Source organism: Winogradskyella damuponensis (assembly GCF_039538385.1).
Taxonomy (GTDB): Bacteria; Bacteroidota; Bacteroidia; order Flavobacteriales; family Flavobacteriaceae; genus Winogradskyella; species Winogradskyella damuponensis.
In genome coordinates this window covers 173,015-288,357 of record NZ_BAABCB010000015.1, presented here as the reverse complement: position 1 = coordinate 288,357, position 115,343 = coordinate 173,015, and the positions used below count along the sequence as shown (strand labels likewise).

Genomic DNA, 115,343 nt, shown 5'->3' with positions numbered 1-115,343 from the left:
ATTTTGGAGTCCAGAAAACGTTGCTAAAACACAAAACTATGGTGCAGAAGCAAGCTTAGATGTTTCTAAAAAAATTAAGGAACATCATCTATCACTACAATTCAATTATGCGTATAACATTTCAGAAGATTTAGAAAGCAACAAACAATTAATTTATGTGCCTTACCATAAAGCCAATATAAACTTAGCTTATGCCTACAAACGGATGTCATTATTTCTTCAGCACTTATACACCGGAGAAGTATATACAACTCCAGAAAACTTATCTGGCAGATTTTACAGTGTAGAAGCCTATCAACTAACCAATTTTGGATTGAATTATCAACTCCTTAAAACAAATTCACAACAAATAGATATAAGCTTAAAAGTGAACAATCTATTTAATACCGTATACGAGAACGTGGCATTTAGACCCATGCCAGATCGTAATTTTAATTTTCAAATTCAATATAAATTTTAAAACAAGTACAATGAAAAAAATCATTTTATCAATTTTTGCAATGTCATTATTTATCGTTTCATGTTCTAGCGACGATGATGCAACATCTTCTGAACCTTTGGGTGCTTATGAAAATGGAATTATAGTTAGTGGCGAAGGCGGACCGTCTTCTATTTCTTTTATTTCTGAAGATTTAATGACATCAGAAAACCAAATTTATTTTAATGTTAATAATGAAGCAACAGGTGTGTATTTACAATCTTTAGGCTTTAATGATGACAAGGCTTATATTGTAGTAGATGCTGGTACAATTACTGTAGTTAACCGTTATACTTTTGAAAAATTAGCGACGATTTCTACAGGATTAACAACACCAAGATATATTGCTTTTGCAAATGGTAAAGGCTATGTATCTAATTGGGGAGATCCTGTTGATGAAACTGATGATTTTGTAGCTGTGATAGACTTAACTTCTAATGAGATAATCAGCACTATAGCTGTTGGTAATGGTCCAGAGCAAATTTTAGCTGTAGACGATTCGGTATATGTGTCTCATAAAGGAGCTTATGGTACAAATAATATTGTTTCAGTGATAAATACATCTTCAGATGCTCTAACAACTACAATTACGGTACATGATAACCCAGATGAAATGATTGTGAATGACAATGGCGATTTAGTAGTTTTAAGTAGTGGAAAGCCAGCTTGGACAGGAGACGAAACTAAGGCTGCAATTACTAAAATAGATATGACAACAAATACGGTATCTACAGCATTAGAGTTTTCAGATGGACAACACCCTGAATTGATGATGTATTTAAATGGAAATCTTTATTACAACCTTGGAAATTCAGTTTTAAGTATAACAGATGATGCTACTGCTGTAACAACAACACCTCTTTTTTCAACAGGAGCTATTACGTTGTATGGAATGGCTGCAAAAGATGACCGTTTGTATTTTGCAGATGCAGTAGACTACAGCAGTGCAGGTCAGTTATTTATTTTTGACGAAGCGAGCCATACGTTAATAAATAGTTTTAACGCACCTGTGGTTGCTTCAAAAATATATTTTAATTAATTATAGTTTCTAATAAGCAAAAAAAAAAGCCGCTTTTACATTTTGTAGAAGCGGCTTTTTCATTTTATGGCTGTAAAAAATTTTTGTTTAGAGGACGATCATCTACCATATCATAGAGAAAGGGATTTTCAATATTTTTTTGGTCTAAATGTTTTAATGGTCGTTGCGCAGAAATTGCTGAACGACCAAAACCTGTAATATCTGCAATAGCCTCTGCTAATAAGCGTTCATTAACATCACCAAGTTGTCCAAGGTCTTCATAGAGTTCTGTGATACCAAAGCCTTCTGTTGGATCAATACCATTGTAATAACTTGAAAATCCAGCTGAATTTTCTGCTTCATAAATTAAAGGTTGCATGGCATACGTATGGTTTGGATTAGCATTTTCTCTACCTAAATTTTCAGAATCATATATAGTCACTGATGCTTGAGGTTTACCTCTTGTGGTTGAACCAATTTGAACCACTTCGATATGAGAAGACAATCCGTTAATAACCAATTCACTTGCAGACGCACTACTTCCTGTGGTAATAATATAAACCTTATTAAGATTTAAACTATTAATAGGTTGCTGATAGGTTATTTCATTATTTGTGTTTCGTTTAACCATTTCATCTACAAATCGGTTGATAAGAGATTCTGGATCATCTTGTTCTCTAGCCGCTTGAATTTCACTATTCCATTTTTCTTTAAAAAAGATGTCTCCCGTATTTTGACCAGTAATCATTGATGACAACCAAATAGCGGTACTCACACTTCCTCCACCATTATAACGTAAGTCTAAAACTAAATCAGAAACACCTGATGATTGAAATTCGGCAAAAACAGCATTAAGCTCATTAAGATTGGCATCTCCTATTCTAAAGCCGTTATACATTAAATAACCTATAGAATTCCCATCAATATTAAATACATTGTGAGTTAAAATAGGGTTTTCAGTATACTCTGTTTTTGTAATTGACACAGACTCACCATTACTTGTAATAATATCATCTGTTCGTGTTTCGGGTGTTCCATTATTATCATAGTTAGCCCAACCTACAGTATAAGATGTAGAACTCAACAAATTCCCATAGTTACTTGAGGTTAAAGTGGTTCCATCAATTGTATTAAAAATCATCCCTCTTGTAATTCCTTTTGAAGCAGCATCAGAATTAGGTAAAACATAACGTACATAGCCTATGATATCATTAGCTGCATTTGGCAATTGTACTAAACCATATTTCATCCCATTACTAAGACTTGTGCCTTGTAGTAATTGCTCTAAATCGTAATAATTAGGATAAATTCTACTAAACTCATCAACATCGTCTGGCAAATAAAGTAAGTCTTCAAATAAATCTTCAGGTGAAGAAAAATTGTTTAGATACTCTGTATAAGTTTCACTTGAGTCAAAACGATCATTTGCTAAATCAGGAATATTATCTTTATACACATAAACGGCATTCATGCCTTTCCATACAAAGTCATTAATATCTAATGTAGAAGCTCTAATGATATTATCATCAGCATCTTCAAAACAACTGGTTACTGAAACTAACACCAAACATGCCAGTAGTAAAACTTTCATTTTTTTTCTCACGACACAGGCATGTATGATGTGTTCGCAACAACTTTTTAAATTTTTCATATTTAATTTTTTCTTTTAATAGCAGTAGTTTACATATAAATGTAAAACTCTAAATTTACTGACATTATTATAAATAAAAAAACTTTGTAACAAAATCTAAAGTGTATCGTCGTAACAGTAGAAGGCAATTAATAATTGTTTTCGCCAATCAATCAAACTAATAATGAAACAAACTGATTTTGTAGAAATCGTGTTGCCATTTAAAGATAAAGTCTTTCGTTTAGCGAAACGATTACTAGTATCTCGTGAAGAAGCAGAAGATGCTACACAAGAAATATTGTTGAAATTATGGAAGAATAAAACAAAGATTGGTGACTATAAAAATGTAGAAGCGTTTTCAATGACCATGACCAAGAATTTTTGCTTAGATCGTTTAAAATCAAAACAAGCACAGAATTTAAAAATTGTTCATAGTAATTACACGGATAATAATACGTCTTTACAAAAACAAGTTGAAGCTAAAGACAGTGTGGATTGGGTTTCTAAAATAATGGAAGACCTTCCAGAACAACAAAAAATAATAGTGCAGTTAAGAGATATTGAAGAATACGATTTTGCTGAAATAGCAAAAATGCTAGACATGAATGAGACCGCAATACGCGTTAATTTATCAAGAGCACGAAAAACAATAAGAGAAAAATTAACTAATACACATCAACATGGTATTAAATAATATAGAAACATTACTAGAAAAGTATAACAATGCAGAAACAACGCTAAAGGAAGAAGCAGAATTAAAAGCGTATTTCTTAAGCGACAATGTGGCACCACATTTAGAGCATTACAAGCCTATGTTTCAATACTTTTCTGAATCAAAAAAAGAACAGTACACCAAAGACGTTCCATTAAACACTAAGAAAACAAAATTGTATCAATGGATTTCTGTCGCAGCTGTGGCTATTCTAATGCTTGGTTTCTTTATTCCAAATTGGAATAGCGGGCCAAAAACTCTAGCAGATTATTCGCCAGAGGAACAACAAATGTATTTGGAAGCAAAAGAAGCTTTAGCAATGCTTTCAAATAATTTTAACGACGGAGCCTCTAGCTTAAAAACCTTAAGCTTAGCTTCAGAAAATTTTAATGTTGGTCTTGAAAAAGCCAATCACATCACAGAATTTAGTGAAACAACAAACAAATTATTAAAGAATTAGAAATCAAAATTTAAAAACAAGAACAATGAAAAATTTAAAGAATTTTCACGAATACCTAAAAAATAAAACAGCCGTGAGTAAAAAAATAGTAGTCATCGTAGCAGCAATGCTTATATCAGTAACTGGATTTAGTCAAAGTGTATTTGATAAATATGAAGACCAAAAAGGAGTAGCTTCTGTTATTCTTAATGGGAAAATGTTTAAAATGTTAGCTACAATGGGTATAGATATAGATGACCCAGAAATGAAAGAATATGCTGAAATGGCAAACAATATTACAGGTTTTAAAGTATTCACTACCGGAGATACAAAAATAGCGGCAGACATGAATGCAACGGTTGCAAAATATTTAAAATCATCTGCATTAGAAGAACTTATGCGTATTAAAGATGGTGACCAAACCGTAAAATTTTACGTAAAAGAAGGAAAAGACGATAACCATGTAAAGGAATTATTAATGTTTATTACAGGTTTAAAAGAATTGACTAAAGACCAAAATATCGAAATTAATGGTAAAAAACGTGAGTTTGAAACTGTAGTAATGACCTTAACTGGCGATATAGACTTAAGACAAGTATCAAAAATCACTAACCAAATGGATATTCCAGGTGGAGAGCAACTAAAGAAAGCAGGCGAAAAGAAAAACTAAAATTATGAGATAAGCATGCTAAAAGCTTTAATCATTTAATCAAATGACACATCGCAAACCGCATGAGTCCATAATAAAAACAAAAATATAAACTCATGAAACAATCAATCAAAAAATCAATAGTAATGTTGCTTTTGGTTACAGCTTTTACCAGCTGTAATCAAGAGGCTTCATTACAAACCTATTACGTAGATAACGAGTTAAAGCCTGGCTTTGCTTCATTTGATGTCCCAACAAGTTTAGTTAATGTTGAAGACGTAGACATGACTGAAGAACAGAAAGAAGCATACGATTCTGTAGATAAATTAAATGTGCTTACCTATATGAAAGAAGACACAGATGCTTCAGAATATAAGCTAGAATTAGAAAAGGTAAACACCATTTTAAAAAATCCTAAATACGAAGAATTAATACGTGGAGGCAATACAACTGACGGAAAATTTGTAGTAAAATTTCTAGGTGAAATAGATCAAATAGATGAACTCATCATATTTGGAAACATTGAAGATAAAGGCTTTATGATTGCAAGAATTCTAGGCGATAATATGAATGCTGGTAAACTTATGACTTTAAGTTCTGTTTTAGAGCACGCAAATTTTGAAGACACAAACCTAAAAGGTTTAACTGACTTTTTTAAATAAAGAAATTTGAATACACTGACACAAACCAAATAGAATTTTATTTGGTATGTATTTAAATGTTAATAAGAATCATCCTGAGGCTTGTCTTCTGGATGATTTTTTTTGGTTTCATTTTTTAAAGCATAACCAAGAGCAAAAATAAAAAGTAATACAAAACCTATAAGCAATACCGTTTTAACAATAAGATAGTCTAACACATTTAATAAACCTGAAACAAACAAGCTTAAGGTTAAAATGGTTACAGCTGTTAAAGCAATACTATCTTTAGTTGTTGGTATAAATTTCACAGGTCTAAAACAATTAGATTCCAGTATAATTACTTGGTGTTATAGCTTTTAATTCAGATTTAATAGCTTCAGAAACCTCTAAGGTATCAATAAAATTTGAAATAGACGTTTGGGTAATCGCTTCATTAGTTCTTGTTAACCCTTTTAAAGCTTCATAAGGATTAGGATAACTTTCACGTCTTAAAATGGTCTGAATCGCTTCTGCAACCACAGCCCAATTATTTTCTAAATCTTGAGCAAATTTAGACTCATTCAACAATAATTTATTTAAGCCTTTAACTGTAGATTTAAATGCTATAAGTGTATGTCCAAAAGGCACACCAACATTTCTTAAAACCGTACTATCCGTTAAATCACGTTGCAATCTAGAAATTGGTAATTTTGCAGATAGGTGTTCAAAAATAGCATTTGCAATACCTAAATTACCTTCACTATTTTCAAAATCTATTGGATTTACTTTATGTGGCATTGCTGAACTTCCAACTTCACCAGCTTTAATTTTTTGTTTAAAATAATCCATCGATACATACGTCCAAATGTCCCTATCTAAATCGATAATAATGGTATTTATACGTTTTAAACCATCAAACAATGCTGCTGCATGATCGTAATGCTCTATTTGTGTGGTTGGAAATGAATGCTGTAAACCTAATTTTTCTTGTACAAATTTAGTTCCAAAGGCTTTCCAATCAATATTAGGGTAAGCTACTTTATGAGCGTTAAAATTACCTGTTGCTCCACCAAATTTAGCAGCACTAGGCACGTCGTTTAATAAGTTAAACTGCTCTTTTAATCTTACTGCAAAAACTTCTATCTCTTTACCTAAACGTGTAGGCGAAGCTGGCTGGCCATGTGTTCTAGCTAACATTGGTATATCTGCCCAATCTTTTGCCAAGTCTTCTATCTTTTGTAATAATGAACGGTATTCAGGTACGTATACATCATTCATAGCATCCTTTATACTTAAAGGAATTGCTGTATTATTAATATCTTGAGACGTTAATCCAAAATGAATAAACTCTTTATATGCCGATAAACCTAATGCTTCAAATTTTTCCTTAATAAAATACTCAACAGCTTTTACGTCGTGATTAGTTACTTTTTCAATGTCCTTAATTGCAGAAGCATCAACAGCTGTAAAATTCTTATAAATAGCTCTCAAATCTTCAAAAACAGAGTTTGAAACCGATTCTAATTGTGGCAATGGTAATTCACAAAGCGCAATAAAATATTCGATTTCTACCAAAACACGATATTTTATTAGTGCTTCTTCTGAAAAATAATCTTTTAATTTTTCTACTTTAGATCGGTATCTACCATCAATTGGTGAAATTGCATTAAGAGGTGAAAGTGCCATTTATGTTGATTTTTTTGAAGCATCAAATATAAGAAAGTTAGTTAAGAGTTAGCCGTTCTGACTTAAGAGTTTTTAAAGTTTCTAGAAGCATTACCTTCTTTAGTTTTTAGCACTTAACTTTCTAAAATTCAACCTCTAAAACCAGGTGCTTTATAGAATAATTCAATCTTAGCTCATGTTTTATAAGTTTAACGTCAAAACTTAGAGAAAGAATTTATGCTTTTGAGCTTCCAACTAAATCCTTCATTCTTCAAGCTAAAAATGTATCTTTGATAAATTTCAATTTTAAACATGAACGATACCATTATTCTTATTATTACCATTTTCATTTCCGCTGGAATTGGAGCTTTTATAGGCCTTAAATTTTCGCAATTAAAAAGTAAAAGTGACAAAAGTACTTTAGAAGAACGCAATACTAATCTTCAGCAGCAATTCAATGAATTTAAAACCTATTCTGAAGCCGAAAACCAAAAACAAGACCAATACTTTACACAGCAATTAACGGAATTAAAAGAAACCATTTCTAAAATTGAAAGTGAGCGTGAAGCCATTAGACGAGAAAAAGATTTTTTAAATACGGAACTTTCTAGACGTAATTCGGAATACGAAAATCTTGAAAAAGCAAACTTAAAACGCGACGAAGAATTAGCAAAACAACAAGAACAATTGCGAAAGGATTTTGAATTAATGGCTTCTAAAATCTTAGATGAAAAATCCGAAAAATTTACGCTTCAGAATAAAGAAAATATTAAGAATATTTTAAATCCGCTAGAGGAAAAAATCAAAACATTTGAAAAGAAAGTTGAAGATACTCAAAAAGAAAGCATCAGTATGCATTCGGCTTTAAAAGAGCAATTATTAGGCTTAAAAGACCTAAATCAACAAATGGCAAAAGAAGCGACTAACCTTACAAGAGCCTTAAAAGGCGATAGTAAAACGCAAGGAAATTGGGGCGAATTAGTGCTAGAACGTGTCTTAGAAAAATCGGGTTTAGAAAAAGACCGTGAGTATTTTGTACAACAAAATTTTCAGCGCGAAGATGGTTCTCGAGTAATGCCAGATGTAGTATTACATCTTCCTGATTCTAAAAAAATGATTATCGATTCTAAAGTGTCACTAACTGCTTACGAACAGTTTGTAAACGCCGAAGAAGACCAACGTCCTATCTTTTTAAAAGCGCATGTTAATTCTATAAAAAAGCACGTCGATCAGCTTTCTGCTAAAAATTATCAGGATTTATATGATATTGAATCTCCAGATTTTGTATTGATGTTTATTCCTATTGAACCTGCTTTTGCAGTCGCTATAAATGACGACAATTCATTATATAATAAAGCTTTTGAACAAAACATAGTCATTGTTACACCTTCTACACTTTTAGCGACGTTACGTACAATTGACACGATGTGGAATAACGAAAAACAACAACAAAATGCTTTAGAAATTGCCAAACAAGCCGGAGCACTCTATGATAAATTTGAAGGTTTAGTAACCGATTTAACGGGTGTTGGTAAAAAAATTGATGCTGCTAAAAGTGACTATTCTGCTGCTATGAATAAATTAGTAGATGGCAAAGGTAATCTTATTTCTCGTGTAGAAAAAATCAAAAAAATGGGTGCTAAAGCCAAGAAAGCGCTTCCTGAAAGTATTATTAAACGTGCTACAGAAGATGATTAATAATTTATTCCACTTAAAAAGCATAATTAAAAATATTCCATTTTAAAGGCATAAATTACATTATTCCGTTATAAAGGCATATATTTACAGTGTAAATGTAATTAATATGATTAGTATTATCACAGGAGATATTATAAAATCAAGACAAGCAAACAATGACGACTTGTGGCTTAATCCATTAAAATCTGCATTATCAAAAGTATCAGATAATGCGTCATTATATGCTATTTATAGAGGAGACAGCTTTCAATTAGAGCTACATACTATTGAAGATAGTTTTATAACTGCTGTATATATAAAAGCCTGTTTAAAATCTGTAAAAGGTTTAGATGTACGCATGTCAATTGGTATAGGCACAAAAAATTATCAAGGACATTCTGTAAGCGAATCTAATGGTGAAGCGTTTATATTTTCTGGAGAAACCTTTGAAACCCTTAAAAAGGAAAAACAAAATCTAAAACTAAAAACAAGCAATAACACCATAAATAAAGAAATTAACCTGTATTTTAGATTAGCATTAATAGCTATGGATAATTGGACAGTTAACTCTGCTGAAATTGTAAAACTAAGTTTAGAGCATCCTAATATGATTCAAGCCGAATTAGCTAAAATTATTGGTATTAGTCAAGATGCAGTAAGCAAGCGCCAAAAACGTGCCTATTTAGATGAAATTTTAAATTTAGACGCCGTATACAGACAAAAAATAGCACAACTATGATTGTATTACTCTTAAAACTTAGTCTTGCTCACCTTATTGGCGATTTCTTTTTGCAGCCCTTAAAATGGGTAAAAGACAAAGAAGAAAAAAAGCTAAAATCTATTTGGCTGTACGTTCATATAGCCATACATATTGCTTTAATGTTTCTTATGCTTTGGGATACATCATATACGCTACTAATTTTAAGTATTGGTGTTTCACATTTTATCATTGATGCTTTAAAACTCATTCTTCAAAAGAAAAAAACCAAACGGTTTTACTTTTTTACAGACCAGTTGTTACATTTTACTTCTATCGTAGGAATAGCGGCAGTATTTAGCGAAAATAATTTTGATTTTACATTTACAATAAGTAATCCATTAATTTTATTAATTTTTTGTTTGGCTTTTTTAACCCAACCCACGTCCATTATAATGAAAACCATATTTTCTAAATGGAATATTGCTAAACTTACCAAAAACAATGAGTCTTTAAAAGATGCTGGTCAATATATTGGTGTTTTAGAACGGCTTCTTGTTTTTATTTTTATTATTGTCGGGCAATGGGAGGCTGTAGGATTTTTAATTACTGCAAAATCCGTTTTTAGATTTGGTGACCTAACAGCATCTAAAGAACGAAAACTTACCGAATACATTTTAATAGGTACATTAATCAGTTTTGGCATTGCTATAATTACTAGTTTGCTATACTTAAATCTTATCAATTATGTTTAAAACTACGGAAGATTCTAGAATTCAGATTTCAGAATTAATGAAACCATCCTATGCTAATTTTGGAGGAAAAATTCACGGAGGTTATATCTTAAGTTTAATGGATAATGTTGCTTTTGCTTGCGCTTCAAAACATTCTCGTAGCTATTGCGTCACGGCCTCTGTTAATAAGGTTAACTTTTTAAACCCAATTGAAGTTGGCGAATTAGTAACCATGAAAGCTTCTGTTAACTATGTGGGCAAATCATCTATGGTTGTAGGTATAAGAGTAGAATCTGAAAATATTAGAACAGGCGAAAAGAAACACTGTAATTCTTCCTATTTTATTATGGTTGCTGTAGATGAAGATGGAAATACAGTTACAGTTCCAGGTTTAATTTTAACTAATAAATTAGCCGCCAAGCGTTTTATTAAATCTATAATTAGACGGGATAGTGATACCAAACGAAGTGCCGACTTAGAGAACCTTTATAAAAATGTAGACCAACACTTAGAACAATTAAAGGATTATCGTGTAAAACTTGATTTTTAATAAAAAAAGCTGCTTCCTTTTGATAGTTATCAAGATTGAAGCAGCTCTTTATTTGTTTTTTGTATTCCTTTATTGCTTGATAAAGCGTTTGGTTTGTGATTCTTTTTCGTTTGAAATTTTCACAAGATATACGCCAGTTTTCCAATTAGAAACATCTACTGAAGCTTCCAATTTAGTAATTGTACTTTTATGAATACGCTTACCTAAAACATCAAATACTTCGAGTGTCATATTTTCAGATGACGCAGGCAATTTAATATTTAACTTATTTTTTGAAGGATTCGGTGAAATTTTAAAACCTTCATCTTGATATAAAGCAATATTTTCACTTAAATCAGATATATAATTAGCGTTTTCTATAAACTTAACATCACTATTTACATTCCATGTCGCATTTGCAGACATAGTACTAAAAGTGAATACCGATATAAAAATGAGTAGTAATTTTTTCATATAATTTGGGCCTTATTATAGCTAAGTTAGTAATTATTAATGAATAACACTATACACTTCATCGAAAACTATGCCAATTACTTACTTAAATACATTTTTCTTCTTGCATATAAATCATAAAACTGATCGTCCTTTAAACTATCAATAAATAAGATACTTTCTCCCGTACTTTTCATTTCTGGTCCCAATTGTTTATTTACGTTTGGAAACTTATTAAATGAAAATACGGGTTGTTTTATAGCGTAACCTTCTAATTGTGGTTTAAAGTCAAAGTCTGTTACTTTTTTCTCACCTAACATTACTTTAGTAGCGTAGTTTACATAAGGTTCTTTGTAAGCTTTTGCAATAAAAGGCACTGTACGAGAAGCTCTTGGGTTAGCCTCAATGATATAAACAACATCATCTTTTATCGCAAATTGAATATTAATTAAACCAATAGTATCTAATGCTCTAGCAATAGTGTGTGTATGATCTATAATTTGTTGCATTACCAAATCACCTAAATTAAAAGCTGGTAATAAAGCATTACTATCACCTGAATGAATTCCACAAGGCTCAATATGCTCCATTATTCCAATGATATACACATTACCATCGGCATCACAAATAGCATCAGCTTCGGCTTCAATAGCGCCATCTAAATAATGATCTAATAACAATTTATTTCCTGGAATAGATTTTAATAAATCTATAACATGAGATTCTAATTCCTGCTTATTAATCACAATTTTCATCCCTTGTCCTCCTAATACATACGAAGGTCTAACCAATATTGGAAAGTCTAAAACATCTGCAATAGCTAAAGCTTCATCAGCAGATTCTGCAACATCAAATTCTGGATAAGGAATATTGTTCTCTTTTAATATGTTTGAAAAACTACCTCTATCTTCAGCTAAATCTAAAGATTGGTAACTAGTTCCCATAATTTTGATACCATAACGCTCTAATTTTTCAGCAAGTTTTAAAGCGGTTTGTCCACCTAATTGCACAATAACACCTTCTGGTTTCTCATGCTGAATGATATCATAGATATGCTCCCAGAAAACAGGCTCAAAATATAATTTATCTGCGATATCAAAATCGGTAGACACCGTTTCAGGATTACAGTTAATCATTATGGTTTCATAGCCACATTCAGCTGCTGCCAAAACACCATGCACACAGCAGTAATCAAACTCAATACCTTGCCCAATTCGGTTTGGCCCAGAACCTAAAACAATAATTTTCTTTTTATCAGAAACAATACTTTCGTTTTGTACATACACTTTTCCGTCTGCTGTTTCAACCTCACTTTCAAAAGTTGAATAATAATATGGTGTTTGTGCTTTAAATTCTGCCGCACAAGTATCTACCAATTTAAACACTCGGTTAATATTAAGTTCTTTTCGCTTATTATAAACCTGACTTTCTAAACAACGCAACATATGTGCTATTTGTCTATCACCATAGCCTTTCTGTTTCGCTTCTAGTAATAATTCGCGTTCAATAGTTTCTATTTTGAATTGAGAAATTTCTCTTTCAAGTTGAAATAATTCTTCATACTGCTTTAAAAACCACATATCAATTTTTGTGATTTCATGAATACGGCTTAACGGAATTCCCATAGCAACAGCATCATAAATCACAAATACGCGATCCCAACTTGCATGCGTTAATTTTTCAATAATAGTATCGTAATCTTTATATCCCTTTCCGTCTGCTCCTAAACCATTTCTTTTAATCTCAAGTGATTGTGTTGCTTTATGCAATGCTTCTTGAAATGATCGGCCAATAGACATCACCTCACCAACGGCTTTCATCTGTAAACCTAAAGTACGATCTGAACCTTCAAATTTATCAAAATTCCAACGTGGAATCTTAACGACTACGTAATCTAAGGTAGGCTCAAATAAGGCTGATGTAGATTTTGTAATCTGATTATCTAATTCATCTAAATTATAACCTATAGCTAATTTTGCTGCAATTTTAGCAATAGGATACCCTGTTGCTTTACTTGCTAATGCAGAAGAACGCGATACTCTCGGATTAATTTCAATAGCGATGATTTCCTCTTCATCATCAGGACTTACAGCAAACTGCACATTACAACCACCTGCAAAATCACCTATACTACGCATCATGTGAATAGCCATGTCTCGCATTTTCTGAAACGTTTTATCAGATAAGGTCATTGCTGGGGCAAGAGTAATAGAATCTCCTGTATGAATTCCCATTGGATCCATATTTTCAATTGTACAGATAATAACAACATTGTCGTTTTTATCACGTAATAATTCTAATTCGTATTCTTTCCAGCCAATAAGAGCTTTATCAATCATAACTTCATGAATTGGCGAAACCTCCAAACCACGTGTTAACATCTGGTCAAAATCTTCTTCTTTATAAACAAAAGAAGCTCCTTCTCCTCCTAAAGTATAAGATGCTCTAATAACAAGCGGAAAACCAAACTCTTGTGCAATCTCTTTTCCTTTAAGATAAGAGGTTGCAGTTGCTTGAGGTGCCATACCAACACCTATTTTTAACATTAACTCTCTAAACTGCTCTCTGTCTTCAGTGATATTAATGGCATCAATATCTACACCTATAATATCTACTCCAAAATCTTCCCAAATGCCTTTTTCATCGGCTTCAATACACAAGTTTAAAGCTGTTTGTCCTCCCATAGTTGGCAAAACAGCATCAATTTGAGGATGTTCTTTTAATATTTTTACTAAAGATTTTGTTGTTAATGGCAACAAATAAACATGATCTGCCATAGTAGGATCTGTCATTATTGTTGCAGGGTTAGAATTGATTAAAATCGTTTCAATTCCATCCTCTCGTAATGAGCGTAGTGCTTGAGAACCTGAGTAATCAAATTCGCAGGCTTGACCAATTACAATAGGACCTGAGCCGATTAGTAATACTGATTTTATGTTGTTGTTTTTAGGCATGAGACTTTATATTTGATGATCTAGTATATTTTTTTTGCAGTGCAAAAGTAGTTAAGAAATGGATACAAAAAAAGGCGTTACACCTAAGTAACGCCTCTAATATATTAACAATTGTTAATCATTATTTTTTATGTCTTGATTCAGTTGAAACAGACAATTTCTTTCTTCCTTTAGCTCTTCTACGTGCTAAAACTTTTCTTCCGTTAACAGAAGCCATTCTTTCTCTGAAACCGTGTTTGTTTCTTCTCTTTCTTTTTGACGGTTGAAACGTTCTTTTTGGCATGTCTTATATTTTTAAAAACTAATATTCCTTTTATATGATCTAAGTTGAGAGCTATCTCAAAACTGCGTGCAAATATACAACAAGTTTTTACTTTAGCAAATAGCAAAAGATTTTTTTTGAATAGATTTTAAACTCTTTGTTTTTATTACCTTTGCGCTCTGCAAAAACACACATAAATATGTTTAATAAAAATATAAAATTAGTCATTTTCGCATTAATAATAGGTTATGCGATATATCAATTCACTGAAGGTTACATTGGAAATGGTATAATGTACATATTACTTTCTACCATATTCATTTTTCTTTACTTTAAAAATGAAATGATTTTACTCGCTTTTTTAAAATTAAGAAAGCAAGATTTTGCGGGAGCAAAGAAATGGTTAGACAAAATTAAAAATCCTGAAGGTGCTTTAGTAAAGAAACAACAAGGCTATTTAAATTACCTCAATGGTATTATGGTTTCTCAAACCAATATGAATGAAGCCGAAGCTTATTTTAAGAAAGCGATTAGTTTAGGTTTATCTATGGATCATGATTTGGCTATGGCAAAATTAAATCTAGCTGGTATTGCTTTTTCTAAACGAAGAAAACCTGAAGCACAAAAATTATTAGCTGAAGCTGAAAAGCTAGATAAAAGAGATATGCTTGCTGAACAAATAAAAATGATGAAGCAGCAAATGAAAAAAGCGGTTATACCTAAACAACAATACGGCCAACCGACTTCAGCTAGACAGAATCGTAGAAGTAGACGTTAATTTTACAGTAAAGGCGCCATAAGTCGTGCCAAAGCTTCAATAAGCTTTGTGCGCTTAGATCGTTTTTGCCATGCTTCTAATTCTAACTTTTCACAGTCTTTTAAATCCTCATTAAACAGGTCTGTTAATTGATGGCTAAACTCCTTATTATAAATTAAGGCATTAACTTCAAAGTTAATATTAAAGCTTCTATAGTCCATATTAGTGGTACCAACAGTACTAAATACACCATCTACAACCATGGTTTTAGCATGAACAAAGCCTTTAGTGTATTGGTACACCTCCACTCCGGCTTCTAGCAGTAATTCTAAATAAGAGTTAGTAGCATATTCTGCTATCCATGAATCGGACCTTTTAGGTATAATAAGCTTTACTTTAATATTGCTTCTTGCAGTAACTTGTAGTGCTGTAATAATCTCACTGTTAGGAATAAAATAAGGAGTGGTTATATATACATGATCCTCGGCATTCGTAATAGCAACAAAAATCGCTTCCATTATATTAGACCAATCCGTATCTGGTCCGCTAGCGGCAATTTGAAGCGGTATATTTTCTTTACAATTATGATCTGGAAAATAGCTTTTAGAAATTTCTAATTTGTCATCACCAACAAAATCCCAAGTTGTAAAAAATAAGATTTGGAGTGGTTTTACAGCTTCACCTGTTATACGTACATGTGTATCTCTCCAATACCTATTATTATGGGCATTAACATAGTTATCTGAAATATTTATACCACCTACATACCCTATTTTCCCATCTATAATAGCAATTTTTCTATGGTCGCGATAATTCATTTGACCAGTAAATCTTGAAAATAAGACAGGCATAAATGCATACATTTCAATGCCGTTATCTTTCAGTTTACGTTTCATTTTAGAAGTTATAGAACTTCCTACATCATCTATTACGATTCTAATTTCTAGGCCTTCATTTGCTTTTTTACATAATAAATTGAGAATTTCTGTACCTATCTTATCATCTTTAATTATAAAATATTCAAGATGAATATGGTGTTTAGCCTCTTTTATATCTTTGATAAGTATTTTAAACTTCTCGTCACCATTTTTAATAAGCCTAACATCATTATTAATTGTAAGCTTAGATTTTTCACTATTGTAGAGTAATGGAATTAGTTTAGATTTTTCTTCAAGCAATTCATCTACTTCATTAATAGCTTTAGTGTCAAGCTGCAATTGGCCCTGAATCTTTTTTACAATAGATTGATTTAAAACATGCTTTCTACTAAATATTTTAGTCTTTCTATATTCTTGTCCAAAAAAATAATAAACAATTAAACCCAAAAATGGCACAGCCAACAAACCTATTATATAGCTAAGGGCTTTAGTTGGGTTCAATTTTTTAAGTAAAATTGTTACAACAGCAGATAATGCAAGCGTATAATTGAGTGCAATTAAGATTTGCCAGATATGATTTCTAACAAATTCCAAGAATTAAGGTTGAGTATTAGTATTGTAATACCCTTTTTCAGGAATATCTATTTGATATGATTTTCTTGATTTATTATTTAAATGCGGCTCTCTTAACCAAGGATTATGAAGTTTTAAAATCTTATAGTTAATTCCAAATTTCTTTGCGAATTGCGCAAAATCGGTCACTGCAGTATCGACTTCGACCTTATAAGTTGGGACATGCTTATACAAATGACTCTTATTAAAATTGAAGCCATATTTCTCAGGATTAGAAAGAATTTCTTTAAGAGCTACAATTCTAAATACGTAACGACCGGTTTCTTCTCCTAGTAACAAATCGTAATACCCATCAACATCTTGTTCTTTTAAACGTCTTGACACACCATAATTACCAGCATTATAAGCAGCGGCAGCTTTTGTCCATGAACCTAAGCTCTCTTTTGCTTTCTTTAAGTAATTACATGCGACTTCTGTTGCTTTTTCTAAATTATAACGCTCATCAACATTTGTATTTACTTCTAAACCATTTTCTTTTCCTGTAGCTTTCATAATTTGCCAAACACCACTAGCACCTGCTGGTGATTTTGCTGTTTGTACCAACCCACTTTCTATAACTGCTAAATATTTAAAATCATCTGGCACACCATTTTTCTTCAAAATTGGTTCTATAATAGGAAAATACTTTTGTGCACGTTTAAACATTAGCAAACCATTAGATTGCCAATAGGTATTGACTAATAGCTCTCTATCCATACGCTCATAGATATCGGGATCTTCAACAGGAACTGGTTCACCAGCAAAATTTAAATTTTCTGGCATTTCTAATGCGTACACATTATAACTATTTACAATTGGATCTTCCTTACCTAATAAATAATCTGAAGGTGCTTTTTTATCTGGTGCCTTTTGCATGGCAAAAATAAATAAGCCTGATATACAAACAACTCCGATTAGTGCTAAACTATTTTTTATGATTTTCATAAGTTTTAATTTATTTTAAACGCTTCATGTTATTCACTACCAATATGTGCTAAATGACAAGGCTATAAACATGCGCATTGTATAATTTTTCTTTTTTATAAATGTAATCAATCTAAGAACAAGATTCAAATTCAACCTTCAATAAGTTTTGGTAAATTTTCGTTAAACCATTTGTACTTATTAATGATCATAATATGTGTTCCGCCCTTAATTACGATACAATTTCCAACGCAAGAGTGCGGAAAAACAGCATCATTGTCTCCATGAATATATATCGCATCTGGATGAGCTTCCTCTTGACTCCAACAAACCATTTGTTTAATAGCCCAATCTAAATAGGTTTTATCATTTACAGATAAATATTTTTTATACAAATCCACACGTTTTTTTATGGTCTCTCCAAATGCATATTTGGCTAATAAATCAATATTACTCATCAATTGTGTAGGTAAAAATTTATAAGCCTTAGTAACTTTAAGTAATTTAAGCCGTTTTGGCAACTCGTGATGCGACTTTACACTAGAGACTACTATTAACTTTTTTAAGTTTAAATACTTACTCATTTCTTGTACTAAAACACCTCCAAAAGACACGCCTAACAAAACAACATTATCGTGTTTAATAAATGTACACATGCGCAAAGCATAATCTTTGAGTGTCTCATTTTTATTGGGAATCTGCCACTCTAGCCAATGGATTTCATAATTGTTTTTTGGAAGATCTATATGCTCAAATATAGATGGATTTGCAGCCATACCAGGCATTAAATAAATCTGTGTTAATTGGGGATTCATGGGGTGTGTTTGAGACGTCCTAATTAATTACAATTTAAGGTTTTAACAACAATAACCTAATACTTTAGTTGATTTTTTGTACCTTTGCACAGCAAAACTATATAAAATATAGTATCTACGCTACCAACCGCTGAATTTAATACAATAAAATTATGACAGAAACTGCTGAATTGATTGACAATGATTTTCTACGTCAATTTGAATTAAAGGTTGAAAACGAAATGGCTATTATTGAATATTCTTTACAAGAACGAAAGATATTCTTAACCAAAATGATTATTCCTGACACGATTAGAACAGATGAGTTTGAACTGGACTTTATTGATATGGTATTCTCTAATATTAAGGAACGTAACATTAGTGTAGTACCTACAAGTCCTGAAATCGCAAAATTTGTAAGGCGAAACAGGAAATATAAACGCATGCTACCAGTTGGAATTCGAATATAATTCTAGAAAAAACATTAAAAAAATCCGAAACTTTAAAAGTTTCGGATTTTTTTTTATCAGTGTATTACGTTTTTATTTTTCGAGAAATTTAAAACGCACCAAACCGTCTTCATCAATTTTAGTAAGTTCTACTTTATGCAATGTATTTACTAATTCTGGATTCCATGGTGTTTTAACCTTTACATAGTTTTCTGTAAAACCATGAATGTAACCTTCTTTATTTTCACTTTCAAATAAAACAGTTCGTTCTGTATTTATTTGTTTTTCGTAAAACGCGCGACGTTTTTTGGCAGATAAGCCTCGTAACATTTTACTGCGTTTAACTCTTTTAGCTTTAGATACCACATTTGGCATTTTAGCAGCTTCTGTATTATCACGTTCAGAATATTGAAATACGTGTAAATACGATATATCTAATGCGTTTAAAAAATTATAAGTCTCTAGAAACAGTTCATCTGTTTCACCAGGAAAACCAACAATCACATCCACACCAATACAAGCATGTGGCATAACTTCATTTATTTTTGAAACTCTGTCTACATATAATTCTTTCATGTAGCGACGTTTCATCTTTTTTAAGATGTCATTACTTCCACTTTGCAATGGAATATGAAAATGTGGTACAAATGCTCTAGATTTAGAAACTAAATCTATGGATTCGTTTTTTAATAAATTAGGTTCAATAGATGAGATTCTCAATCGCTCAATACCTTCAACTTTATCAAGTTCTGTAACCAAATCTAAAAAAGTGTGTTCGTGTTTTTTATTCCCAAACTCTCCTTTTCCGTAGTCTCCAATATTTACACCTGTTAATACAATCTCCTTAATGCCTTGTTCTGAAATTTCTTTGGCATTCTTCAAAACATTTGCCATTGTATCACTTCTTGAAATCCCTCTCGCTAGAGGAATTGTACAATAAGTACATTTATAATCACAACCGTCTTGTACTTTTAAAAAAGCTCTAGTTCTGTCACCTATAGAATAACTGCCAACATAGAAATCAGCATCTTCAATTTCACAAGAATGCACTTCGCCTAAGTCATTTTTTGTAAGATCATTTAAGTAATCTGTAATTTTGAATTTCTCTGTCGCTCCCAATACCAAGTCTACACCATTAACGTCTGCTAATTCTTCAGGTTTTAATTGTGCATAGCAACCTATCGCCGCTACAAATGCTTCAGGATTATTCTTTTGAGCTTGTTTTACAATAGACTTAAAACGTTTATCTGCATTTTCAGTTACAGAACAGGTATTAATTACATAAATATCAGCCGATTCCTTAAAATCTACTCGATCAAATCCTTCGTCTGTAAAACCTCTAGCTATGGTAGACGTTTCAGAAAAATTCAGTTTACAACCTAGTGTATAAAATGCGACTTTTTTTGTTGGATTCATTCTTGTACTTTTACCAAGTTGGCAAATTTACAACATATAAGTTATATGCTAAAACTCAGACTATCCTTATTCAATAGATTACGTTATGGATCATTGTTTTTCATAATTTTATCGTGCAGCTCTAAAGAAAGCTCTCAATTAGACCATTTGGTATTTAGATACAACGAACACAAAAATATTGGCTCTTTAGACCCTGCTTTTTCTAAAGATTTAGCAGACATTTGGGCAACACATCAATTGTTTAATGGTTTAGTACAAATGGATGACCAGCTTAACGTTAAACCTTCCATTGCTAAAAATTGGACCATTACAGATAGTGCCAAAACCTACACTTTTACACTTAGAAACGATATAAAGTTTCATAAACATGAATTATTTGCGACTTCTTCAAACAGTCAGGATTCTACTAGAATTGTAAATGCTTCTGACTTTGAATATAGTTTCAATAGATTAAAAGATAAAACCATTGCTTCTCCAGGTAGTTGGGTTTTAAATAAAGTAGAAGACTTTTCTGCTATTAACGATTCAACATTTCAAATTAAATTAAAACAACCTTTTCCTGCATTTTTAGGTTTGTTAACCATGAAATACTATTCTGTTGTTCCTAAAGAGATCGTAGAACATTATGGTAATGATTTTAGAGCACATCCCATAGGAACTGGTCCTTTTAAATTTAAACGCTGGGAAGAAAACTTAAAGTTAGTATTTAGACGAAATGAGCATTATTTTGAAACCGATGCTCATGAGCAACAGCTGCCGTATCTTGAAGCTATTGCTATTACTTTTTTGCCAGATAAGCAAAGTGAGTTTCTACAGTTTGCACAAGGTAATATTGACTTTGTTTCTGGTTTAGATGGTTCTTATAAAGATGAAATTTTAACCGCAGAAGGAAAATTAAGAGCAACCTATGCTGATGATGTAAAAATGATAAGAGGACCATATCTTAACACCGAATATTTAGCCTTTTTTATGGCATCTGAAGTCAATGAAATTCAGGCATTAAAACTGAGAAAAGCAATTAATGTAGGTTTTGACAGAAACAAAATGATGACGTATTTAAGAAATGGCATTGGAATTCCTGCAAATGGCGGTTTTATACCAAAAGGTTTACCTGGTTTTGATGCTTCTATTGGTTTTAAATATCAACCTGAATTAGCCAAACAACTCGTTTCAGAATTCAAGACTGAAACTGGAATTAAAAACCCAGAAATCACCCTCACCACCACAAGCAATTATTTAAGTTTTTGTGAATTTATTCAACGCGAATTACAGAAAACGGGCTTAATAGTTAATGTGGATGTTATCCCACCTTCTAGCTTAAAAGATGCTAAAGCTAATGGGCAAGTCGATTTTTTTAGAGCGAGTTGGATAGCCGATTATCCTGATGCTGAAAATTATTTATCGTTATATTACAGTAAGAATTTTGCACCAAACGGCCCCAATTATACTCATTTTAAAAATTCAAAATTCGACCAAATGTATGAAGCTGCTTATTTAGAAACTAATCCTGATTTACGAGCAAAACTTTATACTAAAATGGATTCGCTTATTATGAACTCTGCTCCTATTGTACCACTCTTTTATGACGAAGTAGTTAGGTTTACAAGACAAAACGTAAATGGTTTAGGAATTAATGCTACAAATTTATTGGAATTAAAATCGGTAAGAAAAACTAAAATCCAGTAAAATAATAAAGGTCATCACCACCTTCACCTCTAGAGCGTCTAGATGATATAAATCCTGAGGTTAAATCATCATTTAAGAAAAATGAAAAATCATCACCACGACTATTAATAGGTTCATCTAAAGATACCGGTTCTTTAATGATGTTAGTAGCATTTAAATCGTATTCATAAATATCTATACCACCTTTTCCTCCACGTCTATCCGAAGAGAAGTACAACTTATTATCTGCACTAACAAAAGGAAAGGTCTCAGTACGTGGCGAATTAATATGTTCTCCTAATTTTGTCACTTCGCCATAAGTTTTATGATCAGAAACGGAAACTTTGTATAAATCTGATTTGCCTTTTGTCCCTTTAATATCTGCAATAAAATATAATGTAGCCCCATCTGGACTTAAAGCAGGATGCGCAAAATTATAATCTGGATCACAAAATGGTAAGGTGGTTATGTTTGTCCAACCTTTGCCTTCCACATACTCTGCTCTTTGTATTAAAAGGTTAAACGTATTCATATCCTTTAACTTATTTTCTCCTTTTTCGGTGTGATTTGCTGTATAATACATATACTTACCATCTTTAGAATAAGTTGAAACAGACATATTAGACATACCTACATCCTTCTTCTTTACAAGCTTAGCATCCTTTATCTCTCCGTCTTCTCGCAATGGAGCCTCATAAATGGCATATAAATTTTGCGCATATTTATCTAATATTGCTCTACCACTTCTAGTCACTAAATTAGAACTAAAAAACACTTTATCTTTTACAACTCTTGCTGCAAAATGATCGAGTTTGTTGTTTATTTTTAGTCTTTTGACTTCGACCTCTTGAGAAAATCCAAGGCTTAAAATAAATAAAAAAAGTAGGGTAAATTGGGGTTTTAGTATCATGCTATTCTCTTCTATATTGTTTTGTTTCTTCAAAAATATGCTCTAAAATCGCTTTATCTTGGTCCGTAAACTCTTCTTTTCGTCTTGCCATAACTACTTCTGCAACTTCAAATGCTTTATTAGTTTTATAGGTTACAAAGCCTTTACTTCCGCCCCAAGAAAAGCTTGGCACAAAATTTCTAGGAAATCCACTTCCAAAGATATTAGCACTTACACCAACAACTGTACCAGTATTAAACATGGTGTTAATACCACATTTACTGTGATCTCCCATCATTAATCCGCAGAATTGCAATCCTGTTTTAGCAAAACCTTCGGTTTGGTAATCCCAAAGCCTTACTTCTGCATAGTTATTTTTTAAGTTACTGTTATTGGTATCTGCACCAAGGTTACACCATTCTCCTAATACTGAATTACCTAAAAAGCCATCGTGCCCTTTATTAGAAAAACCAAAAATAACAGAATTACTAACCTCTCCACCTACTTTGCTATGTGGCCCAATAGTGGTTGGTCCATAAATTTTACTAGCCATTTTTAATGTCGCATTATTACAAAGTGCCAAAGGCCCTCTAACAATAGAACCCTCCATAATTTCGGCATTTCTACCAATGTAAATTGGACCAGAACTGGCATTTAAAGTTGCAAAATTTAAAGTTGCTCCTTTTTCAATAAAAATATTTTCAGGATTTATGGTATTGATTGTCGCAGGAATTGGTTCTGATTGTCGGTCCTTTGTTATTAAGTTAAAATCCTCAACTAAGGCTTCACCATTCTTAGAAAAAATATCCCAAGTATGCTCAATTTTCAGAATATCACCTTCAAATTCTATCGCTTCAAAATTTGAAAAATCATTCACTTCCTCTCCTTCTTTAGCAAAAAAGGCAATGACATCTTCTGCTTTAAATAAAGCCTGATTATGATTTAAGTTTTTTACAACTTCAACCACTTCCATATTAGGTAAAAAAGACGCATTAATCATAATGTTGTCTTCCATTTCTACCATTGGAAACTTATCTGCCAAATAGTCTTCAGTTACAGTAGTGGTAGTATATTCTAAATACGACTCCCATTTTTGACGAATCGTTAAAATACCGACTCTAATATCTGCAACAGGTCTTGTAAATGTAAATGGCAACAAGTTGTTGCGGTATGGGCCATCAAAAAGTATATAGTTCATTCTGAGTTTAAAATTTAAAGTTTTTAGCTTCAACTAAAAACCTCGATTAACCCTTCAAAAATAACTTAATTGTATAAAACAAAAAAGCCTTTCTGTTAAAGAAGGGCTTTTTAAAAATATCTAATAGCTTGAGTTTATTTTTTAAACTTAGCGTATTTGTTTTTGAATTTATCAATACGACCAGCTGTATCTACTAATTTAGATTTACCGGTATAGTATGGATGAGATGTTCTAGAAATCTCCAACTTAACTAATGGATATTCAACACCGTCAACTTCAATAGTTTCACTTGTATCTGCTGTAGATTTAGTTAAAAATACATCTTCGTTAGACATATCTTTAAACGCTACTACTCTATAATTTTCTGGATGTATTCCTGCTTTCATCACTAAATGCTTTAAATGTATTCGATTTTTCGAGGTGCAAATTTAAGTATTTTTTATAAATGTACAATCTTTTTAGTACTTTTTATTTCACAAATTTATGTAACATTTCCGTAACTTTGAGTACTAACTAGATAATTAACTAAAAAATCAACTAAAAATGGAAAAATCTTTAAAATCTTCAGCAACGTCATACGGGCTTTATTTAGCTTTAGTTCTATCCTCACTAACTATAATAGGATACGCTGTATATCTAGACTTATTTACCCAATGGTGGTTTGGAATTGGCCAAATGTTACTTGTTATTATTTTTGGTATTGTATCCTCTGTTAAAGCGAGAACACTTTCTGGAGGATTTATAAGTTTTAAAGAAGCTTTTACTGCCTTTTTTATAACTATTGCAATTGGTATAGTTATACCTGCTCTTATTGGTTTAGTTATCTTTAATTTTATTGATCCTGATGCCGCTACCTTATTACAAGACAAAATCGTAGAATCTCAATTATCTATGATGCAAAATTTTGGTGCACCTCAAGAAGCTATTGACGAAGCAATTAAACAAATGGAAGCACAAGGAAGCTTTTTCTCTATAAGCAATTCGTTAAAATCTATAGCATACCAACTTGTTGGCTTTAGTATTATAGGTTTAATTGTAGCTGCTGTAGTTAAAAAAAATGATCCTAATGCAGCTTAAAAATTTTCTCTATTTTTGAAGTCTAGAAATTAGACAACATCAATATGAATATATCAGTAGTTATACCACTACTTAACGAAGAAGAATCTTTAAAAGAATTACACGATTGGATAGTATCAGTGATGCTATCCAATCAGTTTTCTTATGAAATTCTATTTATAGACGATGGCAGTACTGATAGGTCTTGGCATATTATTTCAGAACTTGCAGAAATAAATCCTAGCGTTAAAGGGATAAGGTTTCTAAAAAACTTTGGAAAGTCTCAAGCTTTACATGCTGGTTTTGCAAAAGCTGAAGGAGATGTTGTTATTACGATGGATGCGGATTTGCAAGACAATCCAGAAGAAATCCCTGAACTTTACAAAATGATTACAGAAGACCATTTTGATTTGGTCTCTGGCTGGAAAAAGAAACGATACGATTCTTACTTATCTAAAAACTTACCCTCAAAACTTTTTAATTGGGCAGCGAGACGAACATCTGGTGTGATCTTAAATGATTTTAATTGCGGTTTAAAGGCTTATTCAAATCAAGTTGTTAAGCACATTGATGTTTATGGCGAAATGCACCGCTACATACCTGTTTTAGCCAAAAATGCTGGTTTTACTGCGATAGGAGAAAAAGTAGTACAGCACCAAGCCCGTAAATATGGGCATACAAAATTTGGGATGAATCGTTTTATCAATGGTTTCCTTGATTTAATAACCATTTGGTTTATCTCTAGATTTGGAAAACGACCAATGCACCTCTTTGGAGCATTAGGAGTCATAATGTCTATTATTGGTTTTGGCTTTTCTCTTTATTTGGGATTAGACAAACTATTCTTTAATCCTACAGGTAGATTAATTACAGACAGGCCCCAATTTTATATTGCTTTATCTACCATGTTAATTGGAGTACAATTCTTCATTGCTGGCTTTTTAGGCGAACTTACTTTACGATCTAACCGCCAACAGCAACGTTATTTTATTAAAGAAAATTTGAATCTATCCTAGCGATTAGAATTTATAGTCTTGTAAGTCCATTTCAAATTACGAATTGTTTATTTTTGTTATTGAATCCATTTTACTTATTTATAAATGATACATATTAAGCCAGAAATTTTAGAACGTGTAAACAGTTGGTTAACTCCAGCTTTTGATGAAGAATCGCAAAAACAAATCAAACACATGATTGCTTCTAACCCAAAAGATTTAGAAGAGAGTTTTTATAAAGATTTAGAATTTGGAACTGGTGGTATGCGAGGTATTATGGGACTTGGCACCAACAGAATAAACAAATATACTTTAGGAAAAAATACACAAGGGCTAAGTAATTACTTAAAACAGTCCTTTCCTAATGAAGAACTAAGAGTCGCTATTGCTTACGATTGTAGACATAATAGCAACACTTTTGGCAAGTTGGTCGCAGATGTCTTTTCTGCAAATGGAATTAAAGTCTTTTTATTTGAAGACTTAAGACCAACACCAGAGTTATCATTCGCCTTAAAGCATTTAAACTGTCATTGTGGAATTGTATTAACAGCATCACACAATCCACCAGAATATAATGGTTACAAAGTGTATTGGCAAGATGGAGGTCAATTAGTGCCACCTCAAGATGCTGCAGTAATTAAAGAAATAAACCGATTAGATTATTCTGAAATTAAGTTTGAATCCAACTCTGAATTAATTCAATTTATAGGAAAAGACATTGATAACGTTTTTTTTGATGCCTCAGTGAGTAATGGTAGTTTTAATACACCTTCTGAAGCTAAAGAAGATTTAAATATTGTATTTACATCTTTACACGGAACGTCTATCACAGCAATACCTGAGACGCTCAAACGTGCTGGATATACTAATGTAAACATTGTTGAAGAACAACGTATACCAAATGGAGATTTCCCTACAGTTGTTTCTCCTAACCCTGAAGAACCAGAAGCCTTAAAAATGGCTATGGAATTAGCTAAAAAAGTAGATGGAGATATCGTTATTGGTACAGATCCGGATTGTGACCGTTTAGGTGTTGTCGTTAGAAACTTAGAAAATGAATTGGTGATTCTTAATGGAAACCAAACGATGGTTTTAATGACTAATTTTCTATTAAAACAATGGAAAAAAGAAGGAAAAATTAATGGAAATCAATTTATTGCCTCTACAATTGTATCTACACCTATGATGTCTGTTTTAGCAAATGCATATAATGTAGAATGTAAAATTGGACTTACAGGCTTTAAATGGATTGCTAAAATGATTAAAGATTTTCCTGAACTCGATTTTATTGGAGGTGGAGAAGAAAGTTTTGGGTTTATGGTTGGCGATTTCGTTAGAGATAAAGATGCTGTAACCTCTACTCTTTTGGCTTGCGAAATAGCTGCACAAGCTAAAGCCAATGGAAAAACAATGTATCAAGAATTAATTGATTTATATAAAGAACACGGTTTCTTTAAAGAACGGTTAGTTGCCTTAACTAAAAAAGGTATTGAAGGCGCACAAGAAATTAAACAAATGATGATTGATGCTAGAGAAAATCCTTTAAAAGAAATCAATGGAGAAAAAGTGGTCTTAATTGAAGACTATCAATTATCCATTTCTAAAAACCTTCAAACACAAGAAGAAACGACTATAGACATTCCAAAATCTAATGTTTTAATTTACTATACCGAAAATGGTAGTAAAATAGCACTAAGACCAAGTGGAACAGAACCAAAAATAAAATTCTATATCAGCGTAAATGCCGATCTTGACAATACGGCAGACTTTGCTTCAACGGAGCGGTTATTGGAAGATAGAATTGATGCTATCCTCAAGGATATGAATTTGTAATTAATGGACTATATAAAAAAATTATCACGGTTTATAATTCCGTATAAAAAATTTGGTTACCTCAACATTTTCTTCAATGTGCTCTATGCGCTTTTTAGCACATTAGCCATGGTGGCTTTAATGCCAATGATTAATGTTTTATTTGGTGAAACCGAAAGGTTAAACGTAAAGCCTGTCTATAATGGCATTAGAGAGATTAAACCTTATGCCGAAGATTATTTAAATTATTTTGTAACTACAACTAACGATAGTGAAGGTCCGCAACGCACCTTACTGTATATGATTATGCTAATCATTAGTTTGTTTTTACTTAAAAATATTTTTAATTATCTCGCTTTATTTTTTATTACTTTTCTTAGAAATGGAGTTTTAAAAGACTTGAGAGATTCCATTTACAATAAAGTACTAACCTTACCTATTTCTTATTATTCTGAAAAGAAAAAAGGAGATATTATAGCCCGAATTTCTGGTGATGTTAATGAAGTAAAAAATTCACTACTTGCCGTATTAGAACTTATAGTAAAAGAACCTCTTACCATTGTTTTTGCAATTGTGACCATGTTTACAATTTCAGTAAAACTAACCATTTTTGTATTTATTTTTATTCCCATAGCTGGATTAATTATTTCAAGAATAGGAAAAAGTTTGAAGAAAAAGTCTAGTCGCGTACAAACCGAACAAGGCGTATTTCTATCAACCTTAGAAGAAACCTTAAGTGGTCTAAAAGTGATAAAAGGCTTTAACTCAGAAGCACACTTTAATAAAAAATTTCAGGACTCTACAACTCGTTTTTATAATTTTTCAAACAAATTACTGAATCGTCAAAATTTAGCATCGCCTGCAAGTGAGTTTTTAGGTATTGCCACAATAGCTGCACTACTATGGTATGGTGGCAGCATGGTATTAATAGAGAATAGCCTTTCTGGTGGTGCCTTTATAACTTATATGGCCTTAGCATACCAAATTTTAACTCCTGCCAAAGCTATTAGTAAGGCCAGTTATAAAGTAAAAGCAGGTAATGCAGCTGCCGACCGTGTTTTAGAAATTATTGAAACGCCTTCTGTACTTGAAGATAAGCCCAATGCTAAAGTTAAAACCAATTTTAATTCAGCACTACATTTAAATAATATCTCTTTTAAATACGAAGACGATTTAGTCCTCAAAAACTTTACGCTACAAGTCCCTAAAGGAAAAAGCGTTGCCTTAGTTGGGCAATCTGGAAGCGGGAAAAGTACTATTGCCAATTTAGTGACACGCTTTTACGATGTAAATGAAGGCAGCATTCAAATAGACGATGACAATATAAAAGATATTACAAAACACTCGTTAAGAAATTTAATGGGATTAGTAACTCAAGATTCCATCTTATTTAATGACAGTATTAAAAACAATATTCTTTTAGGCAAAGAAAATGCTACAGATGAAGAAATAATAGACGCTTTAAAAATTGCTAATGCTTGGGAGTTTGTTAAAGACTTACCTAAAGGCATAGAAACTAATATTGGAGATTCAGGAAACAAATTGTCTGGTGGACAAAAACAACGTTTAAGTATTGCAAGAGCTGTACTAAAAAATCCACCAATTATGATTTTAGATGAAGCCACCTCAGCTTTAGATACAGAAAGCGAACGCTTAGTTCAAGATGCTTTAGAAAACATGATGAAAAACAGAACCTCTATTGTTATTGCACACCGCTTATCTACAATCCAAAATGCAGATCAAATTGTGGTAATGCAAAAAGGTGAGATCGCAGAACAAGGCACTCATGCAGAACTGATTGCTAAAAATGGTGTTTACAGAAAACTTGTTGATATGCAAAGCTTTGAGTAATACAAAACTTTCGTTTTAATACATAAAAAAGGATGCATAATTAAATGCATCCTTTTTCTTTTGTTACCAGATTTGGGGAACTGATAACGGTAAATAGGTTAAGCTAAGACAAACATATACTAAATAAATATACTACACAAGAAAAAAGTGTATTTTATCGTGTTTTTATGCTTTTTATCGAAAATATTAAACGTAACAAACTGATAATCAACAAAAGCAAACTCCTTAAATTTTCACTATTAATTTACAATTAAACTTTTAGTAATTTAACGCGTCTAATATTTAAAGTAAATCATTTGATTAACGAATTAGAATTCATAAAACGTTTACAAAACCCAGAGTCTAAAGAGGCTGCTTTTAGGGAGTTATTGCAGCTTTATAAAGAACGTTTATATTGGCATATTAGAAAAATTGTGATTAATCATAATGATGCTGATGATGCACTGCAGAATACTTTTATAAAAATCTATCGTAGTATTGATAAATTTAAGGGAGACAGCATGTTGTTTTCTTGGATGTACAGAATTGCAACTAATGAATCTATTACGCTCATTAATAAAAATGCTAAGCGACTACAGATTACAAACGAAGAGCATCAACAAAAGGCCATTAACAATTTGACAGCAGATGTTTATTTTGAAGGAGATGACATTCAACTAAAATTACAAAAAGCTATAGCTACGCTGCCTGAAAAGCAACAGTTGGTATTTAACATGAGGTATTTTGACGATTTAAAATATAAAGATATGGCTGAAATATTAGATACTAGTGAAGGAGCATTAAAAGCATCGTATCATATAGCAGCTAAAAAGATTGAAGCATTTTTAACTTCAGATTAAACCATTTTAGAAATTTGAAGTCTTAATAGATAGAATACAGAATATAACGTCAGTTTCAAGAAAACAGATACTGAAGTAAGTTCAGCAAACATGAAAGAAGAACGCATCCATAACATTAAAGATTCGGGATTTAAAACGCCAGATCACTATTTTGAATCTTTAGACAATCAAATTTTTGAACGTCTAAATGAAAAAGAAATAATTAGCGGTTCTAAAACTCCTGGCTTTACTGTTCCAAATGATTATTTTAATTCGGTTGAAACTAAAATTTTAGAAGAGCTTAAAACAACAACTAAAAAACCAGTAATTACATTAAAATCTAGAAATACATTTTATTACATTGCAGGTATTGCTGCTAGTTTTGTATTACTTTTTAGCTTAGTATTTAATAAGGATCGTATTTCTTTTGAAAACATAGACACTGCACTCATTGAAAATTATTTGTATTATGAAGAATATACCAATGATGATTTTGCCTCTTTGTTTAAAACTAGCGATATTTCAGAAACCGATTTTATAGATATAAACATTTCAGAAGAAACACTAAATCAATATTTCGAAAACATAGAACCAGAAGACCTAATTTTTGAATAAAAAAGTTTATGAAAACAATACACACAATCATTCTTACATTATTTGTTTCTGCCAGCTTATTTGCGCAAAAACTAGATAGAGAAAAAATTAAAGCCCTAAAAATTGCTCATATTACAGAGCAATTAGACTTAACTAAAACTGAGGCACAGAAATTTTGGCCAATATATAATGCTAATGAAGATGCAGAAGACAAACTTAGAGAGCAATCTATGGAAAGGCGAAAAGAAAAAAGGCTTGAAGACCTTTCTGAAACTGAAGCCAAATCCCTATTATTAGATATGGAAAAAATGGAAAAACAAAAGGTAGCCATACACTCTAAAATGTTAAATGAATTGCTAGAAATTCTTCCTGCTAAAAAAATAATAAAATTGTATCAGGCAGAGCGATCCTTTAAACATAAAATGTTTGAAGAATATAAAAAACGCCATAGCAATGAAAAAGGTAATCGCTAATAAAAAACACAAAAAGGAAACTTAAACAGTTTCCTTTTTTTTTATTCTCTAAAATTAAGTTTGCTTATTCTTCCCTTTCCTGCTGCATAAGCCACAGAATCATTTAAAAACCGAATGGTATAAAAGCCTTCATCACTTAAATGTGTCCAAGATTCTCCAGCATCATTACTATAATCAATACCTTTAAAACCAATAGCGACGAGTTCCTTTCCATCTGAGTTTGGAATGTATTGCACACAACTCCTATAACCAGGACCTCTTCCATTAGCCACAACTTGCCATGTTTTTCCTCCATCACTAGTTCTTATCTTATTGTTTAAAGTATCGTTTGGCTTGGTGTAATCTCCACCTATAGCGAATCCATTTTGTTCATCGTAAAAGTCTAAAGAATATATTCCTGTAGTTGCTGTACCTTGAATAATAGGAGTTTCAAATACCTCCCAAGTTCTCCCTTTGTTTGGTGAGTATAATATTCTGCTTGCTTTGCCACCTGTAGCAACCCAAGTGTGATCTCCTACAATAGAAATATTGGTATCACTTGCAGCAAAAGCTACTTCTCCTTCTTTAGTCTTCGGTAAATCCTCACAAGATAGCTTTGTCCATGTATTTCCGCCATCTCTTGTGATGATGATGCTCATACAATCGTCTGTTGGATCACCAATGGCAATACCTTCATCATCGTTCCAGAAGTCCATGGCATCGTAGAAGGCTTTTTCATCTTCTTCCTCATATATCAATTTAGGATTTTTCGCTTTTCTAGATAGTTTATACAATCGTCCAGGATTAGCTATCGAGACAGCAAAAAGGTTTCCATTCACTTCTTCAATTGCTCTAAAATGAAGTGGCTTTTCATTATAATTAAGTATATACTTAAAGTGATTTTTTCCGGTATTTACATTTAGCTCATTAAGGTTAATCTTAAACTCAGAACTTAATGCATGTTTTCCTAAATGATCGGAACTTCCATATAACAAGTATTCATTATTAAAATCAATAGCTCTAACACTTAATGTAGAATCTTCTACTATTGGTTCTAAAATGACCTTAGAAAAAACTTCCGGTCTTATATATTCATCTTTACAAGAATTACAAAAAACGAAGCAAAGTAATAGCAATATAAATCTCATATTCAATAATTTTCCCTAAAAATAGAAAAGCTCTACGATATAATCGTAAAGCCTTTCAACAAATCAATCTTAATCAATCAAATCAAGGTCTTTTTATTTTTCGTTTTTTAAGGTTTTTACATCTGTTATTAATTGTTGAACAGCTGTTTTATTTAAACCATTATAAATTCCACGTATGTGTTTATCTTTATCTATTAGCACAAAATTTTCAGTATGCAAAAAGTCATCCTCTGTTTTTTCTTCACCTAAATTTTCTTCAACAAAATAAGATTTACGACCTAAGTCATAAATAGTTTTCCGTTCGCCTGTAACTAAATGCCATTTGGCACTTACAACATCTTTAGCCTCTGCATAATCTTTTAAAACTTGGATAGAATCTGTTTCTGGTGTTACAGAATGCGACAATAGTAAAACCTCATCATCATTAATAAATTCGTCTTGTAAAACCGACATATTTGCTGTCATTTTTGGACAAATACCAGGACAAGTTGTAAAGAAAAAATCTGTGATATAAATTTTGTCTTCAAAAGTTTTCTCAGTGACTTTTTTCCCGTCTTGGTTTACTAAACTAAAGCTTGGTATTTTATGAAAGTTTTTTAATTCTTCATCTCCTTTATACAGCCAATGTGGTGTAAAACTGGCTTCACTATAATAAGGAAGTGTAGCGACTCTACTTGTTTTTACTTTAGTTTCCTCCTTACAACTCAGCAGTATACATACTAAAAATAAAATACTATATTTTTTCATCTTGAACAATTTCTTCTTCTAGTTGGAAACACAAATTGGCACGTTTTAATCCGAAAATGCGTCCATTTTTGGCCTCGTAATTATTATAGATTTTTCCGTTACGTCTCCATGCTTTTTGCATGCCTTCTTCCTTACCATTAACAATGGTCATTTGTTTAAACTTTTCACCCGTAACATACCACTGTTTTTGAATACCGTTTGCTACTCCATCTATATAATGTGACTCTGATCTAAGGTTACCATTAAACCACCATGATTTTGAGACACCATCTAACTTTCCGTTTACATAATAGGCTTCAAAACTCAATAAACCATCTTCAAACCATTTTTTATAAACTCCTTCTCTTATTCCGTTAGTGTAATTAATGATTTCAGCTTTATTACCATTAAGATAATTTACAACTGAAGTCCCTGTAAAAGGCTTGCCTTTATAATAAACAAGCCCAACATTTTGATTCAATATTAATTGCGACTTAGCAACACTTCGTTCCTTTATCTCATCAACTTGAGCCATAGCTAGTACTTCATTTTTATAGCCTTCATTTTGACAATTAAAAAAGAATATTAAACTGAAAATTATACAGCTTTTATTGAATATTACTTGGAGTTCCTTGATAGTCACCTGGGAATAAAATATAGTATTGGTTTAAGTATAATTCGTTTTGAATATGATAATGATACTCGGCAGTTGTTGTATGCTGTGTTGTGCTTGTATGTCCGCCTGAAGCATCTAAATCTGTAGGATATGTTCCTGTTGAGTTACATTTTCTTCCATATAAGAAAAACCCATCTGCTATAATTCCTATTAAATCATCATCGTTATTTGACCATGCTTTTGGTTCTAAATGATAATGGTAGCTTTGTGGCCCAGTGTGCGCTGCAGTATAATCTAAAGATCCTACGGCATTATCTAGAGGAATATTTGGTCCTTCTTCATCATTATAGATTACAGCTCCTGAAACTGAAATACCAATAGCGCCTAATCCTGTTGCAGTAGAGCTACTGGCCAAAGTAGGACTTGCTGAAACTGTTAATGTATACGCCCCGTTAAAATCATCAATATTTCCTGGTGCCATTTGATCATAAGAGGTTATTGTAGGCTCTACCCAAAGCGGATGATTAGAACTTGATACCGTAGTCATAGTATTACCTTCAGGACCTGTTATTGTTCTAGATGTTGTATTAGACCAATACGGAGAGGTATGATCTGGCAAGCCATTAGTTTGAATAACTACGTTATTTCCACTTAATGCTATTGTTGTATTATCTGTATTAAAATCGGCAAAGGCAGCATGAAGTTCTGTTACCTCTCCATCATCTCCACCATCGTCTGTTGATGTTGAACTATCATCTGAAGAACAAGCAATTGTAACAGCAAAAAGCATTAATATTAAGGCTAATAATTTGAATATATTTTTCATAATTTTAATTTTATTAGTGGTTTTGTATGATATTTTTTTAGGTCGTTTATTATTTAGATGTGCTTATCTAAAAAAACTTGCGCTTTGTTTTAAAAATTAATTCCTAACCGCTTAAGGACGTTGTCTTTTTTCTTGGTTTACATTTTTTAATTCTTCAAGAGAGATAAAACCATCGTTGTTAGTATCTACCGTAGAGAATTCATTAACTAATGGTCCTTTTATTTCGTTTTTAGATAGTTTTCCGTCTTTGTTACTATCCATCTCAGCTATAATAGCTTTTGCGCTTGGTCTTTGACCTTGGTTTCTACCATCTCTATTTGGTGGTCCTTGGCGTTCTGATTGAGAAACTTCTCCCATTAAACAACGACTTACATAAGGAAACTCATTAGTTACTAGATACATGTATTGTCCGTTTATAGTAATTCCGTTACACTCGTCCAAATCTCCAGAGCCTTCTACATATTCAAAATCTGAAGTAAAGGTACCGTCGTGATGACCTCCAACAGAAATATCCATAGATTGATGCGGATTTTCATACGTACATTCTTCTCCTTCTCTATTTCCATCAAGGGCTTTATAACTTGGTTTATATTTACCACTTTTAGAGTAATACATTGGAAAGCCATCGTGTGCAAATCCAATATGAACTAAATCTTCTCCTGTATCAAAATTTTGGATAACAGACGTTGGCGTGCCATGGTAATGGTAAGCTCCTGTTGGTTGTACATGTGCATGGTTAAAATCCAACCCTAAATCGATAACATCTTGAAGAGCTTCAACACGATAATTCTCACCTGTTTCACACTCTACAACTTCTGCTGTTCCTGGTTCAAACTTTACTCCATTTAATGCTACTCCTGGCTCTCTAACCCATTCTGCTTTTCCTGTATATTGTGGGGTTATAGGAAAGGTATAGGTTCTGTTTTGTGCAGAAATTGTATTAGGATTTCCTTTTGTTGGAAATGCTCCTGTTTTATGATTTGGTAATGCATTGGTTACCATAATACGTTGATTTGCTGTAAGTGTTACTTTTGTTTTGGTACCATAATTTTCGTCCTCTAAACTGTAAGCTCCAAAATAATAGTTAGCTACGCTTTCAGTTGCATGTGAGTGCTCACCTAAACCATCATGACTATGTTCACTAGTTCCTTTACAACTATTACAAATTAACAACACAGATAAAGCCATAATACCTATGCTTTTATTTAAATATTTCATTTTCTATGATTTAAATTTTATTTTTAGATGCGTTATTCTAATAAAACTTGTGCTAATCGGGTCTATTTTTGAAAAAAGCTCCGAAATTTCTCTCGAAGCCTTTAACCACTATCTACCAATCAAAATCAAAAATCTTAGGACTAACTCAAATTCTTGTTTCTATTTTTTAGCTTTACTTGTTTCTCTCTTTTCTTTTAGGCTTTGGTGCTTTTTTAAATTCTTCTTCTGTAATAAATCCATCTTCATCTGTATCTACTTTAGAAAAATTTTCTTTTAATGGGCCTTTTAATTCTTCTTTTGAAAGTTTACCATCTTCGTTTTTATCCATCTCTTTTAATAATTCACTAAATGTTGGTGGTGCTTTTCTTTCTTGCCTTCCTTGTGATTGTCCATAAGACATATTGGAAATAATCATAATTCCAAAGACCAGTACTGCTGTTTTAAATGTGTTGCTTTTCATTTTTTTAAATTTTAAGTTATATAAGTTTAGATGTGCTTATCCTTTTTAACTTGTGTGCATTCTTGTTAAAAAAAACACAAAACTTATAACCGTCATTATTAAAGCATAAACTCATCTATTAATTGTAAGCTTTATTAAAGACAAAAGCTCAAGACCATTATATTTCTTGAGCTTTTCTGTTTTTAAAACAATTTAAATAGATATGAATTACAAATCCTATAAGCTGTTATTTTTTTGCGATTTTTAAAATTGATGTTTTATTAACCACCACCATATATAGTCCCTTGGAAAAGGATGTAAAATCTAAAGTGATTGAATTTCTGTTTGTGTATTCATTTTTATGCAATTGCTGACCTTGTAGGTTATATACCTCAACCGACTCAATTGAAAAATTTGAATTCTCTATAGTTATATAATCTTTTGTTGGATTTGGAAAATATCTTAAGTGATTATTAAATGTAACCTCGTCAACCGAAAGAGACTCATTATTCATTCCAAATGTTGGTGCTTGAATCACAAAATCACCTGTTCCGTTTGGATTTCTAGCATAAGCCATATCTGTAGTTTGTTCTCCAAAGGTTATATTTTGTAAAACAGTGCCATCTGCATACGACAATATAGCTGTTTCACCACCTGAAGAGAATTTAAAATCGGCATGAAACTCTCCTTGTTCGGTATCCTTATCGCACCAAACAATTAAATAACTGTCAGCTGCTAAAGTTGTTCCTGTTGGAAATTGATAAACTAAAGGATCCTCTGCATCATCAGATAAATATAGGTTATCCAAACTTAATGTCGTGTTTGTGGTATTGTATAGCTCTATCCAATCTTCATATTCGCCCGCATCATCAGTTTCACCTGTATCGTTTGAAGCTACGATTTCGTTGATTACCAAATCACCTACATTTAAGGTCGGGTAAGTAGCATCTACTGTATAAAATTCATATTCTGCTCTTGCTGGAGAAAAGGCACCTATATTACTATTTTCTGCATAGATGTAATATTGCATGTAAGCTTCATCTATTGTAATATCTGTACCATAAACACCATCTCCTGAAGCACCATCATTATGTGCGCCATCGTCAAACATTTCAACTTTTGTAAATGGGAGTGTTTCATCTGTTCTATATCCTAAAAATACATCATTTGTATCTGTAACATCTGCTGTAATTGTAATTACATCTCCAATTGTAGGTGTAGTTACCGAAGATCCTAAGTTAACTATAGTGGGTTGTGTATTTGTAAAATCTGATTGTGCCAATAAGTATGTACTTCTAGCATTCATTAAATTTGTAAGTCCAGAAGCTGTATTCATATCTACACTATAATCTGTATTTATATTACCAGTAAACTGAGCATCGGTATAGAACTTATTTGTATCTGCCATTACTGCTACAGAGATTATAGCTTGATAATCATTAGCTAAAGTTAAGTAGTTTGAATTACTAATGTTTTCGGTTAAAATAGTTTTAAAATGTGCTAAATACATTCTCTTATATTTAGGTACTGCCAACAGTTTAGAAACTAATGGGAAATTAGCATCTGTATCGTGCAATAAATGATCTAACTGTGCCTTTTGTGTCGTTGAGTTTAAATTTCCTCCTGGACCACCTGGACCAGGACCTCCTCCACTTTCGCCTGTCATACCAAAAGTTCCAAAAGACATGTTTAGATCCCAAACCACAGGCTTAAACTGTCCGTTATTGTCTTTATATAAATAATAATTTTGCTTAAACTGACCGATATAACTGTCTAAATTCACCATAACATTGTCAAATGCTAGCATCCAAATAGCCATATCAACGTCTAACACAGATTCTATATTAGTGATGTCGTTATTTAAAATTTGAGTTAATTCTATTAAATCATTCCAATGAGCATCAGCAACTGTTGGATCATTGTCGTCATCTGATTTGATTTCATAAGCATCATCATAACTTGAGCTATTAGTTCCTAAATATTGTAAGTTTGGTAAGTTATTACTCTGAGGTCCTGCACCATCTGGTGGACTACAACTAAAAAAAGCATTGTCATTAGAATTGAAATGTTTATTCACAAATTTCTTTGAAACAGATTCTGTATTGGTGTATAAACCTATTAAATCTCCATTAACATACACATTTGCATAGTTGGCTTGAGGTGCATCCATATATTGATTTACAATATTATAAGCTACCGTTTCCCTTACAAAAGAAGGGTCAAACATTACATTTGCCAATTTTATATCTGTATAACCTTGGTGTTCTTGATCTACATAAGTATCTAGCTCAATATGAAATGGATTCTTTGTTTGGTTTGCACTATAAGAGCTATTTCCCTTATATTTTACACCAACCTGATTATAAACAGTTCCATTAATTGTTACAGAAGTGGCTTCTGTATAATTATTATCACCTGCTTTTTCGGCATCTAAAAGCGCATCCCAATTGCTTTGAGCAAATTGAATCTCTATAGTTTGAATAGTGTTTATGTCATACAAATCCTGCGAAAACGCATTTATTGATACTAACAAGCATACTAATTGAGTAATTGTTTTTTTCATTTGTTTAGTTTAAAATTATTAACGCAATAATTGTTTAGATGCCGTATTTAAAAAAAACTTGTGCTTTATGCTCTCTTTTTTTGAAAAAAGAAAAGCACTACTCATCTTCGAACTCGTTTTGTTGTTTAAAAGCTAACATTAGGATTTCACCTCTTAAATGTTTGCCTGTTATTGACCTACGTACTGATTTAAACGAGCGACCGTTTTTCTGAAATAAAACAAAAAAAAGACCCTCAATACTTGAAGGTCTTTTAGTAGTTTTTTAATTACGAATTCCGTGGCGGAGGTCTGTGTCCCTTACCTTCTCCATAACGTGGTGGTCTCTGTCCTTGTTCGCCCTTACGTAAAGCATCCATTATTATTGTTTTAAACTTTTCTTTTTGTTTATCATTAGACAACTCTTGTATCATTTTAAAATGATAAAAAACTTCTTTGTCTTTTATTTTTTCTTTTTCGCTAATTAAAGATGAAATAGAATCAATTGTTGCTTCATTAATAGAGTCATCTGACAATTTACTAAAGAGTTCATCTTTTAAATCTTTAATTTCGTCTGATAAGCGCATCATCGTTTTATGATGGTCTTTACTATTGGCCTTGAACTCTGCTAACTGCGCTTTATTAAACCCCAATTCTTTTACAATAAAATCTCTATTTCCTTTAGGTTCATTTAACGTGTTACCATCACTTTTACTCATGTAATTAAATAGAAAAAATCCATTAACTACAATTAGAAAAGCAACTAAAATATATAATATGTTATTCTTCTTCATGATTATTTTAATAAAGTAGATTCAATAGTTGTAGATAAGCCATAAGACTCTGCAAAACTGCTCACATTTTTATCGTAAGTAGTTTCTTTTAAATTATTAAATGCCATCATATTTAAAACAACTACACAAACCAAAGTCGCTAACTGTAATTTTGGTGTAAACCATGAGTAGGTTGTTTCTTGAATATCTTCGGATGCCATACGAATTTTATGCATCACATTTTCCTTAAAAAAAGGAGACACTTTAACTTCTTGTATCGCTTCAATAGAATCGAAAGTGTCATTTACTTTTTTAGTCATATCAACATTAATTTTCATATTTTATATTTAGATGCAAAAGTTTAAAAAAACTTGCGCTACTGTTCATTTTTATAATAATTTTCTAATAATCCTTTTAAATTCTTTTTGGCTCTAAACATAACAGATTCAACCGATGATAAACTCCGCTTTGTAATCTCTGCAACTTCTTGGTAACTTTTACCGTCTATTTTATGCAGTGTAAAAACCACGGATTGGCTTTCTGGCAAACGACTAATTGCTTTAAACAATGTAGCAGTTAGCTCTTTGTTTTCTAATAAAATTCCAGGATGATTCATTTCAGTAAAATAATCTGTTTTATCCATTGGAATGGCATTTCCTGTTATAGACTGTAAAAAAGCGAAACGTTTTTTGGTGTTTTTCTTTCTAATAAATTCTAAACACTTGTTTGTTGTAATTCTATAAATCCAAGTCGATAATCTTGAATCTCCCTTAAACTTATCAATAGCATTATAGACCTCTACAAAAACGTCTTGAGCAATATCTTCTGCATCCTCTTTATTAGGCACAAAAGAGATACAGGTCGCGAAGACTTTTTGTTGAAAATCGTCCACAAGCCTACTGTAAGCTATTGTGCTTTTCTGTTTTAATTGCTCTATAAATTCAGTTTCTGTCAAAAAATTTTATTGCTTAATTATCTTTAGATACCATTTCTAACAAAAACTTGCGCTCTTTCTAATTATTTTTTTTAAAAATAACACTTTTAAACAAAGCCTCATACTTTTAAACTTTTAACGTACCTTTGCTTGTTCTTTTTTGCAGACAAACCAAACTGCATATTAAGAGAAGAAAATTGAATCTTTTTTTATGAGACTACACAGAAATTTATGCTTTGCCGTAATTGACGGATTACACCTTATTTTTAATGAAGGTGAATATGCAGATAAAGTGATACAACAATTACTAAAACGCGATAAACGTTGGGGAAGCAGAGATAGAGGTTTTGTTGCAGAAACCGTTTATACCATTGTACGTTACCAAAGACTTTATGCCGAAATAGCAAATGTAAAAGCACCATACCACAGAGATGATTTGTGGAGAATGTTTGCTGTTTGGGCAACATTAAAAGGCATTAAATTACCAGATTGGAAATACTTTACAGATACTCCAACTCGAAAAATAAAAGGCCGTTTTGATGAGCTTTCTAAAATTAGAAAATATAAAGAATCTATTCCTGATTGGATAGATGAATTAGGAGTAAAGGAATTAGGTGAAGCTGAGTGGACCAAGGAAATTGCGAAACAAAATGAACAAGCAGATGTTATTCTTAGAGTAAATACATTAAAAACAACTAAAAAAGATTTACAACTTAAATTACAATCAGAAGATATTGAAACCGAGTTTTTACCTCAGCATCCTTCGGCTTTAAAATTAGTTGAACGTGCTAATGTATTTAAAACTGAAGCTTTTAAAAATGGCTGGTTTGAAGTTCAGGATGCTTCTTCACAATTAGTAGCCGATTATTTAGACGTAAAGCCTGGTATGAAGGTAGTAGATGTCTGTGCTGGTGCTGGCGGAAAAACTTTGCATTTAGCGTCTTTAATGGAAAATAAAGGTCAACTTATTGCTATGGATATTTACGAAAGTAAATTGAAAAAACTTAAAATTAGAGCACGTAGAAATGGAGTTCATAATATTGAAATGAAAGTTATCGATTCTACAAAGCCTATTAAAAAATTACATGGTAAGGCAGATCGCTTATTAATAGATGCTCCTTGTTCTGGTTTAGGTGTGTTAAGACGAAATCCAGATGCCAAATGGAAATTAGAACCTGAGTTTATAGAAAACATCAAACAAACACAACAAGACGTTTTAGAACAATACTCTAAAATGGTAAAACCTGGCGGAAAGATGGTCTATGCAACCTGTTCTGTTTTACCTTCAGAAAATCAAAAACAAGTTGAGACATTTTTAACAACAGATGCAGGCAAAGAATTTACGTTTATTAAAGACAAAAAAGTTTTAGCATACAAATCTGGTTTTGATGGGTTTTATATGGCACTTTTAGAAAAGAAATAACCCCAATTTTAAAAAGTAATATTAAGCATGAAACATATTTATATTATAATTATAGCATTATTTACTTTAAGCTTTAGTTTTGCTCAAATACCATCTAATTACTACGATAGTGCTAATGGCTTATCGGGTTTCGAATTAAAAACACAGCTCAAAAGTATTATATCTAACGGTCACACAGCTAGAACATACGACCAGCTTTATGACGGTTCTGGTGTTTCTGGTTCTAATGGCTATGTAGACACACACTCTGATGTCCCTGTATCTTCTGGAAACATTTATGAAAATGACGGAACGGTTCTAGATTTCTATTCTGAAAATCCAACAGGTGCAGATCCATACAATTTTACACATAATGTTGATGAAGGTGGTAATCAAAATTCAGAAGGAGATTGTTATAACAGAGAGCACTTAGTACCACAATCCTCTTTTAATAGTAATTACCCTATGCAAAGTGATATCCATCACGTTATTCCAACAGATTGTAGAGTTAATAACTATAGAGGCTCTTATCCTTTTGGAAATGTAGGATCTGCAAACCTTACATCTCAAAATGGTTCTAAAAGAGGTACAAGTGCAATGCCTGGCTATTCAGGTATAGTTTTTGAACCTATCGATGAGTTTAAAGGTGATATCGCTAGAGCCTTACTTTATTTTGCTACACGTTACGAAAGTACTGTTGATGGTTATACAAGTTTTGACATGTTTAACGGAACCGAAGACCAAGTATTTTTTCCTTGGGCAATTGAGGTTTTACTCGATTGGCACAACAATGTAGACCCTGTAGACCAAAGAGAACGTGATAGAAACAATGCAGCTTATGATTTTCAAGGCAATGCAAACCCTTTTGTAGATCATCCAGAATATGCCGACATGATATGGAACCCAACGTCAGATACTGAAGCACCAACAAACCCTACTAATTTAACAGCCTCTAATCCTACAGACAATAGTATTACTTTATCTTGGACAGCTTCTAGCGATAATATTGGAGTTATATCGTATGATATCTATATTGACGGAACGTTTGCCTTTAGCTCTGGTAATACCTCAGCAGTAGCAACGGGTTTAATTGCTGCTACTAATTATTGTTTTACAGTTAAAGCTAAAGATGCTGCTAATAACGAATCTGGATTTAGTAATCAAGATTGTGAAACTACAACAGACAATGGTACTATTGGCGGATCAGATTGTTTAACTGAAACTTTCGAGAATTTAGATACCTCTATTGGATCTTATTCTACAGTTAGCTGGATAGGTGATGAAGGTGGAACCTGGACCGCTACAGATGCTAGAACAGATCAAGAAATTAATATGACTCCTGCTATTACTATTAAAGATGGTGTATTAACATTACCGACAACCTCTGGTGGAATTGGTGCGCTTACTGTAACAACAAAACGTGCCTTTAGTGGTTCTGATGGCACATTTAATCTTAATGTAAACGGAACATTCGTAGGTACAATTGCATACAGTGGTACTGAACAAACCATTACAATTCCTAATATTAATATAGAAAATAGTGTTTCTATTGTAATCGATGATAATAGTGCATCTGACAATAGAGTTATATTTGACGATTTAACTTACACCTGTTACACAGAATTAAGTACAGATGAATTTAATACAACAAAGGTTAAGATACATCCTAACCCAATTAAAAATAGTTTAACTGTAGATTTAAAATCTAATACAGATACAGACATCGAAATCTATGATATTCTTGGAAAACGCGTTTTTAAAAAGAATATATCTAAAACAAGCCATTTAAATCTTCAAGATTTAAAAACTGGGATTTATATTGTAAGAATCACGCAAGGGAATTCTACAGTAACAAAAAAACTTGTTAAGCAATAAAACACAAACTTTTAATATAAAAAGCAGCTTCTTTAGCTGCTTTTTTTGTTTAAAACAAACATTATCAAAACTTAAAGAAAGGCTTTCTATGGAGGTGTTAAAAAAACATATAATCTATAAAAATTTTTACCTTTGCAGAAGACTAAACACATAAATCTTCTTTCTACAGATTTCACTTGTCTCTATTAAAAAACCTATAATTAATGAAACATATACACACACTATTATTAGTATTTGTAACTTCAATTGCATTTGCACAATTAGTTCCTCCAACCGAATTAGAATCTTATTACAATAACGTTGATTTTTCGGCTACAGGTATAGCCTTAAAAAATGATTTAATCGACGTTACCACAGATAATCACATCTATTATTTAAGCTATAGCGATATTTGGGATGCGTCTAGAATTACGGATGTAGATCCTAACAATCCTAACAATGTCATTTTACTTTACGGTTATAATGATACTGATGGTGACATAACAACTGACAGAACAAGAGGAAAGTATAATAACGGAGGTGGTGTTGGAGATTGGAATAGAGAACATGTGTATCCTAAATCTTTAGGAAACCCAAATTTAGGGACTTCTGGACCTGGCTCTGATGCTCAAATGTTAAGACCCACTGACGTTCAAAGAAACGGTCAACGCGGAAGCTTACGATTTACAGACAAAAACAATGGTGAATTCCTTAATGGAGAATCTGGTAACACCAACGGAGGTTGGTATCCTGGTGATGAATGGAAAGGTGACTGCGCTAGAATTATTATGTATATGTATATACGTTACGGTGATCGCTGTTTACCAACAGGTGTTGGCTTTGGAAGTAGCTCAGCGACACCTGATGATATGATTGATTTATTTTTAAGATGGAATGCCGAAGATCCTGTAGTTGAAGGCGGTATAGAAGATGTAAGAAATACCTATCACGGAAATCCAAATAACGAATTTTCACAAGGAAACAGAAACCCTTTTATAGACAACCCTTATTTAGCTACTGTAATTTGGGGAGGCCCTGAAGCTCAAAACAGATGGGAAAATCTTTCGGTTACAGAAGTCGAACAAGATCGCATTAAAATGTTCCCTAATCCTGCAAATGGTAATGAGGTTACTATTTTATCAAACCATGACATTATTGCCGAAGTTTATGATATTTTAGGTAAAAAAGTCACGGTTCAAAACATCTCATCAAACCAATCTAAATTAAATATCTCTACATTAACTAAAGGTGTTTATATCGTAAAGTTAAATTCTGAAGTCGGTACGCAGACAAAAAGATTAATCAAGCAATAAGTATAACTATCATATAAAAAAAGCGACTCAGTGAGTCGCTTTTTTTTATGTTTAAAACATCGTGAACAACTCCCAATTTTCAATACACAATTATGAGTTAAATCACGTTTAAAAAAAGTAAATTTGCATTTTACTAAACACAACTCAAACACACGACATAAATGATTCATTTCTTCGGAAACCAAAACAGCAAGGTATTTGCTGTTCAAGCAACAAAAGAATTATCAACAGAAACCGTTTCAAAATTGACATGGTTATTTGGCGACCAACCAAAAATAGAACAAGCATCTCTCGATGCTTTTTTTGTTGGACCTAGAGCAGCAATGATTACTCCTTGGAGTACAAACGCTGTTGAAATCACTCAAAATATGGGAATATCTGATATCCTAAGAATTGAAGAATTTACTTCAGTTCCTAAAGATTTCAAAGATTACGACCCTATGATTTCTGAAAAATATCAAAGTTTAAATCAAGATATTTTCAAAATTGATATTCAACCTAAAGCGATTCTAAATATTGAAAACATTTCAGAATACAACCAACAAGAAGGCTTATCACTTAGTGATGAAGAAGTTGACTATTTAAAAAGTGTTTCTAAAAAAATAGGTAGACCATTAACAGATTCTGAAGTTTTCGGCTTCTCTCAAGTCAATTCTGAGCACTGTCGTCATAAAATTTTCAATGGAACCTTTGTGATTGATGGAGAAGAAAAAGAAACGTCGTTATTCAAACTTATAAAAGAAACATCGAAACAACATCCTAACGATATTGTTTCAGCATATAAAGACAACGTCGCCTTTATAAAAGGACCTGTTGTTGAGCAATTTGCACCAAAACGTGCTGATGTTCCAGATTACTATACAACTAAAGATTACGAATCTGTAATTTCATTAAAAGCAGAAACCCACAATTTCCCAACAACTGTTGAGCCATTTAATGGAGCAGCAACAGGTTCTGGAGGTGAAATTAGAGATCGATTGGCTGGCGGAAAAGGCTCTTTACCATTAGCCGGAACAGCCGTTTACATGACCTCATACTCGCGTTTAGAAGAAGAACGTCCTTGGGAAAAAGCCTTCCCTGAACGTAAATGGTTGTACCAAACTCCAATGGATATTTTAATAAAAGCCAGTAATGGTGCCTCTGATTTTGGAAATAAATTTGGGCAACCGCTTATCTGTGGTTCTGTTTTAACCTTTGAACACCAAGATCAAAATGGTAAGATTGGTTACGACAAAGTCATTATGCAAGCTGGTGGAATTGGGTATGGAAAAGCAGATCAAGCTTTAAAAGATACACCTCAAGAAGGCGACAAAATAGTGATTCTTGGTGGTGATAATTATAGAATCGGAATGGGAGGAGCTGCAGTGTCCTCAGCAGATACAGGAGCTTTGGCTTCAGGTATCGAATTAAATGCTGTACAACGTTCTAACCCAGAAATGCAAAAACGTGCTGCCAATGCGGTTCGTGGCATGGTAGAAAGCGATGAAAATTTTATTGTGTCTATTCACGATCATGGAGCTGGTGGACACCTTAACTGTTTATCTGAACTTGTTGAAGATACAGGAGGAAACATTGATTTAGACAAATTACCTGTTGGAGACCCAACATTGTCTGCAAAAGAAATTATTGGTAACGAATCTCAAGAACGTATGGGATTAGTGATTGCCGATAAACACTTAGAAACATTACATAAAATAGCCGATAGAGAACGTTCTCCAATTTACGATGTTGGTGAAGTTACAGGAAAACACCGCTTTACTTTCGAATCTAAAACTACTGGTGAAAAACCAATGGATTTAGCCTTAGAAGATATGTTTGGAAGCTCTCCAAAAACCATAATGAACGATATTACGGTTGAAAAAAACTATGGAGGTATTTCTTATGACACCAATAAATTCTACGATTATCTAGACCAAGTATTACAACTAGAAGCTGTAGCCTCTAAAGATTGGTTAACAAATAAAGTAGACCGCTGTGTTGGTGGTAAAGTGGCCAAACAACAATGTGTTGGTCCTTTACAAATTCCCTTAAATAATGTTGGTGTGATGGCACTCGATTTTAAAGGTAAAGAAGGTATTGCAACCTCTATTGGTCACTCTCCTATTTCGGGATTAATTAATCCAGAAGCAGGAAGTCGCAACTCTATCGCAGAAGCGTTAACCAATATTATTTGGGCGCCTTTAAAAGATGGACTTAAGAGTGTGTCTTTATCCGCAAACTGGATGTGGCCTTGTAAAAATGAAGGTGAAGATGCACGTTTGTATGAAGCGGTAAAAGCGATTTCAGAATTTTCAATTGACTTAGGCATCAACGTACCAACAGGTAAGGATTCCTTATCCATGAAGCAAAAATATCCTGATGGTGATGTCATTTCTCCAGGTACAGTAATTATTTCTGCGGCCGGAAACTGTAATGATATTACGAAAGTTGTGGAACCTGTTTTTCAGAAAGGAAAAGGATCTATTTATTATATCAATGTATCACAAGATACGTTTGAATTAGGTGGAAGTTCATTTGCACAAATCAATAACAAAATTGGAAATACCACTCCAAACATAAAAAGTGCGGCTTACGTTAAAACGGTATTTAATACCATTCAAAATTTAATAAAAGACAATCAAATTGTTGCTGGTCATGATGTGGCTTCTGGTGGATTAATAACCACACTTTTAGAAATGTGTTTTGCAGATACTAATTTAGGAGCTGAATTAGATATTACAAGCTTAAACGAATCGGATTCATTTAAAGTTTTATTTGCTGAAAATGCTGGACTTGTAATTCAATCAGAGGATGATAGCATTGAAATTATCCTTTCTGATGCAGCTATCAAATTCCACAAAATAGGTAACGTTACCGAAAGTGATGTTTTAGGTATTATAAACGGTAGTCAAGTCTTTACGATGACGGTTTCAAGATTACGAGATATGTGGTTTAAAACCTCTTTCCTACTCGATCAAAAACAAACCGCTAATGATTTAGCCAAAGACCGATTTGATAATTATAAACATCAAGCTTTAGACTTTACCTTCCCAAGTCATTTTACAGGAAAATTAAAAGATACGCTTGGCACAACCAACACACGACCAAAAGCCGCTATTCTTAGAGAAAAAGGTTCAAATTCTGAACGCGAAATGGCAAATGCGATGTATTTAGCTGGTTTTGATGTGAAGGATGTGCATATGACCGATTTAATTTCGGGCAGAGAAACTCTTGAAGACATTCAGTTTTTAGGAGCTGTTGGAGGTTTTAGTAATTCTGATGTTTTAGGTTCTGCTAAAGGTTGGGCCGGAGCTATTAAATATAACGACAAAGCCAATAAAGTAATTAATGATTTCTTTAAGCGCAAAGACACATTGTCTGTTGGTATTTGTAATGGCTGTCAATTAATGATGGAACTCGATTTAGTAAATCCAGAACACGAGGTTCACGGAAAAATGACGTATAATGATTCTCATAAGCACGAAAGTGGCTTTACGTCTGTGAAGATTCAAAAGAATAATTCGGTGATGCTTTCTTCATTGGAAGGTGCGACATTAGGAGTTTGGATTTCTCATGGTGAAGGTAAATTCAAATTGCCTTATACGGAAGACCAATACAATATCGTAGCCAAATATGGTTATACAGATTATCCTGCTAATCCTAATGGTTCAGATTTTAATACGGCTATGTTAACCGATAAAACCGGAAGACATTTAGTAACTATGCCACACATTGAACGTTCTATTTTTCAATGGAACTGGGCTAATTACCCAGCAGGACGAAAAGATGACGTATCACCATGGCTTGAAGCTTTTGTGAATGCTAGAAAATGGATTACCAATGAAATTTAAGCTGTTTGTTTTTTTATTATGTTTTTCATTATTAGGATACTCGCAGATAAAAAAGCCTAAGTATTATCTACAATATGCTAAAGACACGCTGTATTCTGATGTTGAATACTTCAACATTTCTAAAAAACAACACAATATTAAATTAAAAAGTAACCTATTTTCTAGCCTGAGGTACGAAAATGACACACTGGTTTTACACCGCCTTAGGCATTCATATCTATTTGGAAAACTAGATAGCATAAAACGAAACCAACTTTTTCTGCTTTTTTCAAATAGAAATAAAATTGATACAACAAAAATCATGGTCTTCCACTATCAAGATACCTTGAAAAAAATAAGTGAATTTCCAGAAAAATCGGGCGTTGTTTATACTAAAGACAGCACATCTCATAGACATGCAATCAGTCATTCAGACTATGTGAAAAATCAGAGGGCCTGTACTAAAAATTTACGTAAAAAAAATACGTCAGAGGTGTATCATTTCTTTAAACACAATAATGGCCACCCATTAACCTATAAAAAAGAGAGATGGTATAAAGATTATTTTGGTATAATAAATGAGCTATTTAGAGATTATAAGTCTAGATTTCATACCATAGTAATTCATCCCAATGGAGACTTTTTTTGCATGAATTATACTGACGGTAACAATAAGTTGCTTTCAGACATCGCCAAAGGAAAACGATGGGAGAAACATAAAAATGATTTTTTTGAAAAATTAGACTATTTGAATTCTATAAAATAGCTCAAAAGTTTAAATGAACTATTCCATATTTTGAATGTTCAATCATTAATCTTTTACCTATAAAAAAAGCTTTTACACAATGTAAAAGCTTTTTTTTGAATAGTTTTAAAAACACTAAAACTATTATAACATGATTTGCTATTAATCTGTTACTATTATAAATTTAGAAATATCAACTCCTTTTAAATTAGAAAGGTTTAGAATATAAGTTCCGCTTGCAATACTTGAGACATCTATTGAAGTTTCTGAGTTTAAAAACGCTACTTTTTTATTCAAAATTAACTGACCTTCTAAACTGTATATTTTTGCAAACTCTATTTCTGTAGCATTTAAAAGCTTAATCGTTAAGCTATTTTTTACTGGATTAGGGTAAATTGAAATATTGTCTTTCAAATCAACCTCACCTACAGACAACGCTGAAGTACCAAAAAATTCTATTTCGGTAATGTTAGACCAGACACTTGTTCTATTATTTCCTGCTGTATTAAATCTTCCAAAACTTAACAATTTCACATAACGCGCATTTGCCGATACTTCGTATTGATCAAAATCATCTCTTGTTCCCGTTGTTGTTGTTATTAATAACTCGCCTGCTGTTGGTAAAAGCATTGTAAAATCTGAAGGTGCTGTTCCTGTTGTAGAAACCCAAATTTGAATGCCATAAGGGTCAGACTTATCATCTGTTGCTATCTGTATTAAATCAAGTTCATACTCATCATTTAAATCGTAAATTACATATTCTCCGTCACCCTTATAATCACCAGGTAAAACATCTCCATCTGCTGCTGTCCATTGTGTTCCTGTATCTTTATCTAAAGTGTTATTTGCATAATTTGTTTTTGGAGGATCTGCATCAAGATCTACTTGCTCTTGTGAGAACGAATGAATAGTAACCGGATCGTCATCTAAACCTGTATTAATAAGGTTGTATAGATCTGTTAAATCAGCCCCATTTTGAGTTATATTTAATTGTCTTACAATTACATTTTCTCCAGATGTTTGAGTAAAAGTTACTGAACCTGTTCTACTACTAGTTTCTTCATTATCGGTTACAGATACTACAACTGTAGCATCACCTGTACCTAAATTAATATCAATAGATATCCATGGATCATTGGAAACAGCTGCCCAACTTACATTTGCATTCACAGAAACATCATAATTAGCAGCTTCAGAATCAAGCACAGGCAAACTACTCACTGTTAATGATTCTGGTATTTCAATGGTACAATCTCCATCAATTATACTCGCTCCTAAATTATTTAAAAAACAAGCTCCAATGCCTTGACCAACCATAGCATCCGTTGTTGGAGCATAAACACCCATATCAGCTCCTTTGCCTACAGAGCCAAGTCCTGAAAATGTAAAAATTTCTCCAACAGAAGTCGCCATAATTCCTGACTCTTCAGAAAAACCAAGATTAGTAGCTCCCAATGTAGCGCCTGCATAAACATTTCCACTGTAATTTAAAGTTGTGCCAAGGTTAGCATATGCATTGTCGGTATCTCCACTAATAACATTGGAGATATTTGGATTGCCCGCAGTGAAATAAATTAAATTATTAGAAACTGTTCCAGTTGGATCTGTTGACCCTTTATCTGTGTTATAGTATAATGGAGCATTAGTGTTTATAATTGTATTATTAGAAATACTTATATTTTCCACTTTCTGATAATCGCTTGAAGTATTATCAGAAGAACATGACACAGCGTTATTAGCACTTCCACCTAAAAATGTAATACCGTTATTCCACTTTGCCTGATCAACCACTGTTATACAGTCTTGAATATAATTATTAGTAATTGTATGCTCACTATCTACAATTCTAACACCTCCTGTACCGTCTACATTTTCACCTAAAAAGTAATTCCCTTCTACTGTTGCGTTAGAACCGTGTCTAAGCACTAAAGACCCTCTACTTCTTCTAAATGTATTATTAATATAAGAGTTGTTTTTACTTTTATTAGTAATAATTTCATTTTCACCATCTGCCTGAACAAAATAATTATTACTTACCATTACGCTACTATCAACATTCTGATAAGAACTAGTACCAATACGTATGGTTTCACTATCACCAGCATTAGTTAAATTAGAATCAATTTTTTCGTAGTTATAGAAGTAGTTATTACTAATTGTATGACCAACAATATCGCAACTCGTATTTATTTCAGGCTCACCATCTTCAACAGGAGGATATGCGTTATATGCTAATTCTACTAAAATCATATTTCCTGCATTAGATTTATTCATAAACGAACAATTAATTACAGTATTATACGTACCGTACAGCATAACCCAATTGTGTTTTTTACTTTGCCCTTCTACCTGGTCTGCAGGATCAACAGTTAAGCCATTCATTGCACAATTTTGAATTGTACTATTATTAGCATAATCTTCCCCATCTCTGAATTCAATAACAACACTCGATCCATAACCTCCTTGCCAATAAAAACCATCAACAATAACATGATCTCCACCAATACTCATTCTTAAACCACCTGTAAACTTTACTCCTCCAGGTGTTTCTGCTCTAAAAGTAATAGGCATATCTGCAGTACCTGTTGTAGGTGAAAATTTAATTCTATCATCTGAGTCATATACTCCATCTTGCAAAATAACAGTATCTCCTGCTGCAAGGGTTTCATTTAAGGCATCTAGATCTTCAGGATTACTAATAATGTATGTTTCTTGAGAAAACACACTAAATGTTGATAATAGCAATGTACATATTGCAATAAAAATTGAAGTCTTAAAAGGGTAAAATGTTTTCATACTCGTAAAAATTAAATATTGATTATTTTGATTGGTAAACCAATCTGGTTAACCAAATATACTTAAAAATATATAGTTTTAACAAAAAAACTTGACTAAAACTGCATAATTCACTAAACCAGCATGTATTTAATAGGATTACCGTAAATGATCTAATAATATTTATTATATGCTTAGCTACGATACTAATTATATATTTCATATTTTCGTAATACTACAACAAGAGTTTAATAATATGACAGAAGTAACACGCCTTTTTGATTTTCCTTATTACCAATTACAACATAAGCCTAACCCTAAATCTCTAGTTACCAAATACAATGGTAAATGGGAAGCTATATCGACACAAGAATACGTTGATAAATCTAATACAGTAAGTAGGGCATTGTTGCGATTGGGAATTAAAAAAAATGATAAAATAGCTGTAATTTCTACCACAAACAGAACTGAATGGAACATTATGGATATTGGAATTCTTCAGCTTGGAGCGCAAAATATCCCTATATATCCTACGATTTCTGCAGAAGATTATGAATATGTATTAAACCATAGTGAATCTATCTATTGTTTTGTTTCGGATAAAGAAGTATTAGAAAAAGTTAGAAAAGTTCAAGCCAATACAAACATTAAAGAGGTCTATTCTTTTGATTATATTGAAGGCTGTAAACATTATTCTGAATTATTTGAATTAGGAAAAGATGAAAGCAACCAACCCGAAGTTGAGGCCAGAAAAGATGCTGTAAAACCTGAAGATTTAGCTACTATAATTTACACTTCTGGTACAACAGGTAGACCTAAAGGTGTTATGCTTTCGCATTGGAATATTACGAGTAATGCTTTAGACAGCTCTCCAAGAGTTCCTCTAGTAAAAGGTGAAAACCGTATTTTAAGCTTCTTACCTATCTGTCATATTTTTGAACGTCTCTTAATTTATGTGTACCAATATGCAGGTACTTCCATCTATTTTGCAGAAGGCATTGATAAAATTGGTGAAAATGCTAAAGAAATAAAGCCAAACTTAATGAGTGTTGTACCGCGATTGCTCGAAAAGGTATTCGATAAAATAATGCTTAAGGGAGAAGAATTAACGGGTATAAAAAAAGCCTTGTTTTTTTGGGCTGTAAGATTAGGTGAACGCTGGGAACCTTATGGAGCAAATGGTGCGTGGTATGAATTTCAGCTTAAAATTGCAAACAAACTTATTTTTAATAAATGGCGCGAAGCACTAGGTGGTGAATTAGGAACTATGGTCTCTGGTAGCGCAGCACTTCAACCAAGATTAGCTCGTGTTTTTGGCGCAGCACAAATGAGAGTTATGGAAGGTTATGGACTAACCGAAACATCTCCTGTTGTTTCTGTTGGTTTATATAAAGACAAAATGTATAGAGTGGGAACCGTTGGAAAACCTATAGATAATGTAGAAGTTAAAATTGCAGACGATGGAGAAGTCTTAATAAAAGGACCTAATGTTATGATGGGATATTACAAAGACCCTGAAAAGACTAATGAAGTAATGACAGACAATTATTTTCATACAGGAGATAAAGGAGAAATTGATGCCGATGGTTTCTTAAAAATCACAGGTAGAAAAAAAGAAATGTTTAAAACTTCTGGAGGAAAATATGTCATTCCACCTCTATTAGAAAATGACATGAAACAGTCGCTTTTTATAGAACAAATTATGGTTGTTGGAGAAGGCGAAAAAATGCCTGCAGCTTTAATCCAACCAAATTTTGACTTTATCAGAGATTGGATTGACCATAAACAAAACGGTGTCGGAAAAACGGACGCTGAAATTGCCACTTCAGAAATTGTAATTAACCGCATTCAAAAAGAAATAGACAAATACAACAAAAACTTTGGGAAATGGGAACAAATTAAACGTTTTGAACTCACATCAGATGTATGGTCTATTGAAGGAGGACACCTTACTCCTACCATGAAAATGAAACGAAAAATTATAAAAGAAATCTATCAAGAACTCTATGACAAAATTTATAGACAGCAGTAATTACTATGGTTTAGCACCTTTTTAAAACTTTATTAGTACCTTTTTCATACGCTATAAACTTTAATACTTGTGATTTTGAAATAGTTTTGTAATATAAATTCTAAATTAAAATATTATGAAACGTTTATTGACTATTTCAATCTTTCTAATTGCATTATGTATTTCACATCCTGCTATTGCTCAAAGTTCTACCTTTGATTTAAAAAGATCTATAAATCTAACTAGCAACGACAAGGAAGATCAAAGTATTATTTTAAACGTCACAGAAAAAACATCTAGCTTAGGTCTCGATATTAATTGTAAAGTACTCTTAGGAAGTCTTAAAATAGAGATTTACAATCCTAAAGGCGAAAAACAAGGAGAATTTGCCGTTGAAAGTCAATTAAAAGAAAAATTACCCTTAAATTATGATGAAAGTCTAAATAGGGAACTTGTTGAAGGTAAAATTGAAAAAATAATCAGTGATCCTATCGCTGGCAAGTGGATTATTAAATTAATACCTACAAAAACCTATGCATCCATAAAGATTAATTCAAGATTTATAACACATAACTAAAAATTGAAACTAGCCAATCTACCTTTTAATGATCGCTATGTAAATTTACTAGCTACGTTTACTCTAATTCTTCTTTTTAATAGCAATAGTCTTTTCAGTCAGAATTTCTCAAATAATAAACCTAAAATTGAAGGTCGCATTGTTTTAGACAGCATCTGGAAGCCTAAACTATATCTATCACATATTTCAGATTTTAGCAAAATGTACACCATGTCTCGTAGTATGATTATTGCAGAATCTGATGTTGATAGCTCTGGGTATTTTAAATTTAACATAGACTACCTTCCTAAAAATGACAATTTATATCGACTTCATATATCTAAAAAAGGGGCATCAGATGCCTCAATAATCATAGGAGGTAAAGAGGAGAACCATTTCTTTATCGTTGCCAATAAAGCCTCTAAAATTGAAATTTTCAACAATAATAAAACCTTTAGCGATGTAACTTTTAAAAGTGATGTAAAAAATAAAATTATTGATAAAGTAGACGATATTGTTAAACTCATAGACAGCACCAACTATAGTGCCACTAGAGTAAAAAGCGAGTTTGTTACTAATGCTTTTAATGAACAGCTCAGAAAAATTGCAGACACTTGCTCCTATCCTCTAGTATCTTTATATGCATTACAAAAAAGTAAATATGAGGTAGACATAGATAATAACACAGGCTATTATCAAAATTTTATTGAAAAGTGGAAAAACGAAGACTCAGAATATTTCAAAACCTTTAAGTCTAAAGTTCCTAAAAGAAAAAACGCTTTCGACAGTAGAATACTCATTGCTTTGAGTATTCTTTTATCATTTGGATTAGGTTTTTATATTAACGGAAAAATAAGAAAAAGACCTCATAAACAAACATTAGCTCTAAAGACTCTTAGTGTACAAGAACGAAAAATTTATGCTTTATTAAAAGCCGGAAAATCTAATAAAGAAATTTCAGATGACTTGAATATTGGAATAAGCACCGTAAAATCTCACGTGAGTTCCATATATCAAAAACTGAATGTAAAATCTCGAAAAGAAATCATCAACTTTAAAGATTAGATTAATATTTAAGTCTTATTTACTGCTACGCTTCTTGTAGTTTTTAACAAATTCTCCTTTAGGTTTACCATCATCAAAAGAACTCCACTTAACTAAAACACGTGTTTCGTCTCGTGCTTCTTCATTTGGAATATCTTCATATTCCATTCTATAAATAGCAGAGAACAAAGGAGCTCGTCCTTCACCATGGTGACAATGAATCAAAACTGGATAATTAGTACTATCATCCATAATTTTTAAAAACTTATCTACTGTTGGTTGATCTGGCACCTGCCTTGATCCTACGTTATAATAATTAACATTACCAATCTTTTCAATAGCCTCTTTTTCTACGATTAATTGTTCTGGAATCTCAGGATTGTTTACAAGATCATCAGTACCAGGAAATCTTAAATCAATAACACTTTTAATATTATGTTTAGCAATATAATCTTCTAACTCATCAGGAGGAATTACTCCAGATTTATAAACCTTACCCTCTGAGATAGCTTTAAAATTATAGTTTAAATTTACATCATAATAAAATTTAGCAGCGCCAATGATAACGATAGCTAAAACAAACAATCCTATTTTTTTCTTCATATACTTAATTTTTTAAGCTTAGTTTTTTATCGATAATTCTATCGTAGTAATCTTTAACATAGGCTTTACAAATGTTTTCAATTTGAGACATTTCAGCATTTTTGTTTCCAATAAGGTTGTTTTTCAAGCCTTTATCTGAAATATCATAAAATCCTTTAGCTCTCTTTCCATCAAATATACAAATATAATTTCCCATCTGAAATTGATAATGTGAACTCCCATAATTAATTGTAAATGGCTTAGTTGAATCTGTAGAATCAACTAAACTTCGTCCCCAACTTCTAAAAGGCTTCTTATACCCTATCATATCTAAAACCGTTGGATAAATATCAATTTGTTGTGCCAAATCCATATTAACACCTGCCATGGAATTGTCCGGTTTATAAATCAAAATTGGCACCGTAAATCGGTTAATAGGTTTATAATACATGTCTTTATAATACACCTGATTACCATGATCTGCAGTAATAATAAAGATGGTATTATCAAACCATGGTTCTTTTTTAGCTTCTTCAAAGAATCGCTTAAAAGCATAATCGGTATAGCCAACACATTGATGCATAGGGACATTTCCAATTGGAAATTTGCCTTCATATTTTTTAGGAATAACATAAGGTTCGTGAGACGAAACGGTAAAAACAGTTGTAAAAAAGGGTGTTTCCATATCATCAATATTCTCCTTCATATACTGTAAAAAAGGCTCATCCCAAATTCCCCATGCACCATCAAAATCATCGTCATTGTTATAATCTTCACGTCCTAAATACGAATCAAATCCCAATATGTTACTAAAGCCTAAAAAGCCCATAGAACCTCTTGCTGCTCCGTGAAAAAATGTCGAATTATAACCTTCACTATTCAATATTGAAACCAAAGATTGAATCTCCTGTTTGGAATATGCCGAAGATGTAAACGCATCTTTAAACGAAGGAATCCCTGATAAAATAGAAGACATACCATGAATTGACTTACTTCCATTGGCAAAAGCATTTGGAAAAATTAAACTTTTTCCGGCTAGCGAATCTAAAAAAGGAGTATAACTTACGTAGTTGGGTATATTGTATTCTGTATTAAAAGCACCTAAATACTCACGACCAAGGCTTTCTGTAATTATTAATACAATGTTAGGTTTTGATTTAGGATTATTTGAATATTGTTTAATTGGCTGTACATATTTGTCTACAACTGCCTGATCCATTTCATACCCCACTTTTTTAAAAGAATTGGCATTGAATGTGCGGATAAAAGCAAATGGAGAATTCAAAACCAAATCTGCTTGTTCTATTTTTTGAACATGCCTATTGGCATCTACAAGATTAATTGGCCTGGTGCTCTTCTTAAAATCTCCTCCTCTTATGCCACCAATAGTTAAAACTGTTACAATGCAAAAAACAACTAACGACTGTAATACATAAATTAAATTTTTCTTGGTCGTGAGTTTTGATCTATCAACAGCAGCTATATTCACTTTTCTATATAAGTAAACCCAAAGTGATGAAGTCAAAACAAACAGTAAAAAAACATGCCAATAATCAATTAAAAACCTAAAAAACATACCTCCTTTATCTGTTTCGTGCTTTACCACATCTAAAACAACTATCGTGGTACGACTAAAGTTGTATTTATAGTAAATGAAATCTACAAAATTGATGGCATAAGCAATTAGGTTTGTAACAAAATACACATAAAATAAAACCTTTTGATAGCTCTTTTTAGTATTTATAAATAAAGGCAAAAATGACATTAACAAAAACAAACTATTCACATATAAAATAGCTGTTGTGTCAAATGCTAATCCATGGTATTGAATTTTAAGAAACTCTGTAACAGACTCAACATGCAATAAATCAAAATTGTAAATAAGAAACAAAACTCTAGCAATGAAGTAAAAAAGGTAAACTAAAAAAAGTCTGTAAAAAAATACTTTATATTCTTGAAATCTATAAACCGAGTTGTTCAATGTAATGCGTAGTTATTTGCAAAATGCTGTTAATAATACAATGAGACAAATTTAATGTAATTATTTAAAAAGCCTTCAAAATCCATATATCAAAAAATTATATACAATTTTCGCTAAAATACTATGCATGCATAGTATTTTTTTACTATCTTTGGTTTTCAAACATTATACATGAAAGATAAAACCATTGACTACGTCCTTAGAACCACATGGTTAGCGGTCAATAAAATGTACAACGAAGAAGCGTCTGAATTTGGAACCACTATGGCAACAGGTTTTACATTATTGAGTATTGATCCAGAAAAAGGAACCCCTTCAACTTCTTTGGGACCAAAAATGGGAATGGAAGCAACAAGTCTTTCTAGAACTTTAAAAACTATGGAAGCCAAAGGCTTAATAGAACGTAAACCAAATCCCGAAGATGGCCGTGGAGTCCTTATTTTTTTAACTGATTTTGGTAGAGAAAAAAGAGCTTTATCAAAAGAAAAGGTTTTAACCTTTAATGAGGCTATTAAAAATAATGTCTCTTCAGAAGAACTGACAAATTTTTACAAAGTTGCAGAAATCATTAATAATATGATTTCCAACAAACAGATATACAATAAAAAAGAACACATTTTAAAATAAGATGAGTAAACGAAGAATTAAAAAAATAGCAATTATTGGATCTGGAATTATGGGAAGCGGTATCGCTTGTCATTTCGCCAATATTGGTGTAGATGTTTTATTATTAGACATTGTACCAAGAGAACTTAACGACAAAGAGAAAGCAAAAGGTTTAACTTTAGAAGACAAAGTCGTACGAAACAGATTAGTAAACGATGCCTTAACAGCGTCTTTAAAATCGAAGCCCTCTCCTATTTATAGTCAATCTTTTGCAAGTCGAATTACTACAGGAAACTTAGAAGACGATATCGCTAAAGTAGCTGATGTAGATTGGATTATGGAAGTTGTAGTGGAAAGACTTGATATTAAACAACAAGTTTTTGAAAAGCTAGAAAAATACCGTAAACCAGGCACGTTAATTACATCAAACACCTCTGGTATTCCTATTAAGTTTATGAGTGAAGGTCGTAGTGACGATTTCCAGAAACATTTCTGTGGTACGCACTTCTTTAATCCTGCACGATATTTAAAATTGTTCGAAATCATTCCTGGTCCAAAAACAGACCAAGCGGTATTAGATTTCTTAAATGAGTATGGAGAAAAATTCTTAGGAAAAACCTCTGTTATCGCAAAAGATACTCCTGCATTTATCGGAAACCGAATCGGAATTTTTAGCATTCAAAGTTTATTTCACACGGTTAAAGATTTAGATTTAACCATTGAGGAAGTAGATAAATTATCAGGCCCCGTAATTGGTCGTCCAAAGTCAGCAACCTTCAGAACTGTTGATGTTGTCGGATTAGATACTTTAGTTCATGTCGCTAATGGCATCAGAGAAAACTGTCCTAAAGATGAACGTTTAGAGTTATTTGAATTACCAGACTTCATCAATACCATGATGAAAAACAAATGGTTAGGAAGTAAAACAGGACAAGGATTTTACAAAAAAGTAAGAAAAGAGGATGGTTCTTCTGAAATTTTATCATTAGATTTAAATACCTTAGAATACAGAGCTTCCAAAAAAGCAAAGTTTGCTACTTTAGAATTGACTAAAACGGTCGATAAAGTTGTAGATCGTTTCAAAATATTAGTAAAAGGTAAAGACAAAGCTGGTGAATTCTACAGAAAGAGTTTTGCTGCTTTATTTGCTTATGTTTCAAATCGTATTTCAGAAATCACAGACGATTTATATAAAATTGATGATGCCATGAAAGCCGGTTTTGGATGGGAACATGGTCCTTTCCAAATTTGGGATGCTATCGGAGTTGAAAAAGGAATTGAAATGATGAAAGCAGAAGGTTTAGAACCAAATGCTTGGGTAAATGAGATGTTAGCCTCTGGAAGTACATCTTTTTACACTGTAAAAGATGGAGCGACTTATGCTTATGATATTCCTAAAAAATCACAAGAAAAAATTCCTGGTCAAGATGCCTTTATCATCTTAGATAACATCAGAAAAACAAACGAAGTCTTTAAAAACTCTGGTGTAGTCATTGAAGATTTAGGTGATGGTATCCTTAACTGTGAGTTCCAATCTAAAATGAACACCATTGGTGGAGATGTTCTCGCAGGATTAAATAAAGCTATTGATTTAGCCGAAAAAGATTTTGCTGGTTTAGTCGTTGGTAACCAAGCCGCAAACTTCTCTGTTGGCGCCAACATCGGCATGATTTTTATGATGGCAGCAGAACAAGAATATGACGAGCTTAACATGGCTATCAAATATTTCCAAGATACCATGATGCGTATGCGTTATTCATCAATCCCAACAATTTCTGCACCTCACGGCATGGCTTTAGGTGGTGGATGTGAATTATCATTACACGCAGATAAAGTCGTTGCGGCAGCAGAAACTTACATGGGACTTGTAGAGTTTGGTGTTGGTGTAATTCCTGGTGGTGGTGGTTCTAAAGAAATGGCTTTAAGAGCATCAGACACCTTCAGAAAAGGAGATGTACAATTAAATGTTTTACAAGAGTATTTCTTAACTATTGGTATGGCTAAAGTATCAACTTCTGCTTACGAAGCCTTCGATTTAGGATTGCTTCAAAAAGGAAAAGATGTTGTTGTGGTCAATAAAGACCGTCAAATTGCAGTCGCAAAACAACACGCTAAACTAATGGCCGATTCTGGTTATACGCAGCCTGTAAAACGAAATGATGTTTTAGTACTTGGTAAACAAGCCTTAGGTATGTTCTTAGTAGGAACAGATTCAATGGAAGATTCCAACTACATTTCGGAGCACGATATGAAAATCGCAAATAAACTAGCCTACGTTATGGCTGGTGGAGATTTATCAGAGCCTACGAAAGTAACAGAGCAATACCTACTAGATATTGAACGTGAAGCCTTTTTGTCTCTTTGTACCGAAAGAAAAACATTGGAACGTATTCAACATATGTTAACCAAAGGAAAACCGTTAAGAAATTAGACAACTTAGATTCTCAGATTTCTAGACTCTTAGAAATCTAAAATATCAAAAAATCTAATTATCTAATTATCTAAAAATCTAAAATTATGAAAACAGCATATATAGTAAAAGCATACAGAACCGCAGTTGGTAAAGCACCAAAAGGCGTGTTCCGTTTTAAAAGAACAGATGAATTAGCTGCTGAAACCATTCAGCACATGATGAAGGAACTTCCTAATCTAGACAAAAAACGTATCGATGACGTTATTGTTGGAAACGCTATGCCAGAAGGATCGCAAGGATTAAATATGGCACGATTTATTTCATTAATAGGATTAGATAGTGTAGATGTTCCTGGTGTAACCGTAAATCGTTTTTGTGCCTCTGGTATTGAAACTATTGGAATTGCAACAGCAAAAATTCAAGCTGGAATGGCCGATTGTATTATTGCAGGTGGTGCAGAAAGCATGAGTGCGGTACCAATGACAGGCTTTAAACCAGAATTAAACTACGATACCGTAAAAGCGGGTCATGAAGATTATTATTGGGGCATGGGAAATACAGCTGAAGCTGTTGCAAAACAATTCAACGTTTCTCGTGAAGACCAAGATGAGTTTGCCTACAACTCGCACATGAAAGCGCTAAGAGCACAAGCTGAAAATCGTTTTCAAGATCAAATAGTACCTATTGAAGTTGAGCAAACTTATATCGATGCTAACGGAAAGAAAGCAACAAAATCCTACACCGTAACTAAAGATGAAGGGCCACGCGCAGGAACAAGTAAAGAAGCCTTAGCAAAATTAAGAGCAGTATTTGCTGCAGGAGGTAGCGTTACTGCTGGTAATTCATCTCAAATGAGTGATGGTGCTGCTTTTGTGATGATAATGAGTGAAGAGATGGTAAAAGAATTAAATCTTGAACCAATTGCTCGTTTAGTTAATTATGCTGCTGCAGGTGTTGAACCTCGTATTATGGGAATTGGCCCAGTTAAAGCCATACCAAAAGCATTAAAACAAGCAGGATTAAAACAAGATGATTTAAGTTTAATTGAATTAAACGAAGCATTTGCATCTCAATCTTTAGCGGTAATCAGAGAACTGGATTTAAACCCAGATATTATTAACGTTAATGGTGGTGCCATTGCATTAGGTCACCCATTAGGATGTACTGGAGCAAAACTATCGGTACAGTTATTTGATGAAATGCGTAAACAAAATATGCAAGGTAAATATGGTGCTGTAACCATGTGTGTTGGTACTGGTCAAGGAGCTTGTGGGATATTTGAATTCCTTAATTAACAATTAAGACGCTCAGAACCAAGAGTCAAGATTAATAAAAAGACGACAAAGACAATAGACTATGCATAATTTCAAGAAATTAAAAATTTGGAATGAAAGCATGGCATTAGTTTCAGAATCTTATAAAATCACTAGGGATTTTCCAGATTTTGAAACTTATGGATTAACGAGTCAAATGAATCGATGCGCTGTGTCTATTCCTTCAAATATATCGGAAGGCACAAGTAAAAGTTCAAACAAACATTTTGCTCAATATTTAGAGTACAGTTTAGGCTCTGCTTTTGAATGGAAAACACAACTGAATGTTGCTTTTAATGAAAACTATATTTCAGAAGAAAAATTTAAAGAATTAGAAGACAAAATAAAACAAATACAAAAAATGATTTCAAGTTTCAAATCCGGACTTAAGTGGTCTTGATTCTTGGTTCTAGAAATCTTAAAATCTAATAACAAAAAAAATGGCAGATACAGAAAAAGACATCCTACGTGGAGGTCAGTTCTTAGTAAAAGAAACTAATTGTGAAGATGTGTTTACTCCTGAAGATTTTTCAGAAGAACAAACCATGATGAAGGAATCCGTAATGGAATTTAACGATCGTGAAATCATACCTCATAAGCCTCGTTTTGAAGCTAAAGATTATGCACTAACCGAAGAGGTAATGCGTAAAGCTGGTGATATGGGCTTTTTAAGTGTTGCCGTTCCTGAAGCTTATGGCGGGATGGGAATGGGTTTTGTATCTACAGTATTAACTTGTGATTATATCTCAAGCGGAACAGGTTCTTTTAGTACTGCTTTTGGTGCACACACAGGAATTGGTACTATGCCAATTACATTATATGGTACCGAAGAACAAAAACAAAAATACGTTCCTAAACTAGCCTCTGGAGAGTGGTTTGGAGCGTATTGTTTAACAGAACCAGGAGCTGGATCTGATGCCAATTCTGGTAAAACAACAGCAACGCTTTCAGAAGACGGAAAATCGTATAAAATTAACGGTCAAAAAATGTGGATCTCAAATGCAGGGTTCTGTAGTTTGATGATTGTTTTTGCTCGTATTGAAGATGATAAAAACATTACAGGTTTTATCGTAGAATATGATGGAGATAATCCTAACGGTATTGTTTTAGGTGAAGAAGAACATAAATTAGGTATTCGTGCCTCTTCTACACGTCAAGTATTTTTTAATGATACAGTTGTACCTGTAGAAAATATGTTAGCAGGTCGTGGTGAAGGTTTTAAAATTGCCATGAATGCGCTTAATGTTGGTCGTATTAAATTGGCTGCGGCTTGTTTAGATTCACAACGTCGTATTTTAACTACTGCTGTAAACTACGCTAATGAACGTAAACAATTTAAAACTCCTATTGCAAACTTCGGAGCTATTAAAACCAAATTAGCCGAAATGGCAGCTAGTGCTTATGCTGGAGAATCTGCAACTTATAGAGCTGCAAAAAACATTGAAGATCGCATTGCTTTGCGTGAAGCGGCTGGGAATTCGCATCAAGAAGCAGAACTTAAAGGGGTTGAAGAATATGCTATTGAATGTTCTATCTTAAAAGTTGCTGTATCAGAAGATGTACAAAATGCTGCAGATGAAGGTATTCAAATTTTTGGTGGCATGGGCTTCTCCGAAGAAACTCCTATGGAGTCTGCTTGGAGAGATGCTCGTATTGCTCGTATTTACGAAGGCACTAACGAAATCAACAGAATGTTAGCTGTTGGTATGTTAGTAAAAAAGGCTATGAAAGGTCATGTAGACTTATTAGGCCCTGCTCAAAAAGTACAAGAAGAATTAATGGGCATCCCGTCTTTTGATACTCCAGATTATTCTGAATTATTTTCAGAAGAAAAAGAAATGATTAAGAAGCTTAAAAAAGCCTTTTTAATGGTTGCAGGTGGAGCTGTTCAAAAATTTGGACCTCAACTAGAAGAACACCAACAATTATTAATTGCTGCTGCAGACATCTTAATTGAAATCTATATGGCAGAATCGGCAATTCTAAGAACAGAGAAAAACGTGAAGCGTACTAGCGAAGCAGAGCAATCGGCTCAAATCGCAATGGCTAAATTATACTTATATCACGCTGTAGATATCGTTGAAGAAAAAGGAAAAGAAAGTATTATTTCTTTTGCTGAAGGAGATGAACAACGTATGCTATTAATGGGACTTAAACGTTTTACAAAATATGCAAACTATCCAGATATCGTAGATTTACGTATTGAGATCGCAGAAAAAGTAAAAGCAGAAAACAAGTATTGCTTTTAAAATTTAGGTTAAGTTGAATGGTTAAAAGCCAATTCTTCCCTTTCATGATTGGGGTTGAATTGGCTTTTTTAATTGAATAATAACACTACTTCTTATTTTCCACTAGCTTCTAAAATACCATTGTAGATAAATTGAGCAATTTCTTGTTGCTGTTCTAAATCATTAAGCTTTTCATTATCAATACTATTTGTTAAATAACCTATTTCTAATAATACAGCAGGACTATTGACGTCTTTTATAATTTTAAAATTTGCAGGCTTAATTTTAGCATTATCAAAACTTTGTCTTATCAATGCCGAGACTAAAACTGAGCTATATTTCATAGATTCACTATATCGCTCAAAATTTTCACTTTCGTAATAATAAGCTTCTACACCAGACTGTTCTAAATTAGAATGTGCATTACAATGTACACTAATTACCAAATCTGGTTTTTGGTTATTGATAAATGTAATTCTTTCATCTAAAGAGGTAAACGTATCATCGGTTCTAGTTGTAATTATTTTCAGCTTTTCATCACTAAGGGATTGCAGGTAATTAGAAATATTTAAAACAATATCCTTTTCGCTTACGTTGAAAGACGTATTTCCGGAATCCTTTCCTCCATGTCCTGCGTCTATAACGACAACTAATGGCTCGCCAGATAATGTATCATCTAAATTTTTACAAGAACTAAATACAAAAATGCCGGTAAAAAGTAAAATGACAGATATAATGTTTAAAGTTCGTTTGAATACTGATGATTTTGATTGATGTAACATAATAATTCGATTTTTGATTTGAATGAAATTAAATCCGCTAGTTAAAGGAACGCGGTAGTCCTTTTGGCCTAAACTAATAATAGTGTTTGAATAATTTTCAATGTTAATGCCAGATGACACCGACTTTTCATCGGCAATAAATTCATGATTTTGTAAAACAGCTTTCTTATACAACCAGATAAATGGATTAAACCAAAACACACAACTCAATAATTCTAATAGTATAATATCTATAGTATGTAATTCTTTACTATGTACGGTTTCATGAGCAATAACACTTTCGTAATCCTCTCTAGAAAACGTGTGCTGTTTAGGAATAAACATATAATTAAAAAAACTAGACACCATATTAGAATCCTCAATTTTTATTAATTTAAGATGACCTATTATTTCATATTCCAATCTAGTAAGTTTGTATATTTGATGTAGATTCCTTGAAAATCGAATGATTAATAACAGAGAAATTAAACCATAAATAATCATAACCGGATTAGCACGATAAGGATTAACAGTTACCTCCTCTCCTATTGTGACATTATCTACAGTATCTATTATAGCGTCTGTCTCTGTAAATTTATCTAACTGAATTTGTGTAATACTTGGAACGGCTTTAAACAGTTCAAATTCTAAAAATGGAGCCACAAGACATAGCACCAAAGCGCTTAAAAGAAAAAACCGATTAAACTGGAATGTCTTTTGTTTTCTGAGTAACAGAACATAAAGCACATATGAGCAACCAAGACTAATAATGGTATATATAAAATAACTAATCATTGGCTTTCTTTTGATCCATTTTCTGCTTTAATAACGCTTGAAGTTCCTCTAATTCTTGCACCGATAAATCGGCATTTTTGGCAAAAAACGATGCAAATTGCGCTTTAGAGTCGTTAAAAAAATGCTGAATCATTCCGTTAACCTGTTTCGTAAAATAATCGTTCTTTTTAAGAATTGGAAAATATTGTTTGTCTCTTCCTAAACGCTCAAACCCTATATATTCCTTATCAGTCATACGTTTCAATAAGGTTGAAATCGTTGTATATGCAGGCCTTGGCTCAGGAAATTTCTCGACGATGTCTTTCATAAATCCTTTTTCAAGCATCCACAAATACTTCATGATTTGAAGCTCAGATTTATTCAGTTGTTTTATATCCACAATTATAGTTTTAATACTACAAATGTAGTAATAAAGAATTATCATGCAAATTATTTATAAATTTATATCTTTAAAAAAACTTTTATAAAATGCGATACATCCTAACTATCTTATGTTTAATACCTGTTTTGGCATTTTCTCAGTCCAACACCGAAATATTCTTAGGAGATATAACAACAGAGAACTCAAAAATTAAATTGAGTAATGTTAAAAACATTTCTAACAACAAAGGTTACGACAATCAACCTTCTTTTTTAGATGAGCGTTACATTGTTTTTGCTTCAACAAGAGCTGGACAAACCGATATTGCAAAATATGATACACGTTATAATGGCAAAATCTGGATTAATTTTACTGATGGTAGCGAGTATTCACCTCTAAGAATCCCAAATCAACAAGAATTTTCTGCTGTACGCTTAGATAAAGACGGAAAACAACGCTTGTATGCTTATAATTTAAGTAATGGTGAATCTAATGTCCTTATTAAAGACTTAGTCGTTGCATATTACACTTGGGCTGATGAAGAAACTGTTGTATCTGCCGTAATAGAGGACGAAAAACTTAATCTTTATGTCACAAATATCATCAGTGGTATAAGTACAAAATATGCTTCAAATGTTGGACGTTCATTTCACAAAATCCCGAATTCCGATTTAGTCAGTTTTATTTCAAAAACTAATGCAAAACAATGGCAAATAAAATCACTAAACCCTAAAACAGGTAAGATTAGACTTATCGCTAATACCCTAAAAAATGTAGAAGATATTTGTTGGTTAGATAGTAAAACCTTGCTTTTAGGCAAAGACAGTATTCTATATAAATTAAGACTACAACGTGATAATAATTGGAAAAAAATAGCAGATTTATCAACTAACGGCATTACAAAAATAACGCGTTTAGCAACAAATGCTTCTGGGACAAAATTACTTTTAGCAGGTGACATTCCTGCAGATAATTTAGCAATAGAAACTCCGGAAGAAACCACTAAAGAGAATACTGAAGCTGAAATCATAGCAATGGAGAAAGCAGCTGCTAAAATTGTACAAAAATATATTGATCCCTATAACAATAGAAAGTTAGATGAACTTGCCTTTGCTTTCGATGCCGATGTTATTGTTAATAGATTTCCTAGAGCAAAAATGTACTCTGGCCGTACTACATTAAGAGAAAGTTACAAGCAATTTTTTAAGAAAAACGAAAAATCAAGTGTCAAGGTTATCAATAGAATGACACATAAAAATATGGTTGTAGATGAAGAATTAGTGACTATAAATAACACAACCAATAGACAAGTTACAATTTATGAAACTGATGCCGATAATATTAACGTCGTGACATATATTAGCAACTCTAAAACAAATTCTAACCCTGAGTATATTGTAAACGACCAATTAGAAGCCTATAACAACAGAGACATTAATGGTTTTACAAAAACTTATACCAATGATGTCATGCTATTTTCGTTTCCATATACCCTAAACTCTGAAGGACAAGACGCCTTAAAAAAGCAATATGCTTCTTTTTTTAAAAACACACCCGATTTAAACGCGGAAATAGTTAATAGAATTGTAATAGGTAATAAAGTAATTGACAAAGAAAAAGTACGTGTAAACGGTAAAATCATATATGCCATTGCTATTTACGAAATTAGAAACGATTTGATTTCTAGAGTTACTTTTATTCAATGATGTAACAATTTAACACCTTAATAGACATATAGTTACACAACCAAAACTACTTAACTGTCCCTACTGTTTAAAACCAACCACAATGGGACTATTTTGGGATTTAATCCAACAAAGCGAATTAGAAAATCAAAAAGGAAAAGCTGAATCGTTAGAAGAACGTGTAGCCGTACTTGAAACTGAACTTTCAACCACCAAGGCATTATTATTAAAAACACTTCACATACTCGAAAAAAGCTCTGGTCTAGATATTAATGACGATGGCAAAATAGGCTGATGCTGTTTTCTAAAGCCAAGTTTTAAATTTAGGTGATTCGCACCCAAACCGATTCATATACAATACACAATATCACATTAATATGTGATTGACCGCCTCTATCAATTAAACTATTTTTAAGCAATCATTACCCTAAATTGATTAATAGCATTTAAACCTAATTTAATGTATTATTATTCATATATAAATGAACGCAAAATCTATAAAAGGTAAGTCGTGCTATTAGTCTTTTAGCAATTGGCCTAATTATTTTGTTTATAACCGGTTTGTACCATGTAATTTTTATATTTACTTGATCATATAAAAACGAGCTCAATGAAACACTTACTGTTCTTACTAATTGCTTTTACACTACCAAGTAAAGCACAAACAAGTAAAGTGCTTGAGCCCAAACTAGAAAACATCAAATGGATTGCTGGCACATGGCATGGTGAAGCTTTTGGTGGTATCACCGAAGAAATTTGGAGCGAACCATCGGGTGGTTCGATGATGGCAACGTTTAAATTAATTAACGACGGAAAAGTCACCTTCTACGAAATTGAAGTCATAAGAGAAGTCAAAAATTCATTAATTCTTCAATTAAAACATTTCGGCCCAGATCTTAAAGGCTGGGAAACTAAGGATGAAACCGTTGATTTTCCTTTAATAGAAATCACAGAAAACAAAGTGGTTTTTGAAGGCATGTCCTTTGAAAAAAATTCAGATAATGAAATGAATGTCTATGTGGATATCGAAGACAACGGGAAAACGGAAACCGTAAAATTCAATTACAAAAAAACTTTAAAAAACAGCAAACCACTGAAACAGCTGATTAAAGTTAAACATGCAAAAGAAACCATAAATATTGATGGTATTGCAAATGAAACCATTTGGAAAAATTCAGAATGGCATCAACTCGATCAGTTATGGTTAGGCGAAGCCTATACCGCGGACGATTTTAAAGGGCGATACAAGTTATCTTGGACTAAAGATGCCCTTTATCTTTTGGCAGAAATACAAGATGATATTATTGTAGACACACACAAAGATCCTCTTGTAGCGTGGTGGGACGATGATTGTTTAGAAGTATTTATTGATGAAGACAATAGTGGTGGCGAACATCAATTTAATCATAACGCCTTTGCTTATCATATTGCTTTAGACGGAAATGTCGTTGATATGTCGACAAAAAGAGAAGGTAAATTATATAATTCACATATAGAATCTAAACGAAACGTTACAGGAAACACCACCTTATGGGAAGTCAAAATAAAATTATTTAACGATACCTATAAAGACGATATGGATAACCTGCCTACAACCTTACAAGCGAATAAAAACATAGGTTTTGCTCTTGCCTACTGTGACAACGACAGTAGTTTAGAACGTGAAAACTTTATAGGGTCAATTCCTGTAGAAGGTGAAGATAAAAATCGTGGTTGGATTGATGCCAATATTTTCGGAACTTTACAATTAATCGATTAACAACTTCAACATAATGAAAATCGCAATCAGCTCAGTATTTCTAATGGTTTCTATTGTACTAGGTGCACAAACCGACCAAAATATTTATGACATCATTGATGCTGTTTCCGAAGAACGTTTAAAAAAAGACGTACAAACGTTAGTCGATTTTGGAACACGACACACCTTAAGCGACACCATTTCTAAAACTCGTGGTATTGGAGCTGCGCGTCGTTGGATAAAATCTGAATTCGAAACCATTTCTAAAGATTGTAACGATTGCTTAGAGGTGTTCTACCAAAAAGATTTAGTAAAAAAAGGAGAGAATCAACGTATTGTTAAAGATGTGATGGTCGTTAATGTTGTTGCCATTCAAAAAGGAACCAAATATCCAAATCGCTATATCATAATGAGTGGTGATATCGATTCTAGAGTTTCTGATCCAAATGATTTTACTTCAGATGCACCAGGTGCTAATGACAATGCCACAGGAATGGCAGGTGCTATTGAAGCTGCTAGAGTATTGTCTCAATATGAATTTGAAAGTAGTATTATTTATGTGGGATTGTCTGGTGAAGAACAAGGTTTGTTTGGCGGTCAAGGTTTAGCAAAATATGCGAAGGAGCATCATTGGGATATTATTGGGGTTTTAAATAATGATATGATTGGAAATATATCTGGAGTGGATGGTGTGATTGATAATCGCACTTTCCGAATTTTCTCAGAACCTATTACAACGTCGGAAACAGATCCTGAAACATTAGCAAAACAAGCGAGAGCCAGACGTTTTTATGGTGGTGAAGTCGATGGTATTTCGCGTCAGTTAGCACGATTTATCTATAAAACAACAAAAACCTACATGCCAGAGATGAACCCAATGCTAGTGTATCGCTTAGATCGTTTTGGACGTGGAGGTCATCATAGACCTTTTAATGATGCGGGCTTTGCTGGCATCCGAATTATGGAATCCCACGAAAATTACACCCAACAGCATCAAGATATTCGTACAGAAAACGGGATTGCATACGGAGACACTTTTGAAAATGTTAACTTTCCGTATTGCAAAAAATTAACCGCTGTCAACGCCATTACTATGGCAAGCCTTGCTTCTGCTCCACCGTCACCAACAGAAGTTAGTATTGGTGGCATTGTGGAAGCCTCTGCTAAATTACAATGGAATAACGTTGAAGGTGCCAAAGGTTATAAAATCTATTGGAGAGATACCACTTCGCCAACTTGGGACCACAGTCGTTATGTAGAAGGTACTACCGAATTTACCTTAGACGGCATCGTTATTGATAATTTCTTTTTTGGAGTCGCAGCGGTAAGTGGAGATGGGCATGAAAGTGTTGTTGTGTTTCCAAATAAAATTTTAAGATAAAAACTCCGTTAAATTAGTGAAACACTAAACTAATTATACCAAAAGCAACCATGAAAATTAAAACGATTACATCTCTACTGCCTGAATTATTTTTAATCGGTTCCGTTATCTATTATTGGACCTTAACTCCTAACCTTTTTAATCCCATTGCTATAGCTTTATTAGCCGTTCTTTTTTATCAAATATTCAGTAAAAAAACGATATTAGGATTACTAATTTCCACTGTCGTTATTATGTTGAGTTTATTTATGGTATTAGCGTTAGTTTCAGAATTAGCTGAATTTACCGTTGTTAATCAAGATTATAACAACCTTCTTCTTTTTGGATCCTTGTATTTAGGACTAACCTTACTATTGGCAGGATTTATGTTCTTTAAATATTTAAAACTTCAAATGAAATGAAATTGAAATACGTATGTCTCATCATTGTCATTCTTTCAACGTTTTCTGTAAAAGCACAATTACTTCAAGATAAAGAAAAATTCACACATCAAGATACCTTAAGAGGAAGCATCACGCCAGAACGCGCATGGTGGGATTTAACCTATTACCATTTAGATATCGAAGTAAAACCAGAGCTCAAGTTCATTTCAGGCAAAAACACTATTTATTACAAAGTCGTTTCAGAGCCTAATGAGTTTATGCAAATCGATTTGCAACAGCCTATGGAAATAACTAAGGCAATTCAAGATGGCAAAGAATTAGAGGTACAAGTTGAAGGTAATGCTAATTTTCTTTTAATTCCTACAAAGCAAAACATTGGAGATATCAAATCCATTGAAATTCATTACAACGGTTATCCGAGAGAAGCTAAACGTGCTCCTTGGGATGGTGGGTTTTCATGGAAGAAAGATCAAAACGGCAAGCATTTTATCGCCACCTCTTGTCAAGGTTTAGGTGCTAGTCTGTGGTGGCCAAACAAAGACCACATGTATGACGAAGTGGATAGTATGCTGATTAGTGTTACCAATCCAAAAGGGTTGACGAATGTCTCTAACGGTCGTCTTAGAAAGCTGGTTGAAAATAATAACAACACCGTCACTTCACATTGGTTTGTGAGCAACCCAATTAACAATTATGGGGTTAATGTGAATATTGGAGACTATACCAATTTCTCTGAAGTCTTTAAAGGTGAGAAAGGCGATTTAGATATGGATTATTGGGTGCTTAAAGATAATTTAGAACGCGCCATAACACACTTTAAAGATGCTCCAAAAATGATGAAAGCCTTTGAACATTGGTTTGGTCCTTATCCATTTTATGAAGATAGTTTTAAATTAGTTGAAGTCCCTTATTTAGGCATGGAGCACCAAAGTTCTGTAACCTACGGAAACCAATATAAGCAAGGCTACTTAGGACGCGATTTATCTGGCACAGGTTGGGGTTTAAAATTTGATTTCATTATTATCCACGAAGCTGGTCACGAATGGTTTGCTAACAATATCACCAACAAAGATATTGCTGATATGTGGATTCACGAAGGCTTCACCTCCTACTCTGAAAATTTATTTTTAGACTATTATTATGGCAAAGAAGCGTCTGCCGATTATGTGATTGGTACACGTGCTAATATTCAAAACGATAAACCTTTAATTGGCACCTACAATGTAAACAATGAAGGCTCTAGCGATATGTATTATAAAGGAGCTAATATGTTGCACACACTTCGTCAACTCATTGAAGATGACGAAAAATGGAGACAAATACTGAGAGGTTTAAATTCTGAATTTTATCATCAAACGGTAACAACGAAGCAGATTGAAGATTACTTAAGTGAACAATCTGGTATTGATTTAACGGCTTTTTTTAATCAATATTTAAGAACGACTAAAATTCCGACTTTAGAATATGAAATAAAAGCGGGTGAGTTAAAGTATCGCTGGACCGACATTGTTGAAGGGTTTGATATGCCTTTAAAAGTCGTTATTGGCAATGAAGAACAATGGATATACCCAAAGGCAGAATGGAAATCGCTCATGACAAAGTCTAGTAAAATGTCACTCATTATTGACCGAAATTTTTATGTAAATTCAAAAGAACTTTAAAAACACCCCTAAGAGCTTCGCTCGGTAGTTTCAAAACAAAATATATTTTGGTTCTCACTAATCCTCAAGGGGACAATTCACTCAGTTGAATTAAATAAAACCTGACAGGTCTGAAAACAAAAGGCTCCCGCTTTCTCGGGAAATGAACATGGAATTACAAGAATTATATTTTAAAACAGATATAGAATGGCGCGAATGGTTGCTAGACTATCACGATTCTGTAAAAGGTGTTCATTTAATTTTCTACAAAGTCGATCATAAAAAGGACTCTATGCGTTGGGAAGAAGCCGTAAAAGTGGCCCTTTGTTTTGGTTGGATAGATTCTACTGTAAAAAGTTTAGGAGACGGAAAACGTAGACAATATTTTTGCCCACGAAAGCCCAAAAGTGTCTGGAGTGCGGTAAATAAAAATCACATAGCGCAATTACATAAAGCGAACCTAATCCACCAAAGTGGACATCTGTCTATTCAAATTGCAAAAGAAAATGGCTGTTGGACAGCATTAGATGATGTAGAAAATGGAGTTATTCCTAGCAATCTTCAAAAAGCCTTTGATGCTAACAAAAATGCTTTTGAAAACTACCTCAACTTTGCTCCTAGCTACCGAAAACAGTATTTATATTGGTTAAACCAAGCCAAACGCGAAGCGACAAAACAAAAAAGAATCGCAGAGATTATTAAACTCTGCGATGCTAATATTAAAAGTCGTGATATTTGGTAAATTATAACCCACTAATATAACTTCCATAAGGGTCTTTAAACTGCATGCCTTCAGAATAACGATACTTACTTAATTTTTTAAATTGCGTTAAACCCCAAAGAATAAATTCCTTTTCAAAATAGACATCTTTAGGATCAATTTCTGGCTGATAATCTGCAATTAAAGCATCTAAAGGTGTTACCTCATCTAATTTTGCCTTATAAGTTGCATCATCATAATCATCTAACAATTCAAAACCATCTCCATTAAAAAACCATGAGATTAAGTCATCATAAGGAGTTTCGTCACCTTGCTTTTCTAACTTTTCAACTTTAGGAAAATATTTAGGGAATAAGGTTTTTACTGCAGCTTCCATTAAAGCGTTAGCTACAAAATCGGCACCTTCTTGTTCTCCTTCGTACACTAATTCCACTTTTCCTGTAATTGCCGGAATCACTCCTGTAAAATCAGATAATCGTACTGAGGTTGTATCGTCTCCAGCAATTAATGCACGACGTTCTGCGGTACTTAGTAAATTCTCAAAAGCCGTAATACTCATACGTGCACTGACACCACTTTTTACATCTACATATTCACTTTCTCTGGCTTCAAAACTGATTTGCTCTAAAAGGTCTTTCGCTAATTCTGGAACATAAACGGATTCCGATTGTCTCGAATCTAGCTTAGCCTCTTGAGTTGTAATGGTTCTAGCCGTTTCTACATCTTCAGGATAATGCGTTAAAATCTGAGACCCAATTCTATCTTTTAAAGGAGTTACAATGCTTCCTCTATTGGTATAATCTTCAGGATTTGCAGTAAACACAAACTGCATATCTAAAGGCAAACGCAATTTGAATCCTCTAATTTGAATATCACCTTCTTGCAAAATATTAAATAAAGCCACTTGAATTCGTGCTTGTAAATCTGGCAATTCGTTTATAACAAAAATGCAACGATTTGCTCTTGGAATCATACCGTAGTGAATGACACGATCATCAGCATAACTCAATTTTAAATTGGCTGCTTTTATAGGATCGACATCACCAATAATATCGGCAACGGTTACATCTGGTGTGGCTAATTTTTCAGCAAAACGATCATTTCTATGTAACCAAGTTATTGGAGTGTCATCCCCTTTTTCAGCAATCAATTCTACTGCAAATCTTGAAATCGGTGCTAAGGGATCATCATTAATTTCAGAACCTGCTACAACTGGAATGTTTTCATCCAACAGACTCACCATCATTCTTGCCAAACGTGTTTTTGCCTGTCCTCTTAATCCTAATAAATTAATATTATGCCTAGATAGAATCGCACGTTCTAATTCTGGAATCACGGTGTTTTCATAACCATGAATGCCTTCAAACGTAATGACTTTATTCTTTATATTTTCAATAAGATTGTCCCGCAATTCATCTTTTATAGACTTTGATTGGTAACCTGCTTTTTTTAATTCGCCGAGTGTATTTATAGTTTCAATATTCATCTTTATCCTTTAATTCTTTTTTTTCTGTTGTTTTCGTAATCTTCAAAAATCATTTCGCCTAAACCTTTCAATCCTGTGTAGAAGGCTTTTCCTCTATTGGCTTGTGTAAATGCTCTAATAAATTGCATTAAATACGGGTCTTCTGCAATCATAAAAGTTGTTATCGGAATATGTAAACGTCTTGCCTGTTGTGCCATCGCATAACACTTGTTGGTGATAAACGGATCTAAACCATTACTGTTTTTATAATATTGGCCGTCTGGCATACGTAAGCAACTAGGCTTGCCATCCGTAATCATAAAAATCTGCTTGTTGGTATTTCGTTTTCTGCGCAACATATCCATCGCGAGTTGTAATCCTGCAACGGTATTGGTATGGTAAGGACCGACTTTTAAATAGGGTAATTCTTTGATTTTAATTGGCCAAGCATCATTACCAAAGACTAATATTTCTAAAGTGTCTTTTGGATAACGTGTGGTGATTAATTCGGCTAAAGCCATAGCGACTTTCTTCGCTGGAGTAATTCGGTCCTCACCATAAAGAATCATACTGTGACTGATATCTATCATCAAAACCGTACTCATTTGACTTTTGTGAAGCGTTTCTTCAACCACTAAATCGTCTTCGGTTAGACTAAAATCTCCAATCCCATTATTGATTTGTGCGTTTCTAATGCTTTCAGTCATCGAAACTTTATCTAAACCATCACCAAACTGATAAGGTCTAAAATCACCTGTATGCTCGTCGCCAAGTCCAACACCTTTGCTTTTATGGTTGCCAGAACCACTGCGTTTTATTTTACCAAAAATATGATCTAATGCTTGTTGTCTAATAGCACGTTCTGTTTTGGCTGTAATTGTCATGGCGCCTTTACCTGCACCAGTAGGATCTAGTTCTTCTCTGATATACCCTTTATTCTTTAAGTCTTCAATAAAATCATCAATGGTATACTCTGGAGTCGTTAATTTGTATTCTTTATCGAGCTCTCGTAACCAATCGATAGCTTCATCAAAATCACCAGAAGTATGTGTAATCAGTTCTTTGAAAATTTCAAAGAGTTTTTCGAAAGGAGATTGATGCGGAGCTTCGTAGGTTTTAAAAACGAAACCCGATTTATTTGTTTTTTCTTTCATGTGTTTTTCTTTATTGTTATTTAACTGACACATGCAGTTTGCGACTATTCTCTGTCTTTCTGAGATGAAATTTTAAGAATGCGCGTTTCATAGCTATGTAAAAATAATGCTTTTAACAACGCTATATTTGAATATTTTAGATTCTAACATTTTATTAACTACTTACAAGTTGTACTAAAATGCCATTATCCAATTAAAAAATAGTAGGACAAACTTATTGAAGCGCTAGATCAATCATACAATAGCAATAGATAAGAAAAAGACTGTAATAATTGAATTTAAAAAGTGTCTTACAAATCAATTATTACACAAAGTAAAGTGACTTTTTTTTTAGAAAAAATTAAGCTGTTAAGAAAACTAGGTTGTTGCGATAGACTATTGAATTACTCAATGCGTCTCAAGCCTTCTAAATCTAAAATCATAACATGTTTTCCTGTTGTAGCAATTAAACCTTCCTTTTTAAATTGAGATAAAATTCTAATAGCAGATTCTGTAGCTGTACCAACAAGACTAGCATAATCTTCCCTAGATAATATGACGCTTAAATAACCATCCTTATCCTTATCAAAAGTTTCATGCAAATAAATTAAGACATCTGCCAAGCGTTGCTTCACAGATTTTTGCGCCATATCTACAATGACATTATCTGCTATTCTGAGCTCTTTTGCCATATCTTGAAGCATATCTAGAGAAAAACTGGCATTTTTAGATAAATCGTGAAGAATCTCACTTTTAGGAATAAAACAGACTTCCATCTCATTTACGGCAACAGCTGTAAGGTTAGATTTCTCATCTGATACTAAGGAACGTTGTCCAATTAAATCACCTTTAACAACCAATTTTACAATTTGGTCTTTACCATTGGCACTCAATTTAGACAATTTACAGACACCATCTTTAACGCAAAATATCCCATTGATACTTTCCCCTTCTCTAAAAAGAACTTCTCCTTTTTGAACAAATCTAGACGTCTTACAACCAGAAATCCGAACTAAATCGTCTTTTCCTAAAGCTTTTAAGGCATTAAACTGTCTAATAATACATTGGTCACATTTGCTCATAGGAAAAACAATTAAATTCAAAGTTAATTAAAACATGACAAATATCATAGTTTAAATTCACTAGATTAGTGACTTTTGTTACAGGTATAAATGAGCAAATTATAATATGGAAAGCAAAACTTGTTTTCACTGTGGTGATGACTGTGGTAATCATCCAATTACATTTCAGGACAAATCATTTTGCTGTAATGGCTGTAAAACCGTTTTCGAAATTTTTAACGAAAATGATTTAACCTGTTATTACGATTTACAAAATTCGCCAGGTGCCATTCCAAAGGAAATAGAAGGCAAATTCGATTTTTTATCCCAAGAAAACATTATTGAAAAGTTAACAGAATTTAGAGATGATTCTGTAGAAATAGCCACGCTTTACATTCCACATATTCATTGTAGCTCTTGTATTTGGATCTTAGAAAATCTCAACAAACTCAATCCAAACATTTCAGATTCTCAAGTCAATTTTGGAAAAAAAACAGTTAGAGTCACTTATAACTCTGATGCTACGGATTTAAAATCGGTTGTTTTATTATTAAGCTCTATTGGCTATGAACCTTATATTAGTTTAGACGATTTTAATTCTGGCAAAAAACACATTAACCGAGCCTTAATCTATAAACTTGGAGTTGCTGCTTTTGGTTTTGGTAATATTATGTTTTTATCTTTTCCAGAGTATTTTGAAGTCAACGAATTTTGGTTAGAACAATACAAACCCTTCTTCCGTTGGTTAATGTTTGCGATGTCTTTACCTATTGTGTTTTATTCTGCTCAAGATTATTTTATTTCGGCATACAAAGGTTTAAAGGCTAAAATTTTAAATATTGATGTCCCAATTGCTCTAGGTGTTTCTGTGCTTTTTATTAGAAGTACCATAGAAATTATGTTTGATATGGGTTCTGGCTTTTTTGATAGTTTGGCTGGTTTAATATTTTTTCTTTTGGTTGGTAAATTCTTTCAACAAAAAACCTATGATTTCTTATCCTTTGAGCGCGATTATAAATCGTATTTCCCTATCGCAATAACTAAGATAGACAAAGAAGGTAACGAGAACTCTATTCAGGTTTATGATATTGAAAAAGGTGACCGTATTTTAATTCGGAATGAAGAATTAATCCCTGTGGATGGGATTTTAATTAACGGAAAAGCAAAAATAGATTACAGTTTTGTTACTGGCGAATCACAGACAGTATCAAAACAATCTGGCGATAAATTATTTGCAGGAGGTAAACAAACCAATGGAGTTATTGAAATGGAAGCTCTAAAATCTGTTGAACAAAGTTATCTTACACAATTATGGAGTAATGATGTTTTTAACAAAAACAAAGAAGACGGTTTTACCAATATCACCAATACCATTAGTAAACATTTTACAATAGCGATATTAACAGTTGCTTTTATTGCGACAACTTTTTGGCTGTTTGTAGATTCTAGTAAAGCTATGAATGTATTTACAGCGGTATTAATCATTGCTTGTCCATGTGCCATTGCGCTTTCTGCTCCTTTTACCTTTGGAAACTTATTGAGAATCTTTGGCAAACAAAAATTTTACATAAAAAACGCTAGTGTTATTGAACAGCTAGCACAAATAAACACGGTAATTTTTGATAAAACAGGAACAATTACATCTAACAAAAACAGTAATGCAGAATACGATGGTGAATTACTTTCAGAATCGGAAAATATAGTACTTAAAAATTCCTTGAGAGGTTCAAACCATCCTTTAAGCCGAACCTTATATACCATTTTAAAAGAAAACAATATCATTACACTTGATGCTTTTGAAGAACATATTGGTAAAGGTATTGAGGCCAAACACGAATCGGTTAATATGAAAATTGGTTCTGCAAGTTTTGTTGGCAATCCTAATGAAAGTACGGTTTTAAATACTACTGTTCATGTGAGTAGTAATAATGTCTATAAAGGCAAATTTACCTTTTACAATAGTTATCGAAAAGGGGTTTCAAAATTATTTAATCAATTAAAGCGGCATTTTGATTTGGTTATTCTCTCAGGAGATAATGAAGGTGAACTTGAAAATTTAAAAAAGTTATTACCGGCTAAAACCAAATTAATTTTCAATCAGAAACCAGAAGATAAATTAGAGTTTATTAAGTACCATCAATCAGAAGGAGCTAAAGTTTTAATGATTGGTGATGGTTTAAATGATGCTGGTGCATTAGCACAGAGTGATGTTGGCATCGCCATATCAGAAGATGTAAACGTCTTTTCACCTGCTTGTGATGCTATTTTAGATGCTTCAAAATTTAAGCAATTATACAACTATATTTTAGCCTCTAAATCAGCTATAAAAATTATTAAATGGAGCTTTGTCGTCTCATTTTTTTATAATATTATTGGATTATACTTTGCTACAACCGGACAATTAGAACCCGTAGTTGCAGCAATATTAATGCCTTTAAGCTCAATTAGTATTGTTGTATTTACAACAGTTGCGACAAATCTTCTAGGAAAACGATTAGAATGATTAAAAATAAGGAAATATGATAAAAATCATGTTTTCAAAACTAGTTCAAACGTAATTTTGGACCATAACTTCAGTAGGTATGAGTGTTATTTATATTTTATTATCAGTTAGCGTCGTAATTGGCGTGGCTTTCTTTGTCATTTTTATAATGGCAGTCAAGTCTGGGCAATATGATGATGACTATACTCCATCTGTACGCATGCTTTTTGAAGACGAATTAATTAAAGAGCAAACCAATACATCTAAACAAACTAAAACTGACTAATTATATTAAATATGGAAATGCAACAATTCTATTACGATAATAAAATCGTTAAAAAATTCCTTTATGCTACCATTCTATGGGGAGTTGTTGGAATGCTTGTAGGGCTCATTTTGGCCTTTATGTTTTTATTCCCTAACATGACCGATGGTATCTCTTGGTTGAGTTTTGGTCGATTAAGACCATTACACACCAACGCGGTCATCTTTGCCTTTGTTGGTAATGCTATTTTTGCTGGTGTATATTACTCTACCCAGCGTCTATTGAAGGCAAGAATGTTTAGTGACTTTTTAAGTAACTTAAATTTCTGGGGATGGCAACTTATTATCGTCGCAGCTGCTATAACATTGCCTTTAGGTTATTCTACATCTAAAGAATATGCAGAGCTAGAATGGCCTATAGATATTGCTATTGCCTTAATTTGGGTTGCATTTGGTATTAACCTTATTGGTACCATGATAAAACGTCGTCAACGTCACTTATATGTTGCTCTATGGTTTTACTTAGCAACGTTTGTAACGGTTGCGGTACTTCACATATTTAATAGTTTAGCACTTCCTGTAAGCTTTACTGGTATGAAGAGTTATTCTGTTTATGCAGGTGTACAAGATGCCTTAGTACAATGGTGGTATGGTCATAATGCTGTTGCATTTTTCTTAACAACACCATTCTTAGGTTTAATGTATTACTTTGTACCTAAAGCGGCCAACAGACCTGTTTACTCTTATAGATTATCTATCGTTCACTTTTGGTCGTTAATCTTTATCTATATTTGGGCAGGACCACACCACTTATTATATACTGCTCTACCAGAATGGGCACAACACTTAGGTGTTGCATTCTCAATTATGTTATTAATGCCATCTTGGGGTGGTATGATTAACGGACTATTAACCTTGCGTGGTGCGTGGGACAAAGTACGTACAGATCCCGTTTTAAAATTTATGGTAGTGGCCATTACCGGTTATGGTATGGCAACATTTGAAGGTCCAATGCTTTCGCTTAAAAATGTAAATGCTATTGCTCACTTTACCGATTGGATTATTGCTCACGTTCACGTTGGAGCATTAGCTTGGAATGGTTTCTTAGCCTTTGGTATGATTTATTGGTTAATCCCAAGATTATTTAAAACCAAATTATACTCTATTGGTTTAGCCAATATGCATTTCTGGATAGGTACTTTAGGTATCATGTTATATGCATTACCACTTTATGTAGCAGGTTTTGCACAAGCAAGTATGTGGAAACAATTTAATCCAGATGGCACATTAGTTTATGGTAACTTTTTAGAAACTGTAACCGAAATTATGCCAATGTATTGGATGCGTGCTATTGGTGGTACACTTTATATTACGGGTATGCTAATTTTAGTATATAATGTTATAAGAACTGTTGCTAAATCTGATCATAAAGTAACTGATGAATTAGCCGAAGCACCTGCATTAAAACGTGTGTCTAAAGGTCGTGTTGCAGGAGAAGGATGGCACACTTGGTTAGAGCGTAAGCCTGTACTATTAACTATATATGCTACCATAGCTATTTTAATTGGTGGTATTGTTCAAATTGTACCAACTATTGTTGTAAAATCAAATATTCCAACAATAAGCACGGTTAAACCATATACTCCTTTAGAACTTGAAGGTAGAGATCTTTATATTAGAGAAGGTTGTGTGGGCTGTCACTCACAAATGATACGTCCGTTTAGATCTGAAGTCGAACGTTATGGAGAATACTCTAAAGCAGGTGAATTTGTTTACGATCATCCATTCCTTTGGGGAAGTAAACGTACAGGGCCAGATTTACATCGTATTGGAGGCAAGTACTCAGACAACTGGCACTTTAACCACATGTACGATCCACAAAGTACATCTTCAGGCTCTATTATGCCTGCTTACCAATGGTTAATTAGAAATGAACTAGACAAGTCTAGCACTGAAATGAAAATGGAAACAATGGTTTCTTTAGGTGTACCATATACTGAAGAAGATATTGCAAACGCACAAATAGATATGCTAGAGCAAGGTATTCAAATTGAAAAAAACCTATACAATGATCCAGATTTTGTAGCCTCTTATGAAGCTGATAAAGCTGCTTCAGGTGATGAATTCGTAGAAATGCGAAATAGAGAAATCGTGGCTTTAATTGCTTATTTACAGCGATTAGGAACCGATATTAAAGTAAAAGATATTTTAGACGAAACCGCTCAAAACTAACTCATTATGTTCAAATTTGTAAAAGGCCATTTGGAAAGTATCATAGGTATAGAAATATACCCTATGATATCCCTTCTTATTTTCTTTATCTTCTTTGTTGTATTATTCTACTGGGTAATCACAGCTAAGAAAGATTATATAACCACTGTTAGTAATATACCATTAGACAACCAAAACGATACCGAAATATGAGACATTTAATCCCATCATACGTAAGAGTACCTGTAGTGTTTTTTGCCATTGCCGGACTCATAGAATACTTTGTAGATTCAGGAGATCAGCCTGCCTTTATGGAGCAGCCTATTATCTTACTCTTTTTACTATTAGTATTATTAGTGCTTATTGCTATTGAAGGTATTGTAAATTCATTAGATAATATTCTCTATCAAAGTTTAGATGAAGAAGGTAAAAAACGTTATTTAGCTTCTCAAACTAAAACACCTCAGTTTACAAAAGTTAAAGCACTTTACTCAAAATTAGTAGGAAAGCATAAACCTATTGAAGAAGAAGGCGAAATTATTCTAGATCATAATTACGACGGTATTAGAGAATTAGATAATAATTTACCGCCATGGTGGATATATTCTTTCTACATCTCAATAATTTTCGCTGTAGTTTATATGGTACGTTATCATGTTTTGGATGCAGACAATCAATTTGTAGAATATGAAATTGAATATGCAGAGGCTAACAAAGCAATTGAAGAATACAAGAAAACAGCAAAAGGTTTAGTTGACTTTAATACTGTGGAACTATTGACCGAAACAGCAGATTTAAACGCTGGTAAAAAGATTTTTGAAACCAACTGTGTTGCTTGTCACATGGCAGATGGTGGTGGTGGTATTGGACCAAACCTTACCGATGACCACTGGATTTTAGGTGGAGGTATCAAAAATGTTTTTAAAACAGTTTCTGAAGGCGGACGCTCTGGTAAAGGAATGATTGCATGGAAACAAAGTTTAAAGCCTCTTGAAATCGCACAAGTATCAAGTTATGTTTTACAGTTTCAAGGTACAACTCCTGCTAATCCTAAAGATGCAGAAGGTGATATTTGGGTAGATGATGACTCTAAAGAGTAATAAAGAAACAATATAATAAGATTTGTTTCTAATTAATATTTAAGTTGAAAAACAATGGAAACGCCAGAAAATGAAGTTTTTAGAGATTCAATTGGAACAATTGATGAAGAAGGTAAACGTAAATGGGTCTTCCCTAAAAAACCCTCTGGACCATTATATGAAAAGCGTAAATTAGTAAGCTATTTTTTATTAGCATTTTTACTGGCTGCTCCGTTCATAAAAATTAATGGTAATCAGTTTCTATTATTTAACATATTAGAAAGGCGCTTTAATATTTTTGGATTTCCATTTTGGCCTCAAGATTTTTACCTCTTTGTGGTATCCATGCTAATAGGTGTTGTTTTTATTACACTATTTACCGTAGGCTTTGGTCGTGTGTTTTGTGGATGGATTTGTCCGCAAACCATCTTTTTAGAAATGGTTTTTAGACGTATTGAATATTGGATCGATGGTGATCGTAACAAACAAATGCGTTTAGATCGTCAGAAATGGGATGCTGAAAAAATCAAAAAACGCCTATTAAAATGGTTTATCTTTTTAGTTATATCATTTTTAATTGCAAATGTTTTCTTAGCCTATTTAATAGGTGGAGATAAACTTATAAAATACATAACCGAAGGCCCTTTTGAACATACAGGTACACTTATCCCGCTTCTAATATTTACAGCTGTATTCTATTTTGTATTTGCCTGGTTTAGAGAACAAGTGTGTATCATTGCATGTCCTTATGGTCGCCTGCAAGGTGTACTTTTAGATAATAAATCTATCGTTGTTGCATACGATTACAAACGTGGCGAAGCTGAAAATGGTAGAAAGAAATTCAGAAAAAACGAAGACAGAAAAGCTCTAGGTCATGGAGATTGTATTGATTGTTCTCAATGTGTTAACGTTTGTCCAACAGGAATAGACATTAGAAACGGTACGCAATTAGAATGTGTTAACTGCACTGCATGTATAGATGAATGTGATCATATCATGGAAAGTATTAACCTGCCAAAAGGGTTGATACGTTTTGCTAGTGAAGATAATATTGAGAAAAAAGAGCCTTTTAAACTCACGGCTCGAATGAAAGGTTACATAGCTGTACTTACCATTTTAATTGGCATATTAGCAGGTATGTTACTTTTACGTAGTGATGTTGAAGCTAGAATATTACGATTACCAGGACAATTATATGAGCACAAGGATAACGATATTATAAGCAACGTTTATACCTTTAAACTGGTAAATAAAACCTCTAGAGAAATAGATGATCTAACCTTTAAACTAAGAGGTTGGGATGGAGACATACATATTGTTTCTACCTCTGAGACCTTTGTTGTTGAGCCACAAGGCATAGCCGAAGGCACATTGTTTATAGAACTTAAACAAAGTGATTTATCAGGAGATAAAAATGACGTTATGATAGATCTCTATAGTAAAGATGAACTCATTGAAACCACCTCTGTAACCTTCTTAGGGCCTAGAAGTTTTAATTAGTGATCATTACAAATTAATGTTGACCTGAGTTTAATTCAGGGTGACAAAATAAATATAATTATGAAAATAAATTGGGGAACAGGAATCGTTATTGCATTTGTATGCTTTATTTCGTTTATCATGTACTTTGTCATAAGCATGAGTACAGATAAAAAGTATGACCATGATTTAGTAATTGAAGATTATTACGGACAAGAGCTGCAATTTCAAGCTGATTTAGATCACGAAGAAAATGCAAAAAATCTTAAAACCAATGTGTCTTGGAAAAAAACTAATGAAGGCATTGTTATTTCATTTCCAGAAGATTTAGATATTCAAAAGATTGAAGGTAAAGTGTTCCTATATAGACCATCTAACAAGCAATTAGATTTTGAAACACCGATTTCACTGTCTAACCACAATTTGCTCATACCTGACAAACGCTTGTTGGATGGTCGTTGGAACATTAAAGTAGATTGGAAATATAACACAAATTCTTATCTCTTTAAAAAAGAAATCACCTATTAAATGTTAGCATCTGCATTCATATTAGGGTTATTAGGTAGCCTACACTGCGTTGGTATGTGTGGTCCTATTGCCTTTATGTTGCCTGTAGATAGATCTAACTCCTTTAAAAAAGTAAGCCAAATTAGTATATACCACTTTGGTAGACTACTAGCTTACAGTATTATAGGATTGGTTTTTGGACTCGTTGGAAAAAGTTTTTCACTTTTTGGAATACAACAGCAACTTTCTATTGTTATTGGAATTTTAATGATAGTTATAGTCCTCTTACCTCAAAACATAATAGGAAAGTATAACCTCACAAAACCGTTATACAAAGGTATTTCTAAAGTTAAATCCTCTTTAGGAAAAGCTTTAAAAAAGAAAACAGCAGATACGTTTTTAACTATTGGTTTTCTCAATGGCTTTTTGCCTTGTGGCTTAGTCTACATGGCTGTCTTTGGATCTATAGCCACTGGCAGTTTGTTAGAAGGTAGTATTTATATGGTTTTATTCGGACTCGGAACCATTCCTTTAATGACAACAGCCATTTATTTAGGTAAATTTTTAAATAGTACTATAAAACAACGTATTCAAAAAGCAATTCCTGTTTTTGTTGTAGTTATTGGATTATTATTTATTCTGCGTGGTTTAGGCTTAGGTATTCCTTACCTCTCGCCTGCTCCAGTAATAGAGATGGCTTCAAGTGCTATTGAATGCCATTAAACACATTTTAATTGAGACAAAACTATCTTATTTAAAATATATAACTTATCTTTGTTATATAAATTAACAAACCTATGTTTTCTAAAGCTTGTGAATACGGAATTAAAGCCAGTATTTTTATTGCAGTAAATTCTTCTGAAAACAGACGTGTAAGTCCTAAAGAAATTTCTGAAGAGATTGATTCACCTCAGGCATTTACCGCAAAAATATTGCAAGCCTTAGTTAGAAACAATATTGTGAAATCGGTTAGAGGAGCTTACGGTGGTTTTGAAATTGATAAAGATAAAATTGCCACAATAAAACTCTCTCAAATTGTTTTTGCTATTGATGGAGATAACATTTATAAGGGCTGCGGATTAGGTTTACATACCTGCGATGAAAATCATCCTTGCCCTGTACACGATAAATTTAAAGTCGTTAGAGAAGAACTAAGAGAAATGCTAGAAAACACAACTTTAGAGCAGTTAGCCCTAGATATTAAATCTGGTGTCTCATTTCTAAAGATCTAAAAAAAATTTGAACACAAATAGGATAAATTTATCCGAAATAAAATTATAATATGGAAACACTTCAAAAAAATACCCAAAAAAAAATAGGACAATATGTTGCCGATGATTTTAGAACCGCAGCTATTTTTTCTAAATACAAAATTGATTTTTGTTGTAATGGTAATCGAACAGTAGAAGAAGCTTGCGATAAAAAAGGTATTGATAGCAATCTGCTCATGGATGAACTTAATCAGGTTTTAAACTCTAAAGGTGCTGAAACTATAGATTACAAATCTTGGCCTTTAGATTTATTGGCTGAATATATTGAAAAGAAACATCACCGATATGTCGAAGAGAAAACCCCTGTGCTACGTCAGTTTTTAGATAAATTATGTCGTGTGCACGGCGAGCGTCATCCAGAATTGTTTAAAATTAATGAATTGTTTACAGCGTCTGCAGGAGAATTAGCATCACACATGAAAAAAGAGGAACTCATCCTTTTTCCATTCATTAAAAAGATGGTAAACGCTAAATTAGAAGATCAAACAGTACAATCTCCTCAATTTGGAACCGTTGAAAACCCTATTGCCATGATGATGGAAGAGCACGATAACGAAGGAGCTCGATTTAGAGAGATTGATGCACTCACTAATAATTACACTCCACCTGCAGATGCTTGTAATACCTATAAAGTCACTTTTGCGATGTTGGAAGAGTTTGAAAAAGATTTGCATTTACATATTCATTTAGAGAATAATATTTTATTCCCTGAAGCTATAAAATTAGAACAACAGTTTAGTTAATAGCAATCCCTTAATACATTTCTAAACTTGAAAATCCTAAAATGTTATCCCTTGCATTTTGGGATTTTCTTCTTATTAATCTGTATATTTCTAAATCGTAATCTTAACGATGCCAAAAAAGTTAGTTGTTATATGTCTAATTAATTTTCTAATTGCAGCCCTAATGGGTTTGGCACTGCGCTTTTCATTTTTAGAATCTATTGGTATAAATTATCGGTTTTTAACACATGCGCACTCTCATGTTGCCATGTTAGGTTGGGTGTATTTAATGCTGTTTACACTGTTTGTTCATTATTTTATTCCTAATGAGCCTAAGATTTTTAATCGCTTGTTTTGGCTCACAGAACTTGCTGTTGTTGGTATGATGATTAGTTTCCCCATACAAGGTTATGCAGCACTATCCATAACATTTTCAACATTACATATCTTTTGTAGTTACTACTTTGTGTTTCTCATCTGGAAACATCTTAAGACAAAGTCTACTGCAACCGAAAAATTGTTAAAAGTATCACTCCTATTTATGATGATTTCTACCATTGGAGTTTGGTGTTTAGGACCTGCGGTTTCCATACTTGGATCAACTTCGGCCTTTTATCACATTGCCATTCAGTTCTTTTTACACTTTCAGTTTAACGGTTGGTTTTTAATTGCTGTTATTACTGTGTTTTTTCATCTATTAAAAGTTGAAGACTCTATACTATTTAGGCAGTTTTACAGGTTGTTAATTGCATCTACAATACTAACATTTGCCTTACCAATTCAATGGTTTGCGCCTCATTCGAGCTTGCCATGGATTAATGGTGTGGGTGTTATACTTCAAGTTTTAATGCTTTATAAATTCTTTCAACTTATAAAGCCTAATTCGTATTTAGCATGGCGCAAAGAATCAAAGCTTGTGACTTATATGTACGGTTTTGCATTGGTCTGTTTTATCTTAAAAGTACTGTTTCAAACCGTATCTATTTGGCCGGAATTCTCTGCAGTTGTTTACAATCACCGCAATTTTGTTATCGGATTTATTCACCTACTTATGCTGGGTGTCATTTCAGGCTTTTTATGGGCTTTTATTTTAAAAAGCAATTTCGTAAGCAATTCTAAAACTTTAAATTTTGGTGTGTACAGTTTCCTTTTAGGCTTTGTTTTAACTGAAGTGCTGCTGTTAATTCAAGGAATTATGTTTTACTTCGGAACCGGAATTCTACCCCATTATTACCTGTTATTATTTTTATTTAGCATCTTTTTACCATTAGGTATCAGTGCTTTATTATTCACTATTATTAAACAAGAAACTTATGCAACCTAAACCACAAAAACGCCATAAAGCACTTCAACCATTAAGCAGAGAACATCATCATGGCTTATTATTATCTTGGAAAATTAGAGCCGGATTTAGTAAAGACATCGCCCCTAAACGCATTAGAGCTTATGCCGATTGGTTTTTTGAAAATCACTTAATTCCCCATTTTGAAATAGAAGAAACTCACATTTTCACCATTTTAGAGCCTGAAAACGAATTAATAAAACGCGCATTAGCGGAACACAGAAGATTAAAGCGTTTATTTGAAGATCGTGACGACGACTTAAAGGTCTTGAGTAAAATTGAAGAAGAATTAGAACAGCACATCCGATTTGAAGAACGCATCTTGTTTCCCGAAATTCAGAAAGCAGCAACTGAAGCACAATTACGTCACATTGAAATTATACATCAACCTGAAAAATTTGAAGACAACGAAAGTGATGTCTTTTGGAAATCGTAAATTCAATTCATGATTTATGTCATTGCAGCTATTAATAAGTTTCCGTAACTTTAAGTAAAAGTTTTTTAATCATGAAAAAAGTACTTTTACTTACAGATTTTTCTAAGAATGCTACAAATGCAATTAGGTATGCAATGCAGTTTTTTGAGTCTAAAACATGTACATTTTACATTATGTATGTGCATAAAGTAAGTGGATATGTTACAGACGATTTATTAATGTCTCCAAAAAATTCTATTCACGATTCTATCACTAAAAAACCACAAGAAAAACTCGATGCCTTAATCGAAAAATTAAAAAATGATACCAAAACTCAAGATTATCATTTTGAAACGATAATAGATTTTGATGTGTTTACCGATGCAATTAACCAGGTGGTTCAGAAATTTTCTATCGATTTTGTAGTCATGGGAAGTAACGGAGCGTCTAATGTAAAAGAAGTTATTTTTGGTAGTAACACCATTAATGTTGTTGAGAAAGTAAAATGTAAAACCATAGTTGTACCAAGTAATTATAGTTTTTCGCCTGTTAAAGAATTTTTGGTATCCTTAAATACAGATGATAGTTTTAATAGTCACTTACTAGAACATATTATAGATTTTATAGAAGATTTTAAACTGAAACTTCACATTCTTAGAATTAGCTCAGAAAATGATGCCTCTAACATTTCATTACAAGATAAGGAAAGCATTGCATTATTAGATTCTAAATACCACCTTGTAGAAGGTGTACCCATAGATTATGCTGTTTCAAGCTACATACAAACCAACCCCATAGATATAACCGCTTTTATTACTCAAGATAAATCCTTTTTAAAACGCTTATTTAGTGCCTCTCCAAGTAAAGAGTTAACATCTAGAATGAAATTACCACTCTTAGTGTTGCACTGTCATTAAACCTATGTTAAAATAAATCTAAACCTTAAAAATTATGATAAAGTCCTTAAATAAAGAAGAGTGCCAATTGATTTTGAGCCAAAATTACATAGGGCATCTAGCATATATTTATCAAAACAAACCTTTTGTTGTACCTATTACTTATTTTTATTCAGATAATAGAATTATTTGTTACTCAGGTGATGGACATAAAATTAGCGCCATGCGTCAACACGATAAAGTAGCATTAGAAGTTACTGAAATAACCTCAATTACCAACTGGAGATCTGCTGTAGCTCATGGTCAATTTATAGAACTGGAACGCAGTAGTGCAAAAGCCATGTTACATGAATTTTCTTTAGGAGTAAAAGATGTTATAATGCGAAAAGAGTTACGCGATTTAGATTTTATTAGTGAGTTTTCTGCTAAAATAGATTCTGACGACATTCCTACAGTTTTTGTTATAAATATTGAAGAATTTACAGGAAAAATAAGACATGACTAAATAGACTTCCTAAGTCTTAAAGACTACAGCAGTGTCTTTTAAATTCGTTATAAAACTATTGAAACACACTGCTGTTTCTTTTTAAATTTCCCCTAATATTGGGAATTATGCTAAGCTTTAATTATTCAGTGTTGTTTTAAATAAACTTGGTTTAACCGTAATCATTAACCAAGCCCAATTATTAGCATTGTCTTTATTGCCCGCTTTTAAAACCTCCATCGTTTCTGTGGCAAACATTTGCGAATAGCCTACGTTAAAACTGATGTCTTTGGTCCACTTATAACCCAATACCAAATCTAATTCGGTGCCCAATGCATTGCTTATTTCTTTTCCTGTCTGGTCTACAACAGTTGCCGCAGATGAAAATATATGAGGCGTTAGTTTTGCTGAAAATCGCTCTTTTTGGTACTCTAAGCTCGCTTTAAGATCTAGTAATCCTACAGAATTAGAATGGTTGCCCACATAAAAATAATCCATCAATCCATTAAATTTATGATTCGTACCAAACCAAGGATTAAATGATTTTAGCTTGTTTTCAGCAGTGTTCATATCAGTACCTGAAAGATATTCTATACCTAATCCCGTTTTAAATTCAGCATTAATTTTATAAAAGGCATTAGCCGCAATATTAAAAGCACTCAAATCTGTGTTTGCTATTGCCCCAGTTTGAAAATAGATAGACGCATCAGTCTGCCATTTGTTTTTTTGGAATGTCATTCTAGAACCTATGGTCTGGTTATAATCTACTTTTTGCTCATCGTTTTCATCCATATAGGTTAAACCGTTGTTTAATAGTAAAACACTTAATCCAACATTTTTCAGATTAGTATGATACCATATATATTGAAATGCCTTATAATTATTAATGGCATAATCTGTGTCAAAAACAGTTTCTTCATTTGCATTTAGAGCCAAACCAAAATCGAAACGATTCGTTGTATTTGGTTGGTAAGTGGTAACTATAGCATCATGGCTTCTGGCTTGTTGTGCCCAGCCTACATTTCCAAAAATTCTGTGGTCATCGTAATTGATTTCTTGTCGACCTAATTTTACGGCTAATTTTGGATTAAAAACTAATTCTGCCCAAGCTTCATGCAATGCAATTCCGTTTTTGTCTTCCAAAGACGTAGTTGGAACATCGCCCCAAACTCTCACATTTTGAAACGATACAAAAGCATTCAATGTTTCACTTCCGTAATTAAAATTTAATCGTGTACGTTGCGATATAAATGTTGCAGCGTCTACATCATCTGGAATCAGCGTTTTATAACCATGTCTGTATTCAAATCGTGGTCTTAATTCTGCCGAAATTTCAAACTCTTGAGCATAGGATGTCATTACAACTCCTAAGCAAAGAATTGTTAGTAGTATTTTCATCTTTAAATTAGTATTGGGTTAACTGAAGGATGGCTTCAATAGTTTCTTTATTATCTACGCCTAAACCTTCTTGTTGGTGTTTTAATTCTCCTGCTGGATTAAACACACTAATAATATTAGAATGCGAAAAGTCTATTGGAGAAATCTCTTTATATTTTACAGATAATACATTGGCAAATTCTCTAACTCCATCAACTGTACCTTGTAAAAACGTCCATTGCTCACCGTCCATTTCATTTTCTATGGCGAATGCTTTTAGACGCTCAGGAGTATCTGTTTCAGGATCAATAGAGACCAATGCGAATTGTACATTCTCAATATTTTCAGTAGGAATTTTAGCTTCAATATTTCGCATATCGGCCACCAATCTTGGGCAAGCTGCTTTACACGAGGTATAAATCATTACCATAACTAAAGTTTTTCCTTTAAGGTCTTCAAGTTGAATTTCATTACCTTCTTCAGTATGCCATTTACTCGTTAAGTTGAAAATAGATTCCTCTGAAATCTCATCAGTTTCTATATCTTTTGAAGCTGTTTCTAATTGTTTTAAATCCATGTTACAAACAGGACAGCTACCTGCTTCATCATAAGTTTTGTCTCCTTCGCATTGCATTGGACATTGGTACATAACTAATGATGTGTCAGATGTTTTTGATGCATCCGATTTGCATGATGTTACAACCATTAACAATACCAACACTGAGATTGTTAATTTTAAATAGTTACTCACGTTATTTATATGGATGACGTGTTTGTGATTTTTCTTTGAAACGTTCATTTGTTTTCTTTTTTAATATCTTGTACGCATCTAAAGCCTAGGTTTTTCATAGAGTATTTAGCTTTTAAACTTCCTCTAATAGCATAACGCATAAATGCAGCATAATTCATTAAATCTGTAGCATTAACTGCTGCACTTCCACAGAATAGATTACTATCCTTATCTACATCTTTTCTAGATTCTCCAGTGATTAATACCGAATTAAAATCTAAAGTCCATTCCCAAACTAAACCGTGTAAATCGTAAACGCCCCAAGCATTTTTTGGTGTTTCACCGATGCGGTTTTCCTTTGTTCTAGGAGCTTCGTACCAAGCTAAAATTTGTGCGTTATAAGATGGTTTAACACGTGCATCTTTTGTGGTTTCGTCTGCCATGGCAACATATTCCCATTCGTCAATTGTTGGTAAACGTTTATTTTGACATTCGCAATAGGCTTTTGCAGCAAACCACGACACGTAGTTAACCGGACTATTAGGGTGAATAGAGTCGTTTGGTTCTAAATCGGTTTTCCAATTAGATAAATAGCTTTTATCTGCAAATAACGACACAATCTTAGATTTCCTCCATTTAGGATTATCTTTTAAAAACTGCTTATAATTTTCAGTAGATACAGGATAGATATCCATCTTAAAATCTTTGACTTCAACGACTGTAGAATCTCTTCCGTATAAAGGAATATAACGGCTCCCTTCTATAAGAACCATGTCTTTAGCCTGCCCAAACATTAAAGATTGAACTCCTAAACACAACATGAACAAACTAAAGACTTTGGTTTTCATAATATTATTTCTTTTTAACGTCGTCAACCATCTTTTTGGTTACTACTTTTTTAGAATTTCCCCAACTGTTGTAAACGTAAGTTAATACATTTGCGACATCGTCTGAAGAAATCATTTGCTTGGTCATAACGCTATTATACTTCTCACCGTTTACAGTGATTTCGCCACTTAATCCATTGATAACAACTCCAATTGCTCTATCTACATCGGCATTTAAATAATCTGACTTTGCCAAAGGAGGAAACGCATTAGGAATACCTTGCCCTTCGGCTTGGTGACAAGCAAAACAGGTTTGCATATAGATTTGTTTTCCAAATTCCATTTGTTCTTCAAAAGATTTTGCTGGAATTTCAGATTCTACAATTTCATCAGTTGTTGGCATGTTTTGTATTCCTGGTCCTTCAGGCAAATAAATACCTTCTCTAATTTCACCAGAGTAGATTTTCTTTTCTTCTTCACCTTCCACTTTAAGCATTCCTAAAGCCCCTTTATTAAAGGCTCTAAAAATGGAATGATCTACTAAGATAAATGTTCCTGGAACATCAACTCTAAACTCTACTATAGCTGCACCTCCTGCCGGAATTAATGTAGTTTGTACATTTTCATTTACGAGGTCACCACCTTCAACGTGTACTTTATCAAATATTTCACCAATAACATGGAAAGAAGAGACGAGGTTTGGTCCACCATTACCAACATAAAGTCTAACTGTTTCACCGACTTTGGCTGTTATAGCATTATCACCAGTTAAGGCACCAACGCTTCCGTTAAATACAACATAGTCGGCATTTTCGTCAACGGCTTTTTGCATATCAAAAGGCTGTAAGCCACGTTCACCGTTTTTACCTTTGGTATAAAAATCACCTTGCATAATATAATATTCCTTATCTACTTGTGGTAGTCCGCCTTCTGGTTCTACGAGAATAAGACCATACATTCCATTTGCAATATGCATTCCTACAGGTGCTGTTGCACAGTGGTAAACATAAAGGCCTGGGTTTAATGTTTTAAAGGAAAATGTTTTTTCATGTCCTGGTGCTACAAAAGAAGATTCTGCTCCACCTCCTGGCCCCGTTACAGCATGTAAATCTATATTGTGTGGTAGTTTATTGTCTGGGTGATTAGATAATGTAAATTCTACTTCATCACCTACTCGTGTTCTAATAAAACTACCTGGTACAGAACCTCCAAAGGTCCAATATACATACTTTACTCCATCTGTTAATTCGCCTTCTTCTTCAAGAATTTCCATATTAACAATAAGCTTTTTTGCCTTTCGTCTACCAACTGGTGTTGGTACATTTGGCGGAGCAGTTAATTCTGCTATCATTTCTCTACTTACGGGAATTTCTGCGGTACTAGAATTCTCTTTTTGATCATTCTCTTTACAAGATGATAAAATGAGTAATCCTGAAGCTACAATGCCTAATAATAATTTTAATGTTCTCATTTTGGTTGTGGTTTTTAGTGTTTAAAAATATAATTACATCTATCTGTTTTAAATAGGACAAAATTGTCTTATTAATAATCAAAAGTAGCTTATAGTATATATTAAAAATATGATATTTATCAGGATAAGGCGTCATTTACTAAAAATGAGTCTCTAAAAACAAAAAATGCCAGAAAACTTAATCTCTGGCATTTTAGTTTGATATTAAAAAACTAACTACTAAAATATCAAAATTATATTTTGAATGTCATAACTGGTAAAGTAGAATGATTTGCAATATCTTCAGAGATACTACCTTCAAAAATATGCGACAAGCCTTTTCTACCATGGGTTGCAACAGCAATAACATCTGCTCCAATAACATTAGAGAAGTTAAGTATCCCTTTCTCTATAGAATAATCGGAAACCACATTAACACTTTTCAAATTGTCTAAATTACCTTCTGCTTTTCTTAAAAAGTTAGCGACTTTTTTATCTATTTCAGAAGAGCTTCTAAAATTGCCATCAGGAGAATTTACATAAACCAAATGCATTTTAGAACCAAGTTTATTGAAAGTTGTCTTTGCTTTTAAATACGGAGCAACAGCTTCTTCTGAAAAATCACTAGCAAAAACAGCATTTTCAAAATCTAACAAAATTGGATTATGTTTAATGACTAAGACCGGAATATTAGCATACCTAACAACTTTTTGAGTATTAGAACCTATCAAAACTTCTTTTACTCCACTTATGCCTTGAGATCCCATGACAATAAGATCTGCACCATGCTCTTCTGCGAGATCATTAACTTCGCTCCAAACTTTAAAATGTTTTACTATTGGTGTTACTTTTACATCCTTTAAATAAGGTTTATCTAAAAAAGTTTCAAACTTTTGTTCTGCTAATTTTAAATAAAAAACAACTTCTTGGTTTTGTGATTCTGTGGCTGACGATATAATTGCATAAGACAATTCTAGCATGTGCAATACAATAAGCTCAGAGCCATATTTATTAGCTAAACCTGCAGCAGCTTCGAGTGCAAATTCAGAATGTTCTGAAAAATCTACTGGTACAATTATTTTTTTCATTGTATTAAAGTTTTAAATTGTCATTGAAAACAACTGTGTTTCTGGCTTTTTTCGTTGCAATAACAGATCGAAAGCCATACATATATTTCTTATAAAAGGTTTTCCTTTTTCTGTAACAATCACTTGGTTTGTTCTAAATTGAAGCAAACCATCCAATTCAAATTCTTTTAATTTTATGAGAATTTCGGGTAATTCTTCAAATAATAAATTAACCTCCTTCCATGACGTTTCAAAATTGCACATCAGATTAAGAATGTGTTTTCTAATCACTAAATCTTCAGTATTTAAAATATGTCCTTTAAACACCGGAATAATATTGTGCTCTAATAAGTGATAGTATTCTTCATTCGATTTTACATTTTGCGCAAAACCATACCAACTATCGCTAATTGAAGATACCCCTAAACCAATCATAGCTTGTGTTTTAGAGGCTGTATATCCCATAAAATTACGATGTAATGTTTTATTTTCCATCGCTTCATAGAGTGAATCGCTTTTTAAAGCAAAATGATCCATGCCAATTTCTACATAACCAGCCTCTTCAAAATATTGTTTTCCGGTTTCGTATTGTAAACGCTTAGATTCTGGGGTTGGCAAATCGGTTTCACTAAATCCTCGCTGTCCATTTCCTTTAATCCAAGGGACATGTGCATAACTATAAAACGCAATGCGGTCTGGCATTAACGCTTTAGTTTTATTGATCGTTTCTGTAACATCTATTTCGGTTTGAAATGGTAAACCAAAAATGATATCATGTCCAACAGAGGTATAACCAATTTTACGAGCTAAATCTGTGGCACGTTTTACGTTTTCAAAAGGCTGAATGCGATTAATGGCTTTTTGAATATTAAGGTTATAATCTTGAACTCCATAGCTCACACGTCTAAACCCTAAATCGTACAAAGTTTGAAGGTGTGCTTCAGTGGTATTATTAGGATGACCTTCAAAACTAAATTCGTAGTCTTCTGCCAATTCTGCACTCCTTAAAAGTCCCGAAATCAAAAACTGAAGATTCTCAGGAGAGAAAAATGTTGGTGTACCACCACCGAGATGTAATTCTTTAATCCTTGGTTTGCTTCCTAATAATTTGAGGTATAAGCTCCACTCTTTTAAAACCGCTTTTATATATGGCGATTCTACTTCATGTCGTTTGGTTATACGTTTATGACAACCACAAAAGGTACAAAGACTTTCGCAAAACGGTAAATGAATATAAAGGCTTAAGCCTTCGGACGTGTTACTTTCTTCAAAAGAACGTTTTAAAGAAGCTTTCCATTGTTCTAAAGAAAATGATTCCAAATTCCAATAAGGGACCGTTGGATAGCTTGTATAACGAGGTCCAGAAACATTATATTTACTAATTAAAGAGTGACTCATGGCTTAAAATTCACAGCCAAAATTAATGGTATATAGACTTTTAAAATATGATATTTGTCATATAGAATAAAATATCATATTTAAGAATCTCAATTCACCTTGCACAAAAGTATTTATCTGCTTAACTTTACTAAAAAATTAAAACTCAGCTTATGAAAAGCATAAAATTCTTATCTGTACTTCTAGTTATTTCTTTAGTATTTACATCTTGTAAACAAGAAAAAGAAAAGGAAGAGGTTAAAAAAGAAACCGTTGAAAACACAATTAAATACATTGTTAAACCAGAAGCAACTTCTGTAAAATGGACAGCTTATAAGACAACCGAAAAAGTACCTGTTGGTGGAGAATTTACAACTTTGAATTTTAAAGAAAAAGAAGGTGCATCTCCAAGTGAAGCTCTAAATAATTTAGATTTTTCTATTCCAATTAGTAGCTTGTTTACAAAAGACGAATCTAGAGATGAAAAACTAAAAACATCATTCTTTGGTGCTATGTTAAATACTGACTTACTAAAAGGTACAATTAAATATATGGATAACGCATATATTGCCTCTATTACAATGAATGGGGTTACTGCAGATTTACCTTTAGAGGTTAACATTACTGATGAAAGACGTGTTACTATGAAAGGCACAATGCAACTAAAAGATTGGGATGCATTAGGAGCATTAGAAACATTAAACAAAGCTTGTTTTGATCTTCATAAAGGTGCTGATGGAGTTAGCAAAACTTGGGAAGATGTCGCTATTGAGGTGAGTACTTATTTACGTGATAAATAATAAAAACTGTATATACAATCTACTTATTGTTCATCTAATCACTAGCAAATGCATTAACAATATTATTGATTGAGTTCTTTAATCATTACTTACTTCCATAATTTTAACACACACACTTAAGATATCTTTATGGCATCTGTTTAGATACGCTCGTAATATCGTTTTTGATAAAAAAGGACTGTATTACAGAATTAAAGAAAGTGCACTTTAGTGATTTGCATGGTTCAGGCTTGAGCATTGTAAAAGGTATTGGAGACAAATTAATGTCAAGTATTCTTATACAAGCAAAAACAACCTATAAGACAACCACAAAGACTACTGGTATCAAAAAGTTTGTAATTCAGTTACATTATTAACTTTAGTAAAATAATTAAAATCAATCATGAAAAGTTTAAAATTAATAACACTTGCATTTGCAATGATATTTGCAATAGCTTGTAAAGACTCAAAAAAAGATTCTGAAACCAAGATTAAAACCGAAAATGTTACAGAACAAAATTCAACTGAAAAAAGATTATCGGTATCACTATACCCAAAAAGCGGCAGTAATGTAGAAGGTACCATTAATTTTGTAGAAAAAAACGGTTTTGTAACTATGGTTGGAACTGTTAAAGGTTTAGAAGAAGGGCAACATGCCATACATATTCATGAAAAAGCAGATTGCTCTTCAGAAGACGGATCGTCTTCTGGCGGTCATTGGAATCCTACTGGGCAACCACATGGTGCTTGGGGAGACAAAGCGGGCTATCACAAAGGTGATATTGGTAATATCACAGCAAATGCAAACGGTCGTGCAACTGTAAGCAAATCTACAAATGAATGGTGTATTGGTTGTGGAGACGAAACAAAGGATATTTTAGGCAAAGCAATTATTGTACATATTGGTATCGATGATTTAACATCACAACCTTCTGGTAATGCTGGCGCTCGTATTGGATGTGCTGGTATTATTAAGTAATTATAAAATACCACTCATAAAGGTATCATAACATAAGATACCTAAATATATCGCATAAAAAAAGCGACCTGAAATTCAGGTCGCTTTTTTTATTACAGATAACTTTCTTATTATGATTTCGTAACAATAGTTAACTCATCAACAATATGTTTTGCATTAGAGTATTTATCAATTAACCATAGTACATATCTAATATCTACATTAATGGTACGTTGTAAATCTTTATCGAAAATTACATCACCTGCCATAGCTTCAATGTTTCCATCAAATGCTAAACCAATTAATTCTCCTTTTCCATTAACAACAGGCGAACCAGAATTACCTCCAGTAATGTCATTATCTGTTAAGAAGTTTACAGGTAATTGACCACGTTCGTTAGCATAACGTCCATAATCTTTCTTTTCGTAGATATCTAACATGCTTTGGTCTAAATCAAACTCACTATCGTTAGGCTTGTACTTTTTAATCATACCTTGAAACGTAGTATAATTGTTTTCATTTGCATCGTTTCTTTTATCTGCAGGTAAAGCTCTCACTTTTCCGTAAGATAAACGTAAAGTAGAATTTGCATCAGGATATTTTATATCACTTAATCCAGATTCACGTAAACCTTTTACTAATAATCTAAAAGACGCCTGATAATCGTTTGTTGGCTGCTCTAAACTCTCAGGACTTTCTCTATATTTATCTAATAATTGGTTTGATAATTTTAATAACGGATCATTCTCTAAAATAGCTTTATCAGGATACTGTAAGAATGCTAAAGCACCTTCTTTAGATGAAAACAGGCTTAAATCAAAAATAGCGTTAGTATAAGCTGTAAAATCATTATTGTTTTTTTCTCCTATTTCTGCCACTAATTCTGGTAAAGAATAATTAGATTTTGAAGCCAACAAGCCTAATTGTTTCGCTAAAATTTCCTTTTCTAATGGCAAATGATAATTTTGATAAGAGTTTTCAATAAAAGCTTCAAGTCTTGGTAAAAGGTTTTTACGTTCTGCTTCACTAGCATTCACATATTGTGTTAAACCAGACCCAATTCTGTAAGGTAAAACGGCAAATTTACTAGAGCGTAACATTCCTAATAAATAATTACTTTGTCTCGCTTTTTCATTTGTTAAGTTATAATAGTTATTGATATTTTCAATAACTTTTCCGTACATAGCTTTATTCGCCTTCTTATTAGCCCATTTATTAAATTTAGCTTCAGTTTTGCTCTTTTTCTCTACGGTTTTATGCTCAGTTAAAGCTTTTATCATTCCTGCTCTATTTTTCCAATAGTTAGCAATACTAGCATAGCTTGATGCATACATTAGGTTTACAGATTCGTCTGCGTCCATGTATTTTTTCATCACATCCATACTTAATTTTGAGCCTTCAACCCAAGCAGGATATGCATATTTTACATTTTGCTCTACACCTTGTGCTGGCATCCAACGGTTGGTACGACCAGGATATCCCAAAATCATAGCAAAATCATTTTCCTTTACTCCATCAATATTAACAGGTAAATGATATTTTGCTTTTAAAGGCACATTATCAGTTGAATATTCTGCTGGATTTCCATCTGCATCTGCATAAACTCTGAATAATGAAAAATCACCAGTATGTCTTGGCCATTCCCAGTTATCTGTGTCTCCACCATATTTACCTACATTCTCTGGAGGTGTTCCTACTAAACGCACATCAGTATAATCTTCGTAAACGAAATAATAAAACTCATTTCCTTGATAAAATGAACGTACAGAAACAGTGTATTTTCCTCCTTCATTATTTTCTTGTTCAATTTTAGCTATTTCTTTGTTAAGTGCAGCTTCACGCTCTTTTTCACTCATGCTATCATTTACTTGAGCTAACATACGCTTAGAGACATCATCCATTCTTACGAAAAAGCGAACATATAGGCTTTCTGGCTTCATTTCTTCTGCCAATGATCCTGCCCAAAATCCATTCTTTAAATGGTTTTGTTCTGCAGTAGATAATTCAGCAATAGCATCATAACCACAGTGATGATTTGTTAGTACCAATCCGCTATCTGAAACAATACTTGCTGTACAACCACCATTAAATTGTATAATGGCATCCTTTAAACTCTGATTGTTAATACTGTAAATTTCTTCGGGTGTTAATTGTAAACCCATTTTTTGCATATCGCGATGATTTAAACGCTCAATATGCATTAAAAACCACATACCTTCATTTGCCATTGCTGGCGATAATGAAATGATAAAGGCAATAATTGTAAGGGATATTCTCTTCATGTTTTGTTGTTTTATTTATGGCCATAAAAATACAGAAATTTAAGTTGTTTTTATAGCCGATAAAGTGTTAAAGCTTTATCTTTTTAAATAAAAAAGTGTCTACTCTTTAAAGCCATATTTCCATTAATAAAAACTCAAAACCATCATAAAAAACTCATTACCCAATACACTAGTACTACTCATACAGCAAGTGCTTCAATTAAAGGGCATCAATGTTACAACTCCTAAGATTGCTGTGGCAAGCAAAATTTTGTTAACAAAATAAATTAATGATTTATAACTATAAAAATTTAACTTTGCAGCTTCAATCTTTATGTTATGAATCCATCAGCTAATGGCTGGATAAAAAAATTACTCAATCAAGTTTCTGAAATCGTGTATTCTCAGACTGAGACTGATGCGTTTTATATTAATTTAAAACGTACTGGGTTTATATATGGAAGTAATATTAAAGTGGTATTAAATATTGTTAAACCCTTTGAACTTAGTGAAGAAGAACGTTGTAAAACCAATTTACTGCTAACCTTCTATTACATTTACAACAAGGAAAATCCTAAGGAACAATTCACCGAAAGCCTCATTAGATATTACAAGTCTATCAGTGACCAAAAACAATCATTTTTTGAAGATTTATTTAGCGATAAATCACCTGATAGTTTGTTGGAAAAAATCATTCATAAGCGTATACATATTGATGATAATTTTATTTCAAAAAGTTTTAATTATTTTTTAATTAACGCCCTTTTATTCGTTGATGTTTTAGGGTATCATCGTTTTTTAAAAGACGAAAAAAACATTAAAAACTATGTTGAAAATCTTGAATCTGCATTAGAAACTATTGTGTTTTCAGTTATTGAAAACAAGACTGTAAAATCTGAATACGATGAAAACCTTATTAAACTGTTTGAAGGTTCTATTCGTTATAAAAACGCTGAGCTTCTAACCTATAATGATGCTATTTCAATTATAAATGAACCTTTAGAAAAGCTGTACGTCATAGATTTAGTCTGTATGGCATCGTGGACTGACAAGATTATAGACAACGAAGAAAAAAGTTTTTTAAGTCAATTAAAAACTGATTTAGGTGTCGATAATACAGTTATTGTAAGATCCATAAATGACATTAACCTATTTTATGATGAGCATAAAGATGAGGTCGCGTTTTTAAGTTCTAAAAATTTAGCACAAAGTTTTTATGATAATAGTAGTAAAGTCGTTTCAAAATTGATCAAACGAAACAGCAAACGTTTAATTAAAGAGTTGTCTGAAAGTAAAGAAGCCTTATACCTATTAACCCAATCTACACAACGTAATCTGACGGACGAAGAACAGAAAAAAATTCAAACGCAACTCATAGACATCTTTAAATCCATACCTAGTTTAGCCATCTTTATGTTACCTGGCGGTATGTTGCTTTTCCCCTTGTTTATTAAGTTTATTCCTAAGTTATTACCTTCAGCTTTTGACGACAATAGAATAGAAGACAAGGACTAAAACCAAACTATGAAGCACATTTTAGCCCTATTAATAATCATAGTATTTACAAGTTGTGCTGAAAAACAACATACAGCATCTGAGCAAATAAAAACATACTATAACGGCTATAAAAATTCGGATTACAAACTGATAAAAAAAGCATTAGCTGATAGTCTTACAACAGCCTTTGGCGACTATATCACAACGTATTCACAACAGAGTTATTACGAACAATTTAAATGGGACTCCATCTTTAAACCCGATTATGAATTAGTTGATTTAAGCTATGAGGATGGACAACTTGTTGCGACTGTTTCTATGCATTCTTTAAAACTTGAATTTTTAAAGAATAACCCAATGAGCTGTCGCTATCAGTTTCAATTTACAGCAGGAAAAATATCAAGAATCAAAGAACTAGATTGTAAGGATGTTAGTTGGACCGTATGGCAAAATGAAGTGAACGCTCTTGCCAATTGGATTAAACTTCATCATCCTGAAATGGATGGCTTTATTCACGATTTAAGTATGAAAGGTGCTCTAGATTATGTAAAAGCTATTGAATTATATAAAAACCGCGAGGTCGATTAATACTACAATTAGCTTTCCTGTCTTTATTCAAAACTTCAACTTTATTTCCCTTTAGCATTAATGTAATTTAGAACAGCTTCTTTAGTCGTATACCAATTACGCCCTTCTTTATGAGCATCTATTTTACCTTGACGTGCCAATAAACTGACATACTCTTGGCTATATGGCACCTCTGGTTCTTCAACAATATTAGAAATCGCTTGATAGTCTTTATCTGAACCCGGAATAGCACTCATGTATATATTTATTGAGCGCTCACAAGCCTGAGCCATTAATAACATGAGTTTACTATAATTTCCTTTATTAGCTTGATTTAAGGCTGCGTAATATTTAACTCTATCATTAGTAAGAATGATGGCTGGGGGAAAACCATAGCGCATCAATACTAAATTCATGGCAAGCCGAATGGCACGACCATTACCATCGAAAAATGGATGAATCCATACAAATTTATGATGAAAAACCGTGGCCAACTCAATAGGGTTTAGCCCTTGTGGATTTGTATTTATATAGTTTATTAATGTCTCTAAGTATTCTGAAACTTTACGAGCATTAGGAGGTATAAAATTAGCACCAGAAATACGAACAGCAGCGTTTCGTAAACGCCCTGCATAATCATCTTCTATAGAACGCAATACCAAACCATGAAGTTCTAAAATATCTTTAGCATTTAGAACATAATCATTCTTTACTAAAGAGTACAACTTGTGTATAGCCGTTTCGTGATTTTTAGCTTCAAAATGCTCTCGTAATGATTTTCCTTTTATGGTAATGCCTTCTAGTAATACCATTTGCGTTTCTCTTAAACTAAGCGTATTACCTTCTATACTGTTACTATTATAGGTCCACTCTATGAGAAGTGATTCTTTAATATTTTGTAATACAATATTGGGCAATGGCCTGGCTGCATTTAAAACCTTAACCTTGTCTAATAACCTACTAAATGTAGCCTCTAAATCCTTGCGATATGCTGTATTAACGTCCCACATATCACAAAGATACAACTTTTATCGGTTAGTTTCAAAAACACATCTATCCGATATTATTCTAACCAATTTTTAAAATCCTTAACACGTTCTCTAGCGACTATAATATCTTGCTCGCTAAAACGGTTGAGTTTTATTTGAAGTCGTGAGTTGGTGTAACTCACCATATCTTTTATAGCATTGATATTCACGTAGAACTTTCTACTGATTCTGAAGAATACATCAGGTTCTAAATCCGCTTCTAATTCATCTAAAGTGGAGTCTAAAAGGTAATTACGGCCTTCAGTTGTAAATGCATAAGTGCCTTTATTTTCACTGTAAATACATTCAATATCTTCAATATTAATAAGCTTTAAATGCTGACCAACTTTTACTGAAAACCGTTTTTTGTATTCACGCTCTATCGGATTCACCAATAAATTTTTAATATCATTAAAATCTAAGGTAACAGATTGTTTTTGAGGTAATCTGCCTTTGTATTTTTCAACAGCCGTTTTTAAGTCCTCATCATCAATGGGCTTTAATAAATAATCGATGCTATTAAGTTTGAAGGCCTGTAAAGCATATTCATCATAGGCCGTTGTAAAAATCACAGCCGATTTTATATCGATAGCTTCAAAGACTTCAAAAGACAAACCATCACTCAACTGAATATCTAAAAAAATCAAATCTGGATGCTCATTATTTTGAAACCATTCTATAGACTCTTCAACCGAATGTAACATGGTTTCAGCATTTAGATCTACAGCTTTTAGCATACGTTGTAATCGTCTTGCAGATGGTTTTTCGTCTTCTATTATGATTACATTCATGACTTAAAATTTATATATTTTGATTCTTAATTTTATAAAACGTGTTATTCCCAAAAGGTAGTTTTCTCTTCTTTTTCCTTTAGGAATTTTTCTGCTTTTTTATCTTCCCAACTTTTCTTAAAGATGTGTTTGCCTTTAAAAACATTTAATCCATGCACAACTATAAAAACCGTCCATGCGACTATTACACTGAGGTTTAAGCTGATGATATTATTTTTGTAGGGGCCAGCAACAATATATAAATTAAATAGAAGAAGCCCTACTCCAACGATGTATCCTGCTAAGTGGATATAGAAAATTTTAATTTTCCTCACCTTATCTTTTGCTTTTCTAAATTGCTCTTTTTCTTCGTTATGCATTTGTATAATTTTACTCTTCACTCTTCACTCTTCAATTTTCACTCTTAACTAAATTTATTCCCAATTCTGCTCCTCTTTTTTCATAAATTCTTCAATTTTTCGTTTTTCCCAATTCTTTCCAAAGAGGAAATTGGTACCAAAAACACCTAGAAAATGAAAAGCTAATCCAATTCCCCAGAAAAATGCGGTAGCATAAGGACCAAAGCCTGAAAATCCTTCGCTAGAATTAACGGCTATTAAAATTATTAAAAACAAATTCACGATAATATATACTGCCAAATGCCAGTAAAAACCAACGATAGCATCTACTTTTTTCTTGGCTCTTAAATACGCTTCTTCTTTTCTAAAATCTGTGGCATCATTATGCTCGTCATAGGATTCAATATTATATTTCTCCATTACTCGTAATTTTTATCTTGTTGCAATTCTTCATTCATATATTGTTGTATTTTTCGCTCTTCCCAGTCGTCACCAACTATAAGAGGCAGACCAAACACAGAAAAAGCATGTATAACAATTACTAATCCCCAGACTAGCCATGAAGCCACAGTAGAAAAATCAAAAAAGGCCTCTTCAAATGTTTCTCCCATATTCATATTACTCATCACCTTTACTACAGTAATAATGGTGTTAATTATAAAGTATACACCAAGATGTGTATAAAAACGCTTTAGTTTTTCAACCTTATTCTTGGCTTTTCTAAAATTTGATTTGTTAATATCCATAATTGTATCATTTATTTCCAACGTCTGGTGTCTTCTTCCTTACGCATATACTCTTCTATTTTTCGTTTTTCCCATCCTGCGCCAAGCGCTCCATCATCTACAAATACTCTATACGCCTGAAACACTAAACTCAATCCCCAACCAAAAGCAGGGAACCAAAACCATTGGATGGTCATATAAGAATACTTATACCATATAAATACTAAAAAGGGGATAACAAATACATAAGATATTAAACTGTAATAAAAGGCTTTTAATTCCTCTACACGCTTACGTGCTCTTACATAATCGTCGTTAAGACGCTCTTGTGATCTTTGTGCTGTTCTCATGATTGATACTTGTTTTGTGAGCATAGGAATTGCGACAGCAAAATCCTTTTCTCGTTGATTGATGTGTACTTTTTTATTTGTAAGTAATTGGTAACGTTGTTTTATATTTTCTAATCCAACTCCACTACTCTTTTTTACAATTTGTTTCGGCTGAAGATTGTTCATCACCACTAAATAATTATCATCTTCATATATTTTAACATGCAAGGGTTTACTCGATGTTACCATATTATGCTTTACCGCATTTTCTAAAAGCAACTGTAGCGATAAGGGCACCACTTTACTTTCTGGATTTGACGCTTTATCCGGAATCTCAAAAATGATACTATCCTCAAAGCGCATTTTTAAAAGCGACATGTAGGTTCTGGCAAAATTTAACTCTTCATCTACAGTGACTAACTCTTTGCTTTTCTGCTCTAAAACGTAACGATATACTTTAGATAATGAGGTCGTGAATTTTTGAGCATTCTCTGGGTTTTCCTCAATTAAACTCGTTAAAACATTTAAACTGTTAAACAAAAAATGCGGATCTAACTGATTCTTTAAAGCGTCGAACTTGGCACTTGCCGTACCAGCAATTACTTTTTGTTCTTTTATCTTATTTTTTTGATAGCGATTATAGAAATAAACCACATGAAAAACAGAAACAATACTCAATGTTATCCAGATACCAAACGAGTAGGCTTTCCAGGATTCCTTTTCCATAAACACATTAAAGTCTGTTCCATAATAAAACACTGCTGTTCCTGCTCGTAAAAGAAAGAGACCTACTAAAGTGATGACTGTACTCCCTATAATACCTATAAGTATACGTTTAATATAATCTCCTTTATCCCAAGTTCGGCTTTCCATATAATCGAAAAACGCCATATTTGAATACCCTAAAACAAAGGCGTAGAGTTGGTAAAATCCAAATTGAATACTGAAGTCATTAAATGAATCATACTCAAAACCATCAGATAAAAGATTACCTATTACAAATACCACACATCCAATGGCGAAGGTTAGAATTATTTTTTTTAATGACTTCATCATAATTTATTAGGCTTTACAATCTTTAGCAACAGCTACTGCGCGTTCTTTTCCCCAATTAGGGTGTAATTGACTCTCTGGCTTAAAGGTATTAAAAAGTTCAATGGATGCTTCTATGTCTTTACAATAAGGCGCTGTATCTTTTCCAAAATATTTTGCACTTCCCATAGCCCACTCTGCCTTACCTAAAGCTGCTCTTGGATTTGTAGGATCTAAAGCTGTAGCTTTATCATACAACTCCGCTATTTTAGCTCCGTATTTCATACCGTAGGTCATACCATCAAACGCCACCCAATTGGTAAAAACTTGAGCCTGTATAACCAGTAATTCTGTGTTATTTTCACTTTTTAACATAGCTGCATCTATATGTTGTTGTGCCTTATCTAATTGCGCTTTTAAAACTGTAGCATCTTTTTCTGTCCAACTTTTTAGGCTATTAATCTGAGCAATATAATAATCTGGCAACCACTCTTTAGGTTCTGCCTTAGCAATACGCTCAAACATATTTTCGGCTTCATCTATTTTATCTGATTGCCATAGATCAAAAGCTTTGGTCATGCCTTTTTCAAAATTGGTTTGTGCTTGAGTAAAGCCTGAAATTACAAGTAAAGCAATAAGTATTAAATGTTTCATATTAAAGTTTTATTGTTAGTGTTTTATCGTTTTTTAATTCAAATTTGGCGTCTGCCCATTTTGGTGGTCCCATAAAACCCGTTGCATTATTAGAACAACCGTAATCTTCTTTAGGAATGCCTAAAAAATTAGTATCCAATTTTCCATTATCATTTTCATCATGAAAAACAGAAACGGCATATGTGCCTTTAGGCATCCCTTCAAAAGTTACCGTACAGGTTTTATCTTCTATTTTACTCATAGCACCTTTATAAGACGTTTCTAAAAATCCATTTTCAGAATTATAAAGTGCTACAAACATTTTCCCTTTGTCATTATTGGCATTAGTTACGGTTACTGTAACCGAATAATTGTCTTGATCCTGTAACTGATAACTTAAAACGTTAAGCAAAAGAATGACTATGATTTTTACAAGTATATTCATGGTTTTGGTTTTGTTTGACACAAATATCTAATAGAAGTGCTGGTTTAAAAAACAGAAATAACCGAAATGTTATTTTTTAATGACGAATTGTAACTTTTTAAAAATTTATTTAAAAAACAGTAACTTACAGGTATAATTCTATACTCATACCTTATAACGACAATTAAAACCAACCAAAGCATGAAAAACCGCATATTTATTGTTGCGTTAACACTTGTTTCTACATTAGTGTTTTCACAAACCGACAAACGCCTTAAAGGCATAGAAAAACAATTTAACGCTGTTTTAGAAAGCACAAAAGCTCCAGGTTTTGCCGTAGCTATTGTAGAAGGAGATAAAATTATTTATGCCAAAGGTTTTGGTTATGCTGATTATGAAAATAAAATTCCCGCAGATGCCAACACACTTTTTGCCATTGGTTCTACCACAAAAGCATTTACATCTGCGCTTTTAGGATTGCATCGTGAGGACGACAAATTGACGTTTGACGATCGTCCGAGAAAACACATTCCTGAGTTAGAGTTTTACAATGATGAAATGAATAACACTATTATCATTAAAGATTTAATGCGTCATAGCACAGGTTTACCAAGACACGACGGTTCATGGTATTTTTTCCCAAGTCATAGTAAGGACAGTTTAGTAACCAAAATAAAATATCACGAACCTTTTACGGGAGTACGCGAACAGTGGTATTATAACAATTTTGGGTTTTTATTACAAGGGGTAATTACAGAAAGAATTACAGGAAAAACGTGGGAAGAAAATATTGAGAACGCATTTTTTAAGCCGTTAGGTATGGATCGTTCTAAAACCACCATTGCAGGTATGACATCTAGCGCTAATGCAGCTTTAGGCTACGAGTTAGATAAAGATAGAAACATCTCTAAAATGGATTATTACGATATTGCTGCGATGTCGCCTGCAGGAAGTATTAACAGTAGCGTAAATGACATGAGCAAATGGTTAATGACCTGGATTAACAACGGAAAATATAAAGGCGAGCAAATTATTCCTGAGAATTACGTAAAAGAAGCTATGAGTTCTCAAATGGTTGTGGCAGCAGGATTTCCTTCTAAAGAACTACCAGATGCACAATTCGCAAATTACGGTTACGGCTGGTTCTTACATTCGTATAAAGGTCATTATATGGTAGAACATGGTGGTAATATTGATGGTTTTTCGGCTAGCGTTGCTTTGTATCCTTCAGACAGTTTAGGTATTGTTGTTTTAGCCAATCAAAATGGCTCTCAAGTCCCTAAACTTATTAGAAATATTGCCGCTGATTATATGTTAAAAGTCAATAAGACCGAATGGGCAAAAAAGCACAAGGAAGATTTGGAAAAATCTTTAGAAGCGATGAAAGAAGCTAAAGACGATATGGGAACTTCTAATGTAAAAAACACCAAACCCTCACATACAAAATTAGACTACACAGGGACTTATGAGCAAAAAGGCTATGGTAAATTTGAAATAAAATTAGAAAACGACTCGCTATTTTCTCAATTGAATGGAAAAAAATTATTTTTAAATCATTTTCATTACGATACGTTTGAATTTCTCGATGTTAAAAACGGAAAAGTAGACACCACAGATATTGGTAATTCGGTTAAAATAAACTTTAGTACCAATATTGCAGGAGATATAGATTATGGCCGTATAGATATTGAAGGCTTAGTAGATCCTATAGCATTTAAACGCTCACCAAACACTATAGATGTAGATGCAAAAACCTTAGAGCAGTATGTTGGTAATTTTGATTTAATGGGTACCGAAATAAAAGCCTATATTAAAGATAAAAATGTACTTTATGTTTTTATTAAAGGCCAGCCAGAATATGCCTTAATCCCAACAGCTACACACAAATTTAACTTTAAAACACTTGAAGGCTTTAAAGTTGAGTTTATAGAAAGTGAAGATAAAAGCATTAATGAAGTAAAATTTATTCAGCCTAATGGTACATTTGTCGCCAAACGAAAACTAAAAGAGTAATGCATACGTAACTTTACGTATATAAAACTTAAAGTTATTCCGTAATTTTATTAACGGATAAATTAACCTAAAATTTCTTTTATCCCGAAATTAACATGGGATGTCGGTGATAAAAATTACTATATAACTAGTTGGCTACAATATCAAAACAAAACGCAATCGAAATGAAAAAAATATTACATAAAATTTTCCTTATACTAATCGGAATTGTTTTAATCGGAAAAATATCGAATTGGTTTCTGAATTATAGCGACGAAACGAATCAAATTATTAACACTGGAATGTTTACTCTAATCGGAATTGCATACTTGGTTGGAGGTTTTGTTTGGAATAAAAAACTGATTAATATAATTTTTATAGTTTGTGGAATATATTTAATTGGAATGAATTTTATTGGAGATTTCGCACTAAAATCAATAATCGGAATTGTATGTATTTTAACACCAATGTTGACTGCACGATTTTTACCTGAAGAAACTGATGAAAAAGAATTGGCTGAAAATTAAAAATACTGTAGCCAACAATGTATAAAAATAATTGCGGTTTAGTGCTTAATCAAAGGTCGTTTCGTGTTTGTAACGTCTGATTTTCCTTCGGAAAATCCTCGCATACAAACCCGCAACTATCCTTATACATAAACGTTAGCAAAAATATAACCCAGAATGAAAATTAGAATATTAACATTATTAATTGGAATATCATTAAATAGCTTTGCTCAAGACCAAATATTATTTGATAATATATGGATATTACAGGATTTGGTCATAGATAGCGATAGTCATCTACCACCAAATAATGAAGAAATTACATACGTGACTTTAGATTTTGATTCCTATGTCTATGAATCAATCGAATATTTTAATTTATTTGGAACAACTTGTGAATCTATTGGTGGATTAATAGAATTCAATAATACTAGTAACAATTTTTCGTTCTCGGATGGTCCATACGAATCACTTGGAGGAGGATGTTTGCAGTCAGAAAATTCTATCTATGAAGGCATTTATTTTGACTTCTTTTATGAGAATTATAATAATGGAAACACATTCGACTATTCCATTACTGCAAATGGTGATGAAAGTATGACCTTAATTATAACGTCATTTAATGGTAATCAAGCTATTTATGGTTCTGAGGTTTTGTCGATTGGAAATAATGAAAAAAAGGATATTTCTTTATTTTACAATGCACAGAATAGTTCGGTTGAAATAGATTCTAAAAAACCTTTTGAATATATCTCAATCCAAATTTTCAATTCTCTTGGCAAGCAAGTTTTATACCTGTATGAAAACAATGAAGACAAAATTAGTATTAATATACAAGATTTGACTGATGGAATATATTTCGTTTCATTACAAAATGAGATAGGTCAAATTATAAGAAAAAAAATAATAAAATACTGATATGAAATTTTAGTTAAAATACTTTTGCTAACAAAGAACTGAGTAAAAAAACAAGTAACTTTAAGCTAATTTTGAAACATAGTTTTCATCATAAGGCAATCCGCTTTTTGCAATAGCAAAGGCCTGTTCTAGCAACTTATTCGCTACCGCTATTAATGCTAATTTTGCACGCTTTCCTTTAGCTACAATTCTATCATATAAGGCTTTGCAGCCTCGGTTATATTTATAGGCTGAAAAGGCTGCTAAAAACACAAGAATACCATAAATTTTTCTATCTTTAGTCATAACAACTTGAAATTTGGAAAGAACAACATTACTCATATTTCAACAACTTGAAAACGAGATCTAGGTCTCACAGAACTGAACGAAGTTTAAGTAGTAAAAGAGAGAGGATTATCAATGTTGTCGAAGTCTAATGCTTCACCGTGTATAGTAACCTTAATGCTCTCTTTTGTCTTTTCTGATTTATCCTTAAATTTAATGAATTGTAAACTTAAGACGTGTAAGCGCAATAACGGCTGGCAAACATATAAGAAATGACGAAAATCAGATATACAAAAGAGAGATTAAGAAGTAATTCAAGAATGGGAATATTCTTTGTAGCAATCGGAATTATTCTCGTTTTGATATCTTTTATTACTTCAGAATGGAAAGAAATTTCACTCGCATCTATCGGAATTGGACAAATAGGAGCTGGAATTTTTATGTTTATAATTTATTACTTTGAAAACAAAAAACAATATCTAACTCTGAAAAACGGAGAATTAATAAAAAACAGTCTATTTCCAAAAAAAATAAAACTAGCCGAAATAAAATCTATAAAGGAATTTGCTGGAGATTTAAAACTGATTACACAAAACACGGAATTTATAATTGATACTCAAATTGTTGAACCAAATTCTCTTGAGGAATTGAAAAATGAATTGAAAAATTATAATCTGAAATAAAAAACGCACTACAACAATATGTATTAAGTAATAGCGGTTTAAGTGATAAAACGAAAGTATAAACATAAAATAAAGGTTCGTGCAAAACTGAAAAGTTATTGAGTATAAATTCGCTACTACTCATACACGAGACCGTTAGCAGCAATTACTTACTCAATTCCTGAAAATATGAAATTTGAAAAGCTATCTACAAAAAACGTGAAAAACGAATGAAAACTAAAAGTATTTTTTTGTGTTTATTAGTTTCTCTTTTTTTATTCTCTTGTAACAATGAAGAAGAAATTAATCTTGGAAACAATTTCTATTACATTCCATTTCAAGAAATAGTTTTCGATGTAACAACTTTTAGCGGAAATGGAATTTATCGACTTGAGAATAATGAAAAAATTCCTGTTGTCCTATCTGATATTGATAACTATGAATATAATTCTGATTTCATTGTTGTAAAACAGAACTTCGACATCGAACAGACTTCTCGCTTAATTGAAAATATGATGTTTTTGCCTAAAACATACTTCACGTATGACAAAAAATATCTTGACCTAAATGAGAACTATTTAGCGAAATTAGACGAATCGGAAAATAATAGTATTTATTCTAAAAAATTCACAAGCGAACTTATAGAAAATACTTCATCGATTCAAAAAATGAAAGCGAATAAGGAAAATTATTATATCATCGAGAAAAAAGAATTTAAAATTAATGGACCATTAAGCAAAAGTGAATTTAAAGAAATGAAAAAGAACCTTGATATAAATTTAAAGGTTTGAATAAAAAACAACTGCTAACACCATATATAATTTATTGACAGTTCTAGCCTACTTACAAAAACCCTCGCAAAATATTCTATTCGGTTTTTATTTGCTAAATTAGTTGCTTAACCACGCCACACTCAAGCGCAGCGAACAGATGAAGAAAACCATACACAACACGTTGAGCTTCATTACGACTAACCAATAACCAATGATAAAATTCTTCAGAAAAAT

At 32.7% G+C, this 115,343-nt stretch carries 110 protein-coding genes and 1 pseudogene (2 of these 111 running past the window's edge); 64 read left to right on the top strand and 47 right to left on the bottom strand.

Features of this window, described 5'->3' with window-relative positions:
* Positions 1-460, top strand: the 3' end of a protein-coding gene (locus tag ABD730_RS07090; RefSeq protein ID WP_344713561.1) for a TonB-dependent receptor plug domain-containing protein. It extends 1,391 nt beyond the left edge of the window; the window shows 460 of its 1,851 coding nt (coding positions 1,392-1,851); its start codon lies off the left edge, out of view; its stop codon occupies positions 458-460.
* Between the two features lie 10 nt (positions 461-470).
* On the top strand, positions 471-1,517 hold the full coding sequence (locus ABD730_RS07085; protein WP_334467350.1) for a YncE family protein: 1,047 nt from the start codon (positions 471-473) through the stop codon (positions 1,515-1,517).
* Between the two features lie 64 nt (positions 1,518-1,581).
* On the opposite strand, the gene ABD730_RS07080 is transcribed toward ABD730_RS07085, so the two are convergent.
* Positions 1,582-3,087 (bottom strand): S41 family peptidase, encoded by a 1,506-nt coding sequence (locus tag ABD730_RS07080; protein WP_344713559.1) that lies wholly within the window; start codon positions 3,085-3,087, stop codon positions 1,582-1,584.
* 223 nt (positions 3,088-3,310) lie between these two features.
* Between ABD730_RS07080 and ABD730_RS07075 the strand changes: the two genes are divergently transcribed.
* From ABD730_RS07075 to ABD730_RS07060, 4 genes are all read left to right on the top strand, one after another.
* The gene (locus ABD730_RS07075) at positions 3,311-3,820 is read left to right on the top strand and encodes an RNA polymerase sigma factor (protein ID WP_215925297.1); all 510 of its coding nucleotides are present in this window, start codon (positions 3,311-3,313) and stop codon (positions 3,818-3,820) included.
* Complete coding sequence (locus ABD730_RS07070; RefSeq protein WP_215925298.1) at positions 3,807-4,298, top strand: hypothetical protein; 492 nt, start codon at positions 3,807-3,809, stop codon at positions 4,296-4,298. The genes ABD730_RS07075 and ABD730_RS07070 overlap by 14 nt, the downstream gene beginning before the upstream one ends.
* Positions 4,299-4,323: 25 nt before the next feature.
* The gene (locus tag ABD730_RS07065) at positions 4,324-4,947 is read left to right on the top strand and encodes a DUF4252 domain-containing protein (protein ID WP_334467348.1); all 624 of its coding nucleotides are present in this window, start codon (positions 4,324-4,326) and stop codon (positions 4,945-4,947) included.
* Positions 4,948-5,042: 95 nt separating this feature from the next.
* Complete coding sequence (locus ABD730_RS07060) at positions 5,043-5,588, top strand: DUF4252 domain-containing protein (protein ID WP_344713556.1); 546 nt, start codon at positions 5,043-5,045, stop codon at positions 5,586-5,588.
* A gap of 59 nt (positions 5,589-5,647) precedes the next feature.
* On the opposite strand, the gene ABD730_RS07055 is transcribed toward ABD730_RS07060, so the two are convergent.
* Both ABD730_RS07055 and purB read right to left on the bottom strand, forming a co-directional pair.
* Positions 5,648-5,875 carry a hypothetical protein gene (locus ABD730_RS07055; RefSeq protein WP_334467345.1) on the bottom strand — a complete coding sequence of 76 codons (228 nt, stop codon included), beginning with the start codon at positions 5,873-5,875 and terminating at the stop codon, positions 5,648-5,650.
* Positions 5,876-5,888: 13 nt separating this feature from the next.
* On the bottom strand, positions 5,889-7,232 hold the full coding sequence (gene purB / locus ABD730_RS07050; RefSeq protein WP_334467344.1) for an adenylosuccinate lyase: 1,344 nt from the start codon (positions 7,230-7,232) through the stop codon (positions 5,889-5,891).
* A gap of 291 nt (positions 7,233-7,523) precedes the next feature.
* On the opposite strand from purB, the gene ABD730_RS07045 reads away from it, so the two are divergent.
* From ABD730_RS07045 to ABD730_RS07030, 4 genes are all read left to right on the top strand, one after another.
* A complete protein-coding gene (locus ABD730_RS07045) occupies positions 7,524-8,909 on the top strand; it encodes a DNA recombination protein RmuC (RefSeq protein ID WP_344713554.1) in 1,386 nt (461 codons plus the stop codon).
* Positions 8,910-9,015: 106 nt separating this feature from the next.
* Positions 9,016-9,627, top strand: coding sequence for a transcriptional regulator (locus tag ABD730_RS07040; protein ID WP_334467340.1), 612 nt, complete (start codon positions 9,016-9,018; stop codon positions 9,625-9,627).
* A complete protein-coding gene (locus tag ABD730_RS07035) occupies positions 9,624-10,340 on the top strand; it encodes a DUF3307 domain-containing protein (RefSeq protein WP_334467338.1) in 717 nt (238 codons plus the stop codon). Before ABD730_RS07040 ends, ABD730_RS07035 begins: the two co-directional genes overlap by 4 nt.
* Positions 10,333-10,869, top strand: coding sequence for an acyl-CoA thioesterase (locus ABD730_RS07030; protein ID WP_215925305.1), 537 nt, complete (start codon positions 10,333-10,335; stop codon positions 10,867-10,869). Before ABD730_RS07035 ends, ABD730_RS07030 begins: the two co-directional genes overlap by 8 nt.
* 69 nt (positions 10,870-10,938) lie before the next feature.
* Here ABD730_RS07030 and ABD730_RS07025 read toward each other — a convergent pair whose 3' ends face one another.
* The 3 genes from ABD730_RS07025 to rpmH all read right to left on the bottom strand — a co-directional run bounded on the left by ABD730_RS07025 (position 10,939) and on the right by rpmH (position 14,538).
* Positions 10,939-11,322: a T9SS type A sorting domain-containing protein gene (locus ABD730_RS07025; RefSeq protein WP_344713551.1), complete on the bottom strand. Its 384-nt coding sequence runs from the start codon at positions 11,320-11,322 to the stop codon at positions 10,939-10,941.
* Between the two features lie 77 nt (positions 11,323-11,399).
* Entirely contained in the window at positions 11,400-14,255 is a 2,856-nt protein-coding gene (gene carB / locus ABD730_RS07020) for a carbamoyl-phosphate synthase large subunit (protein WP_344713549.1), read from the bottom strand.
* 121 nt (positions 14,256-14,376) lie between these two features.
* A complete protein-coding gene (gene rpmH / locus ABD730_RS07015) occupies positions 14,377-14,538 on the bottom strand; it encodes a 50S ribosomal protein L34 (RefSeq protein ID WP_115818167.1) in 162 nt (53 codons plus the stop codon).
* A 178-nt stretch (positions 14,539-14,716) separates the two neighbouring features.
* On the opposite strand from rpmH, the gene ABD730_RS07010 reads away from it, so the two are divergent.
* Entirely contained in the window at positions 14,717-15,295 is a 579-nt protein-coding gene (locus ABD730_RS07010) for a tetratricopeptide repeat protein (RefSeq protein ID WP_215925308.1), read from the top strand.
* A 2-nt stretch (positions 15,296-15,297) separates the two neighbouring features.
* Here the strand turns inward: ABD730_RS07010 and cls are convergent, their stop codons facing one another.
* The 3 genes from cls to ABD730_RS06995 all read right to left on the bottom strand — a co-directional run bounded on the left by cls (position 15,298) and on the right by ABD730_RS06995 (position 18,503).
* Positions 15,298-16,746 (bottom strand): cardiolipin synthase, encoded by a 1,449-nt coding sequence (cls, locus tag ABD730_RS07005; protein WP_344713544.1) that lies wholly within the window; start codon positions 16,744-16,746, stop codon positions 15,298-15,300.
* A 3-nt stretch (positions 16,747-16,749) separates the two neighbouring features.
* A complete protein-coding gene (locus ABD730_RS07000; protein ID WP_334467326.1) occupies positions 16,750-17,709 on the bottom strand; it encodes a lytic transglycosylase domain-containing protein in 960 nt (319 codons plus the stop codon).
* A gap of 131 nt (positions 17,710-17,840) precedes the next feature.
* Entirely contained in the window at positions 17,841-18,503 is a 663-nt protein-coding gene (locus tag ABD730_RS06995) for an alpha/beta hydrolase (protein WP_215925311.1), read from the bottom strand.
* Between the two features lie 152 nt (positions 18,504-18,655).
* Between ABD730_RS06995 and ABD730_RS06990 the strand changes: the two genes are divergently transcribed.
* The gene (locus ABD730_RS06990) at positions 18,656-18,952 is read left to right on the top strand and encodes an N-acetyltransferase (protein WP_215925312.1); all 297 of its coding nucleotides are present in this window, start codon (positions 18,656-18,658) and stop codon (positions 18,950-18,952) included.
* 72 nt (positions 18,953-19,024) lie between these two features.
* Here ABD730_RS06990 and mtaB read toward each other — a convergent pair whose 3' ends face one another.
* The gene (mtaB, locus tag ABD730_RS06985; RefSeq protein WP_334467323.1) at positions 19,025-20,347 is read right to left on the bottom strand and encodes a tRNA (N(6)-L-threonylcarbamoyladenosine(37)-C(2))-methylthiotransferase MtaB; all 1,323 of its coding nucleotides are present in this window, start codon (positions 20,345-20,347) and stop codon (positions 19,025-19,027) included.
* Positions 20,348-20,392: 45 nt separating this feature from the next.
* Here mtaB and ABD730_RS06980 point away from each other — a divergent pair, with 45 nt between their 5' ends.
* Positions 20,393-22,033, top strand: a complete 1,641-nt coding sequence (locus ABD730_RS06980; protein WP_344713539.1) for an ABC transporter substrate-binding protein — start codon at positions 20,393-20,395, stop codon at positions 22,031-22,033.
* On the opposite strand, the gene ABD730_RS06975 is transcribed toward ABD730_RS06980, so the two are convergent.
* The 3 genes from ABD730_RS06975 to ABD730_RS06965 all read right to left on the bottom strand — a co-directional run bounded on the left by ABD730_RS06975 (position 22,020) and on the right by ABD730_RS06965 (position 24,485).
* Positions 22,020-22,922, bottom strand: coding sequence for a TolB family protein (locus ABD730_RS06975; protein ID WP_344713537.1), 903 nt, complete (start codon positions 22,920-22,922; stop codon positions 22,020-22,022). The two genes, ABD730_RS06980 and ABD730_RS06975, sit on opposite strands and share 14 nt — an antisense overlap.
* A 1-nt stretch (position 22,923) precedes the next feature.
* Positions 22,924-24,099: a GlmU family protein gene (locus ABD730_RS06970; protein ID WP_334467317.1), complete on the bottom strand. Its 1,176-nt coding sequence runs from the start codon at positions 24,097-24,099 to the stop codon at positions 22,924-22,926.
* Positions 24,100-24,233: 134 nt separating this feature from the next.
* Positions 24,234-24,485, bottom strand: coding sequence for a type B 50S ribosomal protein L31 (locus tag ABD730_RS06965; protein ID WP_215925317.1), 252 nt, complete (start codon positions 24,483-24,485; stop codon positions 24,234-24,236).
* Between the two features lie 157 nt (positions 24,486-24,642).
* On the opposite strand from ABD730_RS06965, the gene ABD730_RS06960 reads away from it, so the two are divergent.
* From ABD730_RS06960 to ABD730_RS06930, 7 genes are all read left to right on the top strand, one after another.
* Positions 24,643-25,176, top strand: a complete 534-nt coding sequence (locus ABD730_RS06960) for a DUF4199 domain-containing protein (protein ID WP_215925318.1) — start codon at positions 24,643-24,645, stop codon at positions 25,174-25,176.
* A 44-nt stretch (positions 25,177-25,220) separates the two neighbouring features.
* Positions 25,221-26,171, top strand: coding sequence for a glycosyltransferase family 2 protein (locus tag ABD730_RS06955; protein WP_334467312.1), 951 nt, complete (start codon positions 25,221-25,223; stop codon positions 26,169-26,171).
* 84 nt (positions 26,172-26,255) lie between these two features.
* Positions 26,256-27,983 (top strand): phospho-sugar mutase, encoded by a 1,728-nt coding sequence (locus tag ABD730_RS06950; RefSeq protein WP_344713533.1) that lies wholly within the window; start codon positions 26,256-26,258, stop codon positions 27,981-27,983.
* Between the two features lie 3 nt (positions 27,984-27,986).
* Positions 27,987-29,813, top strand: coding sequence for an ABC transporter ATP-binding protein (locus ABD730_RS06945; RefSeq protein WP_334467308.1), 1,827 nt, complete (start codon positions 27,987-27,989; stop codon positions 29,811-29,813).
* Positions 29,814-30,109: 296 nt separating this feature from the next.
* The gene (locus ABD730_RS06940; protein WP_215925322.1) at positions 30,110-30,652 is read left to right on the top strand and encodes an RNA polymerase sigma factor; all 543 of its coding nucleotides are present in this window, start codon (positions 30,110-30,112) and stop codon (positions 30,650-30,652) included.
* Between the two features lie 90 nt (positions 30,653-30,742).
* Positions 30,743-31,246, top strand: coding sequence for a hypothetical protein (locus ABD730_RS06935; RefSeq protein ID WP_334467305.1), 504 nt, complete (start codon positions 30,743-30,745; stop codon positions 31,244-31,246).
* 8 nt (positions 31,247-31,254) lie between these two features.
* Positions 31,255-31,698 (top strand): hypothetical protein, encoded by a 444-nt coding sequence (locus ABD730_RS06930; RefSeq protein ID WP_334467303.1) that lies wholly within the window; start codon positions 31,255-31,257, stop codon positions 31,696-31,698.
* A 41-nt stretch (positions 31,699-31,739) separates the two neighbouring features.
* Here ABD730_RS06930 and ABD730_RS06925 read toward each other — a convergent pair whose 3' ends face one another.
* The 10 genes from ABD730_RS06925 to ABD730_RS06880 form a co-directional block, all read right to left on the bottom strand.
* Positions 31,740-32,825, bottom strand: a complete 1,086-nt coding sequence (locus ABD730_RS06925; protein WP_344713530.1) for a WD40/YVTN/BNR-like repeat-containing protein — start codon at positions 32,823-32,825, stop codon at positions 31,740-31,742.
* Between the two features lie 93 nt (positions 32,826-32,918).
* Positions 32,919-33,572 carry an SCO family protein gene (locus tag ABD730_RS06920; RefSeq protein ID WP_334467300.1) on the bottom strand — a complete coding sequence of 218 codons (654 nt, stop codon included), beginning with the start codon at positions 33,570-33,572 and terminating at the stop codon, positions 32,919-32,921.
* The gene (locus ABD730_RS06915; RefSeq protein WP_334467298.1) at positions 33,559-34,086 is read right to left on the bottom strand and encodes a toxin-antitoxin system YwqK family antitoxin; all 528 of its coding nucleotides are present in this window, start codon (positions 34,084-34,086) and stop codon (positions 33,559-33,561) included. The genes ABD730_RS06920 and ABD730_RS06915 overlap by 14 nt, the downstream gene beginning before the upstream one ends.
* A gap of 73 nt (positions 34,087-34,159) precedes the next feature.
* The gene (locus ABD730_RS06910; protein WP_334467296.1) at positions 34,160-34,993 is read right to left on the bottom strand and encodes a YHYH protein; all 834 of its coding nucleotides are present in this window, start codon (positions 34,991-34,993) and stop codon (positions 34,160-34,162) included.
* 111 nt (positions 34,994-35,104) lie between these two features.
* Entirely contained in the window at positions 35,105-36,211 is a 1,107-nt protein-coding gene (locus ABD730_RS06905; RefSeq protein WP_344713527.1) for a YHYH protein, read from the bottom strand.
* 172 nt (positions 36,212-36,383) lie between these two features.
* Entirely contained in the window at positions 36,384-36,671 is a 288-nt protein-coding gene (locus tag ABD730_RS06900) for an EF-hand domain-containing protein (protein WP_215925330.1), read from the bottom strand.
* 226 nt (positions 36,672-36,897) lie between these two features.
* On the bottom strand, positions 36,898-39,213 hold the full coding sequence (locus ABD730_RS06895; protein ID WP_344713525.1) for a CotH kinase family protein: 2,316 nt from the start codon (positions 39,211-39,213) through the stop codon (positions 36,898-36,900).
* Between the two features lie 266 nt (positions 39,214-39,479).
* Positions 39,480-39,983 (bottom strand): hypothetical protein, encoded by a 504-nt coding sequence (locus tag ABD730_RS06890; RefSeq protein ID WP_344713523.1) that lies wholly within the window; start codon positions 39,981-39,983, stop codon positions 39,480-39,482.
* Positions 39,984-39,985: 2 nt separating this feature from the next.
* The gene (locus tag ABD730_RS06885) at positions 39,986-40,300 is read right to left on the bottom strand and encodes a hypothetical protein (protein ID WP_334467288.1); all 315 of its coding nucleotides are present in this window, start codon (positions 40,298-40,300) and stop codon (positions 39,986-39,988) included.
* 38 nt (positions 40,301-40,338) lie between these two features.
* Entirely contained in the window at positions 40,339-40,917 is a 579-nt protein-coding gene (locus ABD730_RS06880; protein WP_344713521.1) for an RNA polymerase sigma factor, read from the bottom strand.
* Between the two features lie 190 nt (positions 40,918-41,107).
* Here ABD730_RS06880 and ABD730_RS06875 point away from each other — a divergent pair, with 190 nt between their 5' ends.
* The 5 genes from ABD730_RS06875 to ABD730_RS06855 all read left to right on the top strand — a co-directional run bounded on the left by ABD730_RS06875 (position 41,108) and on the right by ABD730_RS06855 (position 50,040).
* A complete protein-coding gene (locus tag ABD730_RS06875; protein ID WP_334467285.1) occupies positions 41,108-42,319 on the top strand; it encodes an RsmB/NOP family class I SAM-dependent RNA methyltransferase in 1,212 nt (403 codons plus the stop codon).
* 27 nt (positions 42,320-42,346) lie between these two features.
* Positions 42,347-44,173 (top strand): endonuclease, encoded by a 1,827-nt coding sequence (locus ABD730_RS06870; RefSeq protein WP_344713518.1) that lies wholly within the window; start codon positions 42,347-42,349, stop codon positions 44,171-44,173.
* Between the two features lie 203 nt (positions 44,174-44,376).
* Positions 44,377-45,465 (top strand): endonuclease, encoded by a 1,089-nt coding sequence (locus tag ABD730_RS06865; RefSeq protein ID WP_344713515.1) that lies wholly within the window; start codon positions 44,377-44,379, stop codon positions 45,463-45,465.
* 161 nt (positions 45,466-45,626) lie between these two features.
* Positions 45,627-49,295 (top strand): phosphoribosylformylglycinamidine synthase, encoded by a 3,669-nt coding sequence (purL, locus tag ABD730_RS06860; protein ID WP_344713512.1) that lies wholly within the window; start codon positions 45,627-45,629, stop codon positions 49,293-49,295.
* Positions 49,285-50,040: a hypothetical protein gene (locus ABD730_RS06855; RefSeq protein WP_344713509.1), complete on the top strand. Its 756-nt coding sequence runs from the start codon at positions 49,285-49,287 to the stop codon at positions 50,038-50,040. The genes purL and ABD730_RS06855 overlap by 11 nt, the downstream gene beginning before the upstream one ends.
* Positions 50,041-50,181: 141 nt before the next feature.
* On the opposite strand, the gene ABD730_RS06850 is transcribed toward ABD730_RS06855, so the two are convergent.
* Positions 50,182-52,815: a chondroitinase-B domain-containing protein gene (locus tag ABD730_RS06850; RefSeq protein WP_344713507.1), complete on the bottom strand. Its 2,634-nt coding sequence runs from the start codon at positions 52,813-52,815 to the stop codon at positions 50,182-50,184.
* A 235-nt stretch (positions 52,816-53,050) separates the two neighbouring features.
* On the opposite strand from ABD730_RS06850, the gene ABD730_RS06845 reads away from it, so the two are divergent.
* The 3 genes from ABD730_RS06845 (at position 53,051) to ABD730_RS06835 (ending at position 56,426) form a co-directional block, all read left to right on the top strand.
* Entirely contained in the window at positions 53,051-54,826 is a 1,776-nt protein-coding gene (locus ABD730_RS06845) for an AMP-dependent synthetase/ligase (protein WP_344713505.1), read from the top strand.
* A 115-nt stretch (positions 54,827-54,941) separates the two neighbouring features.
* Positions 54,942-55,382: a hypothetical protein gene (locus ABD730_RS06840; protein ID WP_334467268.1), complete on the top strand. Its 441-nt coding sequence runs from the start codon at positions 54,942-54,944 to the stop codon at positions 55,380-55,382.
* 3 nt (positions 55,383-55,385) lie between these two features.
* The gene (locus tag ABD730_RS06835) at positions 55,386-56,426 is read left to right on the top strand and encodes a response regulator transcription factor (RefSeq protein WP_344713502.1); all 1,041 of its coding nucleotides are present in this window, start codon (positions 55,386-55,388) and stop codon (positions 56,424-56,426) included.
* A gap of 15 nt (positions 56,427-56,441) precedes the next feature.
* Here ABD730_RS06835 and ABD730_RS06830 read toward each other — a convergent pair whose 3' ends face one another.
* The gene (locus tag ABD730_RS06830; protein WP_344713500.1) at positions 56,442-57,008 is read right to left on the bottom strand and encodes a dual specificity protein phosphatase family protein; all 567 of its coding nucleotides are present in this window, start codon (positions 57,006-57,008) and stop codon (positions 56,442-56,444) included.
* Positions 57,009-57,012: 4 nt separating this feature from the next.
* Complete coding sequence (locus ABD730_RS06825; protein WP_344713498.1) at positions 57,013-58,968, bottom strand: LTA synthase family protein; 1,956 nt, start codon at positions 58,966-58,968, stop codon at positions 57,013-57,015.
* Positions 58,969-59,139: 171 nt separating this feature from the next.
* Here ABD730_RS06825 and ABD730_RS06820 point away from each other — a divergent pair, with 171 nt between their 5' ends.
* From ABD730_RS06820 to ABD730_RS06800, 5 genes are all read left to right on the top strand, one after another.
* Complete coding sequence (locus ABD730_RS06820) at positions 59,140-59,595, top strand: MarR family winged helix-turn-helix transcriptional regulator (protein WP_215925346.1); 456 nt, start codon at positions 59,140-59,142, stop codon at positions 59,593-59,595.
* 1 nt (position 59,596) lies between these two features.
* Complete coding sequence (locus tag ABD730_RS06815) at positions 59,597-62,005, top strand: 3-hydroxyacyl-CoA dehydrogenase/enoyl-CoA hydratase family protein (RefSeq protein WP_344713496.1); 2,409 nt, start codon at positions 59,597-59,599, stop codon at positions 62,003-62,005.
* An 86-nt stretch (positions 62,006-62,091) separates the two neighbouring features.
* Positions 62,092-63,282 carry an acetyl-CoA C-acyltransferase gene (locus tag ABD730_RS06810; RefSeq protein ID WP_344713494.1) on the top strand — a complete coding sequence of 397 codons (1,191 nt, stop codon included), beginning with the start codon at positions 62,092-62,094 and terminating at the stop codon, positions 63,280-63,282.
* A gap of 61 nt (positions 63,283-63,343) precedes the next feature.
* On the top strand, positions 63,344-63,700 hold the full coding sequence (locus ABD730_RS06805) for a four helix bundle protein (RefSeq protein ID WP_344713492.1): 357 nt from the start codon (positions 63,344-63,346) through the stop codon (positions 63,698-63,700).
* A gap of 40 nt (positions 63,701-63,740) precedes the next feature.
* A complete protein-coding gene (locus ABD730_RS06800; protein ID WP_344713490.1) occupies positions 63,741-65,549 on the top strand; it encodes an acyl-CoA dehydrogenase family protein in 1,809 nt (602 codons plus the stop codon).
* A 92-nt stretch (positions 65,550-65,641) separates the two neighbouring features.
* Here ABD730_RS06800 and ABD730_RS06795 read toward each other — a convergent pair whose 3' ends face one another.
* Together ABD730_RS06795 and ABD730_RS06790 are read right to left on the bottom strand one after the other, a co-directional pair.
* Entirely contained in the window at positions 65,642-67,084 is a 1,443-nt protein-coding gene (locus ABD730_RS06795) for an N-acetylmuramoyl-L-alanine amidase (protein WP_344713488.1), read from the bottom strand.
* Positions 67,077-67,463 carry a BlaI/MecI/CopY family transcriptional regulator gene (locus ABD730_RS06790; RefSeq protein WP_334467252.1) on the bottom strand — a complete coding sequence of 129 codons (387 nt, stop codon included), beginning with the start codon at positions 67,461-67,463 and terminating at the stop codon, positions 67,077-67,079. The genes ABD730_RS06795 and ABD730_RS06790 overlap by 8 nt, the downstream gene beginning before the upstream one ends.
* A gap of 89 nt (positions 67,464-67,552) precedes the next feature.
* On the opposite strand from ABD730_RS06790, the gene ABD730_RS06785 reads away from it, so the two are divergent.
* From ABD730_RS06785 to ABD730_RS06755, 7 genes are all read left to right on the top strand, one after another.
* The gene (locus ABD730_RS06785) at positions 67,553-69,151 is read left to right on the top strand and encodes a nuclear transport factor 2 family protein (RefSeq protein WP_344713485.1); all 1,599 of its coding nucleotides are present in this window, start codon (positions 67,553-67,555) and stop codon (positions 69,149-69,151) included.
* Positions 69,152-69,233: 82 nt separating this feature from the next.
* Complete coding sequence (locus tag ABD730_RS06780; RefSeq protein ID WP_334467250.1) at positions 69,234-69,425, top strand: hypothetical protein; 192 nt, start codon at positions 69,234-69,236, stop codon at positions 69,423-69,425.
* A 315-nt stretch (positions 69,426-69,740) separates the two neighbouring features.
* Entirely contained in the window at positions 69,741-70,889 is a 1,149-nt protein-coding gene (locus ABD730_RS06775; RefSeq protein ID WP_344713483.1) for a DUF6265 family protein, read from the top strand.
* 13 nt (positions 70,890-70,902) lie between these two features.
* Positions 70,903-72,249, top strand: coding sequence for a M28 family peptidase (locus ABD730_RS06770; protein WP_344713481.1), 1,347 nt, complete (start codon positions 70,903-70,905; stop codon positions 72,247-72,249).
* Positions 72,250-72,299: 50 nt separating this feature from the next.
* Positions 72,300-72,650 (top strand): hypothetical protein, encoded by a 351-nt coding sequence (locus tag ABD730_RS06765; RefSeq protein WP_092466925.1) that lies wholly within the window; start codon positions 72,300-72,302, stop codon positions 72,648-72,650.
* Entirely contained in the window at positions 72,647-74,293 is a 1,647-nt protein-coding gene (locus tag ABD730_RS06760; protein WP_344713476.1) for a M1 family metallopeptidase, read from the top strand. Before ABD730_RS06765 ends, ABD730_RS06760 begins: the two co-directional genes overlap by 4 nt.
* Positions 74,294-74,441: 148 nt before the next feature.
* Complete coding sequence (locus ABD730_RS06755; RefSeq protein WP_344713474.1) at positions 74,442-75,014, top strand: YdeI/OmpD-associated family protein; 573 nt, start codon at positions 74,442-74,444, stop codon at positions 75,012-75,014.
* A 1-nt stretch (position 75,015) separates the two neighbouring features.
* Here ABD730_RS06755 and ABD730_RS06750 read toward each other — a convergent pair whose 3' ends face one another.
* The 3 genes from ABD730_RS06750 to ABD730_RS06740 all read right to left on the bottom strand — a co-directional run bounded on the left by ABD730_RS06750 (position 75,016) and on the right by ABD730_RS06740 (position 78,673).
* Positions 75,016-76,479, bottom strand: coding sequence for a MoxR family ATPase (locus ABD730_RS06750; protein WP_344713472.1), 1,464 nt, complete (start codon positions 76,477-76,479; stop codon positions 75,016-75,018).
* 2 nt (positions 76,480-76,481) lie between these two features.
* Entirely contained in the window at positions 76,482-77,612 is a 1,131-nt protein-coding gene (locus ABD730_RS06745) for a vWA domain-containing protein (protein WP_334467240.1), read from the bottom strand.
* 383 nt (positions 77,613-77,995) lie between these two features.
* Positions 77,996-78,673 (bottom strand): Crp/Fnr family transcriptional regulator, encoded by a 678-nt coding sequence (locus ABD730_RS06740; protein ID WP_215925360.1) that lies wholly within the window; start codon positions 78,671-78,673, stop codon positions 77,996-77,998.
* A gap of 106 nt (positions 78,674-78,779) precedes the next feature.
* Here ABD730_RS06740 and ABD730_RS06735 point away from each other — a divergent pair, with 106 nt between their 5' ends.
* From ABD730_RS06735 to ABD730_RS06670, 14 genes are all read left to right on the top strand, one after another.
* Positions 78,780-81,155 carry a heavy metal translocating P-type ATPase gene (locus tag ABD730_RS06735; RefSeq protein WP_344713469.1) on the top strand — a complete coding sequence of 792 codons (2,376 nt, stop codon included), beginning with the start codon at positions 78,780-78,782 and terminating at the stop codon, positions 81,153-81,155.
* A gap of 79 nt (positions 81,156-81,234) precedes the next feature.
* Positions 81,235-81,420 (top strand): cbb3-type cytochrome oxidase assembly protein CcoS, encoded by a 186-nt coding sequence (gene ccoS / locus ABD730_RS06730; RefSeq protein ID WP_215925362.1) that lies wholly within the window; start codon positions 81,235-81,237, stop codon positions 81,418-81,420.
* 11 nt (positions 81,421-81,431) lie between these two features.
* Positions 81,432-83,630 (top strand): cytochrome-c oxidase, cbb3-type subunit I, encoded by a 2,199-nt coding sequence (ccoN, locus tag ABD730_RS06725; protein WP_215925363.1) that lies wholly within the window; start codon positions 81,432-81,434, stop codon positions 83,628-83,630.
* A gap of 6 nt (positions 83,631-83,636) precedes the next feature.
* Entirely contained in the window at positions 83,637-83,822 is a 186-nt protein-coding gene (locus ABD730_RS06720; protein ID WP_215925364.1) for a CcoQ/FixQ family Cbb3-type cytochrome c oxidase assembly chaperone, read from the top strand.
* Complete coding sequence (locus ABD730_RS06715) at positions 83,819-84,709, top strand: cbb3-type cytochrome c oxidase N-terminal domain-containing protein (protein WP_334467234.1); 891 nt, start codon at positions 83,819-83,821, stop codon at positions 84,707-84,709. The genes ABD730_RS06720 and ABD730_RS06715 overlap by 4 nt, the downstream gene beginning before the upstream one ends.
* 54 nt (positions 84,710-84,763) lie before the next feature.
* A complete protein-coding gene (gene ccoG / locus ABD730_RS06710; RefSeq protein ID WP_344713466.1) occupies positions 84,764-86,188 on the top strand; it encodes a cytochrome c oxidase accessory protein CcoG in 1,425 nt (474 codons plus the stop codon).
* A 60-nt stretch (positions 86,189-86,248) separates the two neighbouring features.
* Positions 86,249-86,695 carry a FixH family protein gene (locus tag ABD730_RS06705; RefSeq protein WP_215925367.1) on the top strand — a complete coding sequence of 149 codons (447 nt, stop codon included), beginning with the start codon at positions 86,249-86,251 and terminating at the stop codon, positions 86,693-86,695.
* Entirely contained in the window at positions 86,696-87,397 is a 702-nt protein-coding gene (locus tag ABD730_RS06700) for a sulfite exporter TauE/SafE family protein (RefSeq protein WP_215925368.1), read from the top strand.
* Between the two features lie 74 nt (positions 87,398-87,471).
* Positions 87,472-87,906 (top strand): RrF2 family transcriptional regulator, encoded by a 435-nt coding sequence (locus ABD730_RS06695; RefSeq protein WP_334467227.1) that lies wholly within the window; start codon positions 87,472-87,474, stop codon positions 87,904-87,906.
* A gap of 50 nt (positions 87,907-87,956) precedes the next feature.
* Positions 87,957-88,688 carry an iron-sulfur cluster repair di-iron protein gene (ric, locus tag ABD730_RS06690; RefSeq protein ID WP_344713462.1) on the top strand — a complete coding sequence of 244 codons (732 nt, stop codon included), beginning with the start codon at positions 87,957-87,959 and terminating at the stop codon, positions 88,686-88,688.
* Between the two features lie 109 nt (positions 88,689-88,797).
* Positions 88,798-89,991 carry a hypothetical protein gene (locus ABD730_RS06685; protein WP_344713460.1) on the top strand — a complete coding sequence of 398 codons (1,194 nt, stop codon included), beginning with the start codon at positions 88,798-88,800 and terminating at the stop codon, positions 89,989-89,991.
* Positions 89,981-90,445: a hemerythrin domain-containing protein gene (locus tag ABD730_RS06680; protein ID WP_344713458.1), complete on the top strand. Its 465-nt coding sequence runs from the start codon at positions 89,981-89,983 to the stop codon at positions 90,443-90,445. Before ABD730_RS06685 ends, ABD730_RS06680 begins: the two co-directional genes overlap by 11 nt.
* 71 nt (positions 90,446-90,516) lie before the next feature.
* A complete protein-coding gene (locus ABD730_RS06675) occupies positions 90,517-91,341 on the top strand; it encodes a universal stress protein (RefSeq protein ID WP_344713456.1) in 825 nt (274 codons plus the stop codon).
* Between the two features lie 34 nt (positions 91,342-91,375).
* On the top strand, positions 91,376-91,825 hold the full coding sequence (locus tag ABD730_RS06670; RefSeq protein ID WP_344713454.1) for a pyridoxamine 5'-phosphate oxidase family protein: 450 nt from the start codon (positions 91,376-91,378) through the stop codon (positions 91,823-91,825).
* 117 nt (positions 91,826-91,942) lie between these two features.
* On the opposite strand, the gene ABD730_RS06665 is transcribed toward ABD730_RS06670, so the two are convergent.
* The 6 genes from ABD730_RS06665 to hemN form a co-directional block, all read right to left on the bottom strand.
* Positions 91,943-93,202, bottom strand: coding sequence for an alginate export family protein (locus tag ABD730_RS06665; protein ID WP_344713452.1), 1,260 nt, complete (start codon positions 93,200-93,202; stop codon positions 91,943-91,945).
* Positions 93,203-93,209: 7 nt separating this feature from the next.
* Positions 93,210-93,830 (bottom strand): SCO family protein, encoded by a 621-nt coding sequence (locus ABD730_RS06660; RefSeq protein ID WP_425583513.1) that lies wholly within the window; start codon positions 93,828-93,830, stop codon positions 93,210-93,212.
* Positions 93,831-93,976: 146 nt separating this feature from the next.
* Entirely contained in the window at positions 93,977-94,759 is a 783-nt protein-coding gene (locus tag ABD730_RS06655; protein WP_344713450.1) for a formylglycine-generating enzyme family protein, read from the bottom strand.
* Between the two features lie 4 nt (positions 94,760-94,763).
* Positions 94,764-96,209, bottom strand: coding sequence for a copper-containing nitrite reductase (gene nirK, locus ABD730_RS06650; RefSeq protein WP_215925377.1), 1,446 nt, complete (start codon positions 96,207-96,209; stop codon positions 94,764-94,766).
* Between the two features lie 233 nt (positions 96,210-96,442).
* Positions 96,443-97,276 (bottom strand): universal stress protein, encoded by an 834-nt coding sequence (locus ABD730_RS06645; RefSeq protein ID WP_334467212.1) that lies wholly within the window; start codon positions 97,274-97,276, stop codon positions 96,443-96,445.
* A gap of 12 nt (positions 97,277-97,288) precedes the next feature.
* A complete protein-coding gene (hemN, locus tag ABD730_RS06640) occupies positions 97,289-98,653 on the bottom strand; it encodes an oxygen-independent coproporphyrinogen III oxidase (RefSeq protein WP_344713445.1) in 1,365 nt (454 codons plus the stop codon).
* A 152-nt stretch (positions 98,654-98,805) separates the two neighbouring features.
* Here hemN and ABD730_RS06635 point away from each other — a divergent pair, with 152 nt between their 5' ends.
* Together ABD730_RS06635 and ABD730_RS06630 are read left to right on the top strand one after the other, a co-directional pair.
* A complete protein-coding gene (locus ABD730_RS06635; RefSeq protein ID WP_344713443.1) occupies positions 98,806-99,432 on the top strand; it encodes a YceI family protein in 627 nt (208 codons plus the stop codon).
* 382 nt (positions 99,433-99,814) lie between these two features.
* Positions 99,815-100,390 (top strand): superoxide dismutase family protein, encoded by a 576-nt coding sequence (locus ABD730_RS06630; RefSeq protein ID WP_344713441.1) that lies wholly within the window; start codon positions 99,815-99,817, stop codon positions 100,388-100,390.
* A gap of 110 nt (positions 100,391-100,500) precedes the next feature.
* Here the strand turns inward: ABD730_RS06630 and ABD730_RS06625 are convergent, their stop codons facing one another.
* Positions 100,501-102,651, bottom strand: a complete 2,151-nt coding sequence (locus ABD730_RS06625) for a S46 family peptidase (protein WP_215925382.1) — start codon at positions 102,649-102,651, stop codon at positions 100,501-100,503.
* 318 nt (positions 102,652-102,969) lie between these two features.
* Here ABD730_RS06625 and ABD730_RS06620 point away from each other — a divergent pair, with 318 nt between their 5' ends.
* Both ABD730_RS06620 and ABD730_RS06615 read left to right on the top strand, forming a co-directional pair.
* The gene (locus ABD730_RS06620; protein WP_344713437.1) at positions 102,970-104,145 is read left to right on the top strand and encodes an LETM1-related biofilm-associated protein; all 1,176 of its coding nucleotides are present in this window, start codon (positions 102,970-102,972) and stop codon (positions 104,143-104,145) included.
* Between the two features lie 9 nt (positions 104,146-104,154).
* Positions 104,155-104,715, top strand: coding sequence for a hypothetical protein (locus tag ABD730_RS06615; protein ID WP_344713435.1), 561 nt, complete (start codon positions 104,155-104,157; stop codon positions 104,713-104,715).
* A 41-nt stretch (positions 104,716-104,756) separates the two neighbouring features.
* On the opposite strand, the gene ABD730_RS06610 is transcribed toward ABD730_RS06615, so the two are convergent.
* From ABD730_RS06610 to ABD730_RS06575, 8 genes are read right to left on the bottom strand one after another with little or no spacing between them, the layout of a single operon-like run.
* A complete protein-coding gene (locus tag ABD730_RS06610; RefSeq protein WP_344713433.1) occupies positions 104,757-105,704 on the bottom strand; it encodes a Fic family protein in 948 nt (315 codons plus the stop codon).
* A gap of 53 nt (positions 105,705-105,757) precedes the next feature.
* Positions 105,758-106,513 carry a LytR/AlgR family response regulator transcription factor gene (locus ABD730_RS06605; RefSeq protein ID WP_344713431.1) on the bottom strand — a complete coding sequence of 252 codons (756 nt, stop codon included), beginning with the start codon at positions 106,511-106,513 and terminating at the stop codon, positions 105,758-105,760.
* Positions 106,514-106,557: 44 nt separating this feature from the next.
* Positions 106,558-106,872 (bottom strand): 2TM domain-containing protein, encoded by a 315-nt coding sequence (locus ABD730_RS06600; RefSeq protein WP_334467196.1) that lies wholly within the window; start codon positions 106,870-106,872, stop codon positions 106,558-106,560.
* 54 nt (positions 106,873-106,926) lie between these two features.
* The gene (locus ABD730_RS06595; RefSeq protein WP_344713429.1) at positions 106,927-107,271 is read right to left on the bottom strand and encodes a 2TM domain-containing protein; all 345 of its coding nucleotides are present in this window, start codon (positions 107,269-107,271) and stop codon (positions 106,927-106,929) included.
* Entirely contained in the window at positions 107,271-107,597 is a 327-nt protein-coding gene (locus tag ABD730_RS06590; protein WP_334467194.1) for a 2TM domain-containing protein, read from the bottom strand. The genes ABD730_RS06595 and ABD730_RS06590 overlap by 1 nt, the downstream gene beginning before the upstream one ends.
* A gap of 11 nt (positions 107,598-107,608) precedes the next feature.
* Complete coding sequence (locus ABD730_RS06585) at positions 107,609-108,961, bottom strand: histidine kinase (RefSeq protein ID WP_334467193.1); 1,353 nt, start codon at positions 108,959-108,961, stop codon at positions 107,609-107,611.
* A gap of 6 nt (positions 108,962-108,967) precedes the next feature.
* The gene (locus ABD730_RS06580; protein WP_344713426.1) at positions 108,968-109,591 is read right to left on the bottom strand and encodes a hypothetical protein; all 624 of its coding nucleotides are present in this window, start codon (positions 109,589-109,591) and stop codon (positions 108,968-108,970) included.
* A 1-nt stretch (position 109,592) separates the two neighbouring features.
* Complete coding sequence (locus ABD730_RS06575) at positions 109,593-110,015, bottom strand: DUF2141 domain-containing protein (protein WP_334467190.1); 423 nt, start codon at positions 110,013-110,015, stop codon at positions 109,593-109,595.
* 180 nt (positions 110,016-110,195) lie between these two features.
* On the opposite strand from ABD730_RS06575, the gene ABD730_RS06570 reads away from it, so the two are divergent.
* The 3 genes from ABD730_RS06570 to ABD730_RS06560 all read left to right on the top strand — a co-directional run bounded on the left by ABD730_RS06570 (position 110,196) and on the right by ABD730_RS06560 (position 113,410).
* Positions 110,196-112,007, top strand: a complete 1,812-nt coding sequence (locus tag ABD730_RS06570) for a serine hydrolase (protein WP_344713423.1) — start codon at positions 110,196-110,198, stop codon at positions 112,005-112,007.
* A 164-nt stretch (positions 112,008-112,171) separates the two neighbouring features.
* Positions 112,172-112,513: a hypothetical protein gene (locus ABD730_RS06565; protein ID WP_344713421.1), complete on the top strand. Its 342-nt coding sequence runs from the start codon at positions 112,172-112,174 to the stop codon at positions 112,511-112,513.
* Positions 112,514-112,669: 156 nt separating this feature from the next.
* Positions 112,670-113,410, top strand: coding sequence for a T9SS type A sorting domain-containing protein (locus ABD730_RS06560; RefSeq protein WP_334467183.1), 741 nt, complete (start codon positions 112,670-112,672; stop codon positions 113,408-113,410).
* A 60-nt stretch (positions 113,411-113,470) separates the two neighbouring features.
* Here the strand turns inward: ABD730_RS06560 and ABD730_RS06555 are convergent.
* Positions 113,471-113,665 (bottom strand): annotated as a pseudogene (locus tag ABD730_RS06555) (IS110 family transposase); the annotation flags it as partial.
* Positions 113,666-113,946: 281 nt separating this feature from the next.
* Between ABD730_RS06555 and ABD730_RS06550 the strand changes: the two are divergent.
* The 3 genes from ABD730_RS06550 to ABD730_RS06540 all read left to right on the top strand — a co-directional run.
* Entirely contained in the window at positions 113,947-114,357 is a 411-nt protein-coding gene (locus ABD730_RS06550) for a hypothetical protein (protein ID WP_334467178.1), read from the top strand.
* 209 nt (positions 114,358-114,566) lie between these two features.
* The gene (locus tag ABD730_RS06545) at positions 114,567-115,127 is read left to right on the top strand and encodes a hypothetical protein (protein ID WP_344713419.1); all 561 of its coding nucleotides are present in this window, start codon (positions 114,567-114,569) and stop codon (positions 115,125-115,127) included.
* A 193-nt stretch (positions 115,128-115,320) separates the two neighbouring features.
* Positions 115,321-115,343, top strand: the 5' portion of a protein-coding gene (locus tag ABD730_RS06540) for a DUF6090 family protein (protein ID WP_344713417.1). 721 nt of this gene lie beyond the right edge of the window; 23 of the gene's 744 nt are visible here — the first part of the coding sequence; its start codon is at positions 115,321-115,323; the stop codon falls past the right edge of the window.

Bases quoted from the DNA above. Each gene is read 5' to 3' on its own strand.
- ABD730_RS07085 (WP_334467350.1), top strand. From the start codon at position 471: ATGAAAAAAATCATTTTATCAATTTTTGCAATGTCATTATTTATCGTT.
- ABD730_RS07080 (WP_344713559.1), bottom strand. From the start codon at position 3,087: ATGAAAGTTTTACTACTGGCATGTTTGGTGTTAGTTTCAGTAACCAGT.
- ABD730_RS07075 (WP_215925297.1), top strand. From the start codon at position 3,311: ATGAAACAAACTGATTTTGTAGAAATCGTGTTGCCATTTAAAGATAAA.
- ABD730_RS07070 (WP_215925298.1), top strand. From the start codon at position 3,807: ATGGTATTAAATAATATAGAAACATTACTAGAAAAGTATAACAATGCA.
- ABD730_RS07065 (WP_334467348.1), top strand. From the start codon at position 4,324: ATGAAAAATTTAAAGAATTTTCACGAATACCTAAAAAATAAAACAGCC.
- ABD730_RS07060 (WP_344713556.1), top strand. From the start codon at position 5,043: ATGAAACAATCAATCAAAAAATCAATAGTAATGTTGCTTTTGGTTACA.
- purB (WP_334467344.1), bottom strand. From the start codon at position 7,232: ATGGCACTTTCACCTCTTAATGCAATTTCACCAATTGATGGTAGATAC.
- ABD730_RS07045 (WP_344713554.1), top strand. From the start codon at position 7,524: ATGAACGATACCATTATTCTTATTATTACCATTTTCATTTCCGCTGGA.
- ABD730_RS07040 (WP_334467340.1), top strand. From the start codon at position 9,016: ATGATTAGTATTATCACAGGAGATATTATAAAATCAAGACAAGCAAAC.
- ABD730_RS07035 (WP_334467338.1), top strand. From the start codon at position 9,624: ATGATTGTATTACTCTTAAAACTTAGTCTTGCTCACCTTATTGGCGAT.
- ABD730_RS07030 (WP_215925305.1), top strand. From the start codon at position 10,333: ATGTTTAAAACTACGGAAGATTCTAGAATTCAGATTTCAGAATTAATG.
- ABD730_RS07025 (WP_344713551.1), bottom strand. From the start codon at position 11,322: ATGAAAAAATTACTACTCATTTTTATATCGGTATTCACTTTTAGTACT.
- carB (WP_344713549.1), bottom strand. From the start codon at position 14,255: ATGCCTAAAAACAACAACATAAAATCAGTATTACTAATCGGCTCAGGT.
- rpmH (WP_115818167.1), bottom strand. From the start codon at position 14,538: ATGCCAAAAAGAACGTTTCAACCGTCAAAAAGAAAGAGAAGAAACAAA.
- ABD730_RS07010 (WP_215925308.1), top strand. From the start codon at position 14,717: ATGTTTAATAAAAATATAAAATTAGTCATTTTCGCATTAATAATAGGT.
- ABD730_RS07000 (WP_334467326.1), bottom strand. From the start codon at position 17,709: ATGAAAATCATAAAAAATAGTTTAGCACTAATCGGAGTTGTTTGTATA.
- ABD730_RS06995 (WP_215925311.1), bottom strand. From the start codon at position 18,503: ATGAATCCCCAATTAACACAGATTTATTTAATGCCTGGTATGGCTGCA.
- ABD730_RS06990 (WP_215925312.1), top strand. From the start codon at position 18,656: ATGACAGAAACTGCTGAATTGATTGACAATGATTTTCTACGTCAATTT.
- mtaB (WP_334467323.1), bottom strand. From the start codon at position 20,347: ATGAATCCAACAAAAAAAGTCGCATTTTATACACTAGGTTGTAAACTG.
- ABD730_RS06980 (WP_344713539.1), top strand. From the start codon at position 20,393: ATGCTAAAACTCAGACTATCCTTATTCAATAGATTACGTTATGGATCA.
- ABD730_RS06975 (WP_344713537.1), bottom strand. From the start codon at position 22,922: ATGATACTAAAACCCCAATTTACCCTACTTTTTTTATTTATTTTAAGC.
- ABD730_RS06970 (WP_334467317.1), bottom strand. From the start codon at position 24,099: ATGAACTATATACTTTTTGATGGCCCATACCGCAACAACTTGTTGCCA.
- ABD730_RS06965 (WP_215925317.1), bottom strand. From the start codon at position 24,485: ATGAAAGCAGGAATACATCCAGAAAATTATAGAGTAGTAGCGTTTAAA.
- ABD730_RS06960 (WP_215925318.1), top strand. From the start codon at position 24,643: ATGGAAAAATCTTTAAAATCTTCAGCAACGTCATACGGGCTTTATTTA.
- ABD730_RS06955 (WP_334467312.1), top strand. From the start codon at position 25,221: ATGAATATATCAGTAGTTATACCACTACTTAACGAAGAAGAATCTTTA.
- ABD730_RS06950 (WP_344713533.1), top strand. From the start codon at position 26,256: ATGATACATATTAAGCCAGAAATTTTAGAACGTGTAAACAGTTGGTTA.
- ABD730_RS06945 (WP_334467308.1), top strand. From the start codon at position 27,987: ATGGACTATATAAAAAAATTATCACGGTTTATAATTCCGTATAAAAAA.
- ABD730_RS06935 (WP_334467305.1), top strand. From the start codon at position 30,743: ATGAAAGAAGAACGCATCCATAACATTAAAGATTCGGGATTTAAAACG.
- ABD730_RS06930 (WP_334467303.1), top strand. From the start codon at position 31,255: ATGAAAACAATACACACAATCATTCTTACATTATTTGTTTCTGCCAGC.
- ABD730_RS06925 (WP_344713530.1), bottom strand. From the start codon at position 32,825: ATGAGATTTATATTGCTATTACTTTGCTTCGTTTTTTGTAATTCTTGT.
- ABD730_RS06920 (WP_334467300.1), bottom strand. From the start codon at position 33,572: ATGAAAAAATATAGTATTTTATTTTTAGTATGTATACTGCTGAGTTGT.
- ABD730_RS06915 (WP_334467298.1), bottom strand. From the start codon at position 34,086: ATGGCTCAAGTTGATGAGATAAAGGAACGAAGTGTTGCTAAGTCGCAA.
- ABD730_RS06910 (WP_334467296.1), bottom strand. From the start codon at position 34,993: ATGAAAAATATATTCAAATTATTAGCCTTAATATTAATGCTTTTTGCT.
- ABD730_RS06905 (WP_344713527.1), bottom strand. From the start codon at position 36,211: ATGAAATATTTAAATAAAAGCATAGGTATTATGGCTTTATCTGTGTTG.
- ABD730_RS06900 (WP_215925330.1), bottom strand. From the start codon at position 36,671: ATGAAAAGCAACACATTTAAAACAGCAGTACTGGTCTTTGGAATTATG.
- ABD730_RS06895 (WP_344713525.1), bottom strand. From the start codon at position 39,213: ATGAAAAAAACAATTACTCAATTAGTATGCTTGTTAGTATCAATAAAT.
- ABD730_RS06890 (WP_344713523.1), bottom strand. From the start codon at position 39,983: ATGAAGAAGAATAACATATTATATATTTTAGTTGCTTTTCTAATTGTA.
- ABD730_RS06885 (WP_334467288.1), bottom strand. From the start codon at position 40,300: ATGAAAATTAATGTTGATATGACTAAAAAAGTAAATGACACTTTCGAT.
- ABD730_RS06875 (WP_334467285.1), top strand. From the start codon at position 41,108: ATGAGACTACACAGAAATTTATGCTTTGCCGTAATTGACGGATTACAC.
- ABD730_RS06870 (WP_344713518.1), top strand. From the start codon at position 42,347: ATGAAACATATTTATATTATAATTATAGCATTATTTACTTTAAGCTTT.
- ABD730_RS06865 (WP_344713515.1), top strand. From the start codon at position 44,377: ATGAAACATATACACACACTATTATTAGTATTTGTAACTTCAATTGCA.
- purL (WP_344713512.1), top strand. From the start codon at position 45,627: ATGATTCATTTCTTCGGAAACCAAAACAGCAAGGTATTTGCTGTTCAA.
- ABD730_RS06855 (WP_344713509.1), top strand. From the start codon at position 49,285: ATGAAATTTAAGCTGTTTGTTTTTTTATTATGTTTTTCATTATTAGGA.
- ABD730_RS06850 (WP_344713507.1), bottom strand. From the start codon at position 52,815: ATGAAAACATTTTACCCTTTTAAGACTTCAATTTTTATTGCAATATGT.
- ABD730_RS06845 (WP_344713505.1), top strand. From the start codon at position 53,051: ATGACAGAAGTAACACGCCTTTTTGATTTTCCTTATTACCAATTACAA.
- ABD730_RS06840 (WP_334467268.1), top strand. From the start codon at position 54,942: ATGAAACGTTTATTGACTATTTCAATCTTTCTAATTGCATTATGTATT.
- ABD730_RS06830 (WP_344713500.1), bottom strand. From the start codon at position 57,008: ATGAAGAAAAAAATAGGATTGTTTGTTTTAGCTATCGTTATCATTGGC.
- ABD730_RS06820 (WP_215925346.1), top strand. From the start codon at position 59,140: ATGAAAGATAAAACCATTGACTACGTCCTTAGAACCACATGGTTAGCG.
- ABD730_RS06815 (WP_344713496.1), top strand. From the start codon at position 59,597: ATGAGTAAACGAAGAATTAAAAAAATAGCAATTATTGGATCTGGAATT.
- ABD730_RS06810 (WP_344713494.1), top strand. From the start codon at position 62,092: ATGAAAACAGCATATATAGTAAAAGCATACAGAACCGCAGTTGGTAAA.
- ABD730_RS06805 (WP_344713492.1), top strand. From the start codon at position 63,344: ATGCATAATTTCAAGAAATTAAAAATTTGGAATGAAAGCATGGCATTA.
- ABD730_RS06800 (WP_344713490.1), top strand. From the start codon at position 63,741: ATGGCAGATACAGAAAAAGACATCCTACGTGGAGGTCAGTTCTTAGTA.
- ABD730_RS06795 (WP_344713488.1), bottom strand. From the start codon at position 67,084: ATGATTAGTTATTTTATATATACCATTATTAGTCTTGGTTGCTCATAT.
- ABD730_RS06785 (WP_344713485.1), top strand. From the start codon at position 67,553: ATGCGATACATCCTAACTATCTTATGTTTAATACCTGTTTTGGCATTT.
- ABD730_RS06780 (WP_334467250.1), top strand. From the start codon at position 69,234: ATGGGACTATTTTGGGATTTAATCCAACAAAGCGAATTAGAAAATCAA.
- ABD730_RS06775 (WP_344713483.1), top strand. From the start codon at position 69,741: ATGAAACACTTACTGTTCTTACTAATTGCTTTTACACTACCAAGTAAA.
- ABD730_RS06770 (WP_344713481.1), top strand. From the start codon at position 70,903: ATGAAAATCGCAATCAGCTCAGTATTTCTAATGGTTTCTATTGTACTA.
- ABD730_RS06765 (WP_092466925.1), top strand. From the start codon at position 72,300: ATGAAAATTAAAACGATTACATCTCTACTGCCTGAATTATTTTTAATC.
- ABD730_RS06760 (WP_344713476.1), top strand. From the start codon at position 72,647: ATGAAATTGAAATACGTATGTCTCATCATTGTCATTCTTTCAACGTTT.
- ABD730_RS06755 (WP_344713474.1), top strand. From the start codon at position 74,442: ATGGAATTACAAGAATTATATTTTAAAACAGATATAGAATGGCGCGAA.
- ABD730_RS06750 (WP_344713472.1), bottom strand. From the start codon at position 76,479: ATGAATATTGAAACTATAAATACACTCGGCGAATTAAAAAAAGCAGGT.
- ABD730_RS06745 (WP_334467240.1), bottom strand. From the start codon at position 77,612: ATGAAAGAAAAAACAAATAAATCGGGTTTCGTTTTTAAAACCTACGAA.
- ABD730_RS06740 (WP_215925360.1), bottom strand. From the start codon at position 78,673: ATGAGCAAATGTGACCAATGTATTATTAGACAGTTTAATGCCTTAAAA.
- ABD730_RS06735 (WP_344713469.1), top strand. From the start codon at position 78,780: ATGGAAAGCAAAACTTGTTTTCACTGTGGTGATGACTGTGGTAATCAT.
- ccoS (WP_215925362.1), top strand. From the start codon at position 81,235: ATGAGTGTTATTTATATTTTATTATCAGTTAGCGTCGTAATTGGCGTG.
- ccoN (WP_215925363.1), top strand. From the start codon at position 81,432: ATGGAAATGCAACAATTCTATTACGATAATAAAATCGTTAAAAAATTC.
- ABD730_RS06720 (WP_215925364.1), top strand. From the start codon at position 83,637: ATGTTCAAATTTGTAAAAGGCCATTTGGAAAGTATCATAGGTATAGAA.
- ABD730_RS06715 (WP_334467234.1), top strand. From the start codon at position 83,819: ATGAGACATTTAATCCCATCATACGTAAGAGTACCTGTAGTGTTTTTT.
- ccoG (WP_344713466.1), top strand. From the start codon at position 84,764: ATGGAAACGCCAGAAAATGAAGTTTTTAGAGATTCAATTGGAACAATT.
- ABD730_RS06705 (WP_215925367.1), top strand. From the start codon at position 86,249: ATGAAAATAAATTGGGGAACAGGAATCGTTATTGCATTTGTATGCTTT.
- ABD730_RS06700 (WP_215925368.1), top strand. From the start codon at position 86,696: ATGTTAGCATCTGCATTCATATTAGGGTTATTAGGTAGCCTACACTGC.
- ABD730_RS06695 (WP_334467227.1), top strand. From the start codon at position 87,472: ATGTTTTCTAAAGCTTGTGAATACGGAATTAAAGCCAGTATTTTTATT.
- ric (WP_344713462.1), top strand. From the start codon at position 87,957: ATGGAAACACTTCAAAAAAATACCCAAAAAAAAATAGGACAATATGTT.
- ABD730_RS06685 (WP_344713460.1), top strand. From the start codon at position 88,798: ATGCCAAAAAAGTTAGTTGTTATATGTCTAATTAATTTTCTAATTGCA.
- ABD730_RS06680 (WP_344713458.1), top strand. From the start codon at position 89,981: ATGCAACCTAAACCACAAAAACGCCATAAAGCACTTCAACCATTAAGC.
- ABD730_RS06675 (WP_344713456.1), top strand. From the start codon at position 90,517: ATGAAAAAAGTACTTTTACTTACAGATTTTTCTAAGAATGCTACAAAT.
- ABD730_RS06670 (WP_344713454.1), top strand. From the start codon at position 91,376: ATGATAAAGTCCTTAAATAAAGAAGAGTGCCAATTGATTTTGAGCCAA.
- ABD730_RS06665 (WP_344713452.1), bottom strand. From the start codon at position 93,202: ATGAAAATACTACTAACAATTCTTTGCTTAGGAGTTGTAATGACATCC.
- ABD730_RS06660 (WP_425583513.1), bottom strand. From the start codon at position 93,830: ATGTACCAATGTCCAATGCAATGCGAAGGAGACAAAACTTATGATGAA.
- ABD730_RS06655 (WP_344713450.1), bottom strand. From the start codon at position 94,759: ATGAAAACCAAAGTCTTTAGTTTGTTCATGTTGTGTTTAGGAGTTCAA.
- nirK (WP_215925377.1), bottom strand. From the start codon at position 96,209: ATGAGAACATTAAAATTATTATTAGGCATTGTAGCTTCAGGATTACTC.
- ABD730_RS06645 (WP_334467212.1), bottom strand. From the start codon at position 97,276: ATGAAAAAAATAATTGTACCAGTAGATTTTTCAGAACATTCTGAATTT.
- hemN (WP_344713445.1), bottom strand. From the start codon at position 98,653: ATGAGTCACTCTTTAATTAGTAAATATAATGTTTCTGGACCTCGTTAT.
- ABD730_RS06635 (WP_344713443.1), top strand. From the start codon at position 98,806: ATGAAAAGCATAAAATTCTTATCTGTACTTCTAGTTATTTCTTTAGTA.
- ABD730_RS06630 (WP_344713441.1), top strand. From the start codon at position 99,815: ATGAAAAGTTTAAAATTAATAACACTTGCATTTGCAATGATATTTGCA.
- ABD730_RS06625 (WP_215925382.1), bottom strand. From the start codon at position 102,651: ATGAAGAGAATATCCCTTACAATTATTGCCTTTATCATTTCATTATCG.
- ABD730_RS06620 (WP_344713437.1), top strand. From the start codon at position 102,970: ATGAATCCATCAGCTAATGGCTGGATAAAAAAATTACTCAATCAAGTT.
- ABD730_RS06615 (WP_344713435.1), top strand. From the start codon at position 104,155: ATGAAGCACATTTTAGCCCTATTAATAATCATAGTATTTACAAGTTGT.
- ABD730_RS06610 (WP_344713433.1), bottom strand. From the start codon at position 105,704: ATGTGGGACGTTAATACAGCATATCGCAAGGATTTAGAGGCTACATTT.
- ABD730_RS06605 (WP_344713431.1), bottom strand. From the start codon at position 106,513: ATGAATGTAATCATAATAGAAGACGAAAAACCATCTGCAAGACGATTA.
- ABD730_RS06600 (WP_334467196.1), bottom strand. From the start codon at position 106,872: ATGCATAACGAAGAAAAAGAGCAATTTAGAAAAGCAAAAGATAAGGTG.
- ABD730_RS06595 (WP_344713429.1), bottom strand. From the start codon at position 107,271: ATGGAGAAATATAATATTGAATCCTATGACGAGCATAATGATGCCACA.
- ABD730_RS06590 (WP_334467194.1), bottom strand. From the start codon at position 107,597: ATGGATATTAACAAATCAAATTTTAGAAAAGCCAAGAATAAGGTTGAA.
- ABD730_RS06585 (WP_334467193.1), bottom strand. From the start codon at position 108,961: ATGATGAAGTCATTAAAAAAAATAATTCTAACCTTCGCCATTGGATGT.
- ABD730_RS06580 (WP_344713426.1), bottom strand. From the start codon at position 109,591: ATGAAACATTTAATACTTATTGCTTTACTTGTAATTTCAGGCTTTACT.
- ABD730_RS06575 (WP_334467190.1), bottom strand. From the start codon at position 110,015: ATGAATATACTTGTAAAAATCATAGTCATTCTTTTGCTTAACGTTTTA.
- ABD730_RS06570 (WP_344713423.1), top strand. From the start codon at position 110,196: ATGAAAAACCGCATATTTATTGTTGCGTTAACACTTGTTTCTACATTA.
- ABD730_RS06565 (WP_344713421.1), top strand. From the start codon at position 112,172: ATGAAAAAAATATTACATAAAATTTTCCTTATACTAATCGGAATTGTT.
- ABD730_RS06560 (WP_334467183.1), top strand. From the start codon at position 112,670: ATGAAAATTAGAATATTAACATTATTAATTGGAATATCATTAAATAGC.
- ABD730_RS06550 (WP_334467178.1), top strand. From the start codon at position 113,947: ATGACGAAAATCAGATATACAAAAGAGAGATTAAGAAGTAATTCAAGA.
- ABD730_RS06545 (WP_344713419.1), top strand. From the start codon at position 114,567: ATGAAAACTAAAAGTATTTTTTTGTGTTTATTAGTTTCTCTTTTTTTA.